Below are 115,343 nucleotides of genomic sequence, written 5' to 3'. Positions count from 1 at the left end.
AGCAGGCCGTCCGAGATGTCCAGCATGGCGGTGGCACCGGCCAGCCTCGCGGCGGGCCCGGCTGAAAGTGGTGGCTGCGGCCGGCATTGGCGCTCAAGGAACAGCCGCTGCTCCGGGGTGAGGCCCTGGAGGGCGTTGTCCGATTCGAGCAGCGCCAAGCCCGCGGCAGCGTGGCCCACGGTACCGGCGATGGCCAGCACATCGCCGGGCCTGGCGCCCGAGCGAAGAACGGGTGCGCCGCCGTCCAGGCTGCCCAGCACGGCCACGGTAACGCCGATTTCGCTGCCGCGGCCCAGGTCGCCGCCGGCAACGGAGCACCGGGTGGCACCCAGTTCCTTGATCCCGGCAACGAGGCCGTCGGCAAGCGCCTCGACCCAGCTGACTGGGGTTTCCGGGGGCAGGGTGAGGCTGACCACCAGGGACGTTGGGGTGGCTCCCATGGCGTTGATGTCGCTGAGGTTTTGTGCGGCCGCCTTCCACCCCACGTCGAAGCCGGTGGTCCGGTACCCGTTGGGCCAGACCAGGCGGAAGTCCTGGTCCTGGATTTGGGTATCAATGCTGATCACAGTCCGGCCGTCCGGTGCGGCAATGATTGCGGCGTCATCGCCCGGGCCCAGCAGCGTGGCATCGGTGTGGGGCTTCCCCAGGGCCAGGCGCGGGAAGATCCTGGCCAGCAGGCCTGCTTCGGACAGGGCTGAGACGGGCAGCAGTTCGGGGCTGGTGGAGGACTTTTGCGGCACGGCACTACGGTACAGCGCTGCTGCGACAATGACCTGGCCGGAGAATTTCCCCGCGGGCACGGCCCATGGCAGACTCAGGGGCGTGCGCCTATCAACCAGCGCGGTGAATACCGCCACGCGATGGTTCGCGGTGGTTGCAGGCGGCGGCTTTGTGCTGTGGCTGATCGTGGCGCTTCAACTTTTTGTGAACGTTCCCCCCGCGGACAAGCAGCACAGCGATGCCGTGATCATGCTGGGCGGCCTCTCCGCAGACCGTCTGCCCGCCGCCCGTGGGCTGCAGGACGAGCTGGACATCCCGGTCCTGGTCCTGGCGGAAACGGGATTGGCCGGCAACGCCTCCGCGGACGACGCATGCGACGCGGCGCGCCTCCCCAGCGCGGATCTGGTGTGTTTCCGGCCGGATCCCCTGAACACCAGGGGTGAGGCCATGGCTATTGAACGCCTGGTGAAGCTGAACCACTGGAAATCCGTGACCGTGGTGACCTCCGACTTCCACGCAACCCGCGCTGGAACCCTGGTACGCCAGTGCACGGACGCGGAGGTGCACATGGTTCCCGCGCCGGCGTCGATGGGGCCCGGGGACTGGCTCTGGCGGTTTGTGGTGGAGACGGGCGGCCTGCTGGACGCCACCGTGCGGCCCCAATGCTGAGCTGTTCCCGGCACGGATCGGGGCACCCGTGCAGCCGCGGCTAGAATCAATAAAAATGTCCGGCCGAACTGAAGGGAACCCGGTGGACCCGTCCGAGCAGCCTCTTTCCGGGGCCCCGCGCCATCTTCGGCGGCAGCGGTTCCAGGCGTCCAGCCGGGCGGGCCGGCCACGCAGTGCAGGCCGGCGCCCGGACGAAGCTGCTCCGCCCCGCCCACACCGGCGGGTCAGCCACAGCGCCAAACGCCGCATTGCCGGCGCACTGGTCCTGCTGACCCTGCTGGGCGTGGCGGCCCTGCTCGCCGCGCTGGTGCTGTTTTTCTGAGCGGTCGCCGGCGCCCCGGCACCCGCAGTTCTTGTTTCAATTCCTAACCTTGGGGGTCCAATGCCTGTTGTTATGCCAATCTTCGGGACGCGTCCCGAGGCCATTAAGATGGCACCGATCGTCCTGGCGCTGCAGGAGGCCGCCGGATTGGACTGCGTGGTTACAGTTACCGGACAGCACCGGGAAATGCTGGACCAGGTCAACAGCCTGTTCGGGATCCAACCGGACCACGACCTGAACATCCTCCAGCCCGGCCAGTCGCTGTCCGGCATCATGACCCGCACCATTGATGGCCTGGACGCCCTTTTTGCGGCTGCCCGGCCTGACGCGGTGGTGGTCCAGGGTGACACCACCACCTCAACGGCGGCAGCCATCGCCGCTTTCTACCACGGCATCCCGGTGGTCCACGTTGAGGCGGGCCTGCGCAGCGGCGACCTGTTCTCGCCTTTCCCTGAAGAGGGCAACCGCAAAATCACCAGCCAGATCGCCAGCCTGCACCTGGCCCCGACGGCTACGAGCAAAACGAACCTGTTGGCGGAAGGGATTTCCGAAGCAGACATTGTCATCACCGGCAATTCGGTGATTGACGCGCTCCTGACAACGGTGGGCAAGGAGATTCCCTTCACGGACCCGCGCCTGGCCGGACTGGCCGCCAGCGGGCGCCGCATCCTTCTGGTCACGACGCACCGGCGCGAAAACCAGGGGGATGCCATGCGTGGCGTAGGCCGCGCGCTGGCACGGCTGGCCGATGCGGAACCCGACCTGGTCATTGTTCTTCCCGCGCACAAGAATCCGGTTGTCCGGGAGGCAGTACTGCCGGCCATTGAGGCTAAAGCCAATGTCATCGTGACCGAGCCACTGGCGTATGGGGAATTCACCCGCATGCTTGCCCTGGCGCACGTGGTGCTGACGGATTCCGGTGGCGTGCAGGAGGAGGCGCCCAGCCTTGGCAAGCCGGTGCTCGTGATGCGCGACAACACCGAGCGGCCCGAAGCCGAGCACGCCGGAACGGTCCGCCTCATCGGCACCGGTGAACAGCGGATAGTTGATGAGGTCAGCCGGTTGCTGCATCATCCCGCTGACTACACCGCCATGGCCAACGCGGTGAATCCCTATGGCGACGGCGCGGCAGCAGGCCGGACCGTGGCTGCCATCGCGGAGCTGCTCGGTGTGGGGCTGCGGACTCCGGAATTCGACTACGCGGGAAATTAGCGCTGGCCGGCGGGGCCGGGCAGATCAGCCCAGCTGGCCCCGGCGCAGCCTGTCCCGGATCCCTGCCCACCGCGCGGCGAGGTGGCGGTACCACTGGTATCCGGGGGCATCCTCGCCGCCGTCCACTGCCAGGTCTTTGTAGAAGGTGTGAAGCCGCTCGGCGCCACGGGCCCCACCGCCGTAGGCGTAGCCTGCCCAGGCCCGGTACGGCAGGCCTGCGGGCTTGGCCAAGCCGCTCCGGAGCTCCAGGGGTGAGGCTGCAAGGGCGTCTGCTTCCGGTGCGGTTTCGTCCATCAGCGCGTCCAGCTTGTCCAGCATGTCGTTGGAGAACACAAAGATCTTCCGGTGCGTTCCACCCGGCGAGTAGGTGAATTCGCCAAAGACCGGTCCCTCGGGGCTGTCCAGCATGTCAATGCTGACAAACGGCGAATCCGCCTCAAGGGAGAGGCGCTGCGCCCACCAGAGCATTTCCGCTGCGTGCAATGGAATCACCGGCATTCCCGGCCGGGCAGTTTCCGACAAAACGTAATCAGTGTTGCGCCGAAGCGGGCGGAAATCGCCATCAAAAAGTGCCATTTTCACTGGCCCGGTGTTGCGGTCAATCTGGACAATCAGGCCAACGCGGCCCCGAAAACAGTAGAACTTGTAGTCAAAGGGGATCGCCCCCACACCCAGCGTGTGGTGGATCAATTCCTCGACAATCCACACCGGGGCTTTTGTAGCAAAGGACGCGGCCTTTTCAAGTTGAATATCCTTGATGGAATCCAGGGTCAGGTTTTGCAGTGCCATGTGGTCAAAAAACCGGTCGGGGCCCTGCCGCTCCAGGATCATCACGCCGCGTGATGACCAGCCATTGGCCAGCTTCAGCACAAAGAGGTCCGGCAGGCCGGCATCCGCAAGGCCGTCGAGCGCTTCCAGGACTGCGAGCCGCTGCGGCACCCGCATCCCCAGGTTTTCCACGAAGGGATGGGAGATGATCTTCTGTGCCAATTCGCCCCGACGGGCTGTCCCCCGCCGGCGGAATTCGTCGGCGACAAAACTCAAGAACGATGACTCGATTTTTGGCCTGTTAAAGCCCTGTGGATACATTGCTGGAAATCCCCCATTTTTCAGTTGTTTCGGCATTTGTCCGGCCTGCTCGCAGCGGCGCCGGGCAAAGCCCGGTGCCAGTCTAAGGGCGAAACTGTGGGTCATGAAATCGTGAAAGAATTGGCGGACGGCAGCGGCAAACGGCCCGGCCTCCGGAAAGGGAACCAGTGGACAGGCGCGGCTTTCTCCGAAACGCATTGCTCACGGCCGCGGCGGTGCCTGCGTTAGCCGGCTGCACGCCGCAACAGGCTGCGCAGGAGCCCGGGACTCCCGTACGGCCGGATTTCGCCCGCAAGGGCATCGGCATGTCGATCGGGAAGATGTTTGGCGTCGACCAGCTCAACTCACTGGACGTGGATTGGTTTTACTCCTGGGGCGCAGGCTTTCCGGCAGCGCGGCCCCGGGCTGATTTTATTCCCATGATCTGGGGCCGCGAGAGCGTCCGGCAAGGCTCCGTGGACGAGGTCCGGTCGGAGCTGGACCTCAGCCGCGCGGCCGCGCTGCTGGGCTTCAACGAACCGGACCATCCGGCGCAGGCAGACATGAGCGTGTCGAGGGCCGTGAACCTGTGGCCCCAGCTTGAAGAGCCGGGCCTCCGGCTCGGTTCCCCGGCCCCCGTCCAGCCGCTCGGGGATTGGCTCAAGCGGTTCATGGCTTCCTGCGAGGCCAAGCAACTCCGGGTGGATTTTGTGGCGATGCACATGTACCCGTCACCCGATGCCGGCGCATTCCTGGACACCGTCAGGAAGGTGCACGCTTACTACGGCAAACCCGTGTGGATCACCGAGTACGCCGTGGCCGACTGGGACGCCACCGCCAAGAGACCCAGCCGGCACTCGGCCCAGGACATCCGGGCGTTTATGGCGGACACCGTTGCGGGCCTTCGGGAGATGCCCTTCGTTGAGCGGTTTGCCTGGAAAACCCGCGCCGAAAATGATCCGACCATGGGTGCTTCGGCGCTCTTCCGGAAAGATGGTTCGCTGACGGACACCGGGGAACTGTACCGGTCACTGTAGCGGACCCACCGCGCCGGCACAGATCGGCGCCGGCTGAATTCGCCGAAAGCCGGGACCCATCGTCCTCCTGCCCTTGTAAATGGTCACCGGGGCCACGAAAATATGCGGACGGGTGTCTCCGATCGCCTGTACTCTGCCGAATGGTCTCAACCATCTTTATCCGGGAGGATTCCCAATGGAACGACGTCATTTTTTAAAACTGCCCCTCGCTGCTGCTGCCGTCCCGGGCGCACTGCTCGCCGCTAACGCGCAGCCCGCCCAGGCCGCCACGTCCACCACCACCGGACTGAAGGGATTCGGGTTGTCGGGCAAGGATGCGCTCGCTGCGCAGCAGCTCAAAAGCCTGAACCTGAAATGGCACTACTCGTGGGGTTCCCGGGCCAATTTCTTCGCCCCGCCCTTCGTTCCCATGATCCGGAACGCCGCTGTGCTCGACCAGGACGCCATCGGGATCGTGACCCGGCAGCTGGCCCAGACGAACACCAAGCACCTGCTCGGTTTTAATGAGCCGGATGTCACTGCCCAGGCCAACATGAGCGTGGACAAGGCCATCAGCCTGTGGCCGAAGCTCCAGGCCACGGGCCTGCGCCTGGGGTCGCCGGCCACGGTGGCACCCAGCAGCCCCTGGCTGGCCGACTTTATGGCAAAAGCCAAGAACAAGGGCCTCCGCGTGGATTTCATCACCATGCACATCTATGCCTGGCCGAACGCCACGGATTTTCTGAACAAACTCAACATGCTCCACGACAAGTACGGCAAGCCGATCTGGGTCACCGAGTACGCCGTTGCAGACTGGGGCGCCACGGCGGCCAACCCGTGCAAGTACAGCCGGGCCGAGACCGAGGACTTCATGCGAGCCACGGTGGCTGGGATGCGTGCCATGCCCTTCATTGAACGCTTCGCGTGGAAGACCCGGCCGGCGGGCGACATCAAAATGGGGTGCTCAACCATCTTTAAGAGCGACGGGACGCTCACAAGCACTGGCAGGCTCTGGGCGGCGCTGTAGCGGCCTGCTTGGCGCGGGCTGCACCGGAACTGCGGTTACGCCCCGTAGCGGGCCACAACCCGCTGCGCGTGGGCGTACCCGTCCGCCGCCAGCCCGCGCAGGACATCGAGGGCTGAACCGTCACCGGCCGCGAGCCGGACTTCCGCAGCGCGTGCCGTGTGCCACAGGTTTCCCTGGGCCCGCGGCTCATGAAACCCGAGGGCTTTCGCTTCGAATTCCTGGAGCCGGCCGGTGCCCGTAATGGGACCGGCACTGCTCCGCACCAGTTGCTGGACGGCGAACGCCCGGCTGCCGTCCCCGTTCAGGTAGCCAATCAGATGTGCCGCCAGGACAAAAACCGGGCGGGACTTTCCTGGCGCCAGGTTCCCGCTGAGGACCGTGGGATAGCGCCTGTCCCCCTGGACGGCGGCTGCTGACATGGTCGAGTACAGCGTGGGGTGGGCTGTCACTGTTGGTTTGCGGTCCAACGATGCACGGAACACCGGCAGGTCAATGTCGAAGCCTGACAGCGCCGGCACATCCTCGCCCGCCATCGAGCGGTCCAGGAAATCAAGGATCCGGCTGCTGTAGCGGACCATGCCTGTGTCATCGCCTCCGGACGCGAACGTGAACTCACCGAAGACGGGTCCGTCCGGTCCGTCGTAGCAGTCGACTTTCACAAACCGGGTATCAAGCCCCGCTGAAAGGGCGGCGGCCATTTCCAGCATGGCCCCGGCGTGCCTGGGAACAACGTGGTTTTCGGGCAGCCAGCGCTGCTCGTCGATGGTGTAGTCCCTGTCCCGCTCGAGCGGGAGAAACGCCCCGTCAAAAAAAGCCATCCTGGGCGGTGAGACGTTCCGGTCAATCTGGTTGACATGGGTGACCCGGCCCCGGAAGGCATAGATCTTGTAGTCGAAGGGCAGGGGCTTGCCCGCAATGCCGGAATCAATGCATTCCTCCGCGAGCCAATAGGCGGGCGGGCGACCCAACGGCACGAGGTCCTCCGCGGTCAGCGTCCGCAGGCTGAGCAACTCCAGGTATTGCCCGCCGCCCAGCGGCTCCAGCACATAGATGCCCTTGGTGGAGTGCTGGTTGGGTTGTTTGACCACAAAACGGGGCCCGAAGCCCTCACCGGCCGCCAGCGCCTCTGCTGCGGTGCCAACCTTCGCATACCTCGGCACCGCGTAACCGGCCGCGGTGACGTAGTTGTAAGCCGTGTCTTTGTCGTCCAGCTCCCACGGGACGGGATCAGCTGCAGGATCGTTGAACATGTCGAAACGCTGCCGCATGAGGGATAGATACAGGCTGCCGGAAGTCATTTCTGAATCCTATCCAAGTGGACGGTGGCCCTGCATGTCACGCGCAAGGCTGTCGCTGACCCGGGAGCGCAGCAAAAACGCCGGCGGGAATGTTGCATCCCGCCGGCGCCTTTATTACTGCAGTCAGTCCTAGTTGGCGGCAGCCAGGTCCAGCAGCTCACTCTTGTGGCCCAGCGAGACAATGTCCCAGCCGGCGGCGTTCCATGTGCCGTGGTCCAATACATTGCGGCCGTCGAACATACGCTTATGCGCAACGACCTTGGCGAGCTCCGCGGGATCCACGGAGACCAGTTCCGACCACTCGGTCAGCAGCATCACGAGATCGGCGCTGTCCACCGCTGAGGCGAGGCTGTCCACGTAGTTGAGCCGGGGGTAGCGTTTGGCGGCGTTGGCGTTGGCTGCCGGATCGTAGACGCTGACGTCAGCCCCGCTGTTGAAGAGCCGTGCCGCCACGTCCAGGGCGGGCGAGTCGCGGACGTCGTCGCTGTTGGGCTTGAAGGCCACGCCCAGGACAGCGATGCGCTTGCCTTCGAGGGAGCCCAGGAGAGTCTCCGCAACGTGGACTGCACGGTCGCGGCGGCGGAGGTTGACTTCGTCGACCTCATTCAGGAACCGCATGGTGGAGTCGAGGCCCAGCTCGGAGACCCGGGCCTGCAGGGCGCGGATGTCCTTGGGCAGGCAGCCGCCGCCAAAACCGATGCCGGCGTTGAGGAACCTGCGGCCAATGCGGGCATCAAGGCCAATGGCGTCGGCCAGGGTCCGGATGTTGCCGCCCACAGTCTCCGTGACTTCGGAGAAGGCGTTGATGAAGGAAATCTTGGTGGCCAGGAAGGCGTTGGCTGCAACCTTGACAAGCTCAGCCGTCTCGAAGTCGGTGGAGATGAAGGGCGTCTCACGGCTGAGGGCATCCGCATAGACTTCCCGCAGGATGGCCTCTGCCGCGGCAGAATCGGACCCGATGACCAGGCGGTCCGGCCGCAGTGTGTCTTCCACGGCGAAGCCCTCACGCAGGAACTCCGGGTTCCACGCAAAACCGACGCTGACGCCGTCGCGCGCTTCCTCTGCGGCCAGCGCCTTGAGGCGGCGGGCCGATCCGACAGGTACTGTCGACTTGCCCACGATGAGGGAATCCTTGGTGGCGGCGCGGGCAATCGCGGAGACGGAAGCGTCGACGTAGGTCATGTCCGCGGCGTGTTCACCGGCGCGCTGGGGGGTTCCGACGGCAATGAAGTGGACATCGCCGAAGGCGCCGGCCTCTTCAAAGGACGTGGTGAACCGGAGCCGTCCGGACTCGGTGTGCTTGCGCAGGAGCTCCGGCAGGCCAGGCTCGTGGATGGGCAGTTCGCCCCTGCTGAGGCTGTCGATTTTTTCCTTGTCGACGTCAACGCCGAGGACTTCGAATCCCAGCTCAGCCATGCAGGCCGCGTGGGTCGCGCCAAGGTATCCCGTCCCGATAACGGTAAGTTTCAGTGTCACTAGTCCCCCAGTTGCCGCGGTAAATTCTTGAAAGAGTTCAGGTTCCTGCTGCATGCAAACGACGCAACCAAACGCGTCCACTATATCGTCAGGGCCGGGAATGCTCCCCATCTGTTGCCGCCGTGGTGGTTAACGTCATGTTGCCGGGGGCACCGTCCACCGGGGGCCGGCAGCCTGCCGCTGCGTCCTATACTGCTCCGGTGGAGAAGATTCAGATAGCGCCCGCGGACTATCACCTGCTGACCGAAGCGGGGTGGTACGCCGTGGATTTCGGTAAATTCGAGCTGAACTTTTATTTCCGGCCATCAGCGGCGAAGAAGGCCTATGTTATCTCGCCTGGCTTCTTCAAGCGTGCAGACCAGCCGCACCCGTATTTCCAGCGGATCCGGATGTTTTCCGAGCTGGACGGGATCGGAATCTCCATGGCGGATCCTTCCCTGGACCTCGCCGATGACATCCAGATCGGCTGGTTCCTCGGCTCGCGCTGGGTGGACTACACAAAAACAATTGCCGCTTACCTTGAGAAGCTGTTCGCCCACTTCGGCATCGCCAACCACGATGCCTTGTTCTTTGGCTCCTCGGGCGGCGGGTTCGTTTCCCTGGTCCTTGCCACCCATATCCGCGGTGCCAAAGTGCTGGCCATGAATCCGCAGACCGAACTCCTGCGCTTCCATGACGTGCGTGAACTGTCCAGGGTCCTGGAGGCGGGCTGGCTCGGTGTCAGCAACATGAGCATCCAGCGGGACCACGCGCACCGTTTCAGCATCGCTGCCCTGTTTGACAGCGAGCAGTACATCCCGCACGGGATCATCATGGTCAACACCTACGATCCGTGGCACATCGAGCACCACATCGCGCCGATGATCAAGGGCATGGTGAACAAGGACATCGGTAAGCCGGGGCTGCAGATCCGCTTCTTCAGCAGCGAGGCCGCCGGCCACAACCCGCTCCCGGTCAACCACATCATCCCCGTGATGCTGGAGCTGAACGGGGCCTAGGCTTTCCGCCGGCGCGGCCGGCCCCGCGGGCTATCCTGCAGCCGTCCTGCGGAGCAACCTGAGCCAGTTCCGGGCGTAGTGGCCCACCACTTTCTGCTGCCGCAGGTGCGCATCGATCTCGGTCTTGTCCAGGGCCGGACGCGTACCGGTCCCCGCCAGAGCCTCTGCCACGACTTTACCCACGGCCTCGGACAACCTGAACCGGCCGACGTCGTCCGCTTCCTTGGTCGCGGCGGCGAAAGTGGCGGCGTCGTCGAATCCCGAAACCAATTCCCCGGCAATGGCGGCGGTGTCCTTGCGGGTAAACCCGCGGCCCGAAAAGTTGTGGTATTCACTGGCGTCGAAGTTTTGCGGCCCCAACCAGCCTGGACCGCCGAACTTGTCGTAGCAGTAGACAGGGACGCCGGCGAGCAAGGCGTACTGGACGGTCTTGCCGATGGTGATGACGCCGTCCAGGCCCGCGAAGGTCCCGGGCGTGACCCGGAGGGGCTTTGAGTCCTTTAGGCCGCCGGTGCCGATGGGCTGGAATTCGATACCGGCAGGCGGGGCGTCAAAGAGTTCCGCCAGTTCCGCCGGCACGTGGTTCGAGACGATGCCGAACCGTCGCTTCAGTCCCCGTTCGCCGGGCACGGCCTGGCTGAAGGCATCCGGGGCAGGATTCGCGAACACCATCATCCGGTCGGCGTCAAAACCGGCGGTGGAGCCACTGGAGCGGTGCAGGTCGAGGGTCTCCGGTGAGTTGTATAGGTGCAGCCCGGCGAGCCGGGCCTCCATCCCTGCCGACCAGGACATCTCCAGCGGATGGACCGATGACATGTGGTTGAACACAAACGATGTGTGTTCCGGATGGTTCAGGAGATAACCCGGCACCAACTGGTGATGGATCCAGGCGAGCCCGGGCGGGTCGCTGGCGAGCCGTTCATCCAGTCTGGGATCGTCCAGGTCGAAGCAGGCGATGTTGGGCCGGCCGGACAGGTGCGACATCACGGGCGGCCCGATGCTCCAGGTACCGATGGTGACTTTGCTGCCGGCGGCCGCGAAATGCTCAGCCAGTTCCAGGGTGACCATTTCGGAGCCGCCGTAGCTCAGGAGGTGGGCCTGCGAAATAAACACATGCGAAATCGTGGGGGTCGTGCTGTCCATCCGCGGGCTACCTCCATTGGTACCGTTTGAATCGGCGCGGGCGTGGCACTGCCACGCCCGCGGGTGCTTAGTTTCGTTTGGCGCGTACTGCCTTCAGCAGCGTGGCGGCCCTGGCATCAAAATTGTGCTCATCGCGGATCCGCTGGCTGATGGCTGCCATCTGCGCGTCATCGGGGAACCCGTCCGGATCGGCCAGGACCTGCTCCAGTTCTTCCACCGTGGTGTAGGTCCGGACAGCGCCGCCGAAGATCTCGGCGATCCCGTCTACCTCGTCGCTGATGACCCTGGCACCGGACGCCACAGCGTCATAGAGCCGGTTGTTGGCGAACCCCCAGCGGGCCATGTCCTCGAAGTGGTCATTAAGCACCACTGCCGAGGAGCCGTAAAGGCCCGCCAGGTCATCGTTGGAAATGTAGTCGTCAGCCACCATCCCAGCGGGGATGAACTGCTCCCACCGCGGACCCCAGACGCTCACGTCCTTGCCCAGCCCCACGCAGTCGGCAACAATTTTGCGGCCAATGGGTTTGCGGGGGCCGCCCACGAATGTCAGTCCGTATTGTGTGGCGCCGGCTTTCGCGGCATCCGGGTGGAAACGCCGGGGGTTCGTCGCCTGGGGAAGGTAGTGGGCGTTGATGCCCCACTCGCTGGATACGTGCTCACACCAGATCCGCGACCCGCCGAAAACAATGTCGAACCCAAGCAGCTCATCCCTGGTGATCAGGTCCGGCCGGCTGATGGCCCACAGGACGTTGGTCTTACCGGGCTGCGGTTCGCAGCGGACCAGCCCGCGGATCACCAGCACCACATCGTCCAGGTGGTTGGACGGCCGCGAGAATGCTCCTGCGCGGTCCACCAGCGCGTCCTGGCCCAGTGCCTTGAGCGCTTCAACAAGATCCGCGGCGTAGGGGACATCGCCCCACCGGTCGCCACCTGAGCTGAAGTCGGCACCGATTTTGATGGCCCACCGCAGGCGTGGTTCTGCCACTTCGGCTTCAGGGGCGGCGGCCCGTGACACAACGGCCGACGCCGGCTGGAGCCTTGGGTGCCGGGGGGCAACCACCGCGTCAACAAGGAGTCCAAGGTCGCCGTAGTGCGCTGCCAGGCTGCGGACGGGTCCGGTGCCGGCGGACAGCCATTCCGCGTCGCCGGCGGTGAGGGCAGCTTCTTCAGTGTAGGAGTCGGCGGCGTGGTCCACGGCGAGGGCCTCGCCGGCGCAGACGAAGTCCCCGTCCGAGCCGGTTTTGAGGCGGCGCAGGAAGTCGATGATGGCAGCGTCGCCGGCGAAGACGTTGGTGAACCGGCCCAGCCGCTCGAAGTCAGGTGCCCGGACACAGAAAGCCGCCGGCGCCAACTCGTCCAGGTGGAGGCCATTGTGTCGGCGGGCATCGTCAATGGCCAGCCCCTTGAACAGGGGAATCGCCAGGCTGTTCCGGTGGGAAACTCCGCCGCCGGACACTACAACACCCACGCCGTCGGTCAGGAGGGGTTGGGCGCCGATGACGGCGGCGTCCGCCAGCCGGTCAGCAAGTTTTCCGGCGGCGCCGGCCCGGAGTTCCACGCCTTCCCGCAGGAACACCAGATTCGGCGCCGTGGCGTGTGCCGAAGCGATGTTGTTGGCGATGGCCGGCGTGTAGCGGCGGGGAAGCTTGAGGTACTTGAGGTGCGCGATGCCGGCAAGAGCGGTCCGGAGCCGGAGGGACGTGCGGAAGCCCGGAACTTCGTCCACGACGATCAGTTCCACGGCGTCCGCGTCATCCGATTCCTGGATCTGGCGGATGCTGCGGACGGCCAGGTCGATACTGTCCGTAACGCGCATGATCACGGAGACGGCAGGGGTATCCGTGCGCTGGTCAGCCAGATCGGGCACAAACCGGTTCTGCAGGTTCTTGCCGAGCACGGCGAATTCCCAGTTGGCCGACTCGCGCCGGGTAATCCGGTCCTCGTTGTGGTCATCCACGTAGTCGCAGCCGATGAAGGGGAAGTACTCAATGGTGGCTGTTTCCGTGATCCGCAGGACCAGGTCGTAGTCCACCCAGCGGCGCAGGGACGCGTCGAAGCCACCCAGCTTGCGGACAAGGGCCGTCTGGACCACCAGCACGTTCAGGTCCACGTAGTTGCGGACCAGGAGCTTCTCGGCCGTGATGATCTGCCCGGTGTATTCTTCCCGATCGTTGAGCATCCTCACCGCGGAGTAGGCGGCGAGGCTGCCTTCCACGGACAGGCCGGCGTGCATGTTCTTGAGGAAGTCCGGCCGCCAGGTGTTGTCGGAATCAAGGAAGGCGAGGAATTCGCCCCGTGCTTCGTCGATGCCGCGGTTACGGGCGGCGCAGACTCCCTGATGGTCGGCTTCCACGAGGCGGATGCGGGGGTCGGCTTCGGAGAGCGCACGGACCACGTCCTGGGTTCCGTCGGTGCTGCCGTCGTCCACCACGATCAGTTCCCACGCGCCAAGGCTTTGGTGGCGGACGGAGTCGATGGCTTCCTCGATCACCAGGGCGCGGTTCCAGGCAGGCATCACAATGCTGACAGCGGGTTCACCGCCCTCAGCCGGTGCCGGAACGTCGTCGATGCTGGCAAGCCACACGTCTTCTTCGATGGCGGACCAGGTGGTCCGCCGCAGCGGCTTTTTGCCGAGTTCGATCTGCTTGGCGTTCCTGGCGTGGGCGATGACCAGTGCCCGCGCATCCAGCCAGCCGGGCGCCGCACCGATCAGCTTGTCCGGTGCCGGCAGTTCCCGGTCGCGGCCTGCCCGGAACCGGGACAGCAGCAGGGAGCCTTCGTCGGCCGGATCCGTGAAGAGCGAAGGGTCAAACAGCCAGGACCAGCGGTGCTCGCGGGACTGCTGGCTCCTCAGGTAGGTCAGGAGCGCCTCGACGTTTCCGGCCTTGTAGGCTTCCCGCAGGTGCAAGGGGAACATGCCGAGGTCAAACAGGGGGTGGAAACTCAAGCCGGCCTTCATGCCGAACTGGACCAGATGCCTTACAGCGGCGCGTTTCGACTCAAAGTCCCGCCCGCACTCGGCGGCGTAGTACTCGGCGTCAAATACCTGGGTATCGACGAGGCGCTGACCGCGTACCGCGATCGGGGCCAGGGATTCCTTAGGTGTGCTCACGTAATGCAGTTCCTTCGTTCAGCGATGATGGGTGGGCGCCGGAGCGGCGGTTGGTGCTACTGCACGGCCGCGAGTTTGGGCGCAAGGGCATTGGTGGCCAGGTCGAAGGCTACCCGCGAGAGCCGGTCCGGTCCGCTGAGACGCATAAACGCCTTGAACAGGTTCCGCGAGTTGTATCCCACCATCGCCGGCATGGCGAGGTCGGCTTCAGTCAGGGATACGCTGCCCCAGGTGCCCATACGGTGCTCCCAGTAGAAAATATCGTTCGGGTCGTAGCCCGCCAGCCGTTCGGTGGTGAACGAGGTGCGGTCCATCATGTCACCGAAGAGGTTGCGGGTGACGTTTGATCCGGAGTTGACGTCGTAGGCGTTGGCGAGCTGGCGGACGCTGACGCCGCTGACCTGGTTCATGGTGCCTTGGTAGAAGCCGCGCATGACCTCGCCGCCGAACCCGCGGACGAACAGGCCGTCGGGAACCTCAACCGCGGACTTCGTCAGTTCGGCGAGCCATGCGGATCCCGCACCGCGGTAGTAGGCGGTGGCGAGCCTGTAGGCGTGCGAAAACACGTCGTCGGCGTTGTTCAGCGTCAACCGGTTGGGGATGCCCCACACATGGGCGTGCACCCCGTACTGCTGGGCGAGCTCGCCCGCAATCCTGGCATCCTTTGAGTTGACGACGTTGCCTTTTTCACTGCGGACGTAGGTGAAGACGTAAGGGTTCAGGTCCTTCACGGCGGCGAAGACGCCACGGCTGTCGGTGCCCGCTGTGAGCCCGAGAACGGGCCGGGAGGCGCGGTGCTTCAGATACGCGGCCATTCCCTCCAGGTGTCCTACAAGGACGGCGGCTGCGTCCTCGTTGCCGATCTGTTCGCCGGCCTCTTCCCGCGGCCAGAACCGTTCGGGGCGCTGTTCCGTGAGGTGGAGTTTGGTGTTCGGGGTGAGCTGCAGGACGTTTTCGTAGGGGGAAGCAACGCCGGGCAGGTACTTGACGTCCCGCTGGACGTAGTTTTTGGACATGATGAACGGGACAAAAAAGTCGGCGAAATTGGCACCGATGGCTTCGCGGACCAGTTCAGCATGCGACGCCGCCACAGCCGGGCCGGCTGCTGAGTAGAACACCGACCGGGATCCCATGGCATCCTGGTAGATTTCGGTGCCCGCGGGCGAGTGGACGACGAGGGCGAAACGTCCGGCAAGCCGGTCCAGCGTCGCGTAGAAGGCGTCCTCGTGCTGGATATCGTCGAGCAACTGTTCCAGGACTGCTGATTCCGCGAACACTGCACGCTCGGGGTCGAAAGCGGACCCAAGGATGGCGACGTGGATTCCGTGGGCGGAGCCTGCCGTGACGGAAGTATCAGGGTGGGTCAGGAGTTGCAGTCCGCCCAGGACAGCATGCTGCCAGCCCGGCCGGGCCGGGACCTGGCGGCCGGATTCTGTGATCACAAAGCCGTTGCGGAAGTACACGCCGCCCTGGTTGCCAATGGCCCGTTCGTCAGATGTTGAAGACATCATCGATTTCCCAGGTCCTTTCCTTGAAGTGCTTCGGCCGGAATGATGGTGAGGTTCGTGCCAAAGAATTGCTGGTGTGCGTCGTCGATGTGCTTGAGGAAGCGGCCCCGGGACGGTGGGGCGTGCCCTTCCTCCTGGCGTTCAGCGTGGAAACTGATCCTGCCGTCGGCCGTGGATCCGCCGGTGTCCGGATCCACGCCCAAGGAAAGGGCAAAGGGTGCGTAGTGCGCCTCGAAGTGGAACCGGTCCCGGGTGTTCTGGACAAAGCGGACGTAGTTGGTATCCGCTGAGGCCTTATAAAGCTTACGCATGTTCACGCGTTCACCGAATTCCGCTTCGATGTCGTTGAGCGAGCCACGGTCCTTGAACGCAGCAGCCGTCAGGGCCCTTTTGTGGCTTGGGAGATACCCGGCGATGGACGTCTGCGGCGAAAACACCACAGCGGCCGAGCCGGCAATCTGCCGGGAGAGTGCCAGGGCGCCGAACCCGCCGGCACTGCTGCCGACGCACATCACCCGGGTGTATCCGCCGTTCCGGGCAATGGCCCGGACACTCTCGGCGTATTCGGAGATCAGGTCCTGCTGGGCGCTGCCGATGTACCAGCCGATCTCCAGCGAACCGCTCTGTTCCAGCGTGCTGTCGGAAAGGTACAGGCGGGCGCACTGCACCTGGTTCAGGGTCCGGCGCCACTCAAACCTGGGCACTTTGAACCGTCCCCGGTTCAGCGCCCCATGCAGGGAAACGATGAGGGTGCCGCTGTCGAACGGTTCGTAGAGCATCCGGCCGTGCAATCTTCCCGGTTCGCTGGGCTCAACAACAAGGTGCACAGGGTGGTCGGGGAGCTGCTCCGGGGCAGACTCGGGATGCCAGGAAAGGATCGGAGCGTTGTGCGCCTCATCCCAGGCGCCGGGGTCGTGGTCAGTCATTGGTGATTCCCCTGGTTGGTTGGTCATGCTGTCACAGCCGTTTGGTGGTCCGGGCGGAAAGCTTCGTCTTCGAACTCCGGCTCAGCGTACGGAACGAGTTCAAGGTCTGAGGCCCGCGCAAGGTTCTTCCCGATCGCTTCGTAGACTTCCTGCTCGGCTGCCGTCCACCGGACGGGCGCGCCGAAGATCTTCTCCACGTTGCGGGACACCACTCCGACTGAGTACCGCTGTTCCCGCTTTGCGCGGTTGTAGGGCGAGGCAGATGCGTGGACGACGACGGACTCCGCGGACTGCCCGCTGCGCAGCTCACGCGTGTATTCGAATGCCGTCGGGTCAAAAATGTGGACCACAGCGGAGGATACGGCGTCCGTGATTTCGACGCGGTGCAGGGTGCCCGCGTCGAATTCCTCCATGGTGGTTTTCGGGAAGGAAGCGTCGATGGAGAGGGTGTTGATGATGCTTGGCACGTGCATCACGCCCACCCGCTGGTTCTCCGCCCGGGCGTCCCGTACGGCGTTCCAAAGCCGGGCAGCCATGGGCTCCGGCGCGGCGAAATCGCCCACCACCAGGACCCCGAGGTCAAGGGTTCCGCCGCGGACGGGCAGAAACTTCGCCGGAGCGGGGAAACACCTGACGCCCGGTTCGAAGGTCATAAAGCCGCTGTGTTCGCCCTGTTCCACCTTCTCGTGCCAGTGCTCGTAGGCGGACCTGTAGGCTACCCGGTCCGGAGACCGGTAACCCAGCCTGAAATCGTCCATGGAGAGGTTGCTCGCGCCGACCAGTGAGAGGGTCAGGGGAACGTTGGTGACTTCCAGCGGTTCCTCACGGCTGACCAGCATCCTGTAGCGGAGGATGAATTCGGTGTCGGCTGCCTTCCGAACCGTGTCCCAGAAACCCAGCTTTTCCCGGATCACGTCCACGGGGAACATAGCCGAGACGTGCGCCGGTGTTACGTAGGCGCCCCGCCAGCCGCGGTAGTGGAACATCAGGTCCTGGTCCGCCCGTGCCCAGGGGGCGGAAACAAGGCGGTTGTCGGTCCGTTCGACGGCGGCAGCCACCAGCATCTCGATTTTCTGCGGGTGCTGCCAGTCGTCGCCGTCGAAGATGGTGAGGAACTGGCCGGTCGCGAGGGAATAGCCGATGTTGCGTGAGGTGTAGGCGCCGGAGTTGGGCGTATTGCGGATCACCTGGATCCGGCTGTCGGCTGTTTCCCATTTGTCCAGCCTCTGGGTGTACGGGTCGCCGGAACCGTCGTCCACGATGATGATTTCGAGGTTGCGGTAGCTCTGGTCAAGCGCCGACTGGATCGCGAGATCGGTGTACTCGTCCGGGCGGTAAACAGGCATAACCACGGTGACGAGGGGCCCGGTCTCCACTGCGTCCACGGCAGTGGCCGCGAGCCTGGCGAAAGCCGGTCCGGAGCCCGTGCGCAGCGCTATGGTGGCGAGTCCTGCGGATTCGTAGACCGCGTTGATCTCAGCCAGCCATTCCTCGCCGGTGTGGCTTTGGTGGCGGAACGGGTTCTTGGCGTTGGCACGGAACAGGTGCAGGTCGGTCGGGTTCAGCTTCTCCGCGTCGTACAGGCCCTGGAACTTGAGGGTCTGGTCGCCCCTGCCGGTCTGCGACAGTGCGTCCAGGTAGAACTCGCCGCGTTTTTTGCCCTTGAAGGGGGCTGCCCCAAGCTTTTGGTAGACAAACCGGTAAATGGTGACGGCGTTGAGCATGTCATCGGCCCGGAGATTCTGGCGGTAGCAAAGGTCGGCGATCAGGAGCAGCCGGATCTTGACGGTTGAGTCCAGGACCTTGGTGGCCTTTTTCTTTGCCGGTCCGCCCTGGCGGTACATTTCCAGCGCGGTTTCCAGGTCCTTCCAGTTCCACTGGCCGTTGGTCACCATCCTGACCAGGATGTCGCGGCCGTCGAGTGACCTGAGCTTGGTGAGCCGTTGCACCAGTTTTGCCGGCGTGAGTCTGGCGTCAGTGGCCCAGACGGAATCGGTGCCGAAAGAGGCTTTCGCCGGCGCCGGAGCCGGGGCCGGGACTGCCTGCAGGGCCAGGGCGCTCCGCCGGGCAGCAGTCCGCGCACCCTTCAGCAGCGCGTCCACCTTCAGCGCCGCTGCGGTGCCGCCGAGGAACAGGAGGATGAGCGCCGCAATGAGCACCACGGGGGCACGGAAATAGGCAGCGGCAATGCTCACCACAAACAGGAGGACGCCCGCAAGAACCGCCATCTTCTTCTGGCCGGAAAGCCTGCCGAAGCGGCGAATGAACTGCCGGACCGGAATCTTTGAGCCCAACGATTGATTGGTCTTTTGAGAAGTGATGTTGCTCATCCCCTGTTATCAGTACTGAAGTAGCTCGAAAAGTTTGCGCTGCGGCCAGCAAAGGCCTGCGGGCCGGCCTGAATCTGGGGCGGCGGAACAAACCCGTCCCACTGTTCGGCAACGCTTTGCAAAAAGGTGCTGTCGTCCGGGTTCCAGGTATGCCCGCCATGGCTGTCAACGGCGGAATGCCGGTGCATCAAATAGTTCTGCCCGTGGGACCGGTAGATGAGCCCGTCGGCTGCAAGGACGGCCTGCAGCAGGCAACGGTCAACGGCGCGGTGGACCGGGCGCCAGCCGCCCAGCCGGCGAAGGTCGTCGAGCCGCATTAGCATGGTGCCGCCGGCAACGTGGTCGGAGTACTGCTCCCCCAGCGGCGGCCGGCGGGTGGTGATGTCGAGTGCCTCCAGGTAGACGAATTCAACCTGTGCCCCCACCAGCTGGGCACCGCTGTACTCGGCGCTGCGCACGAGGTCCCGGATATGGTCCGGTCCGTACCAGTCGTCGTCGTCCATCTTTGTGAGGTAGTCACCCGCGGCAACCTTGGTTCCTGCATTCAGGACGTCGCCGAAGATCGTTTGGGAGGGCACCGACAGGACAGTCAGCTGGCCCTGGTAGCCGGCAATTGCCTGTTGGGCGGCGGGGTCGTACTGGTCGAAACCATGCAGGACCAGGACCACCTCGAGCTGTTGCCAGGACTGCCGGGCTATTTGCGCCAGGGCGGATCCCACCTTGTCGGGCCTTCTGGTGGCAAGGAGGACACTGACCGTCGGCTCGGCCGCCAGCGGAAGACCCAACCCTTGCAGGACGCGGTTCCAGCGCTGGCGCGGGGCGAATTCCTCGATGGCGGCGCGCCGGAGCTCGATCGATTTTGATTCCCGTTGCACGGGCGGGTCCGCGGGATCGAATGCGGCGATGCGGCGGACCAGCGTGTCACCGAGCATGGCTTCCACCCCGGCGGAGAGGTGCGATGCCAGCAAGGGAACACCGGCAACGCTCAGTTCCGCCACCCGTCGGGCCAGGGCCCGGTCCATGGCGGCGAATTGTGTTCCGTCGATGCTGACGTAGGCAGCGTTCCGGATTGAGGCCAGCTCGGGACCGGTGAGGGCCACTGCGTCCAGGGCTGCTCCTGCCGCGAGGTCAACGACCGGGCCGTCGGCGTAGGGGTTGAACCCTTGGGGGCTGATGACTGCAGTGTCGACCGGAGGCAGGTCGTGGGGGCGCGGGACCCAGGCCTGCGGGGTTGCCCGCCCTTTAATCCTCGGCAATGGCCTGGGCAGCTGCCCCACGATGACGTCCACGGCGAAGATGTCATCGTCGTCTGGATTAAGCATGTCAGGGGTTACCAGGCTTGCCAGGGTGTCCCCCGCGAGCCAGTTACGGTCGCCCGGTTCCAGCACACCGGCGCGGATTCCGCCCAGCACCGGCACGGGTCCGGCCGGGCCGGCTCCGGCCAGGGCAGCGGTGGCTGCGGCGTGGATGGGAACCCATTTTCCGCCTTCGATGACCGTAGCGAAGCCCAGGCCAGGCACAATCCGGCCGGCGGCCTGCGCCTTGGTTGCCAAATGCCTGCTGGTCCAGGCGGCGGCGTCCTGGTGGGGGGCGTGGCCTTCGATCACCAGGACAAACCGTTGGGCTTTGCCCTCGCTGCGGAGCAGTGGGAGCAGGCTGCGCGCTTCAGCCAGGGAGCGGGCCCGGACCAGGTAGGTGCCCCACCAGCGCCTGTCCAGGGGTACGTCATGGTGCCAGTTCCCGGCGTCGCCACTATCGCGCCGCTGCCAGGGCGTGGCGGCGTAGTCCAGCCCGAGTGCTGTCATGACGGGCGCGATGGGGGCAGTCCCGAAGCCGACGGCGACGCTGTCCAGCTTCATGAGTTGCGCGCCCGCCCGAGCATGGCTTTGGCCCGGGAGGTGATGTAGCCGGGACCCCGCCGGGCAACCGCTGCAAGCCGCGCAGCGCCCCGCTGCCGGGAGGTTCCGGCTTCCAGCCGACGGCTGTCAGCTTCCGCCCTGGCTACTTTGGCTTCAAGCTGCCTGATGCGCTCTTCGTAGTCCGCCCGGACAGCGGCGTCAGCGGCGTCCCGGACCAGGACGGTCAGGTCATGGCGGCCTGCAGCCCCTTTTCGCAGATGCAGGCGCGGCGCCGGTTGCCGGACGTCATGGACGCCAACGGAGCTTCCAGAAACCCACCGTTCTCCCCCGGCGGCGCGGACCGACTTTTCCGGATCTCCACCGGTGCTGGTCTTGTTGAGCACTGCGCTGTCCCAGAATTCGACGGAATCAGTCCGGCCGTCCACCAAGGCGCGGATCAGTTGGGCTCCTGTGGCCTGGGCTGCATCCACGAGTGCTTCGATGGAGAAGGTTCCCAACCTGGTGCCCGCGGGAAGAACCAGGGTGTAGGTCGGGTCATGCAGGCCCGTGAGGGGGCCGGGCTGCCAGCTGAACCTGGCGTCAGAACCGAGCCACGCCCGGGTACCGGCCATACCGGTCCCGGGCACCCCGACGATCGCCGCCGTAAAATCCTGGCAGGCAGATGCCAGGAGGGACGCGGCGGTTGCTGCCACGTCGAGTTCGGCTGCGGAGCCTGCAGGGATGACGACGCTGACCAGCCCGGACGCCGTACGGGGCCCGTGGACAGCCTTGAGTTGGATGCCGATGGCTGCCAAATCGGCGGTAACCGTGTCGGCTTTATTGTCCCTAACCAACGGAGTCCGCGCCCGCCAGGACGGGCTGCACCGGGACTGCAGCCTGCCTGTCGTTCCAGATTCCCTTGGTGTCGATGACCAGCTTGCCCTCGAGGTCCTGCGGTGTGACGGCGAGGAACTGGTCGTGGTCAACCAGCAGCAGGACAACGTCGGCCGTGGCCAATGCGTCAGGGAGGGAATGCATTGCGGTGATTCCGGTGTTTTCCAGGGCGGCAGGAAGATCTTCGACATGGGGATCCACCGGGAGGATGGTGGCCAGCGGCAGCCTGCGTGCGAGTTCCTGGACGATCGTCATGGACGGGGATTCCCGGACGTCGTCGATGTTGGCCTTGAAGGCCAGGCCGAGTACGGCCACCGTGGCGCTTTCCCGGTCGGTGAGGAGTCCGGTCACGCGGTCCACCACGTGGTGCGGCTTGGCGTCGTTGACCTCGCGGGCGGTGCGGATCAGGCCGGACTCCTGTGGTGCGGCGTCAACAATGAACCACGGATCCACGGCAATGCAGTGCCCACCCACGCCGGGGCCGGGGCGCAGCACATTGACCCGGGGGTGGTGGTTGGCGAGTTCGATGAGCCGCCATACATCGATGCCAAGTTTGTCGCAGATCACCGACAACTCGTTGGCAAACGCAATGTTCACGTCGCGGAAGGTGTTTTCCACCAGTTTGGTCATCTCGGCCGTGGTGGCGTCGGTGAGAAGGATCTCGCCCTGGCAGATGACTTCGTACAGCTTCTTGGCCAGTTGCGCGCCCTCATCTGTGAGGCCGCCGATGACACGGTCGTTCGTTGCCATCTCGATCATGATCCTGCCGGGAAGGACGCGTTCCGGTGAGTGCACCACGTGGACCTGGGCAGCGCCTTCTCCGGCGCCGGACCACAGGTCCGGCCGGACCCGGGCCAGGTGTGCGGCCAGCCGTTCGGTGGTGCCTGGCGGTGACGTCGATTCCAGGATGACCAGTTCGCCGCCGCGGAGTTTCGGGGCCAGTGCCTCCACGGCGCTAGTGAGGTAGGACATGTCAGCCCCTTTGCCTTCGGCCAGGGGCGTGGGAACGGCAATGATGTAGGCGTTGGCGTGCGGAACCTCGGTCATGGCCACCAGGTTGCCCAGACTGACTGCGCCGGAGACAACAACGCCCATATCAGGCTCAACGAACGGGACTTCGCCGCGGTTTACAGCGTCAACGGTGGCCTGCTTAACGTCCACCCCGGCCACCAGTTTGCCTTTGGCGGCAAAGATGGCTGCGGTGGGCAGCCCGATGTAGCCAAGTCCGATCACTGCCAGGTCATAAACTGTCGTCTGCATGGTTCCCCTAAACTACGATGTGGTCTTCGGGCGGGCCGAAGAACTGAATCTTTGATGACGCCATCAGCTGGTCGTTGGTGATGGACCAGGTATGCGAGGCAGCGTCACGCCCGCGCATCTGGCAATAGTTGAACCGGTCCGCGGAGTAGATCCCGGCGCCGGCTTCCACCGCGTCGCGGAGGAACTGCGTATCCTCGCCGGTCTGCACCGGTTGGAACGGAAAACGGCGGAACGTGTCCAGGGCCGCGAAGATCGTGGGCCCGGAGACGGCGGTAACAAACCGGTGCTCCAGCTGCGGGTTGCGCAGGATGGTCGCATCGGGCCCGGCCAGGTGCATGTAATGTGCCCGCTTGCCCACAATTGCTGCTTCGGAATACATCATGGCGTGGGCGAGGTCCCCGAGGTACAGCGGCGCGTACAGGTCATCGTCGTCCCACTTGGTGGCCAGCTCGCCGTCCGCACCCTCGACCAGCGCATTCAGGCAGGCCCCCAGCGGGGTGCTTTCCGGCTTATGCAGGAGGACGGCATCCGCCAGGCCCGCCTCATTGCACCGTTCCCGGAAAAGCCGCTCATCGACGTCGAACCCGTGGGCCAGGTACACCAGCTGGACGTCCACTCCCTGCTGCGCCGCCACGCCGTTGATCACGTGCTCCAGCTGGTGGGGGCGGAAGCTGGATACCAGCGCCGAAATCCGGGGGCGGGGCGCAGGGACCGCCAGGTCCGCCCTGACGGCGGCAGCAATGGTGGCGGCGCGGTGGCTGAAGGTATGGCCGGACCAGATCCGGCGCTGCGCTTTATGCACCTGCCGCTGGGAATAGTCCGGGTTGGTGGCGATGGCCTTCAACAGTTGCACGGCCTCGTCGCGGGACGAAGCGACGGGGATTTCCCCGTCCGGGAAGAAAGCTCCGATCGCTTCGCTGGGGCTGGACACAACGCAGGTGCCCGCCGCCGTGATCTCGAAGATCCGCCTGGCGCACATGGACGGCGAGTCGGTGACGGAATTGACGTTCAGGAAAACCTTGTACGCCTTGTAGGCCGTGAGCATCTGCGGATAGCTGAGTGATCCCACCACGTGCTTCTTCAGGTCGCCGGGAAACTGGTACTGGGTTTCCTTGCCAAGCTGGCGGGAGAAGATTTCGAAGCCGGCCTTCGTCCCGGCGGCCACGTCTGCTGCGGCGCCGAGGAGGTAGTCCATCTGGCGGCGGCGGTCCTCGTACTTGTGTGCGAAGTACATTCCGGCGAAGGCGACGTTCCGGGCATGCCACCCGTGATGCGGACGAACCGGGTTGTGGATCCTCGGCTGGGCAGCGAATGGCAGCACGGACACGCGCTGGTGCCCCAGGTCCCTGTGGTAGTCGGGCAGCTTGTTGGCGTCAGTGGTGAAGACATGGTCAAAAAGCCGGGCAGCGGGGAGGAAGTCGTCATAGTGCGGCGGATCCTCCTTGTTCCAGAACACGGACGGTATGCCGGCGCTCCGGCATGCCGCAACAAATCCCACCAGGGCAGTCGAGGGGCCGTCAGTGCCGGTGATCTTGCCCCGCCACGAGCCGCCGTTTCCGGCCCACGCGGATTCGACGACAACAAAATCAAGCCGGTTATCACGGAGCTGGGACTCCCAGTCCTGCGGGCTGATGGCCAGCACCGACCATTCGGAGGCGAAGGCCGCAGCCGAAAAGTCATCCATGATGATGCCTACTTGCAGGTCTGGTCGCCGCGGTGCCTTAACGGCGGGCGGCGCCTCCCGGAAAACGAGCCGGCGTTTGCTGCCGAAACCGCGCCAGGCCCCTTCGGCTCCCCGGACGCCGGCAAGGCTTGCCTCATCCCGCTCCGGTGAGCTCCGGTGGAGGTAGCTCCTGGCCTGCTGCAGGCCGCCCCGGCGGGCGTGCCACAGTGCGCGGCGCCAGTAAGCCGCCTGGTCACGTAGTCCCATGGTTACCTGGACCGCTTCCAGCCGTTGGGAAGGAGCGTGGTCCGCATGGCAGGCAGGCTGGCCATGAGTTCGGCCCGGATCTTGCGGCCGTAGTCGGCGTTGCCTTCGTTGATGCGCCAGATGAAGCTTTTGTACTGTTTGGCAACTTCCTTGGGGGTGCCATCCATGATGAAGTCGCCCTTGTCGATCCAGAAAGCCCGGTTGCATGTGGACACGATGGTCTCGATGCTGTGGCTGACGATGAAGACGGTTCCTGCCTGGCTGGTGACCTGCTTCATCCGGGCCTTGGAACGCTCCTTGAACTGGGCGTCCCCGGTGTTGAGGGCTTCATCCACCAGCAGGATCTCAGGATCCACGGCCGCGGCGATGGCAAAGCGGAGCCTCGCTCCCATGCCGGAGGAGTAGGAATTCATGGGGTGGTAGATCTCATCTTCCAGCCCGGACATTTCAACAATGTCGTTGAACTTCGCGTCAATCTGCGCGTGGCTCATCCCCATGGCCAGGCAGCCCAGCCGGATGTTCTGGGCCCCCGAGATGGAGGAGATGAGGGCGGCGTTGACGCCCAGGAGGATGGGATTGCTGGCTGCATAGACCGTTCCGGCATCAGGGATGATGAGGCCCGCCAGGACCTTCATCAGGGTGCTCTTGCCGGACCCGTTGCGGCCGATCACCCCGATGGAGTCACCCTGGTTGGCCACAAAGGACACGTTCTTGAGCGCGGTGGTGCGGACCGGGCTGCTGGTGGCCTTGCCTTTGCGGAGGGCGCCGAGCATGGAGGTGCGGGACGTGGTCCTGCTCCCCGACTGCTGCTTGGTGCGATACACCACAGAAATGTCATCAACGACGACGGTGGGCTCGGCCAGGTGGATGCCGGGGTTTCTAGACGCGTCCATAGGATTCCTCTCCTCGCCAGAACACCAGGAGTCCGGCGGCTACTGCCACGGCGGCAAACAGCGCCAGCACCGTCCAGTCGCGCAGTGAAGGGCTGGTGGCGTACAGGACGGAGTTGCGGATGCTTTTGATGACCAGGTAAATCGGGTTGAAATCCATGATGGTTTTGATGACCGGGTAGTTATCGAACCGGTGGTCCGAGAAAAAGACCGCCGAGGCGTACATCCAGAGGCGCATCAGGAACGACAGCAGCATGCCGACGTCGGGGATCTTGAGGACCAGGGGTGCCAGCAGCATGCCGATACCGAGGTTGAACATGAACTGCAGGAAGATGGCCGGCAGCACCAGGAACCAGCGCCAGGTGATTTCTTCTGCCGGTGCCGTGAAGATCACGAAGAGCAGCATCACGATGGTGACCGGAACGTTGGACAGCAGTTCGCGTACGTTAATGGCGATGGGCAGCGAAGCCCGCGGGAACTGGAACGCCCGGATCATGGCCGTGTTGCCGGTCAGGGATTTGGCCCCGGCCACGATGGCCCTGGTGCTCATCTGGAAGGTGAAAACCCCGATGATCAGGTAGCCGATGAAGTTTTCGATGCCGCGGCTGGTGTTCAGCAGCAGCCCAAAGATCAGGTAGAACGTCAGGCCGGACAGGACAGGAGTCAGGACCAGCCAGGCGCTGCCGAGGAGGTTCTTTTCGTTGCCGCTCTGAACCCTTGCCCGGGCGTCGAAGAAAATGAAGCTTCGGCGGTCCCACAACTGCACCAGGTAGTCAAGGAAATCGGGGCGTTGCCCGATCCTGGTGAGCCGCTTGAGGTTGATGGGGACAGTGACCGCGGGCATCTCCGTCTTTTCTTCAATGCTCATCCGTTGGTGACTCCCAGTTTTTCCAGCTCTTTTGACAGGGCGGCAGCGTTGGCTGCCCACGTTCGTTCGTTCAGGACCCGTTCGCGCCCGGCCCGACCCAGTTCCGCGGCCAGCCCGGGGTCATTCAGGAGGGTGCGCAGTCCGGCGGCCAGCGCCCCGGGGTTTCCGGGTTCCGTCAGAAGGCCTGTGACGCCGGGTTCCACGATCTCCCGCAGGGCGGGCAGGTCTGTGGCAACCACAGGCCTGGCACAGGCCATGGCCTCGACGGGCTTCAAGGGCGTAACGGAGCGGGTAACCTCAAGGTCCTTCCTGGGCACGGCGAAAATGTCGAGTGCCTGGTGATAGCGGACCGCAAGCTTCTGCGGGACCCGGCCGGTAAAGATGATGCGGTCCGCGAAGTCGCTTTGTTCCGCCTGCGCGCGGAGGGACGGAGTGGATACGCCGTCGCCAACGATGAGCAGATTAAGGTCAGGATGGTCCCCGGCCAGCAGCACAAAGGCCTGCATCAGCTCGTGGATCCCTTCATAGGGTACCAAGCTGGAGACTGTGCCCACGTATTGGCCGGCCACGGGGAGACCCAGCTCACGCCGGGCATCGGCCTGGCTGCGGGGTTCGTCAAGGAAATCCCCGCCGACTGCGTTCGGCATCAGCAGCACCTTCGCCGCCGGCACGCCTGCCGCCACGATGTTCGATTTCATGGCCTCGCCGAGGGTCAGCACCAGGCTGGCGGACAGCATGGCCTCCCGCTCGCGTTGGCTGAAAAGGCGGTACTTCTCGCTCTCCCGGGCTTCCGGCCCGCGGACAGAGGCCCAGGTATCAGCCAGCTGGCCCCGCACTTCGTAGACCCACGGAATACCCAGGGCATCAGCAACCGCACGGACCACCATGCCGTTAACGTAGTGCGTCGTGGTGTGCAGGACGCCGGGCCGGAACTCCAGTGCCACTTTCAGGAGTTCCTCGGCCTGCTGCTGCAGCCTGGCGTCCACCGTGGCGGCCATCCTGCCCGGCAGCAGCCGCCGGTATGTGATGCCCTCAACAACGTCTTGGCCCTTGGCCAGGACCTTGCCCACCTGGACGGGGTACCCCATCCGCGTGACGGCCAGCACTTCCTTGCCGCCGGCCTGCTGGGCCAGCAGGGTGGAATGCGACCTCTGCGCGTACCCGCTGGCCGTGTGGGGCAGCGAGTTTGTGAGCAGATGCAGCACCCTGCCCTCGACCGGCTGGAACGGCACGGAGGCCAGGACCGGGGCGGCGCCGCGCAGGACTGCCGCTTCGGCCTTCAACCGGCGCTGCTGCAGGGGTTCCGGTCCTGACGCTCCATCCCATACCGCCAGGGCGTCTGAAACAGCACCGTCGTGCCACAACCTGCGGGCCGCCGTCGCCCGGCCATTGCGTGCTGCGCACGCGCGGTCCATCAGGAGGTCCGCAAGGTCGGGCCGGTTGGCGGCGAGGGCAATTTCCGCCAATCTGCGGGCCTTCGGCCCCGGGACTGCCGCGGCGGCTGCCAAGCGGATGCGCCGGTCCATCTCCGCGTCGTTGCCGCTGACCAGCGCGAGGAAGGACACCAGGCCTGCTGTGGAGCCGACGGGCCACTTGCGGACCACTGCGCCGGCCAGGGGGCGTACGGCAGCAGGCAGGCGCCGGGACAGTTGCAGGAAGAGGACCATCGGGTCCTCGAGCAGGTGCTGCTGGATGGTTGCGGCAGTCAGCCGGGCATTACGTAATAGCTGGATCATGGATCAGGCGGACTTCTCCGAGACGAGGTCCCTGATGATTTCCATGTATTGGACCGAGAGAAGGTCGTAGTCCGCGTGCGTCTTCACCCATTGGCGGCTGTCGGAGTTGCGGATCAGCCGGCCGCGGTCCGCCGCCAGGCCGGACCACAGGGCAGCGAGGGCCTTGGGATCGCTGGCCACAATGTCACCTGCGTCGGCGTCTGAAATGATACGGGCCGCCTCCCCGCGGACCACAGCCGTCACGTGGCGGCCGATGGCCAGGACCTCATAGGTTTTGGAGGGGACGGTGGTCTCGAAGGACTTCCAGTCGTCCCGGAGCGATACCAGGCACGTGTCAGCCGAAGCATACCGGGCAAACATGTCATCGCCGGTGAGCGGGGCGTGGAAGGTTACCGGGGCACTAAGCTCCCGGGCGAGCTTTTCCAGGGCAGGCCGCTGGGTGCCGTGCCCCACGAGGTGCAGGTGCATGGACTCCCCCACCAGCGCCGCAGCACGGATGGCGACGTCCAGGCGCTGGCTTTCGCCGTGGTTGCCCAGATACAGCGCCTCGAAGACGGGGCGGTCCAGGGGCGGCGGGTCCAGGACAGGAATGGCTTCAAGGTGGATGCCGTTGGTCACGGTCGCGACGTTCCGTACACCGCGTGCGCGCAGCGTCGCCCCGAACCCCTCGGTGACGGTAACCACCAGGTCCGCGCGGTGCTGGACAAAGTCCACAACGTGCTCAATGACGCTCTTGACGTTGCCCTGGACCACCCTGGCGTCGCGGGCCAGGTCCGGCCAGGCATCGCGCATTTCCACCACCAGCGGGACGCGGCGCAGTTTCGCCAGCGCGTAACCCGCTGCCAGCGACGGCAGGCCGGGTGCGGTGACAATAACGACGTCGGGCTTGCGCACCATCATTCCGGCGGGCACCGAAAGTGCAGCGGAGTAGCACTGGTCCAGGAGCCTTGCGATGCGCGAGGTCCCGTGGCGGAGATAAGGCACGTGCATGATTTTTTCGGTGAACTGGCCGTTACGCAGGTGAAACGGCCGGCCTGACATCCACCGAGGCAGTTGGCGCCGGCCGAACGGGTAATGCGCCACGGGTGTAATGACGTCAACACCCCAGCCCGCGTGCGAGAACTCCTTGATCATGGCGGTCCACCGCCGCTGCGGCGGGCTCTGCTCAGGCCAGTATGAGTGCGTGATCAGGGTGACCTGCAGCTTGCCTGGTTCCGGCGGGCCGCTCCTGCCGGAGGCCGAAGGTTTTCCTCGCATCCCTTAGGACTTGCCCGGCTTTGGTGTTCCCATCACCCGTTTTGAACCCAGGAACCGGAAGTAGGCATAGCCAAGTCCCAGCAGGAAGACAACCACCGCAGCCTGGACGCCGACCGGGCTGCCCGTCGCTGCTGCAACGACGGCCTGGACTTTGGCTTCGATGACGGCGGTGGGCTGCTCAGCGCTGGCCACGGCCGCCGCTTTTACGGGCACGGCCGGCTCGGGCACCGCAGGCGGGGTGGGTTCCGGCGCGGGTTCCTCAACAACCGGGACCACCGCGGCGGGGGCGGGCTCCTCAATGGGAACCTCGGGTTCGAAAACCACTTCCGGGGCCGGGGCCGGCACCACGGGTTCGATCGGGACCGGAACGGGTGCCGGTGCCGGGGCCGGCTCAACAGGAACGGGCACCTCCGGAACGGGGATTACAGTTCCCGGATCGGTCGTGCCTGGATCCGTTGTACCCGGATCGGTCGTTCCTGGATCCGTTGTACCCGGATCGGTCGTACCGGGATCAGATCCCCCTGGAACTTCGGGTTCTCCGGTAGGGTCACTGGGGCCTGGGGCCGTGGGGGCTCCAGTCGCCGGAGGCAGTGTCGGAAGCACGATGTCCGTGGCGAAAGCTCCGCTGACCGGACCAGCCAGGAGGATTGCAGAGACAGACAGCCCCGCAATTGCCCGCCCGGCATTTCTTTTCACGCCACAAAGACCCATCGGATTTCCTTCCCCCCAAGTTCATCGATCCGCTGCCGGATGCAGCTGCGAAGACCTTGCATATTCGTGGCGCCAACGGCACCCAACCTCGTCAGTCTACTGGAAGGTGACTCCCAGCAGCATATGTTATGTCTTTGGGCCCGGCCGGAACCCGAAAACCAAACGTAATTCCCCGGCTAGGCTTAATCAATGCCTGCCCCCCGCCGAATCCCGTTTCCCCGCACCGCGACAGCCTTTCTGTGCGCCATGGCGGCGCTCCCCCTGGCAGCCTGTGCCCCGGCCGTCGACGTCGCAGCCGCCGGTGACGCCGCAAATCCGGCCTGCGCACCGATGATGGTCGCGCTTCCGGATGCGATCGGCGATTCCCGGCTGCGCCAGACGAACAGCCAGGCCACCGCGGCCTGGGGCGATCCGTCACAGGTGATCCTCCGCTGCGGGGTCAACGTGCCCGGCCCCACCACTGACCGCTGCGTCACTGTGAACGGCATCGACTGGGTGATCCGGGAAGGTGACCCGGTCTGGACCCTCACCACGTATGGCCGCGAACCGGCCACGGAGATCCTGATGGATCCGGACAAAATCAGTTCCGCTACCGTACTGGCGGATCTTTCCACCGCCGCCGGCAAGGTCCCGGCCCAGCGCAATTGCGTGGGCCAGGAGGAACTGCAGAATTTGCCAAAGAGCCAGTAGGCCCCGGGGGCGGTTAGCGGAGGCCCGTTTTCCGGTTCAGGGCCAGGTGGATCAATTCATCGATCAGGTCGGCGTAGTCCAGCCCGGACGCGGCCCACATCTGCGGGTACATGCTTTTTGGCGTAAAACCGGGCATGGTGTTGATTTCGTTGATGATCAGCTCGCCCTGGCCGGTGTAGAAGAAGTCCACCCGGCTCAGGCCCTCGGCGCCCACCGAGTCGAACGCCGCTGCGGCGAGTTCCCGGACCCGGGCAATCGCCTCGGCGGGGATCTCCGCGGGACAGCTCAGCGCGGCCGCGTCATCCTCCACATATTTGGCGTTGAAGTCGTAGAACTCGTGCGTTCCGCCGGCCACGGAAATCTCGCCGGGCATGGACGTCCGCGGCGCGTCAGTTCCCCGTCCTTCCAGCACGGCGCACTCGATCTCCCGGCCAACAATCCCGGCCTCTATGACGAGCTTGAGGTCATGCCGGCGGGCTTCGTCGACGGCGGCATCCAGGTCCGCCAGTGAATCGACTTTGGAGATCCCCATGGAAGACCCGGCGCGTGCCGGTTTGACGAAAACGGGGAAACCAAGGCGGTCCACCTGCTTGCGCACGGCTTCGGGATCGGTCAGCCACTGCCGGTCGGTGACGGCGATGTAGGGGCCCACCTGGAGCCCGGCGGCTTCGAAGACCACCTTCATGTAGTGCTTGTCCATGCCCACGGCGGAGGCCAGGACACCGGCGCCCACGTAGCGGGTGTCCGAGAGTTCCAGCATGCCCTGGATGGTGCCGTCCTCCCCGAAGGGTCCGTGCAGCAGCGGGAAGACCACGTCCACTGTTCCCAGTTCCCGGGGCACCTCGTTGGGTGAGGCAACGATCAGCTGGTGTTCGCCGCCGATTTCAGCGAGGGTCACCGTCTCCAGCGACGCAGCGACTTCAGGCAGGGACTCGTCGGCCAGGGACCACTGCGCGGTATCCGTGGACGCCAGGACCCACTGCCCGGACTTGGCGATCCCGATGGGGATGACCTCGTATTTATCCTTGTTGATGGCGCCCAAAACGCCTGCCGCGGTGACGCAACTCACCGCGTGCTCACTGGACCGGCCGCCGAAGAGGACAGCAACCCGGGGTTTGGCCCGGCCCGCCGTTTCCCCTGCTGTCAGTTTGTCGTGGGACATGTCAGTAATCGCCTTCAGGTTTGAGTTCCCGGGACAGCAGCACCGGTCCCAGTTGGTCTACGGACAGCCTGCCCGCCAGGACAGCCACCACGGCGGCCGTGATGGGCATGTCAACGTTCAGTTTGGCGGCCAATTCGTGCACCGCCTGGCCGGATTTGATGCCTTCTGCGGTCTGGGTCATTTTCCGGCCCACCTCGTCAAGGGTCAGACCCTCGCCCAACAGCCGGCCGGCGGTGTGGTTCCGGGAGAGCGGGGATGAGCAGGTGGCAACGAGGTCACCCAGGCCTGCCAATCCGGCCATGGTCTGCGCATCGCCGCCCAGCGCCAAGGCAAGGCGGGACGTTTCCGCCAGTCCGCGGGTGATGACGGACGCCTTGGTGTTGTCGCCCATCTGCTTTCCTTCGCAGATCCCCACGGCCAGGGCGATCACGTTCTTGACGATCCCGCCGATCTCCACCCCCACCACGTCAGCCGTGGTGTAGGGCCGGAAATACGGCGCCGTACAGGTCCGTGCGATCCAGCCGGCCACAGCGGCGTCGGTGCAGGCCACCACCGACGCTGTTGGCTCCTCCCTGGCAATTTCCATCGCCAGGTTGGGGCCGGATACCACGGCGATGCGTTCGGGTGGCAGGCCGAGTTCAGCGCCGATGACCTCGCTCATCCGGGCGTCGGTGCCGAGTTCGAGGCCTTTCATGAGGGAGACCACCACTGCACCGGGCCCGATCATGCCCGCCCACTCCCGCAGCTGGGGCCGCAGCGACTGCGCCGGGACGGCGAGGACCACAAGGTCCGCGTCCCGGAGGACCTCCCGGACGTCAACGGATGCCGTGATGGTCGCGGGCAATTCGACGTCCTTGAGGTACTGCGGGTTCCGGGACCGGGAGTTGATCTGGTCCACCACTTCGGGGCGCCGTCCCCAGATGCGGATGCTCCGCTCTTCCCCGGACGCCGCAGCGGCATCAGCGAGGATCTTGGCGAAGGTTGTCCCCCAGGAGCCGGCACCCAGGACCGCTACGGAGCGGGCAGAGCCGGCCATCACACGTTCAGGGGTCACGGATTTTCCGTTCCTGCGCCGGACGGATCCTGGCCCCGGTCCTTGAACCTGCCGTGCCGGACCTGCTGCTGCTTGGCCGGATCCCAGCGCTCCGCCGGAGGCTCTTCGTCCCGGAGGGTGGCGAGCAGCTCCGTGATGGCGTCCATGATCGCCTCGGTGGCGCCGGAGAGGGTGGCTTTGTCCAGCGGCCGTCCTTCGAAGGCACTCAGGTCGACGGGGTCGCCCACCAGGACCCGCGAATGTTTCCGGGGAAAGAGGTGGAAGCGTTTGCCGTAGCGGGGGAAAACTTCGTGGGCGCCCCAGTGGGCAATGGGCACCACGGGGATGCCGCCCTCGAGGGCGAGCCGGGCGGCCCCGGTGTGGCCCTTCATCGGCCACAGGTCGGGGTCGCGGGTCAGGGTGCCTTCGGGGTAGATAACAATGGCCCCGCCCTCGGCGACAACTTCCTGGGCGACCTGCAGCGAGCGGTTCGCGCCCGCCGTCGAGCGTTCCACGGGAATCTGTTTGGTGGAATGCAGCAGCCAGCCCAGCGCCGGGACCTTGAAGAGCCCGGCCTTCGCGAGGAAGTGCGGCGCCCGCTTCCGGTTATAGAGCATATGCCCCACCACCAGCGGATCAATTTCCGTGCAGTGGTTGGGCGCGGCGATGAAGCCGCCCGCCGGCAGCTTCTCCGTCCCTTCCCATTTTTTGGCCATCATGACGTTCAGGAGGGGACGGACCACGCCGGCGATGAAAATGAATGTGGCTCTGCTGAGGGCCGGTTCCTTCACGGTGGCCCCGCTACTTGGTGGTGGTGATGTCGAAGTCGGCGCCCAGGCCGGCGAGCTTTTCGGTGAAACGCTCGTAGCCGCGGTTGATGATGTCGATGCCGGTGACACGCGAGGTGCCGGTGGCCGCCAGCGCCGCGATCAGGTGGCTGAAACCGCCACGGAGGTCCGGAACGTCGATATCTGTTCCTGTGAGCTGGGTGGGTCCGGAAATCACGGCGGAGTGCAGGAAGTTCCGCTGGCCGAAGCGGCAGGGCACGCTGCCCAGGCATTCGCGGTGCACCTGGATGCTGGCACCCATGCGGATCAGCGCATCGGTGAAGCCGAAGCGGTTTTCGTAAACGGTCTCATGCACAATCGAGACGCCTTCGGCCTGGGTCAGTGCCACCACCAGCGGCTGCTGCCAGTCGGTCATGAAGCCGGGGTGCACGTCGGTTTCCAGGACCAGCGGGTTCAGTTTTCCGCCCCGGTGGTAGAAACGGATGCCGTCCTCGCCGATGTCCATTCCGCCACCCACCTTGCGGTAGGTGTTCAGGAAGGTCATCATGTCCCGCTGCGATGCGCCTTCCACAAAAATGTCGCCGCGGGTGACCAGCGCCGCGGAAGCCCACGACGCCGATTCGTTGCGGTCCGAGAGTGCGCGGTGGTTGTAGCCGCCAAGGTCACGGACGCCCTCGATGCGGATGGTGCGGTCTGTCTGGACGCTGATGATGGCGCCCATTTTCTGCAGCACCGCTATGAGGTCGATGATTTCCGGCTCGGTGGCCGCACCGGAAAGCTCCGTGATGCCCTCCGCCCGGGTTGCGCTGAGCAGCACCTGCTCCGTGGCGCCGACGGAGGGGTACGGCAGGGAGATCTTGGCGCCGTGCAGGCCCTTGGGGGCGGAGATGTGGATGCCGCCGGGTCGCTTCTCCACGACGGCACCGAACTGGCGCAGGACGTCCAGGTGGTAGTCGATGGGCCGGTCGCCGATCTTGCAGCCGCCCAGGTCGGGAATGAAGGCCTCGCCGATCGCATGGATCAGGGGCCCGCAGAGCAGGATGGGAATCCTGGAGTCGCCGGCGTGGGCGTCAATGGCGGTGCTGGAAGCTGTCTTGGCAGCTTTGGGGTCCAGGGTCAGGTCGCCCGTCACCGGGTCCTTCGCGACCGTGACGCCGTGCAGCTGCAGGAGGGAGGTCACCACCTCCACGTCCTTGATCTCCGGTACGTTCCGCAATACGGAGGGTTCGTTTCCCAGCAGCGCAGCCACCATCGCTTTGGGGACCAGGTTCTTGGCCCCCCGGACGGTGACGCGGCCTGTAAGCGGGACGCCGCCGCGGATTGTCAGAACACTACTCATTTACCGGTTTCCTTACGATCACTCGCCCCCAAGTCCTTGCAAAGGCTCCCACCAAGCATAGGAGGTGGCTTTACCGAACCGAAATAAGCGGGGCCGAAAGCAGGGCGTGGCGGTAAACACCACGGCAACAAAAAAGGGGTGGCACCCGTCCTGGACTGCAGGACGGGAGCCACCCCGCTGTGAGGCGGGAGCTACTGTGACAGCCGCGCCGGAAGGGTTTTCGGCTTGAAGACCGGCCGGGTGGCTTCGTAAGCGGTGATGTCTTCCTCGTGCTGGAGGGTCAGGCCAATGTCGTCCAGGCCCTCCAGTAGGCGCCAGCGGGTGTAGTCGTCGATTTCGAAGGGCGCCACGATGTTGCCGCACACCACGGTCTTCGACTCGAGATCAACCGTGACCTGGGTTCCGGGGGCGTTCTCCAGTTCTTTCCAGATCAGCTCGATGTCATCCTGGGCAACCTCGGCGGCCAGGAGGCCCTGCTTGCCGGAGTTGCCGCGGAAGATGTCCGCGAAACGGGATGACAGGACGGCTTTGAAGCCGTAGTCCTTCAGGGCCCAGACGGCGTGCTCGCGGGAGGACCCGGTGCCGAAATCAGGGCCGGCCACCAGCACCGAGCCGGTGTTGTAGGGCTCCTGGTTCAGGATGAAGGCGGGGTCCTTGCGCCAGGCGGAGAACAGGGCGTCCTCGAACCCGGTACGGGTGATGCGTTTGAGGTACACCGCGGGGATGATCTGGTCCGTGTCAACGTTGCTCTGGCGCAGCGGGACGCCGGTGCCGGTGTGCTTGGTGAACTTTTCCATGGCGTGTCCTAGGCTGCGTCGATCTGGATGGCGGCGGATTCGGGGGCCAGCTCAAGGTCCGAGGGGGAGCTGAGCGTGCCGCGGACTGCGGTGGCTGCAGCGACCACCGGGGAGACGAGGTGGGTGCGCCCACCCTTGCCCTGCCGGCCTTCGAAGTTGCGGTTGGAGGTGGAAGCGCAGCGCTCCCCCACCTCGAGCTGGTCCGGGTTCATGCCCAGGCACATCGAGCAGCCGGCGAACCGCCACTCGGCACCGAAGTCGGTGAAGACCTTATCCAGGCCCTCGGCTTCGGCTTCGAGCCGGACCCGGGCCGAGCCGGGTACCACCAGCATCCGGATGTTCGGATCCTTGACCCGGCCGCGGACGATGTCCGCGGCCGCACGGAGGTCCTCCATGCGGGAGTTGGTGCAGGAGCCCAGGAAGACCGTGTCCACCCGGATGTCCTTCATCGGCGTGCCGGCGGTCAATCCCATGTACTGCAGTGCGCGTTCCGCGGCGGCCTTGGCGTTTTCGTCGCCGAAGTCCTCCGGGCGCGGCACGGACTGGGACAGCGAGACGCCCTGGCCGGGGTTGGTGCCCCACGTAACAAACGGCTCCAGCGTGTCGGCGTCAAGGTCAACGCTGACGTCGAAGGTGGCATCGTCGTCGGTGCGCAGCGTGTTCCAGTATTCGACGGCGGCGTCCCAGTCCGCTCCTTCGGGAGCGTGCGGGCGGCCCTGCATGTAGGCGTAGGTGGTTTCGTCCGGAGCGACCATGCCTGCGCGGGCACCGGCCTCGATGGACATGTTGCAGATGGTCATCCGGGCGTCCATGGACAGCGCGCGGATGGCGGAGCCGCGGTACTCCAGGACGTAGCCCTGGCCGCCGCCGGTCCCGATCTTGGCGATCACGGCCAGGATAATGTCCTTGGCCGTGACGCCGGGACGCAGCGTGCCTTCAACGTTGATGGCCATGGTCTTGAACGGCTTCAGGGACAGCGTCTGGGTGGCCATCACGTGCTCCACCTCGGAGGTGCCGATGCCCATCGCCAGCGCACCGAAGGCGCCATGGGTGGAGGTGTGCGAGTCGCCGCACACTACGGTCATGCCCGGCTGGGTGAGGCCCAGCTGCGGGCCCACCACATGCACAATGCCCTGTTCGGCGTCGCCCAGGCTGTGCAGCCGGACCCCGAACTCCGCGCAGTTGTTGCGCAGTGTCTGGATCTGGGTGCGGCTGGTCAGGTCCGCGATAGGCTTGTCGATGTCCAGTGTGGGGGTGTTATGGTCCTCCGTGGCGATCGTCAGGTCCGGACGGCGCAGCGGCCGGCCCGCCAACCGGAGGCCCTCAAAAGCCTGCGGCGAGGTAACCTCATGCACCAGGTGAAGGTCGATGAAAAGAAGATCAGGCTGGGCGTTGGCTCCTTCGCCGTCCCCTTTACGCACCACATGTGCGTCCCAGACCTTCTCGGCCAATGTCTTTGCCATGGCCATCTCCCTTCACTGCTGTTTGGCTGAATAGCTCAACTGAATCAGTACGGCTCTGCAATCCGCCAGCCGAAAGATTTGCATCTCAGATAATGAGACGGCAATATCATTACATGGACAATTCTAGTGGAGTCGGCGTCATTGATAAAGCGGCCCATGTACTTGACGCGCTCGAGGCCGGCCCGACCACCTTGGCGCAGCTTGTGGCTGCCACGGGACTGGCCCGTCCCACGGTTCACCGCCTGGCCCTGGCCCTGGTGCACCACCGGCTGGTCAGCCGCGACATCCAGGGCCGGTTCGTGCTGGGCAGCCGCCTCGTGGAGCTCGCCTCCGCCGCCGGCGAAGACCGCCTGATCGCCTCTGCCGGCCCCGTCCTGATGCAGTTGCGCGATGCCACCGGCGAAAGTGCGCAGATTTTCCGGCGCCAGGGTGACTGGCGCGTCTGCGTGGCGTCCGCTGAACGGCCCATCGGCCTGCGCGACACCATTCCCGTGGGCACCCAGCTGTCCATGAAGGCCGGCTCAGCCGCGCAGGTCCTGCTCGCCTGGGAGGACCATGACCGCCTCCTTGAAGGCCTTCAGTCGGCCCGTTTCACGCCCACGGTCCTGGCGGGCGTCCGCCGGCGGGGCTGGGGGCAGAGCCTCGGCGAGCGCGAGCCCGGGGTCGCTTCCGTCTCGGCACCGGTGCGCGGCCCGTCCGGCCGGGTCATCGCGGCCGTCTCCATTTCGGGCCCGATCGAACGGCTCACGCGTCAGCCCGGCAGGTTGCACGCCGAAGTGGTTTGCAACGCAGCCCGGGTGCTGACCGAGGCACTGCGCAAAAACAACGACTGAGCCCTCCCCCGCGGGCGCGCCGGGCCGCTAGGCTTTCGGGCATGGGCAGCTACGCAGTTTTTCTCCGCGGCATCAATGTAGGCGGGATCAACATCAAGATGGCGGACCTCCGCAAAGCCCTGGTGGAGCGCGGCTATCCAGACGTGCGGACGCTCCTGGCCAGCGGCAACGTGGTGCTTTCCAGCACCTCGGCCGCAGCGGACGTCAAAAAGGACATCGAGGAATGCCTGCGGAAGGCCTTCGGCTATGACGCCTGGGTGGTGGTCCTGGCGGCCGGCAGGGTTGCCCAGCTGGTGGCCGCGTGCCCTTACCCCGAGCACGACAAGTCCACCCACACGTACGTGACCGTGTCGTCGGAGCCGGCGGCACTGGACGACCTGATGGCGGCAGCTGCAGACCTGCCTGAATCCAGCCGGCAACGCCTTGCCCCGGAGGCCGTTGCGTGGCTGGCTCCTGCGGGCGGGACCCTGGACAGCCCGTTCAGCAAACTCACCGCCAAACCAAAATTCAAATCGGCCACCACCACCCGGAACCTGCGCACCCTCATCAAGGTGCGTGACGCCGTCGCGGTGTTACAGGCCGCAGCGCAGTAGCCTGCGCCCGGGCCGTAAACGCGCGGCCGGCTCTGGCTCCCCTACCTGGCTGAGGCCTTCTTGAGGGCCGCAGCGAAGGCTGCGGACCGATCCACCGCCCGCTCCACCGGGCCCACCACCTGCTCCTGGGCCACGGCAGCCACCGCCATATGGAGGCGGCGCCGGGCCGTGGCCGCCCGCGCGGCTGCTGCGCCGGCCGCGAGGAACCTCCCGGCGAGGGCCAGGAAAATCCCCAGGACCACACCCAACCCGATCAACACCGTGGGGACGGGCCAGCCTTCCACCCGCGGAACCTCCGGCACGGGCAGTTGCAGGTAGCCCAGGCCGGCCAGGACCGCCAACCAGCCAAGTCCCGCCGCGGCCGTGAGCAGTGCCAGCCATTGCACCGCATTGAACACTCCCCACCACCAGGACCTCTTGTTGGCAGCGAGGTCTGTTCCCGCAATGGCTTGGTCCAGCGCGTCAGGCAACCGGTCGCGTGCCTCCCGGGCCGCAGCCCGAATGGCCGCGCGCCACGGACCCGGAGCCCCCGCGCCGGCGGCATCAGCAAATGCGCGGACCGCAGCGTCAGTGCGTGCCTGTTCCGGAGCTCCGGCCGGGGGCAGCGACGTCCGGTTCACTTCGGCAGGGGCGCTGCTGCGCAGGTTGAGCCGGCGCAACGGGTCAGGCCGGAACCTCGCCAGCCAACGGGTGACGGGCCAGCCGGTCCTGCGGGTTGCCTCCAACCGGTAGGAGCGGGCCACGGCGCGCACCACCACCGGGACGTTCGCCGCGGCGGCCAGTTCCGCCGCCAGCTGCTTCCTGGACGCCGGCTGCACTCCAGCGGCCCTGCCGGATCCGGACACAGCAGCCAGCTCCTCTGCCGCCCTGGCCACATCCGCAGCCAGCCGCTGTCCTTGTGCCCTGCGTTGCACGGCAGCGGTGCGGATGGCCGTCCGCACCGCGTCAACGCCTTGTCCGGTCACCGCGGATGCAGCCAGCACCCGCACCGCGCCCAGTCCTTCACCGGAGAGGATGCCACGGAGTGATTCGAGGACCGGTGCCACATCGGGCGACGGCAATCGGTCCACCTGGTTCAGCACCACCAGGGTCACGGCGCCGTGGGCTGCCAGCGGTGCGAGGAAGCCCTGGTGCACTGCTGCATCGGCGTATTTCTGCGGGTCCAGGACCCAGACCAGCACATCCACCAAGCCCACCATCCGTTGAACAACGGCGCGGTTGGCTTCCCTGGTCGAGTCGAAGTCGGGCAGGTCCAGCAGGATCAGCCCGGTGGACTCGTCCGCGAAGCCTTCCACGGGATCTGCCCGGTGCCGCTGGCCCACATCGAGCCAGTCGAGGATCGGTCCGCTGCCGTCCGCACCCCAGACGCCTGCCAGTGGTTCCGATGTGGTGGGACGGCGGGCGGCCGTCATCGCGATGGCTGCGCCACTGACGGCATTGAACAGCGAGGATTTCCCGCTGCCCGTGGCGCCGAAAAAACCAACCACCGTATGGTCGGCGGACAGCGAGCGGCGTGAGCTGGCACGCGCCAGGACCTCCAGCACTGCCTGCAGCGGCGGCTCGGGAAGGACGCCGGCCGCCGCGTCAACGGCGTCGTGCAGCGCCTGCAGCCTGCGGTCCAGGCTTGAGAACTCCCTGGCCCCGCTATGGCGGCTCACGCCTGCTCCGCGAGCCGGAGCAGGTCCCGGGACTGCGCAGCAAGGGCCTGCGTGGCGGCGTCCCCGGTTTGGGGCAGCAGGCTGAGGAATGTCTGCTGCTCGTCCGCCAGGAGCCGCACGCAGCGGGCGGCGAGGTCCTCCCGTGCCTTCTCCGCCATCCGGCGCACGGCATCCTCACCAAACACGGCTTCAAGCAGCCGCTGGCCCACCACGGCCGTCCCGCCGGCTACCCCCACCTCAAGTCCGGTGAGCCCGGCGGTCATGGAAAAAACCACAATCATCAACGCGGCGCCGAGCCCATTGATGCCGAAGGAAAGCCACCGCGCCTGTGTCCGCTTCCCCTGGCCCTCAGTCCGGATGAGCTCCATCAGGGCTTCCTGCCAGGCCCGGATTTCGGCCGAAGCGCGGGCACCGAAGCCGGGCGAGGTGGTGGACAGGTCCGCGGCCCCGAGGAGGTGGCGGCCGGCAGGGTCGGAGCGCCACCACTGGTCTGCCTCCTCGGCGGCCTTCGCTGCCTGGTCGGTGATGACAGCAAGCAGGCCGGTTTCGATGGCAGCTTCCACTCTGACCGCGGGCTCCGGTTCGCCCCGGAAAAACGCACCCATGCGGTCCCGGAAGCGGCCCACATTCTGTTCCAGGGTGCGAAAGAACTCGCCGGTGCCCACAAAGTCCTGCCACCGGGCCAGCACCTCGCCCCGAAGCAGCGCGCCGTCCCTGCTCGCCTCGAGGATCCGGGCCGCGGCATTGCTGTAGGCAGCCTCAGCACCGTCCGCCAGCCGTGCCGCGGCGTCCCGCTGTTCGTCCGACGCCTGGGCGACAACGGAAATCCGGGCCGCCAGCGCCCGGACTGCGCCGTTCAGGGTGCGCCGGGCAACCCCGGCCCGGCCGGCGGCATCGGCAGCCAGTTCTTCCAGCCACGTCCGCAACGGCCCGACCATCCCGGCGGGGAGCATGCCCAGGACGTCAGGGCTGGTCTCGGGGATCACAAAAAGCCGGGCGGCGCCGAGGCCTTCCCGGTCCAGGAGGGAACGCAGGTCCGCGCTCACTTCGTCTTCGGCGCCGGGCGGAACACGGTCCAGCACCACTGCCACCATAATGTCCCGCGACGCTGCATTCAGGAGCAGCTGCCAAGGCACGGCATCGGCGTACCGGTTCGCCGTAGTGACAAAGATCCACAGATCGGCGGCCGCCAGCAGCTGGCCCGCCAGGGCACGGTTCCCGTCGGCGATGGAGTCCACGTCCGGGGCGTCGAGGAGGGCGATCCCTTGGGGGACCGCGGGGTCAGCCAGGAGCTCCAGGGCGGGCGCGGTAGCCGGGCTGCCCGGATCCGGTGGCCCCGGGGTGTCCGCCAGCGGGCCCCTGATCCGGCCCAGGCCCGGCAGCACCCGTTGGCCGTCAAACCAGCGCCCTTCCGAGGGGTGGTGCAGAAGGACGGGCTGGCGGGTGGTTGGCCGGATGGCACCGGAGCGGGTGACGGGATGGCCCACCAAGGCATTGACCAGCGTGGATTTGCCGGCGCCGGTTGATCCGCCGACGACGGCCAGCAACGGCGCCTCCAGGCTGCGGTAGCGGGGAAGGATGTAGTCATCAAGCTGGGCGACGGCATTGGCGGCATCCCGGCGGGCCTGGCCGGCGGCGGGTAATTCGAGTGGCAGGGTCACCGCGGCAAGGCCACTGCGGACGGCTTCAAGCAATTGCACCGCGGCGGAATCGTGCGGTCCCTGCGCTGGGACCGTGGTGTGCGGCTCGTTCCGGGTGGTCACAGGACCATCATGCCAGTTTGGTTAAGCAAAAATGGTCCCGGGCGGATGCCCGGGACCATTTCATGTGTGACCCCAGCGGGATTCGAACCCGCGTTACCGCCGTGAGAGGGCAGCGTACTAGGCCGCTATACGATGGGGCCAAGTACTTCCGTCCCGCATTCCTGCCGGACAAGCTCAGTGATTATTTCATACACTTTGCTTCCGTTTCAAATCGGCGGACCGGATGAAACGTTCTGGGTGAACAGCTTTTCAGCCTTCCAAACAGAGCTGGGATACCAGGACTCGAACCTAGAATGACGGTACCAGAAACCGTAGTGTTGCCAATTACACCATATCCCAATGATACTTTGGGGCCGGAATTCCGGGCTTTCGCCCCGCTCCGTGCGCCTCAGCACGAGAAATTACTCTACCCGAGTCTCGCGGCTCGCACAAATCGGCGAGCTGCCGTGTCCTGGGCCGCCTTCAGGGCAGGAAGGTCCCGGACAGGAAAGGTCCGTCAGCCGCAACTGACGGACCTTTCCTGATGGCAGGAACCCAGCGGTCAGGGAACCAGTTCGGACAGGGACTGGACCACGGGACCGCTGTAGCCCGCGCCGGGCTCCCCTGTCCTGTTGAGCCAAACGCCCAGCAGGCCTGCCGCCGTCGAGCCTTCCGCGTCCAGGAGCAGGTTGTCGCCCACGTAGAGGGTCCCGCCTGGCTCCGTGCCGAGGAGCCGGACACCCTCGAGGTAGATGGCAGGATCGGGTTTCACAACGCCCAGCGTGTCTGTGCCCACCAGCGTGCCAACGCGGGACAGCCCGGCGCTGTCCAGCTTGGCCCGCTGGTAGTCGTGGACGTTGTTGCTGACCGCACCGTAGGGAATCCCGGCGGCGTCCAGAGCGTCCAGGAGCGGCAGCACATCCGGAAACGGTTTGACGTAGGTCGGCTGTTTATCGGCGTAGGCCATCAGCCAGCGGTGGGATTCGACCTCATCCACCAGGTCCACCCCGAAGTGGCCCAGGGCCGCGCGTCCCCGCAGCAGCCGCTGTTCGTTGAACGTCAGCTCCCCGGCGAGGTAGGAATCGTAGTAGTGGGTGCTTTCGTGGGTAAAGATCCGGCCGAAGCGGTCCCAGCCGGCCTGGTCAAGGCCCGGCAGGAGGTGCTCGCTGACTTCGCGCAACGCGGTGGTCATGGCGTACCCCAGATCCACCAGGGTGTCGTCGATGTCAAAGAGGATGCCCGCGACGCGCCCGAACGGCGTCGCCAGGGCCCGGCCCTGCCCGGTGCCTGTGCCCGGCATCAGCCGCCGAACATCCGGAGCCGGCGGAGCGAGGATTCCTTGCCCAGGATTACCATGGATTCAAACAGGGGCGGGGAGATCCGGCGGCCGGAAACAGCAGTGCGGACGGGGCCGAACGCCAGGCGGGGCTTGATGCCCATGCCTTCGACCAGGGCTTCCTTCAAGGCTGCCTGGATGCTCTCCGGTGTCCAGTCCTGGACCGGCTCGAGGGCGGCAATGGCGGCAGCAAGGACCTCCGCCAGGTTTTCGGGCAGCCCCTTGCGGGCATCGTCCGCAACGTCGATGGCGTCGTCGGCCTTGAACAGGAAGGCCAGCATCTCCGGCGCCTCGCCCAGGAGGGTGATGCGTTCCTGCACCAGCGGTGCGGCCTCCGTCAGGATCTGTTCCTCGCGATCCGTGAGGATCTCCCCCACCAGGCCGGCGGTGCGGAGGTAGGGAACCAGCCGTTCACGGAACACCTCGGGCGGTAGCAGGCGGACATGGGTGCCGTTGATGGCTTCGGCCTTTTTCAGGTCGAACCGGGCGGGGTTGCCCAAAACATCGTGGATGTCGAAGTTCTCCACCAGCTGCTCCACCGTAAAGATGTCCTCGTCCGCGCTCAGCGACCAGCCCAGCAGGGACAGGTAGTTCAGCAGGCCCTCGGGGATGAAGCCCCGTTCGCGGTGCAGGAAGAGGCTGGACTCGGGATCGCGCTTGGAGAGCTTCTTGTTGCCCTGGCCCATAACGTACGGCAGGTGGCCGAACTCCGGCATGTATTTGGCCACACCCACCGCGTACAGCGCGCGGTACAGCGCGATCTGGCGGGGTGTGGAGCTGAGCAGGTCCTCGCCCCGCAGGACGTGGGTGATCCCCATCAGGGCGTCGTCCACCGGGTTGACCAGGGTGTAGAGCGGTGCGCCGTTGGCACGGACCACGGCGAAGTCGGGCACTGATCCTGCGCGGAAGGTGATCTCGCCGCGGACCAGGTCGTTGAAGGTCAGGTCCTCGTCCGGCATCCGCAAACGGAGCACAGCCTCCCGGCCCTGGGACTTGAAGTCAGCCACCTGTTCCGCGGTGAGGGAACGGTCAAAGCCGTCGTAGCCAAGCTTCGGGTCCCGGCCCGCGGCGCGGTGGCGGGCTTCGATCTCGTCCGGGGTGGAGAAGGATTCATAGATGAAGCCCCCCTCCCGCAGCCGGGCGATGACGTCCTGGTAGATGTCGCTGCGCTGGGACTGGCGGTAGGGTTCGTGCGGGCCGCCCACCTCGACGCCCTCGTCCCAGTCGATGCCGAGCCACTTCAGCGCGTCAAGAAGCTGGTGGTAGCTTTCCTCGCTGTCCCGGGCGGAGTCGGTGTCCTCGATCCGGAACACCATGGTGCCCTTGGTGTGGCGTGCGTACGCCCAGTTGAAAAGGGCGGTCCGGATGAGGCCCACGTGCGGGGTACCCGTGGGTGACGGGCAGAAACGGACCCTGACGGGCGTATCCGCGGTGACGGACGGGATGGAGGCAGCATTTGACGCGGGAGCAGTAGTCATAGTGGCTTCAACTTTACCGCCTGCCACCAGCCCCGCTACGAACCGGCCCCGCGTCTCAGCCCCGGCTGCCGCCCGGCCGGGACCGGCGCCGCAGCACGCGCACCAGATAGTAGCCGGCCAGCAGCACGCCGAGGCCAAGGAAGACCAGCACCAGCCAGACCGGGCCGCCCAGCCAGTGCACGGCGCGCCCGGCCATGGCGAAGGTGCCCACACACGCCACGGCGTACGTCAGGAAGGACCGGACGGTGCGGGGGCCGGTCAGCAGCCGGCGGGTGGCCTCCCACTGGCCGGCGTCGGCGGGTACCCTGCGCAACGCTCCCCCGGGCCGGACTTAGCGGCGGACGATCGGGTTGGACAGCCGGCCGATACCTTCGATTTCCACCTCGAAGCGGTCCCCGGCCGTGACAAGACCCACACCGGCGGGGGTGCCGGTCATGATCACGTCGCCGGGAAGGAGGGTGAACGCCCGGGACACCACAGAGACGAGTTCGCGGACGCCGCGGATCATCTGGCTGGTGTTGCCGTCCTGGCGCAGTTCACCGTTCAGGCGGCCCTGGATCTGCAGGTCCTCGGTGTCCAGTTCGGTTTCGATCCACGGCCCCAGCGGGGCAGAGGTATCAAAGCCCTTGGCGCGGGCCCACTGAAGGTCGGTTTTCTGCACGTCCCGGGCCGTGAGGTCGTTGCCGCAGGTGTAGCCGAAGATCACGTCGTCAACCCGCTCCTCGGGGACGTCCTTGCAGATCCGGCCGATCACCACGCAGAGTTCGGCTTCAAACGAGATTTCCTCGGAGAATTCCGGCAGCACCACGGGATCGTTGGGACCCACCACGGCGGTGTTGGGCTTCAGGAACAGCAGGGGCTGTGCCGGCACTTCGTTGCCCAGTTCCTCGGCGTGGGCGACATAGTTCCGGCCAACGCCGATGACTTTGCTGCGCGGGATGATCGGGGCCAGCAGCCGGACGTCCTCCAGCTTGTGGCGGACGCCGGTGCGCTCCACCCCATTGAAGAAGGGGTCACCCTGGATGACAGTGACTTCCTCACTGCCGGCATCACCTTCAACAACGCCGTAGAGGGGATCGGAATCAACAACAAACCTGGCAATACGCATGGTCCCTAGCCTACCGTCCCGGCCGCGCCACTCCGTCGGCTACTGTCCGCCGCCACCTTCGCGGAGGTAGTGGAGCTGGGCAGCGACGGACAGTTCCGCCGCCCGCCGGACGGAACGGTCGACGTCGGCATAAACAGCGTCCGCCACCGCACCGGCGGTGGCGTCCTGGCCCAGCCGCTGCAGCGCGGCGCGGACCTGCACCAACCTGCCCTGCCGGTGCTCCCGGTAGGCAGCGGCCGCCGCCGCCATCGACGGCAGAACCGGACCATGCGCGGGCAGCACCGTCGCCGGACCAAGCTCCGCGAGCCGGTCCAGGCTGGCCAGGTAATCCCCCAGCGTGCCGTCCGGGAAGTCCAGCATGGTGGTGCCACGGCCCAGGATGGTGTCGCCGGTCAACACCGAACCGGTCCCGGCCTGGTCCGCCGGCAGGTGGAAGCAGACCGAATCCGAGGTATGGCCGGGCGTGGCAAGGACGGTGATGTCCACACCGGCGGCCAGGATCACCTCATTGTCCCGGAGCGGCGGCCCGCCGTGGCAGTGTGCCGGGAGGGCGGCCCGCACCGGTGCGCCGGTGAGTTCCTGCAGGCGGCGCGAACCCTCGGTGTGGTCAGCGTGCCGGTGGGTCACCAGGATCAGCACCACCCGCCCTTGCCCGGCCAGGGCCTGCAGGTGGCCTTCGTCCGACGGGCCGGGATCCACCACCACCACGTCCGGAGAGCCCGGCCGCCGGACCAGATAGGAGTTGGTTCCGTCCAGGGACATGGGCCCGGGGTTCGGTGCCAGGATGGACTGTGTCAGCGGGGAGGTGCGCTGCGGGGCGGGTCCGGAAGCGTGTGTCACCACACCATCCTTGCACCGGCCGGGCATGCCGACCGTCGTCGCCGCCGGAATAGAACCGGGAGCGGCAGCCGTTGACCACGGGTGAAGACCACTTGCAGTCAACCAGGAAGCCGGAAAAGACACCATGAGCAGCACCACCACCCTTGCAGGCATTCTCTCCGAAGCGGATGCGGCCGGCCACGACCACGCAGCGACCGAAAAGAACAGCGGACTCCAGCACATCCACAACCACGCCACCGGGAGCATCGTGTGGTTCCCCACCTGGAAGAAGTTCCGTGAGACCTCGGACTGGACCGACGCGGTGCAGGCCGCGGCAGCGGAGCTGAAGGCATCCTCCGCACCCTTGGAGGAAGCTGCGGCCGCCCTGCTTGCCGCCGACCTTGAAGCCCTGCTGGCGCGGGCTGCTGAATCGGCCGACGCCAACGTCTTCGTCCAGGAAAACCTGACCCCGCACCTTACCCGGACCTGGGCCGTAGGGGACGCAGCAGCGCAGGCCGCCGGGACGGACCTTCCCAACGGCGGCACCACACCGGCCGTTTTTGCCGCCTACCCGTACGATGCCTATGCCCAGGACGGCGGCGCTTTCGCCACAGCCCTCTGGAACGATGTCATTGACGCCCGCCGGGACCATGCACTGGCTGAGGAAGCCGCGCGGAAGGCACTCAAGCCGGTGTCCCGCAAAGCCCTGAAGAACGCAGCCCGCAAGGCCGCACGGCGCTAACGGGCCGCCGTCGGGCGTGTAAAACACCCGGGAACAGAAGCAGCGCCCGCCGGGCCAAGACCCGACGGGCGCTGCTGCGCTGTGTGAACCGGTTACGCCAGGCGGGTGAGCCAGCCGTGCGTGTCCGGGACGGCGCCGGTCTGGATGCCCAGCAGCTGGGTCCTGATGGCCATGGTGGTTTCACCGGCTGTGGCGTCCTCGGAACCGATGAATTCCGTGGCGTCGCGGAGCACACCGATAGGGGTGATCACGGCCGCTGTTCCGCACGCAAACACTTCGGCGATCTCGCCGGAGGCCACGCCGTCGCGCCATTCGTCCAGGGTGATCTTGCGTTCGCTGACCTCGCGGCCCATGTCCTTGGCCACCTGGATGACGGACATCCTGGTGATGCCTTCGAGGATGGTGCCGGTGAGCGCGGGAGTGACCAGCGAGCCGTCCTTCATCACAAAGAACACGTTCATGCCGCCGAGTTCTTCAACGGCATTGTCGTTGGCCTGGTCCAGGAACAGCACCTGCTTGCAACCGTTGGCTTCCGCCTCCTGCTGGGCAATGAGCGACGCGGCGTAGTTGCCGCCGCACTTGGCTGCACCGGTGCCGCCGCGGCCTGCGCGGGCGTATTCGCGGGAGATCCAGATGGAAACGGGCTTCAATTCGCCGCCGAAGTAGTTGCCGGCCGGCGACGCGATGACCCGGAAAGAAACTTCGCGGGCTGCCCGGACGCCCAGGAATGCCTCTGTGGCGATCATGAACGGCCGCAGGTAAAGGGCTTCGCCGTCGCCGCCGGGAACCCACTCACGGTCCGCGGACACCAGTTCCCGGATGGCACCCAGGAAGTATTCTGCGGGCAGTTCGGGCAAGGCCAGCCGGCGGGCCGAGCTGTTCAGCCGCGCGGCATTGGCTTCAGGCCGGAACGTCCACACGGACCCGTCCGCGTGGCGGTAGGCCTTGAGGCCCTCAAAAATCTCCTGGCCGTAGTGCAGCACCGCCGCTGACGGGTCCAGGCTGATGGGCCCATAGGCCTCAACCCGTGCACTGTGCCAGCCGCCGTTGCCGCTTTCGTCCACGCTGTAGTCGACGACGGCGGTGTGGTCGGTGAAGTAGTTGCCAAATCCCGGGTTGGCCAGGATGGCAGCACGCTCTTGCGCAGACTTCGGGTTGGCCGAGGGCTGCTGGCTGAATTCGACGCCATGGGCAGTCTGAGTCATGGTTCCTCCACGATCGGCCGCCCTCTGTTCAGCACTGGACGTCGGGCGGCATTTGGTGATTCGGATCAAGCTTACGCCCGAAGACGAACGCTCCGGAGCGGCTTCAGAGCCCGGCAGCGATGGCGTCGCCCACGGCGCTGGTGGAGCGCGCGGCACCGTCCCGGCGTTCGACGTCGGCAACCACCGCCGCCTCGATCCTGCGGGCCGCCGCGGTGAAGCCGAGGTGGTCCAGCAGGAGGGCTGCGGAGAGGATGGCGGCGGTGGGGTCGGCCTTGCCCTGGCCGGCGATGTCCGGAGCCGAGCCGTGGACGGGTTCGAACATGGAAGGCGCCGTCCGGTCCATGTTGATGTTTCCGGAGGCGGCCAGGCCGATGCCGCCGGTGATGGCCGCGGCAAGGTCGGTGAGAATGTCGCCGAAGAGGTTGTCGGTGACAATGACGTCGAAGCGGGACGGGTCCGTGACCATAAAGATCGTGGCGGCGTCCACGTGCAGGTAGTCGTGGGTGACCTCCGGGAATTCCTGCGCCACGGCCTCCACCGTGCGCTTCCAGAGGTGCCCGGCGAAGACCAGCACGTTGTGCTTGTGGACCAGGGTGAGGTGCTTGCGGTCGCGTTCGCTGGCCCGGCGGAACGCGTCCCGGACCACGCGTTCCACGCCGTGCGCCGTGTTCAGGGACACCTCGGTGGCCACTTCATGGATGGTTCCGGTGCGCAGGCTGCCGCCGTTGCCCACATACGGCCCCTCGGTGCCTTCGCGGACCACGATGAAGTCGATGACTCCGGGGTTGGCCAGCGGGCTGCCCACGGTCCCGTACAGGCGGGACGGGCGCAGGTTGACGTAGTGGTCCAGGCTGAACCGCAGCTTCAGCAGCATCTCGCGTTCGATGATCCCGGACGGAATCCGGGTGTCACCGGGTGCCGCGCCCACAGCGCCGAACAGGATGGCGTCCCGGGTCCGGAGATCGGCCAGGACCTCATCCGGGAGGGTTTCCCCGGTGGCCAGCCAGTGCTCGGCACCGAGCTTGTATTCGGTCTGCTTGAGCTCCACACCTTCGGCCGCAACGGCCTTCTCCAGGACTTTGAGGGCCTCGGCAATGACCTCGGGGCCAATGCCGTCACCGGGAATAACTGCCAGATCAATGGAGGATGCGCTCATGGTTTCAGGGTAGCCAAGTCATCCATATGGTGGTCAAGCCGTCTCATTATCCGAACACCCGGCGATATCCACCCAGGGCATGAGGCGGCACTGTCCGGCGGGCGCATAGAGTTCCATGGTGGACAGACGGCACAGCATGTACAACTGGCTCCGGGACAATACCTTCAAGGTGGACCTCGTGCTGATGCTCGGCATCCTCCTGTTCTGCGGGCCGGTGTACCTCCTGGCGGACCGGCCGGACCACTTCATCCTTTCCACGGCCATGGTGGTGCCGCTGGCCTGGCGGCGCAGCCATCCGGTCCGCGCAGCATCGGTGATTGTCCTGGCCTGCCTGGTCCAGTGGTCCCTGGGCCTGGAGCCGCTGGCCGGACTCGTGGCCGTCCCCGTCATCATCTATGCCGTGGCAGCCTATGGGCCAGCCTGGGCCAGCCGCTCCGTCCTGATCCTGGGGCTGGTGGGCGGCGTGATGCTGACCAGCCGGAACTTCAGCGGCACCGCCGAAACGGGGGTGCTGGGCCTGACCATCAGCGCCGTCTATGCCGTCCTGATCTGGATGCTGGTCCTCTTCAGCTGGACCCTGGGCGACCTCACCCGGGTCCGCAGGCTGCAGCTCCAAACCCTCTCGGACCGGGCCCGGCGGCTGGAAACCGAGCAACAGCAGGAACGGTCACTGGCTGCCGCTGATGAGCGGGCCCACATCGCCCGGGAAATGCACGACATTGTGGCCCATTCGCTGTCGGTGATCATCACGCAGGCGGACGGTGCCCGGTATGCTTCGGCCGCGGATCCGGCCATCGCCACCGAAACCCTGGCAACCGTTGCGGCCACGGCCCGCGGCTCCCTCGCGGAGATGCGCCGGCTGCTGGGGGTGCTGCGCCAGGAGGATGGCGCCTCCACCCGGCCCCTGCCAGGACTCGCGGACCTCGATGACCTTTTCCTCGGCTTCCGCGCCACCGGGATGCGGCTGGAGTCCGGCCAGGACGGCACTCCGCGGCGCACCCTGCCGCCCGGGGCCGAACTCACCGCCTACCGGGCGCTGCAGGAAGCGCTGACCAACGTCCTCAAGCACGCCGGGCCGCAGGCCGGCGCCAGGGTGCTGCTCAGCTGGCAGTCCCGGGGCCTGCAGCTGGACGTGCACGACGACGGCCGGGGCGCCGCTGCCGATCCCACCGACGGCGCGGGCAACGGCCTGCGGGGAATGCGGGAGCGGATCAGCCTTTACGATGGTTCGTTGACGGCCGGCCCGGCCGCCGGCGGAGGCTTCCACGTCTCCGCGTTCCTGCCCTACACGGAAGCCTGAGCGATGACCGACCCCCTGGAAGCCCCGCCGGCCGGCACCATCAAGGTGGCCCTGGTGGATGACCAGCGGCTGGTCCGCTCCGGCTTCGGCATGCTGATCAACTCCCAGCCCGACCTGGAAGTGGTGGCCGAAGCGGGCAACGGCATCGAAGCGCTGCAGGCGCTCTCCGCGGTCTCCGCGGACGTGGTGCTGATGGACGTGCGGATGCCCGGCATGGACGGCATCGAAGCCACCCGCCAGCTGATGGAACGCGCCCTGGCCGCACCCGCCGGGTCCCGGCGGGCCAACATCCGGATCGTCATGCTGACCACGTTTGACCTCGATGAATACGCGCTGGCCGCCATCCAGGCCGGCGCCAGCGGTTTCCTCCTCAAGGACGCTCCGCCGGAGGAACTGCTGGAAGCCATCCGAACGGTGCACCGGGGCGACGCGGTGATTGCCCCCTCCACCACCCGGCGGCTCCTGGAACACGTTGCCCCGCTGCTCCGCGCCCAGGCACCGGCGCAGCCGGAACACGACGCCGCGGTGGCCCGGCTGACCGCCCGCGAGCGGGAGGTCTTTGAACTGATCGCCCAGGGGCAGTCCAACCCTGAAATCGCTGTGGGCCTGTTTGTCTCCGAGGCAACCGTCAAAACCCATGTAGGACACATCCTGGCCAAGCTGGGCGCCCGGGACCGGGTCCAGGCCGTGGTCATCGCGTACGAAACGGGAATCGTGGTCCCCGGAAACTAGGCCGCGGTCCGGCGCGGCACCTGGCAGCGATCCGTGGCAACGGCACCTGGCAGCGACGTGGGTGGACAGGCCCGGGCCGGGCGTCCGCCCACGGTATGAGGGACCGGCCGTAAAGGACCAGCCCGTCGGCCGATCCCGGATCCGGCGCCGGCCCATAGCGTGGAACCATGACAACTTCCCTGCATGACCATCACTCCCCCGCCAGCGGCAACCCGGCCGCCGGCCCGGCCGTCCAGGCCATCTCCCTGGCCAAGACCTACGGCCGCGGCGACACCCGCGTCAGCGCCCTGCGGGATGTCAGCGTCAGCTTCGAGGCCGGCCGCTTTACCGCCATCATGGGACCCTCCGGTTCCGGTAAGTCCACCCTGATGCACTGCCTGGCCGGCCTGGACTCAGCTGACGCCGGGCAGATCCTGGTGGCCGGGACGGACATCACGGCGCTCAACGACAAGCAGCTCACCGCCCTCCGGCGGGACCGGATCGGCTTCGTCTTCCAGGCCTTCAACCTGGTGCCCACGCTGACGGCCGAACAAAACATCACCCTTCCGCTGGCCCTGGCCAACGCCGCAACCGACAAGGAATGGTTCGACTATGTGGTGGCCACGCTGGGGCTCAAGGACCGGCTGCGCCACCGCCCGCACGAACTCTCGGGCGGCCAGCAGCAACGGGTGGCGGTGGCCCGCGCCCTCCTGACCCGCCCGGACGTGATTTTCGGCGATGAACCCACCGGCAACCTGGATTCGACGGCGGGCGGCGAGGTCCTGGCCCTGCTGCGCCGCAGCAGCCAGGAGATGGGCCAGACCATCATCATGGTGACCCATGATCCCGTGGCGGCCAGCTACGCGGACCGCGTGGTCCTCATGAGTGACGGCAACCTGGTGGGCGAGATCCACGAGCCCACCGCCGACTCCGTCCTGGCAGCCCTCGGCAAGCTGGGGGCATAGCCGTGCTGCAGGTAGCCCTCTCGCAGTTCCGGACCCACAGCAGGCGCTTCATCGCCGTGGGGCTGGCGGTCATGCTGGCCGTCGCCTTCCTCGCCACCACGCTCATGGTGGGCGCCAGCACCCAGGCCTCGCTGGGCGCCAGCCTCGGTGAGTCCTACAACAAGGCCGATCTGATCGCCACCCCCGGTCCCGGCAACGGCTCCGGCCCGTCGGGGTTCAGCCAGGCCGCGGTTGACGCCGTGGCTGCGGATCCGGCCGTTAGCGCCGTCTACGCCCAGCAGACTGCGTACGCCTACATCGGCGTCAACGGCCAGGAAATCTTCGGCAAGGTCCGCAACCTGGCCCCCGCAGCCCTGGAACCGGCTTCCCTGGAATCCGGTTCCCTCCCGGCTGCTGCCAACCAGGTGGCCGTGGACAGGACCACCGCGGACCGTTACCGGCTGAGCGCCGGGCAGGCCCTGGTAGTGGCCACCGGCGACCAACGCACCACCGTGTCCCTGACCGTCTCGGGGATCCTCCGCGCCAGCAACGACCCGTTCGCCAGTGCCACCGCGCAACTGGTGGCCCTCTCACCCACCGTGGGAACCCTCACGGCCAACAGCGGACCCGATGCCGGCCCGGCCGGCGCCGAGGGCCTGCAGCTGGTCCTGGCGCCCGGCACCGACGCCGCCGCCGCGCAGGCATCGCTGGCCGGTGTGCTGTCAGCGGCCGGGGCAGCCGACCCCACCGTCCGGACCGCCCAGGAGGAAGTGACCAGCCAGGTGGCCGCCATGACCGGCGGCCAGGACCAACTCACCGTCGTTTTGCTGATCTTTGCTGCCGTGGCATTGGTGGTGGCCGCCCTGGTGGTCTCCAACACGTTCGCGGTCCTGGTGGCACAGCGCACCAGGGAGCTGGCGCTGCTCCGCTGCCTGGGCGCCGGCCGGCGCCAGGTCCGCAATTCCGTGCTGCTGGAGGCCCTCGTTGTGGGCGTGGTCGCCTCGCTCCTGGGCGTGCTCGCCGGTACCGGCCTGATGGCCGGCCTGATCGGCTGGGCCAGCTCCCAGCCCAACTCGACGTTCGCCACCCTGGCCGTGCCGCCGTCGGCCATCATTTCCGGCCTGGTGGTGGGAGTCCTGCTGACCCTGGCCGCGGCGCTGGTTCCTGCGCGCGCCGCCACGGCTGTGGCCCCGCTGGCCGCGCTGCGCCCCGCGGACGACGCTTCGCTGCGCAACACCAAAGGCCGGGTACGCCTGGTGCTGGGTATCGCCGCCCTGCTGGCCGGCGTTCCGCTGCTGGTGTGGGGTGCCCTCGAGGTCCAGCTGGTTCCGGCGTTCGGCGGCGGGCTGCTGAGCTTCCTTGGTGTGCTGCTGAGTTCCTCTCTGTTCATTCCCGCGCTGGTTTCGCTGGTGGGCAAGCTGGCGGCGGCGGCCGGCGTCCCGGGAAAGCTTGCGGCGCTGAACGCCGTCCGCAATCCCGGCCGGACCTCGGTCACGGCCGCCGCGCTCCTGATCGGCGTCACCCTGGTGACCATGATGATGACGGGAGCCGCAACGTCCCGGATTGCCTTCGACAAGGCCCTCGCGCAGAACTATCCCGTGGACATGGCAGTCACCGCCCCTGGCGCCGGTGCCTTCGGCGGGCCTGCTGCAACCCAGCCCCCCGGTGCGGCGGCCGGTTTTACCGAAACGCAGCTGGCGGCTGTGGGCGGCCTCCCCGGAGTGGAGTCCGCGGCGGCGCTGCCGGCAGTGGGCTCGGCGGACCTGGACGGGTATCCCAGCGAGATCCTGGCGCTGCCGGCAGGCCAGGCCGCGGCCATCCTACGGGATGCCGGCCTGGTCCTGGAACCGGGAAAGATCTACCTGCCGGAAGGCTCAACGCCGGGCACTGTGACCGTCACGGGCACCGCCGGTACAGCCAATCTCAGCGCAGTGGTGCTGGAAACCCGGAACATGCCGCCGCTGGTCAGCACCGAGACAGCCCAACAGCTTGGGACACCCACGGTGGGCCAGGCCGTGTGGCTGCGGCTGGCTGACCCGGCAGGCGGGACGCTGTCCGGGGACGATGTCCGGACTGTCCAGCAGCAGGTGGCGGAGGCGCTGGCAGTGCCCGCAAGCGCGGTGAGCGGCGCGGCCATCGAACGGCTGACCTTCAACCAGGTGATCGACGTCCTGCTCCTGGTGGTCACGGCGCTGTTGGGGGTGGCCGTGCTGATCGCCCTGATCGGCGTGGCCAACACCCTCTCGCTCTCCGTCCTGGAACGGACCCGGGAGAACTCGCTGCTGCGGGCATTGGGCCTGACCAAGGGCCAGCTGCGGGGCATGCTGGCCCTTGAAGCGGTACTGGTGGCGGCCGTCGCCGCCATCATGGGAACGGTCCTGGGGGTTGCCTACGGCTGGCTGGGTGCCATGTCCGCGCTTGGCGGCGTGGTCGATGTGTCGCCGGCGATTCCGTGGCTGCAGCTGCTGGGAGTGCTCGCTGTGGCAGTCATCGCCGGCCTGCTGGCCTCGGTGGTCCCGGCGCGGCGCGCGGCGCGGCTTTCCCCGGTGGCGGGGCTGGCCACGACGTAGCCCCCGCCCAACTGACTCGCAGTTGTTGTCGTTTTGAGGGCTCAGAACGACAACAACTGCGAGTCAGTTGGGTCAGGCGGCGGGTTCCTCGAACTTCGGGAAGACCGGTGCCGGCGCAGGCAGGACGGTACCGGCCACGATCGGTGTGGCCAGGGCCGTGAACTGCCGGGCGTCGCCGTCGGGCTGGCCCAGGGTGTCCAGGAGTGCAGCGGTGGCGGTGGGCATCACCGGCTGGGCCAGGATCGAGACAATCCGCAACACCTCCAGTGTCACGTACAGCACGGTGTTCATGCGCTCGACGTCGGTCTTCCGCAGCACCCAGGGCGCCTGGTCGGCGAAGTACGCGTTGGTGTCGCCCAGGACAGTCCAGATGGCTTCCAGGGCACGGCTGAACTCCTGTTTTTCAAAAGCAGCGCGGGCCGCCGCCAGCAACCCGTTGGCCTGCGCCAGGATGGCGTTGTCCGCCTCGGTGAAGTCTCCCGGCGTGGGGACCATGCCCTCGCAGTTCTTGGCCACCATGGACAGCGACCGCTGGGCCAGGTTGCCGAAGTTGTTGGCCAGGTCCGAGTTCATCCGGCCCACGATGGCCTCGTGGTTGTAGCTGCCGTCCGCGCCGAACGGCACTTCCCGGAGGAAAAAGAACCGGACCTGGTCAAGGCCGTACTGGGCCACGAAGTCGGCCGGGGCCACCACGTTGCCCAGGGACTTGGACATCTTGACGCCGTTGTTGTGCAGGAAACCGTGGATCATCACGCGTTTGGGCAGCTCGATCCCGGCGCTCATCAGGAACGCCGGCCAGTAGATGGCGTGGAAGCGGGAGATGTCCTTGCCGATCACGTGGACATCCGCGGGCCAGAACTTTCGGAACGATTCCGAGTCCACGTCCGGGTAGCCCACACCGGTGAGGTAGTTGGTCAGGGCGTCAACCCACACGTACATCACGTGCTTGTCGTTGCCCGGGACGGGGACGCCCCAGTCGAACGTGGTGCGGCTGATGGAAAGGTCCTCCAGGCCGCGCTTGACGAAGCTGATGACCTCGTTGAACCGTGACTGCGGGGCGCCGAATTCCGGCTGCTCGCCGTACAGGGCCAGGAGCCTGTCCTGGTAGGAGGACAACCTGAAGAAGTAGCTCTCCTCAGCCGTCCACGTCACCTCGGTGTCTGTCTCTTTCGAGTAGCGGACGCCGTCGTCCTTCACGGCCGTCTCATCCTCGCCGTAGAAGGCCTCGTCCCGGACGGAGTACCAGCCCTCGTACTTGTCGAGGTAGATGTCGCCGTTCGCTTCCATCTTCTTCCAGATGGCCTGCGACGCGGCGTAGTGGTCCTCGTCAGTGGTGCGGATGAAACGGTCATACGTGATGCCCAGGGCGGCGTGCGCTGCCTTGTAGACCTCTGCGTTCCGGTCCACCAGTTCCTTTGGCGTGACGCCTTCCTTCTCGGCCGCCTGGGCGATCTTCATCCCGTGCTCGTCCGTGCCGGTCAGGAACATCACGTCGAAGCCGTCCAGCCGCTTGAACCGCGCCATGGCATCCGTGGCGATGTACTCGTAGGCGTGGCCGATGTGCGGCACACCGTTGGGATAGGTGATGGCCGTGGTGATGTAGAACGGCGTTTTCTCGGAAGCAGTCACGGTTGGAGCGTTACCTTCGGTGCGGAGGGACAGGCTAGATGAGTTCGGTCAGAGTGTCGCTGAGCCGGACCAGTTCGTGGTCGTGGGACGCCACCAGCACGGCGATGCCGTCGGAGGTGGTGTCCTTGAGGATGCTGATGATGCGGTTGGCGGAGGCACGGTCCAGGCTGGCCGTGGGTTCGTCCACCACCAGGACGCGGGTGCCCAGGATCAACGCACGGGCAATGGCCACCCGCTGGCGCTCACCGCCGGACAGCTGCGCGGGACGGTGCCGCATGCGGCGGCCCAGCCCCACCAGGTCCAGGAGGTCCTTGGCCATGTCCCGGCGCTGGTCCACTTCGCCGTCCGGAACGGCAGGGAGCAGGACGTTCTCCAGCGCGCTCATGCCGTCGATCAGGGCACCGCCCTGGTCGACGTAACCGATCAGCGCCCGACGGCGGTCGGCAATTTCGTCGTCGCCCATGCTTTCGAGCGAATCGCCTTCCCAGAAGACCCGGCCCGACGTCGGCAGCGTCAGTCCGGCGCCGACGGTCAGGATGCTGGTCTTGCCGGAGCCGCTGCGGCCGGCGACGCAGTGCATCTCACCGGCGTGCAGGGTCAGGTCGAAGCCCTCCACCACGCTGACGGCTTCGGCCCCGCCTTTGCCGCCGCCGTAACGGATGGTGATGTCGCTCAGTTCCAGCGGGGTGGCGTGGTCGGCGGCCTTGACGATGGTGTTCGCGCGGGTCTGCAGGGGCACCTCGCCGGCGCCGCCCCTGCGGCTCCGTTGGACATTCGTCGGGTTTGTCATTGGACCACTTTCGTTGCAATAGGTATCCAGCAAAGTACAGCCACCAGGCCGGCCACGCCGGCCCAGAGCGCGGCGTAGGGGGCCAGCAGCAGGCCTATGCCGAGAGCGCCCAGCACACCCAGGGGCAGGGCCACGGTTCCCACCAGGGCATTTTCGAACAGGCGCACCTGGCGGAGCATGTCCGGGTTCCAGCCCATGGCCGCAAGGATGCCCAGGTACTGCCGTTTGGCGTTCAGTTCGAAGCGTCCGGTGACCAGGGTAAGCACCAGGCCCACGGCCACCCCGGCGACTGCCAACAGGATGCTGGGAAGCGCAACGCTGGCTGCTGCCAGCCCGCTGAGGGCGCTGGCGCCCGCGGCCCGGGGGATGTCGATCAGGAGTGAGATCAGGCCGCCCACAGCGGCGCCGAACACGCCTACGGCGATGGCCAGCGACAGGGTGTTGAACTTGTTCGTTGCGAGCTGCCGGTTGGCGAAGGTCAGCGGTGAGTCAACGGGGATGAGCCGTTCGTCGTGCTGCGGTTCCTGGTCCACCACGTCCCGGTGGCGCAGCTGCTGCGCGGCAAACAGCGCAGCGCCGGCGTAAAGCACCAGGACGGCGGCCGTGACCAGGACCGTGGTGAGGCTCCAGCTGAGCAGGCTCAGCAGGGCACCGGCGGCGGCCAGGAGGATGGCTCCCACACCGAATTCGGCGAGCACCCAGCTGCGGATCCTACGCTGGGTCCAGCCCATGGCGCGGAGCGTGCCTGCCTCGGTGCGGCGCTTGCGGATGTAACTCACGGTGGATGCGCCGGTCAGCAGGGCTGCCCCGCACAGGGTGAGGAAGAGGAGGGTGATGTTGGTTCCGGACAGGGAACCCGTCACGGCGTCCGCGGCGTTCTGGCGGACCCAGGACTGCTGGACGGTGCCGAGCGCCGATTCCTTGCCGGCGTCGTCCTTGGAGTAGCCGGGGACGAAGATGCTGGCATCCTCCCGCGCGGAGCCTGCCACAACTGTGGCTTCCAGGCCCATGCTGCGGATGTCGGCGGCAAGCTTCTCCACCTCAGGCTGGGCTTCCTTCCAACTGCCCGGAGCGGTTGCCCGGACCCGGACGGCATCGATCACGGCAGCGTTTTCGGTGTAGCCGCGGGCGGCGGCCAGGCCGTAGTAGTCGGTGATGGCGCCGGCGGACTGGCTGGCCAGTCCCGTGGCGCTCAGGGAGGGCTGCAGTTCGGCGTTGGCAGCCTTGCCCTCTGCGTCCTTGACCAGCGAGAACGGGGTGGGGTCATAGCCGCCCAGGGGCAGCTTGTTGACGTCGCCGGCGGCCTGTGACACGGCGGCCGGATCGAAGGTGCCGTAAACCATGGCCAGCGGTGCTGCCAGCTTCTGGCCGGTGGCTACGCTGTCCCGGTAGGACCGCTCGTCCACGGGTTCACGCTGGGTCTGGTCCACGGGACCGCCGGTGGCGCTCTTCTCGGGCAGCCGGTTGACGGTGACCCACTCCCCCGGCACCGCGGTTTTGCCCTCGGCGCCGTTGGCGGCAGTTTCGCCGTCCTGGTACTTGGGGGCTGCCGAGAAATCGGTGCTCCACTTCGCCGGTGTGTAGAGGCCCTGGTTGAAGTTGCCGTTGCTGCCCAGGAGGGAGGAATGGTCCGTCGAACCGGGCCAGGAGAGAACAAACGGGTCCTTGGACACAAACGGGAGGTAATCCTTGCCCAGGGAGCGCGAAACGGTGCCGACGTCCTTGACCACCTTGCCGGCGTCGTCGATCTCCTCGATCTTGACGTTGTAGGTCAGGTCAAGGGACGTCCCGGACCGGACCACCAGCGGGATGGCCTGGGAGTCGGCGGTGAGCTCGCCGGTGCGCTTGGCCTGCTGGTACTGGGTCATCAGGGGCGCCCAGTACTTGAGCTTCACACCCAGGAAATCGGGGCCTTCTTCAAGTTCGGAAAGGTCAATGCCGTTGGTGAAGAGGCCTTCAAAGTAACGGCCCACGGCGCCGGCGTTGCGCGCATCGGCGGGCGGGGCCTTCTCCAGCGTTGCCAGGAAGTCTCCCGCGGTCCCCAGGAGGGCGCGTTCGGAAACAGGGTCGACGGCGACGACGGACTCTGTGACTTCGGGTGCCATGGGCAGGGCAACGGAGAGGTTGAAAAGGTTGTGTTCCGAGCCGCCGGCCGGGGACGGGAACTTGATGCCGGTCTCGTCCTCGGGCGCGGCGATGCGGATGCTGCTGCCGCCGCCGGCCTTTTCCTCGAGGAGTTTGGCCTTGCCGAGGGTGCCTTCAGCGGAGGATTTGAACAGGGTCTGCTCGGAGACGCCGTCGGAGCTGACGGCGCTGGCGGTGAGCCGGTACTTTTTGGCTTCGTCCGTCAGAACGGATTCCGCGGCCGGCCATTTGTCCGGCGCAGTGGCGCCGGTTGCCTGGTCAGCGGTCGCGGTGCCTGCCAGCCCGGAGTTGTAGCCGAGGAAGTCCATGGCGTCCAGGCGCGGCGTTTCGAGGTTCTGGGTCACGCGGGACACCAAGCTGATGGGAGCCGCCACGGCCGTGCCGGACAGTTTCCTGATGGCCTCCAGCTGGTCGAAGCCGATCCCGCCGGTTCCGGTGGCGATCTCCGGCTGCAGCAACGTGCCGGAAGACGCCTTGGCCTGGACCAGGACATCGTAGAGCCCCCGCGAATTTTCATCCACTGTCCGGTTAAGGGCCGCCTGCGACTGGCTTTGGACGAGGACCGACAAGCACATGGCTGCGATCAGAATGGCAGCGGTCAACAGCAGCACTTTGCTTCTGATGAACCTCTGGACGGCGTTCATGGAACTCCCTGAAACCTGGATTGCGTACGCACACATATGTCCGCCCGAGCCGGACATGGTCCATCGAGGACGATGTGCAAAAGGTATTGGCCGGCCTGCCGGCGCGGTCCTGAACCAGGACCAAGCCATTGTAAGCAGACCGGCCAATCATACGTGGCCCCGCCGGGGCGCGCCCAAGCGGAGCGGGAGCTACGGCGTTTCCTAGTCCTCGAGGTCCACTTCGCGCACCATCTCGGCGCCGATGCCGGCCTTAATGGCGTCCAGGACCTGCTGAGGCACGGAACTGTCGATGGTCAGCAGCGCCAGCACCTGCCCGCCTTCGTCGTGGCGGGCCACCTGCATGCCGGCAATGTTGATGTTGTTCATGCCCAGGATGTGGCCGATCGTGCCGATCACACCGGGACGGTCGGTGTAGGCAACCACCACCAGGTGCTCGCTGATGGGGATCTCCACCTCGAAGCCGTTGATGCCCACCAGCTTCTCGATCTGCTTGGGTCCGGTCAGGGTGCCGGCCACGGAAATCTGGGTACCGTCGCTGAGGGCGCCGCGCAGGGTCAGGACGTTCCGGTAGGACTCCGTCTCCGCCGTCGTGATCAGCCGCACGTTGATGCCGCGCTGCTCGGCGATGACGGGGGCGTTGACGTAGGAGACCTGCTCGGTCACAACGTCGGCGAAGATGCCCTTGAGTGCGGCGAGCTCGAGGACCTTGACGTCCAGGGAAGAGATTTCACCGGCAACTTCCACGTCGAACTGGGTCAGGGAGGCGTGGGTCAGGGCGGTGAAGATCCGGCCCAGCTTCTCGATCAGCGGGATGCCCGGGCGGACGTCGGGGGCGATCACGCCGCCGGCGACGTTCACGGCGTCGGGGACCAGTTCGCCGGCGAGTGCCAGCCGGACGGACTTGGCCACGGAGACGCCGGCCTTTTCCTGGGCCTCGTCGGTGGAGGCGCCCAGGTGCGGGGTGACCACCACGTTGTCGAGCTTGAAGAAGGGCAGGTCCGTGCTCGGTTCCTTAACAAAAACGTCGACGCCGGCACCGGCGATGTCGCCTGCCTGCAGTGCGGTGTAGAGGGCTTCCTCGTCCACCAGGCCGCCGCGGGCCACGTTCACCACGTAGGCGGTGGACTTCATCTTCTTGAACGCGTCCGCGCCCAGCATGCCCACTGTTTCGGGGGTCTTGGGCATGTGGATGGTGATGAAGTCGGCCTGGGCCAGGAGCTCATCCAGGGTGACCAGCTGCACGCCCAGCTGCGCGGCGCGGGCGGAGGTGATGTAGGGGTCGTAGGCAAGGATCTTGGTGTCGAAGCCCTTGAGCCGGGCAGCGACGAGGGCGCCGATGCGGCCCAGGCCGATGATGCCGATCTTCTTTTCGAAGAGCTCAATGCCGGTGTACTTGGAACGCTTCCATTCGCCATCTTTGAGGGCGGCGCTGGCCTGCGGGATGTGGCGGGCCAGGCTGAGGATGTGGCCCACAGTCAGTTCAGCGGCGGAGACGATGTTGGACGTGGGTGCGTTCACCACCATCACGCCTGCCTGGGTGGCGGCTTTGATGTCCACGTTGTCCAGGCCTACGCCGGCGCGGGCAATGACCTTGAGGTTCTTCGCCGCCGCGATGGCTTCGGCGTCCACCTGGGTGGCGGAGCGGACCAGGATCGCGTCGACGTCGGTGATCGCCGCGAGGAGCTGCGCGCGGTCGGCGCCGTCCGTCTGGCGGATTTCAAAGTCCGGGCCGAGGGCGTCGACGGTGGCGGGGGAAAGTTCTTCGGCGAGCAGTACTACGGGTTTTGACACGGCTGATCCTCTGCGTTGCAGTCCTGGGGATGGGAACAAGTCTAGGCGGACGGAAAGGCCGGGCTCACATTGTTAAGTGTGAACCCGGCCTCACCGTTGAAGGGATGTGATGCTCAGGTGGCGGCAGCCTTAGCGGGCTACGGAGCCGTCCACGTAGTCCTCATCCTGCTGCTGCCAGGCGAAGAGGGCGCGCAGTTCGCGGCCCACACCTTCGATGGGGTGCTGCTCGCCCTTGGCGCGCAGCGCCTTGAACTCGGGGCCGCCCTTGTCCTGGTCCTCGATGAAACGGGTGGCGAAGGCGCCGGACTGGATGTCGGCCAGGACGGCCTTCATGTTTTCCTTCACCTCGGGGGTGATGACGCGCGGGCCGGAAACGTAGTCGCCGTATTCAGCGGTGTCGGAGACGCTCCAGCGCTGCTTCGCGATGCCGCCCTCCCACATGAGGTCAACAATGAGCTTGAGCTCGTGCAGCACCTCGAAGTAGGCGATCTGCGGCTGGTAGCCGGCTTCGGTCAGGGTTTCGAAGCCGTACTGGACCAGCTGGGACACGCCGCCGCAGAGGACGGACTGCTCACCGAAGAGGTCGGTTTCGGTCTCTTCGGTGAAGGTGGTCTTGATAACGCCGGCGCGGGTGCCGCCGATGGCCTTCGCGTAGCTCTTGGCCAGGTCCCAGGCTGCGCCCGAAGCGTCCTGTTCGACGGCGATGATGTCCGGGATGCCGCGGCCGGCTTCGAATTCGCGGCGCACGGTGTGGCCGGGAGCCTTCGGGGCGATCAGGATGACGTCGACGCCCTCGGGTGCCTGGATGTAGCCGAAACGGATGTTGAAGCCGTGGGCGAAGGCGAGGGCCTTGCCTGCGCTCAGCTTGTCCTTGACGAAGTCGTTGTAGATGGAGCGCTGGTGCTGGTCCGGTGCCAGGATCATGATGACGTCGGCCCATTCGGCGGCGTCTGCAACGGTCTTGACGGTGAAGCCGGCTTCTTCAGCCTTGGCGATGGACTTGGAGCCCTCCTTGAGGCCGATGACAACCTCGACGCCGGAATCGCGCAGGTTCAGCGCGTGGGCGTGGCCCTGGGAGCCGTAACCAACGATGGCTACCTTGCGGCCCTGGATGATCGACAGGTCTGCATCGTCGTCGTAAAACATTTCAGTCACTTGCGTAACTCCTCTTGAGTGGTTTTGGTGGATCGGTGTTTACGGTGCTGCGGTTGCGGGCGGAGCGTCAGTCCCAGGCGGGTGCCTAGGCTGAACGCAACGCCCGGTCACTCATGGAGCGGGATCCCCGTCCAACGGCCAGGGTGCCGGACTGCACAATTTCGCGGATGCCGAAGGGCTCCAGCACTGAAAGCAGTGCCGTGAGCTTTTCGGGATGGCCGGTTGCCTCAATGACGACGGAGTCGGTGGAAACGTCAACCACTGAGGCGCGGAACAGGTCTGCAGCCTGGGTCACCTGCAGACGAGTGGCGGCATCCGCACGTACCTTGACCAGGATGTGGTCGCGCTGTACGGAAGATTCGGGGGTGAGTTCAACAATCTTGATCACGTTGATCAACTTGTTGAGCTGCTTGGTGACCTGTTCGATCAGGTCACCGTCGGCGTCGACCACTACCGTCATCCGGGAGATGCCCGGGACTTCGGTGGGGCCAACAGCGAGGGAATTGATGTTGAAGGCGCGGCGGGCGAAGAGGCTCGCCACGCGGGTCAGTACGCCGGGCTTGTCTTCGACCAGCACGGACAGTGTGTGACGGGTCATTGTCAGTCTTCCTCTTCCCAGTCCGGAGTCATGTTCCGGGCAAACTGGATCTGGTCGTTGCTCACGCCGGCGGGGACCATGGGCCACACCATGGAGTTGGGGCTCACCACAAAGTCGATGACCACGGGGCGGTCGTTGACCTCGAGTGCCTTCTGGATGGTGGCGTCGATGTCCTCGTCGCGTTCGCACCGGAAGGAGGCGCAGCCATAAGCATCGGCCAGCTTGACGAAGTCCGGAATGCGGACCGTGTCGTGGCCGGTGTTCAGGTCGGTGTTGGAGTACCGGCCCTCGTAGAAGAGGGTCTGCCACTGGCGGACCATGCCCAGCGAGGAGTTGTTGATGACCGCGACCTTGATGGGGATCTTGTTGATGGCGCAGGTGGCCAGTTCCTGGTTGGTCATCTGGAAGCAGCCGTCGCCGTCGATGGCCCAGACCACGCGGTCCGGGTTGCCCACCTTGGCGCCCATGGCGGCCGGCACGGCGTAGCCCATGGTTCCGGCGCCGCCGGAATTCAGCCAGGCGTGCGGGCGTTCGTACTTGATGAACTGCGCGGCCCACATCTGGTGCTGTCCCACGCCGGCGACGTAGACGCCTTCGGGGCCGGTGAGGGCGCCGATACGTTCAATGACGCGCTGCGGGGCGGACAGGCCGTCCTCGGGTTCGGTCCAGCCCAGCGGGTACGTTTCCTTGAGGTTGTTCAGGAACGCCCACCACGTGGTGGTGTCCGGGGTGCCCACGGCTTCGAACTGCGTCCGCACGGCCTCGGTCAGTTCCGGAATGATTTCCTTGACCGAACCCACAATCGGCACGTCGGCCGTGCGGTTCTTGGAAATTTCCGCCGGGTCGATGTCCGCGTGGATGATCTTGGCGTGCGGGGCGAAACTCTTCAACACACCGGTCACCCGGTCATCGAAGCGTGCGCCCAGCGTGATCAGGAGGTCTGACTGCTGCAGTGCGGTGACAGCGGAAACCGTGCCGTGCATCCCGGGCATCCCCATGTGCTGGGGGTGCGAATCCGGGAAGGCACCCTTGGCCATCAGGGTGGTGACCACGGGGGCGCCGGTTGCCTCGGCCAGGGCCATCAGCTCGGCGGAGGCGTGCGCTTTGACCACGCCGCCACCCACGTACAGGACGGGCTTGGATGCTGCGGCGATGAGCTTGGCCGCTTCGCGGACCTGCTTGTTGTGGCCGCGGGTCACGGGACGGTAGCCGGGCAGGTCCACCTTGGGCGGCCAGGAGAACGTCATCTGTCCCACCTGGGCGTCCTTGGCGACGTCGACCAGGACCGGTCCCGGACGCCCGGTGGATGCGAGGTGGAATGCCTCGGCCATAACGTGCGGGATGTCGTTGGGGTCGGTCACCAGGAACGAGTGCTTGGTGATGGGCATGGTGATGCCCACGATGTCAGCTTCCTGGAAGGCATCGGTGCCGATCACGCTGCTGGAAACCTGGCCGGTGATGGCCACCAGCGGTACGGAGTCCATGTGGGCATCCATGATGGCGGTAACGAGGTTGGTGGCACCGGGGCCTGAGGTGGCGATGCAGACGCCCACCCGCCCGGTAACCATGGCGTAGCCTTGCGCGGCGTGGCCGGCTCCCTGTTCGTGACGGACCAGCACGTGGTTCATGCTTGAGGCCATCAAGGGGTCATAGGTGGGCAGGATCGCGCCACCGGGCAAACCGAAAATATCGTCGACGCCGAGTTCTTCGAGCGAGCGGACAATAGCTTGCGAGCCGGACATCACCGTTGGGGGTACAACGGTGTTCGGCCCAAGGACAGGAGAGACAGCAGCAAGGTCAGCGACGACGGCGGCGTGATCGGCCGTCCGGTCGGCGCGTTCCGGAGCTTTGGGGGCTCCAGCGGACTTGGTAGCCATCAGCGAGGGGCTGATCGGCGATCCTTTGCTCATCGGACTCTTCCTTGTGGATCATGTGTGGTGCGTGGATGCTGCGGGAAATAAAAAAACCCCTCAGCCTGGTGGCTCTTCGAGGGGTTTGCGCGTGACGGTTCGTTGCCGGGGCTAAGGTGCCACGCGCTTGGTAAGGACGACGACGGTAACGAAAGTCATGCGTTCAGTGTTCCCTCTGGTGGGATACGTGTCAACGAGCCGCTGACCGATCTCACCATGTGGACGTCATTGTCCACTTCCTGAACGCCATCCCAACTGACTGGCAGTTGTTGTCGTTTTGACGGCTCAAAACGACAACAACTGCGAGTCAGTTGGGTGGGGGGTGCTAGCCGCAGTACGCGCCAGTCGAGGCGCTGTGCACCAGCTTGGCGTACTTGGCCAGGACACCCTTGGTGTAACGGGCCGGGAGCGGCTCCCAGCCTTCCTTGCGGGCTTCCAGCTCGGCCGGGTCCACCAGGAGGTCGAAGCTGCGGGCTGCGATGTCCACGCGGATCCGGTCGCCGTCCTTGACGAAGGCGATGGGGCCGCCGTCCACGGCTTCCGGTGCAACGTGGCCGATGCACAGGCCGGTGGTGCCGCCGGAGAACCGGCCATCGGTAAGCAGCAGGACATCCTTGCCCAGGCCGGCACCCTTGATGGCACCGGTGATCGCAAGCATTTCGCGCATGCCCGGACCACCCTTGGGGCCTTCGTAGCGGATCACCACAACGTCGCCGGCCTGGATCGCGCCCTTGTCGAGGGCCTCGAGGGCACCCTGTTCACGCTCGAAGACGCGGGCGGTTCCCTCGAAGACGTCGGCGTCGAAGCCGGCACTCTTAACAACGGCGCCTTCCGGGGCCATGGTGCCGTGCAGGATGGTGATGCCGCCGGTCTTGTGGATGGGGTTGTCCAGCGCGCGCAGGATCTTGCCGTCCACGTCCGGCGGGTTGATCGCTGCGAGGTTTTCGGCAACGGTCTTGCCGGTGACAGTGAGGCAGTCGCCATGCAGCAGGCCGGCGTCGAGCAGTGCCTTCATGATGACCGGCACGCCGCCGATCTTGTCGACGTCGGTCATCACGTAGCGGCCGAACGGCTTCAGGTCGCCCAGGTGCGGGATCTTGTCACCGATGCGGTTGAAGTCGTCGAGGGTCAGGTCCACCTCGGCTTCGCGGGCGATTGCCAGCAGGTGCAGGACGGCGTTGGTGGAACCGCCGAAGGCCATGGTCACGGCTATGGCGTTCTCGAAGGCCTTTTTGGTCATGATGTCGCGGGCGGTGATGCCCTTGCGCAGCAGGTTAACCACTGCTTCGCCGGACTTGCGGGCAAATTCATCACGACGGCGGTCTGCCGAGGGCGGCGCTGCCGAACCGGGCAGGGACATGCCCAGCGCCTCACCGATGCAGGCCATGGTGTTGGCCGTGTACATGCCGCCGCAGGCGCCTTCGCCGGGACAAATGGCCTTTTCGATGCGGGTGAGGTCCTCAAGGCTCATCTTGCCGGCGGCGCAGGCACCGACAGCTTCGAAGGCGTCAATGAGCGTGACTTCCTTTTCGGAGCCGTCTTCGAGCTTGACCCAGCCGGGCATGATCGAGCCGGCATAAAGGAAGACGCTGGAGAGGTCCAGGCGGGCGGCTGCCATCAACATGCCGGGCAGGGACTTGTCGCAGCCGGCCAGGAGCACGGAGCCGTCGATGCGCTCGGCCTGCATCACGGTTTCGACGGAGTCGGCGATGACTTCGCGGGAAACGAGCGAGAAGTGCATGCCCTCGTGGCCCATGGAGATGCCGTCGGAGACCGAGATGGTGCCGAACTGCATGGGGAATCCGCCGCCGGCGTGGACGCCTTCCTTGGCGCCCTGCGCGAGGCGGTTCAGCGAAAGGTTGCAGGGGGTGATTTCATTCCAGGAGCTGGCGACGCCGACCTGCGGCTTCGCGAAGTCGTCATCGCCCATTCCCACTGCACGGAACATGCCGCGGGCGGGGGCAGCGTGGATGCCGTCGGTGACGACGCGGCTGCGGGGCTTGATATCGGGTGTTTCCGTTGCTGCGGTTTGGGTGTCCTGACTCATGAGGAAAAGTCTATGACTCCCCGTGGCGGCGAAACGACCGGCCCGGCGGGTTTGTGCCCATTTTCCTCAATATTTCGATCAGATAGTGGACTTTCATCTCGCATTTTGAGACAAGGGTACCCTGGCCGCCCGCGCCAAGTGGCCGGAATCACTTTCGCGGGTACCGGTGGCCACCGCCTCCGCCTCGAGCACCAACATGCTGAGCACGTCCCTGATGGTGGTGCGCTCGGCCACGTCGGGGCGGAGCAGCGCCACGATGCTCCGGCGCGCAGCCACTCCCACCAGCGGCCGAAGGACGAAGCCCCGCGACTCATTGCCGGCCGCGGTATAACGGGGCAGGAGCGACAAGCCGTGTCCGGCACTCACCAGGGCCTCAAGGACGCGCAGGTCCGGATACAGCTGGGCGCGGACGGCCGGGGCGCCGGCCTGCTTCTCAATCTGCTTCAGTACGGCGTCAAACGGGAACCCTTCCGGAACCCCTATCCAGGGGTAACCCACCACATCCCTGGCCGTGACCCTGCTCCTGGCCGCCAGCGGATGCCCGGACTGCATGGCCACGTCCAGCGGCTCCTCCAGCAACGGCACCACCACAAGCCCGTTCCGGGCAAAGACCTCCGGGCCGTCCACGCTGTGCGCCAGGACCAGGTCGTAATCCGCGGCCAGGCCGGCGAAGCCGGCGACGCCCGGGTCCTCGAAGCACGCCTCCAGCCGCAGGCCCGGAACGGACTGGACCCGGTGCAGCAGTCCGGGCAGGAACATTTCGGCCGCGCTGGGGAAGAAAGCCGCCCGGACGTGGGCCTGCCAGCCGCGGCGGTAGGTATCGATGGTGGCTTCAGCCCTGGCCATGGCCGTGGATACTTCCGCGGCCGCCGTCGCCATGGCCCGGCCCGCCTCGGTCAGCCGGACGCCCCGTCCCGATTTTTCCACCAGCACCACGCCCAGTTCGTCCTGCAGGGTGCGCAATTGCTGGGAAACCGCCGACGGCGTCACGCGCAGGGCATCGGCGGCGGCGCCCACGGTGCCGCGGTCCGCTACTTCCCGGAGGATCTGAAGCCGCTTAAAGTCCATGCCATGAGGCTACGGGACGCCTTGACTTCCCAGCCGTCGCGGAAACCCTGACGGGGTGCCCGTTGCGGCTTCACCAGTCTGGACAGCGGTGGTCCCCCAACGTAGCGTCAGGGGAAAGGCTCCATCCGTGACAGACCAAAGGATTTGCTGTGGACATCGTTTTCTGGATCATTCTGATTGTTGTCATCGTGGGCGTGGTCTGGTGGCTGATGAACCGGTCCCGGTCCTCCGGAGCCGCTTCCGACGCCCCGCAGCGCCCGGCAGACGGCGCCTTGTCCGGCGGCAGCTCAGCGGCTTCCGCTGCGGCCGCCGGAACCACGGGAATACCCACGGTGGCCGGGTTTGGCCAGCCTGCCGGGCCAGCCGCCCCCACCACCGCCGAAGACCCGGTGCCCACTGCCGGCGAAGCTGCAGCCCGCGAAGTGCAGCCTGCTGCCGTTCCCGAATCCGCAGTGGTTCCCGAGCCCGCCACGGAGCCCGCGCCTGCCTTGGCGCCCGAACCGGCTGCAACTCCCGAACCGGCTGCAGAGCCTGAACCGGTTGTAGTTCCTGAACCCGCTGCAGCCGCCGCCCACGCCAATGCCCAGGACGAGGCCGAATGGGAAACGCAGTGGTCGGAGGCCAGCCCTGCGGCCGGCTCGGAAGCAGCGGGCAGCCCCGCGCCCGAAGTCCCGGCAAGCGTGGCGCCGGAAGCAACACCCACCCACCATTCCGAATACACGGACCCGCACTCGCCCACGCTGCCCGGAGCAGAGTCCGGCGCAGGCGAGGATGCGGCACCGGAGGCAGCCCCACCGGCAGCCGCCGCAGGAACAGTCCGGCCCGACGCGGCCGCCGCAGAGACGGCCGACAGGACAGCATCCTCGGCACTGGTGGAAAACGGAGCCAGCCACCAGCAGGCCGCCGGCGGGCCGTACGGCGAAGGATCAGCAGCTGCCGCCGGCGACGGCACCGGCCCCGGCGGTTTCACCGTTAAGGGGGATGGCGCTGCCATGACCTACTACGAAGAGGGACACCCTGAATATGAGGACGCTGCCGCCAGTGTCTGGTTCGAATCCCCCGCCCACGCGGAGGCTGCCGGTTTCCGCGCACCCCGGCGCCGCCGGCTCTAAGCCGCCACGGCTGCCGGCCGTCCTGGCCGGGCTGGCCGGGCTGGCCTGCAGCCTGTCACTTGTCCTGGCGGGGTGCACCAACACCACTGACAACCGGCCCACGGGCAGCAGCACCGTCCCACCGGCCACAGCCGGCTGGTCGCCTGTTGTCGCGGAACGCCTCACTGTGGGACTGCAGACCCCGTGGGCTGCAGTTTTCCTGCCGGACGGGACGGCACTCATCTCTGAGCGCGACAGTGCCAGGCTCAAGGCCGTCCGCAACGGCGCCGTCACCGTGGTGGGCCAGGTTCCCGGCGTTGCCGCCGGCGGGGAAGGTGGCCTGCTGGGCCTTGCCCTCTCCCCCGGTTTTGCCGCCGACAGGTACCTCTACCTCTACCTCACGGCTGCCGAAGACAACCGGGTGGTCCGGGCGCGGGTGGAGGAAACGGCCGACGGCGGGCTGGCCCTGGGTGCCCCGGAGGCAGTTTTCACCGGCATCCCCAAAGCCGGCACGCACAACGGCGGCCGGATCCGCTTTGGTCCTGACGGCTTCCTCTACGTGGCCACAGGCGACTCCCAACGTCGGGACCAACCACAGGACCCCAATGCCCTGGGCGGGAAAATCCTGCGCCTGACCGCCGACGGACAACCGGCGCCGGGAAATCCTTTCGGCAACGCCGTGTACAGCCTGGGGCACCGCAACGTCCAGGGCCTTGCCTGGGACGGCTCGGGGCAACTCTGGGCCAGCGAGTTCGGTCCGGACAAGGATGATGAGCTGAACCTGATCCTCCCGGGCGCAAACTACGGCTGGCCCGAGGTCACCGGGGCACCGCAACGGCAGGGGTTCCAGGACGCGAAGGCCGTGTGGCCCAGCACTGCGGAGTCCTCGCCCAGCGGCCTGGAAATCATCGGATCGACGGCCTACCTGGGGGCACTGCGCGGGCAGCGGTTGTGGACCGTCCCGCTTGAAGGCAACGCGGCGGGAGATCCTGTGGCCCATTTCACACGGGAGTACGGCCGGATCAGGGATGTTGTGCGGGCGCCGGATGGACGCTTATGGCTCCTGACCAACGGCCAAAACCCTGATTTTGTGCTGATTCTGGCGCTCCAGGGCTGACCCGGGAGCTGCTCCGGACGCCGATTTCACATGCACCGGAAGTTCGTGTAGAGTTTCATGTCGTTGCGGAGATCAACCGGGAAAGAAAAGCCCGGAAAGATCAAGGCAAAGAAGATGCACCTCTAGCTCAATTGGCAGAGCAATTGACTCTTAATCAATGGGTTCCGGGTTCAAGTCCCGGGGGGTGCACCACTGGGAAAACAGCCTCCGGCTTGCGGAAACGCAAACCGGGGGCTGTTTTGTTTGTGCCTACAGCTGCCCGGCAGGCTGCCGGCCAGTCGACGGTCCGGGCACAAAAAAGCGGCCACAGCCCATGGGCTGCAGCCGCGCGCTTCCGGCTCCAACGGCCGGCCAGCAGGACGTTACGGCGTGTTGTCCACCAGCGCAGCGGTACTGGGCGCCACAGCGAACTGGCTGGCCAGTTCGCGGACCACTGCCTGAAGTTCCTGGCGGAGTACATCCGGGTCAATGGAGGCTGAGGCCAGGACGGAGCGTTCCATCTCAACTGCGGCGGAGACGGCTTCCTTGCCACGGTCCGTCAGCGAAACCACGTGGCTGCGGCGGTCCGAGGTGCTGCGGACCCGCACGATATGCCCGTGCGACTCCAGCCGGCTCAGCGTTTTGCCCATGGTCTGGGCCTGGACCCGGACGTATTGTGCAAGCTGGGCCTGCGTCATGGGGCCTTGCGCGTCCAGAACCTCAATGGCGATGACACCGGCGTGCGTCAGGCCGATGGCCGCGAGTTTCTCGTTCCATGAGTGTTCAACGAGGCGCGCGGCAGTGGACAAGAGGCGCCCCGTGGGCCAGTGATCCATATCAGGCATGGAATCAAGTATAACCAACCAGGGATTAGCACTGTCCCCCACCCGTTACTAGGCTGGTGTGTCCCGCACGCGACAAGGAGATAAACAGTGGCTGAAAGACTGACTGCCGGCGACAACGCGCCCGGCTTCACCCTCAAGGATTCCACCGGCAAGGACACGGCGCTGGCCCCCCGGCCCGGCCGGAACACCATCGTCTACTTCTACCCGGCGGCAGCCACACCAGGCTGCACCAAGGAAGCCTGCGACTTCCGCGACAGCCTGGCCTCCCTCCAGTCCGCGGGCTATGACGTACTGGGCATCTCCCCCGACCCTGTCGCCAAGCTGGCGGCTTTTGTCGATAAGGAAGGGCTGACCTTCCCGCTGCTCTCCGACGCGGATCACGCGGTTGCCGAAGCCTACGGCGCGTGGGGCGAGAAAAAGAACTACGGAAAAACCTACGAAGGACTGATCCGGTCCACCGTGGTGGTGGACCCGGACGGCAAGGTATTGGTGGCCCAGTACAACGTCCGTGCCACGGGCCACGTCGCCAAGCTGCGCAAGGACCTGAAGATCGATTCCTGACACGTCGCGGCGGCCGGACACAGTACTGCCGCGACGCTACAATGGAACGAAAGCCTCCACCGTCCTGCATTGCACCGCCTGTTGCGGCTAATGGAATTCGGTGGGAGGGCAAGCGCGAGTGGTGAAATTGGCAGACACGCAGGATTTAGGTTCCTGTGCCTTCGGGCGTGGGGGTTCAAGTCCCCCCTTGCGCACACAATGTAAAAGGTCCTCCCGGCAATGTGCCGGGAGGACCTTTTGGTTTAACTTCCATCGCCTGGCCGCCGGCGGGATGGGGATGCCGCGGAATCACGGCCCTGACGGCCCATGGCGGCGGCGTATTCCGTGTTTGAAAAAAAGATTTGGAAATCCACCCATCCCTCTCGGCACAGCTGCCGAATACCCATTGAGACACCGGCCGAGGGGCAGGTGCCCACCAGCCAGATAAACCCGGCAGGGAAACTTCATTTCCTTTCCCGGAAAATGCAATAAACCAAGGAGAAACCAAAATGCAGACTATTAAGCGCACAACTTTCACCGTCGCAGGCGTTGCTGCTGCAGCTCTGCTCAGCCTGACGGCATGTGGTGGAACCAGCACCCCGGCCGCCTCCTCTGCACCGGCGGAGTCGCCGTCCTCGATGGCCACCAGCATGGCACCGTCACCGTCGGCGTCATCGTCGGCCAGCGCCGACACGATGGATCCGGCAGCCAACCTGGTGGGCCCCGGTTGCGCCGGTTACGCCGCACAGGTTCCCACGGGTGCCGGCTCCGTTGAAGGCATGGCCCTTGATCCGGTCGCTGTTGCCGCCTCCAACAACCCCATCCTCACCACCCTCACCGCTGCCGTCTCCGGCAAGCTGAACCCGAAGGTGGACCTGGTGGACACCCTCAACGGTGGCGAATTTACGGTCTTCGCACCGGTGGATGACGCCTTCGCCAAGATCGACGCCGCCACCATCGAAACACTCAAGACCGATGATGCCCTGCTCAGCAAGATCCTGACCTACCACGTTGTTCCCGGCCAGATCACCCCGGACAAGATCGCCGGCACCCACGCCACGGTCCAGGGCGGATCCGTCACGGTTGCCGGCAGCGGCGACGCCCTGACGGTCGACGGCGCCAACGTGATCTGCGGCGGCGTCAAGACCAAAAACGCCACCGTTTACCTCATCGACTCGGTGCTGATGCCCAAATAAGTCCCGGCCACCTTCGGAACTGCAGCATCACTGAAGCCGGGTCCACTCGCTGGAGTGGACCCGGCTTTGCTGCGCCCGGCGCCGTGCCCCACCTCCGAGGCAGCGGCGGCACCTTCTATTAGACTGGGATCCGGCCCGCACATCGCGGAGCCGGCAAATCCAGAGGTGATAAACGAGTGCCCAGCAGTACTTCCCGGCGGACGGTGATCAAAAGCGGCGCCCTCCTCCTGGCACTGGGTGTGACCGGATGCACGGGCGTCCCGTCCCCGTCGCCGTCGTCGGGTTCCCCCAGCTCCGCCGCTGCCGCTGAACCCGGCGCCACCTTCAACTTCGGCACGGCCGCGCAGCCCCTGGGGCTCGACCCCGCATTATCCAGCGATGTTGAGTCGCAGCGCATCACCCGCCAGATCCTCGAAGGCCTGGTGGGCGTGGACCAGACCACCGGCAAACCAACGCCCCTGCTCGCCACCGAGTGGACCGAATCCAACGAGGGCCGGACCTACACCTTCAAACTCCGCGGCGGTGTCACGTTCCACGACGGCACACCCTTTGACGCGGAAGCCGTGTGCACCAACTTCAACAGATGGTTCGCGTTCTCCCCGGACCTGCAGCGGCAGGCGCCCGGCAGCTCGTTCAAGGGTGTTTTCAAGGCCCACGCCGATGAACCGGACCTGTCCATCTTCAAAAGCTGCACGGCCCTGGCAGCGGACACCGTGCAGCTGGACCTGACCCAGCGGTTCACCGCGTTCCTGCAGGCCCTGACACTGCCCGCGTTCGCCATCGCGTCCCCCGCTGCCCTGGCCGCCGGCAACGCCAACGTCCTGGACCGGCAGAAAAGCGGCCAGCCGCTGTCTGCCTTCGGCACCAACCCTGTGGGTACGGGCCCGTTCAGCCTCAGCAGCTGGGACGAGGGCAGCGTTACCCTGGTCACCAATTCCTCCTACTGGGGGGACCGCGGCCAGATCGGCACCATCAATTTTATGGCCTACGACCACCCGCAGACCCGCCTCCAGGCATTGCTGGACGGCAAAATCGACGGCTACGACGCCGTGACCGTGGGCAACTTTGACCAGTTGGTCAAGCGCGGCAAGCAGATCGTCCAGCGCGATCCGTTCTCTGTGATGTACGTGGGCATGAACCAGGCAGTCGGCATCCTGGCAAACCTCAAAGTCCGCCAGGCGATCGAGCTGGCCATCGACAAGGAGACCCTGATCCGCAGGTTCTTCATCGACAACACGGCCAAGGCCACCCAGTTCGTGCCGCCCAAAATCAGCGGCTTCAACAACAACGCACCGGAACTTGGGCACGACCTTGCCAAGGCCAAGCAGTACCTGAAGGACGCAGGCTACGCCGGGGAAGAACTGAAGTTCTACTACCCCTTGAACGTCACCAGGCCCTACCTCCCCACGCCGGAAAAGGTGTACGCCGAGATCAGCCGGCAGCTGACCGCTGCCGGCTTGAACATCCGGCCCGTTCCCGTGGAGTGGTCCGAGGGCTACCTCCAGAAGGTCCAGTCCCCCGGCGACCATGCCCTGCACCTGCTCGGCTGGAACGGCTCCTATTCGGACGCGGAAAACTTTGTTGGACCCCTGTTCGGGGAGAAGAACGGCGAGTTCGGCTATCAGGACCCGCAGGTCTTCTCCAAGATCAACAGGGCCCGCAGCATGCCCGAGGGGGAGGAACGGGATGAGCAGTATCACACCATCAATGACCAGATCGCTGCGACGGTCCCGGCCGTGCCCATCGCCTTCCCCATCTCCGCCCTGGCCCTCTCGGACCGTGTGGTCAGCTATCCGGCGTCCCCTGTCTTAAACGAAGTTTTTACAAAGGTCCAACTGAAGCCTTGACGCGCTGCCCCAATTTCAGTATGTAGGCAGACCGGGGATATTCTGTGACAGCCAGAGCCGCTGCAATCGGAGACTGATCGTGACTTTCATTTCCAAGACCCACCATGCCGACGTTGTCCTGATCGGCGGTGGCATCATGAGCGCCACGCTCGGGGCATTCATCAAGCAGCTGGAACCCAATTGGACCGTTTCGCTGTTTGAACGCCTGGACGAGCCGGGGCTGGAAAGCTCGGATCCGTGGAACAACGCAGGCACCGGCCACGCCGCCCTCTGCGAACTGAATTACTCGCCCGCGGCCAAGGACGGTTCGGTGAGCCCGTCGAAGGCGCTGGTCATCAACGAACAGTTCCAGCTGTCGCGGCAGTTCTGGTCCCATCTGGTGGACCAGAAGCTGATCGGCTCCCCCAAGGGCTTCATCAACACCGTGCCGCATATGAGCTTCGTGATCGGCGAGGACCACACCAAATTCCTGAAGACCCGCTATGAGGCGTTGAAGCCGCACCCGCTCTTCCGCAGCATGGAGTACTCCGAGGACCACGCGCAGATCGCCAAATGGGCACCGCTGATCGTCAAGGGCCGCGACCCGAAGCAGCGCGTTGCCGCAACCCGTGCAGCCGAGGGGACCGACGTCGACTTCGGTGCACTCACCCGTGAGCTGACCACGTACCTGGGGAACAACGGCGTCGAAATCAACTACGGCCATTCCGTCACCGGGATTTCCAAGGCGTCCGACGGCGGCTGGGACCTTTCGCTGAAATACCCCAAATCCGGGGAACACAGCAAGATCCACGCCAAGTTCGTCTTTGTGGGCGCGGGCGGTGGCGCACTCCACCTCCTGCAGGCCTCCGGGATCCCCGAGAGCAAGGGCTACGGCGGGTTCCCCGTCTCCGGCCAGTTCTTCCGCTGCACCGATGAGGACATCGCCGCCCAACACAGCGCCAAGGTGTACGGCCAGGCCTCCGTAGGCGCCCCGCCCATGTCCGTCCCGCACCTGGACACCCGGTACGTCAACGGCAAGCGCTCCCTGCTGTTCGGCCCGTACGCCGGTTTCTCCACCAACTTCCTGAAAAACGGCTCGTACCTGGACCTGCCCCTGTCCATCCGGCCCAGCAACATCATTCCGATGCTGGCCGTGGCCAAGGACAACATGGACCTCACCGCCTACCTGGTTAAGGAAGTGGCCAAGCGCCACGGCGACAAGGTCGAGGCCCTGCGCGAGTACTACCCCGAAGCCAAGGACGGCGACTGGGAACTGATCACCGCCGGCCAGCGTGTACAGATCATCAAGAAGGATCCACAGAAGGGCGGCATCCTCCAGTTCGGTACTGAAGTGATCGCCGGCCGCGACGGCTCCATCGGCGCCCTCCTGGGTGCCTCGCCCGGAGCCTCCACCGCTGTTCCCATCATGATCGAACTGCTGCATAAGACGTTCCCCAAGAACTTCAAGGGCTGGCAGGGCAAGCTCAAGGAAATGATGCCCGGCTACGGCGTCAAGCTTGACGAGAACCCGGAGCTCGCCGCCGAACTCGAGATGGCCACGGCGTCCTCGCTGCAGCTGGAAGGCGTTTCCGCCGGCCGCTGACCCCAGGTCAGCGCAGGCACCGCAGGGTCCGTTCCCGTTCCCCAACCCACAGGAGACCATGCGATGTTCCGGCTGGCGCACCTTTCACTTGCAAACCGTGCCCTGATCGCACTGATCACCGTTTTCGCCTCCGTCTTCGGCGTGCTGACCATGACGTCGCTGAAGCAGGAACTCATTCCATCAATTGAGTTCCCGCAGATCACGGTGCTGACGGCCATGCCCGGGGCCTCGCCGGAGGTGGTGGACAAGCAGGTAAGCGGCCCGCTGGAAACCGCCCTGAACGGGGTGGAGGGCCTGGAATCAACGTCCTCCACCTCCCGCAATGGTGTGTCCCAGATAAGCCTGGTGTTTACGTACGGGTCGAACCTGGACCGGGCCCGGAACCAGATCGACAGGGCCATCTCCAACGCCAAGCGGTCCCTGCCGGACGATGTCCAGCCCCAGGCCATTGCGGGCAGCATCAGCGACTTCCCCATCGTGTTCCTGGCCGTCTCCTCGGACAAGTCCCTGAGCGAGCTCAACGCCGACCTGCTGCGGCTGAGCGTACCCCGGCTGCAGAAGATCGACGGCGTCCGTGGCGCCGACGTGACCGGCGGCGCCACCCAACACATCGAAATCCTGCCCCGGCAGGATGACCTGGCCGCTGCGGGCGCGGGAATCACCGCCATCCGGGACGCCCTGGCGAACAACGGGGCCCTGGTACCCGTGGGGACCGTCCAGGAGCAGGGCAAGACCCTGTCCCTGCAGATCGGCAGCCCGGTGGATTCCCTGGACGCCATCAAGGCGCTGCCGCTCTCCGGCGCCAAGGGTGCTGCCACCATCGGTACGGTGGCGGACGTGTCCTTGAAGGATGACGAGCGCACCTCCATCACCCGGACCAACGGTGCCGAAACCCTTGCCGTCTCCGTCACCAAAAAACCCGAGGGCGACACTGTGGGCATCTCCCACGCTGTCCGCGACACCCTGGCGGACCTTGAGGCCGAACTGGGCTCCAATGCCAAGTTCACGCCTGTGTTTGACCAGGCGCCCTTCATCGAAAAGTCCATCAAAGACCTCACCACCGAAGGCCTGCTGGGCCTGGGGTTCGCGGTGGCTGTCATCCTGGTGTTCCTGATGTCGGCACGCTCCACCCTGGTGACTGCGGTGTCCATCCCGCTCTCGCTGCTCATCACCTTCATTGGCCTGTCGGCCACCGGCTACTCCCTGAACATCCTGACCCTTGGCGCCCTCACCATTGCCATCGGCCGGGTGGTGGATGACTCCATCGTGGTGATCGAGAACATCAAACGTCACCTGAGCTACGGCGAGGAAAAGGTCACGGCGATCCTGACCGCCATCCGGGAAGTGGCCGGGGCCATCACCGCCTCAACCCTGACCACAGTGGCGGTGTTCCTGCCCATCGCCTTTGTGGGTGAGCTCGCCGGCGAGCTGTTCCGGCCCTTCGCCCTGACGGTCACCATGGCGCTGCTGGCTTCCCTGCTGGTGTCCCTGACCATTGTCCCCGTCCTGGCTTACTGGTTCCTGAAGAATCCAGGCGCCGCTGCCGTGGGTGCCGTGGCCGGCTCACCAACGGCCCGTACACAGGCAGCCGAGGCACGCGGCAAGGCGCTGGAGAGCGAACAGCGCAGCAGGCTCCAACGCGGCTACCTTCCCATCCTGAACAAAACCCAGAAACACCCCGTCATCACGCTGGTGGCGGCCGTCCTGGTCCTGGGCGCCACCGGCGCCATGACGCCACTGCTGGCCACCAACCTGCTGGGCAACTCCGGCCAGAACAGCCTCACTGTCCGGCAGGTGCTCCCCGCCGGCACCAGCCTGGCGGAAACCAGCGCGGCGGCCATCCGGCTGGAGACGGTCCTCCGGGGCATCGACGGCATCAAGGATGTCCAGGTCACTTCCGGCAACGCCACCGCCGGTTTTGCCGCCCTGACCTCCAGCGGGTCGTCCAATTCCACCTTCACGGTGGTCACCGACGAGAAAGCCGACCAGGAGCTGCTGCAGGAGACGGTCCGCTCCGAACTCACACAGCTCCCCGATTCCGGCAAGGTCTCCGTGGGCACCCAGCAGGGCGGGTTTGGCACGTCCTCCACCGTGGACATCACCCTCAAGGCCGCCACCACGGCGGACCTGCAGGCCGCCAGCGACGCGATGGTGGCGGCAATGACGGGTGTGCCGGGAACCAGCGAAGTGGCAACCAACCTTGCGGCCAGCCAGCCGGTGGTGCAGGTGAAGGTTGACCGCACCAAAACCGTTGCAGCCGGACTGAACGAGGAACAGGTGGCCGGCGTCCTCGCCGCTACCATCAGCCCCGTCCCCGCCGGCGAGGTGCGGATCGACACCAACGATTTCCCGGTCCGGATCGGCCAGGGCACCAAGTTCACCAGCATCGATGCCGTCCGGAACATTCCCCTGCCGGCGGGCCCCGGAACGGTGACCCTGGGCAGCGTGGCAGCCGTGGAGCAGGTGGACGTGCCGGTTTCCATCACCGCCAGCAACGGGCAACGGACCGCGCGGGTGTCCGTGACGCCGTCGGGATCCAACCTTGGTGCCGTGAATACCGAAGTCCAGGCCCGCCTGGCCGATGTGCAGCTTCCCGCCGGGGTGACTGCCGAAATCGGCGGGGCCACCACCCAGCAGGCCGAATCATTCCAGCAGCTGGGGCTGGCACTGCTCGCCGCGATCGCCATTGTGTACGTGATCATGGTGGCCACGTTCAAGTCGCTGATCCAGCCGCTGATCCTGCTGGTCTCCGTTCCGTTTGCCGCCACCGGCGCCGTGGCGCTGCTGCTCCTGACGGGGGTCCCGCTGGGGTTGCCGTCGCTGATCGGCATGCTGATGCTGGTGGGCATTGTGGTGACCAATGCGATTGTCCTGATCGACCTGATCAACCAATACCGCCAGCCACGCGACGGCCGGCCCGGAATGAGCGTGGCCGATGCCATCACGCACGGTGCCCGGCAGCGGCTGCGGCCCATCCTGATGACGGCCCTGGCTACCGTCTTTGCGCTCACGCCCATGGCCGTGGGGCTCACCGGCGGCGGCGGCTTCATCTCGCAGCCCCTTGCCGTGGTGGTGATTGGCGGGCTCATCTCCTCCACCGCGCTGACCCTCGTCCTTGTCCCGGTGCTGTACCGGCTGGTGGAAGGCCGACGGGAAAGGAAACAGTTGCTGAAGGACCTCCGCCAGCGGCCGGACTACCGGGCGGGCGCCCGTGTGGACAATGAATTCAATGACTGGACCACCGGTATGGTGCCCAAGGTCAGCGGCCGCCGGGCGGCCCCCGGCAGCCCCGAATAGCGGCGGGAATCAAGCAGGCCCACACCGGAGATCCGGTGCGGGCCTGTTGCGTTAACCCCTGGCTGCCACGCGGCGGGACAGGGAATATTCCGGACGGCATCGCGTTACAGAGGGTGATAGATGCAAATGCATCTATCTTGGACTACACTGGAACCAAGCCAGCAAGACCAGGATCGGAAAGGCACATCATGCAAATCGGTGTATTCAGCGTCAGCGACATCACCCCGGACCCCGTCACGGGCCGGATCCCCACCGAAAACGAACGCATCAAGGCCTCGGTGGCCATCGCCAAAAAAGTCGAGGAAATCGGCATGGATGTCTACGCCATCGGCGAGCACCACAACCGGCCGTTCTTCTCCTCCTCCCCCACCACCACGCTGGCCTTCATCGCCGCCCAGACGGAGCGGATTACGCTCTCCACAGCCACCACGCTGATCACCACGAATGATCCCGTCAAGATCGCCGAGGACTTCGCGATGCTCCAGCACCTCGCGGATGGCCGCGTGGACCTGGTCCTGGGCCGCGGCAACACCGCTCCCGTGTACCCCTGGTTCGGCAAGAACATCCAGGACGGGGTGGAGCTGGCCATTGAGAACTACAGCCTGCTGCGCAAGCTGTGGGACGAAGACACCGTGAACTGGTCCGGGAAGTTCCGCACCCCGCTGCAGAACTTCACTTCCACGCCCCGGCCCCTGGACGGAGTGGCACCGTTTGTGTGGCACGGCTCCATCCGCACGCCGCAGATCGCCGAGGTGGCCGCGTACTACGGTGACGGGTTCTTCGCCAACAACATCTTCTGGCCAAAAGAGCACTACCAGCAGCTGATCAGCCTGTACCGGGAACGCTACGAGCACTACGGCCATGGCACTGCGGACCAGGCGATCGTGGGCCTGGGTGGCCAGTTCTTTATGCGGAAGAACTCCCAGGACGCTGTCAAGGAGTTCCGCCCCTACTTCGACAACGCCCCGGTCTACGGCCACGGCCCGTCGCTGGAGGACTTCACCTCGCAGACTCCGCTGACCGTGGGCAGCCCGCAGGAGGTCATCGAGAAGACGCTTACCTTCCGTGAGTACTTCGGCGACTACCAGCGCCAGCTGTTCCTGATCGACCACGCCGGCCTGCCCCTGAAGACGGTCCTGGAGCAGCTGGACCTGTTCGGTGAGGAAGTCCTTCCCGTCCTGCGCAAGGAATACGCCGACAAGAAGCCCGCCCACGTCCCCGAGCCGCCCACCCACGCCAACCGCGTGGCTGCGCAGCTTGCCAAGGACGCGGCCAAAACCACCGCGGACGCATAATGTCCAGCGGAAAGCCGGAATCGCCGGTCCGTCTCGCTGCGGAAACCTGGGAGTCGTTGTTCAGGGCCCAGGTGGCGGTGATGCGGAAACTGCAGCAGGGACCGGCTTTCCGCCAGCTCGCGCTGAACGAGTACGATGTGCTGTTCACGCTGTCCCGCTGCCCCTCCGGCTGGCTGCGGCTCAACGAACTCAACGACAATGTCCTCTTGAGCCAGTCAAGCCTCAGCCGGCTGGTGGAGCGGCTTCAAAAGCGGGGGCTGGTGGATCGGATGCCCGCCCCGGAGGACGGCCGCGGCGTCCTGCTGAGGTTGACTGATGCCGGCAGGGACCTGCAGAAGGAGATCGGCCGCGAACACGTCCGGGACATCTCCGCGCTGGTGACTCCGGCGCTGACCCCCGCGGAGCAGAAAGAACTGGCACGGCTGACGGACAAGCTCCGCAGCTCACTGGGCCAGCTGCCACCGCACTAGCCCAGGACCTGCAGGCGGTCCGGGTCCTCCACCGGCAGGACGCCGTTGACCACGGCCGTGACCTGCATCCTGCTCAGCGTCAGGCTGCCGCCGATGGTGGACAGGAAGGCGGTGTCTGCGGAGTCCCGGCCGGCAGTGATCCGGAGCATTGACTCCCGCGGGGCCAGTCCGGTGGGATCAATCACGTGCCAGGCCCCGGCCACAAAGGCCTCGGCAACGGCATGGAAGTCCATGGGGTACAGGCCGGGCGCGTAGACAGCGGCGAGCCGGGCCGGGATGTCCTTGGACCGCAGCAGCGCTATGGCCAGGTGCGCGAAGTCCCGGCATACGCCGCGGCGGCTGAGGAGGGTCTCCACCGCGCCGTCCGTTCCGCGCGAGGAGCCGCTGAGGTAGCGCAGTTCCCCGTGCACCCAGTTGCGGACGGCCGTCAGCAGGGCGCCGTCCCGCAACTGGCCAAACTCCGCGTAGGCGGTGGGCAGGAGCCGGTCCGACTCCGCGTAGCGGCTGGGCCTGACGTAACGGATGCGGTCCGCGAGGGTTGCCTCTTCCGGCTGCGCCCGGCCGGACACCGTGGCCGAATAGTGCACGGTGACCTCTGCCGGGTCGGTGAACTCCATGTAGTGGAGCCGCCCGCCGTGGTGGTCCGCCACCTCGGTCAGTGGCACCTCCCCGCCGCCGCTGCTCACGGACAGCGATTCCGCGAAGGATGAGTACCCATCGTTGCGGGCCGCAGCGACGGCCATGGCTACTTTGGTGTTGGCGGCGGTTTTGAAAACCAGGTGTGCTGTAACAGTACGTTCCATGTCGCTTCCGGGGGTGTTGGCAGGAGGTGAACGGGGTCCCGGCACACGGGCTGCGGGACTAGGGTGAAACCTTCAGAGACATTAGCATCCGCTGGACGTTGGCGAATTCAGTCCCCTCATTGGCGTAGGCGGCGGCCTGCGCCAACGTATCGAAGGCCTTGGCCGGGGCCACCAACTCATCCGTTGCATAGGCCTTCAGCACCGGCACATCGCCGAACGAGTAGTCGCCTATCGCCGCGGGCCCCCGCACCGTGTTCCGCAGTTCACAGGCCAGGTTGCCCGCTCCACCCACCACGTTGGTGATCCCGTAGGAACCGAAATACCGGTAGCCCTGGATCACCCGGAACACCACGCGTGGCGGGATGGTGGCCTCACCGGACAGGGCCGGCAGGTCCACCGGCACGCTGCTGATCACGGTGTACGGTTTCCGGGATCCTTCAGGGCAGTCAACGGCCGACGCCGGCAGTCCGGTCTGCAGGGCGGCCATAAAGGTGCCGTCGGGCTTCTTCACCTCGATTTTCAGGGCGCCCGGCAGCGTCCCCGCTGCCGGCGGCACGGACTGGGCGATCCAATCCTGCGGCAGGTCGAAGCTGACTTTCCGGCCGGCGTCGGCAAATGTCTTCCATACCGCAGCGGTGGCCACCGGCCGGGCAGTGTCCGTGGCTGAGGGGCTTGCTGATGCCGCCTCCGTTCCTTCCGGTGACGCGGTGCCATCCGGCGATGCAGTGCCCTGCGTTACGGCAGGGTCTTCCGGCTGGGCAGTCCAGGCCGGTGCCGGGGCCGACGGGGCGGAACACCCAGCCAGCACGGCGGCGGCAACTGCCGTCGCGAGCATTGTCCTTGCAGCCGGCGCGCGCTTCATGCGCCCCAGCCTAGTCCGCGGGGTGACCCGACGGCGTGTAGGCGAGCCACGGCTTGCCGGTGCCGCAGGCCCGGACAGCGGACACCTGCCGGGCGTGTCGCCGTCGGACGTCTTCAGCCGTCCCTGGCACTAGGCTGTTTGGTATGGCGGAAGACCAGCACAGCGCACCCGAGGAATCACTGGCGGACATCTCCGCCCTGGACATTGCCGACTGGCGGCTGCGGACGTATTCCCTGTACGACAATGTCCGCCGGATTTCTGCGGACAACCCGGCCGAAGCCCACTCGTACTGGCGCCACCAGCGCGACCTGATGTTTGCCACCCATCCGGCCTCGGCACTGACCAAAGCCGACAAATCAAACTTTTCGGGCCTGCGGACCGCTGACTACGACCCCATCTACCGGTTCCATGTGCCGCTCACCAAAGAAGGCGCCGGCCGGGAGATGACTGTTGAGACGGGTACCGACGGGACGGTCCATTTTGTCCGGCTGGGCACGTTCGACCTGCCGGAAATGGGCCAGCTGGCCGTCTGGAAGCTGCAGGGTTACGGCGGCGGAATTTTTGTCCCGTTCCGGGACGCCACCGCCGGCCAGCCCGGCGGCAGCTACGGGGCCGGCCGGTACCTGCTGGACACCATCAAGGGCGCCTTCCACGGCGTCAGCGGCTCCGGACCGGACGCCGAGTTCGTACTCGACTTCAACTTTGCGTACAACCCGTCGTGCGCCTACAACGAGGCTTGGGCGTGCCCGCTGGCCGGCCCCTCCAACCGGCTGGCCGTGGACATCCCTGTGGGCGAGCTGTACTGAGCCCATGACCACCAACCCGCGCCGCCTTGCCCGCGTACGCCCCACTGACCCGGCAACGGCCGCGGAACAATTTTTTGTGGCCAGCGCGGCCACCGGAACCGGGACCGATGGGGACTGGACAGACCGGGACGGGACCTGGACGGTCATCGGGACGCCCTTTCCATGCTCGGCGGCCAACGCATCAAGCCCGTGGCGCGACAGCTGGCAGCTGGGGGCAACCGTGGCGCGGGACGCATTTTGTTTCCTGGCCCCCAGCGCGCCGGCCAACGTGCTGGGCATGGCCCACAACACGGGACCGGCCGGACGGGCGCAGCCGCCCCAGGCCTTCCACAAAGCAGCCACGAGCGTGGTGGGGCCAGGTGTTGCGATCGAACTGGCACCCGGGATGCGCCAGGTGGAACCGGAAGCCGAGCTGGCAGTGGTCATCGGCACCACATCCCGCGGCCTGACGCTGGCTACCGCCCGTGCTGCAGTCCTGGGGTTTACCATCGCCAACGACGTCACCTGCCGGGACCTGCAGAAATCCGACGCGCTGTGGATCAGTGCCAAAAGCCAGGACACCTTCACGCCCGCCGGGCCATGGATCACCACCGGCCTTGACGAGGCCGACCTGGCCGTGGGCGTAGTCCTCAACGGGAAGGCGCTGGAAACCGCCAGCACGGCGGACCTCGGCTGGAAAGTGGACGAAATCCTGGTGTACCTGACCGGGTTCATGACGCTCCACCCCGGCGACCTGGTCCTGACCGGGTTTCCGGCCGAGTGCCGTCCCCTGTCCCCCGGCGACACCGTCGCGTGCCGGGTGGAGGGCATCGGCGAGCTGGTCAACCCGGTGACAGCATCGGCGTGGCCCGGCCCCGTGCCGCAGTAACCCGCATGGTCCGGTCAGGCATGGTTCGGGGGCTGCCGGAACATATGTCAGGCTTAACGGATGGATTCGACCACTGCGCCTGCGGAAACAACGACGCAGCAGCCTACCCGGAGCTTTCCAGCAACCCGGCACTACCGGGGCCTCCTCCGCTTCCCGGTGGTCCGCCAGCTGATCCGCTTCTCCGGCGTTGGCGTCCTGTGCACCGCGGCGTCGCTGGCCCTGTACGCGCTGCTGCGGCCCTGGCTGGGTCCGCAGCTGGCCAATGCGGTGGCCCTGGTGCTGACGTCGCTGCTGAACACCGCCCTGAACAGGCGCCTGACCTTCAAGATTGAAGGCGGCAAGCGCAGGATCCGGGACCACCTGAACGGGCTGGTGGTCATTGTTGTGGCGCTGGTCATCACGGGTGGGAGCCTCGGCGTCCTGCACTGGCTGAATCCGGCTGCCACGGTGGGCGATGAGCTCCTCACCACCACACTCTCAGGGTTCCTGGCCACCGCCGTCCGGTTCACGCTCCTGCGGCACTGGATTTTCCGGCGGGCGCGGCACCGCTAGCGGCGTGCCGGCCCCAGCCGGAAAATCCGCGGTCAGGCCGAACCGAGGCTCCTGACCCCGGCCACAGCCCGGGCCACGGCCTCCGCTGCGGTCGCCAGGTCGCCAGCGCTGACGGTGGCGTCGAAGCTGAACCGCACCGCGGTCTGTGCCACCGCGGCCGGGAAACCCATGGCGGTGAGCACCGGCGACGGCGCGTCGGAACCAGCAGCGCACGCGGAACCGCTGGAACACACCACCCCCTGGCGTTCCAGGTCCAGCAGGACCGATTCGCCGCTGGTCCCGGGGAAGCAGAACGACGCCACCGATGGCAGCCGCTCCGAGGAATGTCCGGTGCGGACTGCGCCAGGCACCCCCGCGAGTACAGCGGCAATGAACCCGTCCCGCAGGTCCGCCACGTGGCCGGACCGCTCCGGCTGTCCTGCCTTCGCCATTGTCAGGGCGGTGGCCAGGCCCACGGCGGACGCCACGTTCTCGGTCCCGGACCGGCGGCCCCGTTCCTGGCCGCCGCCGTGGAGAAGGGGTTCCAGCCGGGTCCGGCTCCGCACAAAAAGTACGCCGCAGCCTTTGGGGGCGCCAAGCTTGTGGCCGGAAATGCTCATGGCATCAACGCCCAGGGCCTTGGTGTCCAGCGGCAGCCACCCCGCGGCCTGGACGGCGTCGGTGTGGAAGGGGATGTCCAGCCCGTGCGCCAGCGCAGCCAGTGCCGCCACCGGCTGGACAGTACCCACCTCGTTGTTGGCGTACATCACGCTGGCCACAGCGGTCCCGGGATGGAGGCAGCCCGCAAAGGCTTCCGGGGTCACCAGCCCGGTTCCGTCCACGGGCGCCACGTCAACGGTGAATCCATGGAACCGCTCAAGGTACCGGGCGGACTCTTCGACGGCCGGGTGTTCGATGGCGCTGATCAGGATCCGTTTAAGCCGTGGGTCCGCGGCCTGCCTGGCCAGGGCGATCCCCTTGATGGCCAGGTTGTCCGCCTCGGTCCCGCCGGAGGTGAACGTCAGCTCCCCTGGACGGCAGCCCAGTGCGCTGGCCACCGAAGCCCTGGCGCCGGCCAAAGCGGCAGCTGCTGATTCGCCGAGCGAGTGGTGGCTGGACGGGTTGCCGAACTCGCCGGTCAGGTAGGGCCACATGGCCTCCAGCACTTCCCGCCGGACCGGTGTGGTGGCTGCGGCGTCGAGGAAAATCAAAGCCCGTTCACCCCGCGGTCAGTTCAATGTCCAGGCCAAGGTCCAGGGCCGCCACCGTGTGGGTCAGGGCGCCGATGGAGATGACGTCCACACCGGTGGCGGCGATGTCCGCTACGGTGGCCAGGTTCACGTTGCCGCTGGCTTCAACACGGGCCCGGCCGGCCACCAGCGTCACGCCTGCGTGCAGATCCTCCACCGTGAAGTTATCCAGCATGATGGTGTCCACCCCGGCCGCAAGTACGGGATCGATCTGGTCCATGCTGTCCACCTCCACCTCGAAGTGGGTGGTGTGCCCCAGCTGCGCTCTGGCCGCCAACAGCAGGCCGGTGAGCCGGGCGGGGTCTCCCCCGGTCATCACGGCCAGGTGGTTGTCCTTGGCGAGCACTGCATCGGAGAGGCTGTACCGATGGTTGGCCCCGCCGCCGCACCTCACCGCATGGCGTTCGAGGATCCGCAGTCCGGGCGTGGTTTTGCGGGTGTCTGTGATCCGGGCGGAAGTCCCCTCCACAAGGCGAACGAACTCCGCGGTTTTGGTGGCGATCGCGGACATCCGCTGGACCAGGTTGAGGGCCACCCGTTCGGCCAGCAGCACCGAGCGGGCCCGTCCGCTGACCCGCGCGAGGTGCGTTCCGGCGTCGAACGTTTCCCCATCCTGCACCAGGAGCTGCACCTGGGTATCCGGATCAACCAGCAGCATGGCGTCGCGGAACACCGTGGCGCCGCTGAACACCCCGGGCACCCGGGCGTTCAGGACGGCCGTGGCGCGGGCGCCGGCGGGAATGAGCAGCTGGGAGGTGATGTCGCCGGCGGGGGCGTCCTCGGCGAAGGCGCGCTCCAGGATGTCGCGGACGGGGGCCTGCGGGAGGGTGGCTGTTGAATCAGTCATGGACAAGGCTCGCTTTCGGGCGCCGGCTGACGGCGGTGGGGGAATGGTCGACGTCGGTGCTGTCGCTGCGGTAGTGCGCGCCCACCGAGGCGCGCCGCGAGATGGCGCCGGCCACCAGGAGTTGCGCCGCCAGCAGCAGGTTGGCGTCCTCGTGGCTGCGGGGATCAGCGTCCGCGGGGACTTTCAGGGGTTGCACCGCAGCGGCCCAGGCGGCCAGGAGCGTGCCTGCCTCAGCCAGCAGCTGTCCGTTCCGCAACACGCCGGCTTTGGCGGTCATCAGCCGCCGCAGCGCTTCCCGGGAAAACGGCTCGCCTGCAGCTGCCTGCGGGCCGGGCGACGCTTTGGCGGGTGTGCCAAAGGCCTGCGCCGAAGGAATGGTCCCCGCCGGCGCCCAGGCCGGGCCGGGTGAGAGGAAGGATTCGACGGCGCGGCGGCCAAACACCAGCCCTTCCAGCAGGGAGTTGCTGGCCAGGCGGTTTGCGCCCTGGACGCCGGTGCAGGCAACTTCCCCGGCCGCGTAGAGCCCGGGAAGGCTGGTGCGGGCAGAGAGGTCCGTGGCCACGCCGCCCATCCAGTAGTGCGCGGCGGGCGCCACGGGGACCACGTCCCGGGTCCAGTCAATGCCGGCGTCGAGGGTTTTTTGGGTGAGCGTGGGAAACCGGCGGCGGAGGAACCCTGCGCCCTTGGCCGCTTCGATACCGCGGGCATCCAGGTAGATGTGGCCGTTGGGGTCGCCAAGTTTGGCCAGGTGCAGGGCGATGCTGCGCGAGACCACGTCGCGGGGTGCCAGCTCCGCGTCAGGGTGGTAGGCGCGCATAAAGCGGCGGCCGCTGCCGTCCACCAGGAGTGCGCCTTCGCCACGCACGGCTTCTGAAATGAGCAGCGGATCGCCGCTGCAGCCGGGCCCGCCCGCGCTGCCCGGCTGGACCAGGCAGGTGGGGTGGAACTGGAAGAACTCGAGGTCACTGACAGCTGCCCCGGCGCGGACGGCGAGCGCCAGGCCATCTGCGGTGGCCACGGCGGGGTTGGTGGTCTGGGCGAACAGCTGCCCTGCTCCCCCGGTGGCCAGCAGCACGGCGTCGGCGTCGAGGGTGGCCGGACGTCCGGCCTGGAGGTAGTCCACCCCTGTCACCCTGCCGCATGCCTGGTGCAGCGCCGTGGCGTGGGCCCCGGCCAGGATGGTCAGCTGGCCCCCGGCTTCCCGGGCGAGGACTTCGCTGATCAGGGCGGCGGCCACCCTGGCTCCCGTGGCGTCTCCGCCGGCGTGCAGGATCCGCGGGGCACTGTGGGCAGCTTCAAGGCCAAGGGCCGGACCGCCGTCGGACCCTGGATCAAACTCGACGCCGTAGCGTGCCAGCCCGGCAATGTCCTGGCGTGCTTCGCGGCACATCAATTCCACGGCGGCCCGGTTGCAATGGCCGGCCCCCGCCTGCAGGGTATCGGCGATGTGCGCTGCCACCGTGTCGCCGGGAGCGGGATGGTCCAGGACGGCCGAGATGCCGCCCTGGGCGTACCAGGTGTTGCTTTGATCCAGCCGGCCCTTGGTCAGCAGCACCACCTCCGCGCCGGCATCGCCCGCCAGCAGTGCCGCGTAGAGCCCGGCGATGCCGCTGCCCAGGATGGCGAGCCGGCGGGTGGCCAGCGGCCGGGCAGAAGTGCGGGGCGGGCGCTGCATTATGGCCTGGCCGCGAGCATACGCTCAAGCGCGGTCCGGGCGTTGGCCTGGACGGCATCATCGACGGTGATCCGGTTGACCACGCGCCCTGCCACGAGTTCCTCCAGGACCCACGCGAGGTAGCCGGGGTGGATCCGGTACATCGTGGAGCAGGGGCAGATCACCGGGTCCAGGCAGAAAATGGTGTGCTGCGGGTATTCGGCGGCCAGCCGGTTCACCATGTTGATTTCCGTGCCGATCGCGAACGTGGTGGGTTCCGTGGCTGCGGAGATGGCCTTTTTGATGAAATCGGTGGAACCGGCGGAATCGGCGGCATCCACCACTTCCATGGGGCATTCCGGGTGCACAATGACCTGCACCCCGGGGAAGTCCTGCCGGGCCTTTTCAATCTGGCCCACGTTAAAGCGCTTGTGGACGGAGCAGAAACCGTGCCACAGGATGACCCGGGAATCCTGCAACGCCTCGCTGCTGTTGCCGCCCAGGTCCTTGTTCGGATTCCACATGGGCATTTGCTCCAGCGGCACGCCCAGGGCCTTGGCGGTGTTCCTGCCCAGGTGCTGGTCCGGGAAGAAGAGCACCCGCTGTCCACGCGCAAAAGCCCATTCGAGGACGGTCTTCGCGTTTGAGGACGTGCAGACGATGCCGCCGTGTTCGCCACAGAAGGCCTTCAGCGCTGCGGAGGAGTTCATGTAGGTGACGGGGATGACCGGGACCCGGCCGTCGGCGTCGGGCTCGGTGCCGAAGATTTCCGTGAGTTGTTCCCAGCATTCCTCCACCGACCCGGCGTCGGCCATGTCCGCCATGGAGCAGCCGGCGGCGAGGTTGGGCAGGATGACTGCCTGTTCGGGGGTGGAGAGGATGTCCGCTGTTTCGGCCATAAAGTGCACCCCGCAAAAGATGATCGCTTCGGCATCGGGCCTGGTCAGGGCAGCGTTGGCCAGCTGGAAGGAATCGCCCACAAAGTCCGCGTACTGGATGACCTCGTCCCGCTGGTAGAAGTGGCCCAGGACCACGGCCCGGTTGCCCAGCGTGGCTTTCGCAGCGAGGATGCGGGCCGCCAGTTCGGCATCGGTGGCCTTTTTGTACTCCTCCGGCAGCTGGCCCTGGCGGGGCGTGGCGGCGGGTGCGGCGTCGGCGCTGGAGGCGCCGGGTCCGTAGGCGGGAATGCCGGCGAGGGCTTCGGCAAGGTCGTAGTCCCAGGGACCTTTGGCGAGGGCCGGGCTGCAGGTGCTGCGCTCAGCGGCGCCGCCCTTTTCAGCTTGTTCGCGCGTGATCAGCTGGATTGCTGTGTTGACGCTGGTCATGGTGTGCTCCTGTTGTCTGGGTCAAGGCCGGGCCGGCCGGTGAAGCGGTAAAGGCGTGGCGGGCGGTGCTTCCCGCCCTGGAGGAATTCCCCGGTTTCTTCGATTTCCGGGGTCGCCTTGAGTTGCCTGCGGAAGTTGCCGGGGTCCAGCTGGCGGTCCAGGACAGCCTCGTAGACTTCCCGGACCTGGGCCAGGGTGAAGTACTCCCCGAGCAGGTGGTAGGCCACTGAGCCGTAGGCGAGCTTGTTCCGCAGCCGCCAGAGCGCGTACTCCACGATGGCGTTGTGATCGAAGGCCAGCGTGCCCAACCGGTCCGCCCGGAACCACCGGACGTTCTCGGATTCGTCGGCGAGCGCAGCTTCGGTGGGCTGCACCAGTGCCCAGTAGACGATCGAGACAACGCGCTGGGTGGGCGAGCGGTGCAGGCCACCGAACGCGTACAGCTGCTCGAGGTAGCTGGGGGCCAACCCGGTGGTTTCCCGGAGGTTCCGCGCGGCCGCGTCCTGCAGGGAGTCGACCTGGCTCAGGGGGCCGCCGGGAAGGGCCCACTGGTCCTTGTAGGGTTCCCGGATCCGGCGCACCAGCGGCAGCCACAGCGTGGGCCGGCCGGAATTCTCGCTGGGTCGGAGCGCGAAGATCACCGTGGAAATGGCCAGTGCCGGCGGTGCCGCCTGGCGTTCGGAAACGTTTGCCGAGGTCGAATACATCGCTGCCACCGCCTCCTTCCGGAGCCACCTCATCAGTTAAAGTCACTTTGACTAGAACTAATTCTACGACTCCACGGCCCGAAACCGAAATGTTGCCGGCAGCAGTCCCGGCCGGTCATGCAGCAGCCACCACCGGGTTCAGAGTCCGGCCCGGGAAATCGGCGTCCGGCACAAGGACCGGGGAGGCGGGAGGCTTCGGGTGCCCGGCCGTTTCGCCGGACCTCTGTACCCATCGTTTCGCGCCGGCCAGTCCGCCCGGTACGGCCTGCACGGGCTCAGGCGGTAAATTCAAGTGGTCCCACGAGGATCCCCCCGAACCCAAGAAGGCAGCCCATGACGGAGAAGCACGCCCCGGCACATCCACAGCCCCAGCTGGGCCATAGCATGAAGCCCCGCCAGCTCACCATGATGGGACTGGGCAGTGCCATCGGCGCGGGCCTGTTCCTTGGCTCAGGTGCCGGCGTGCAAGCGGCCGGGCCGGCAGTGCTCATCTCGTACCTGGTGGCCGGCACCCTGATCATCCTGGTCATGTGGGCGCTGGGCGAAATGGCTGCCGCCAACCCCAACATCGGCGCATTCTCGGTCTACGCCGAGCGTGCCATGGGAAAGACTGCCGGCGCCACCATCGGCTGGTTGTGGTGGCTGCAGCTGGTGGTGGTTATTGCCGCTGAAGCACTCGGCGCCGCCGGGCTGCTGTTTTCCGTGTGGCCGGTGGTTCCTGTCTGGGCCCTCGCACTCCTGTTTATGGTGGTGTTCACGGGCATCAACCTCGCCGGCGTCCGGAACTTCGGCGAGTTCGAGTTCTGGTTCGCCGTCCTCAAGGTGGCCGCCATCATCCTGTTCCTCGGCGTGGGCGCAGCCCTGCTCCTGGGGCTTCTCCCGGACGTGGCCTCGCCAGGCCTGGCCAACCTCACCACCGACTTTGCCCCTGAGGGCCTGGGAGGTGTGGCCGCGGCACTGTTTGTGGTGATTTTTGCTTTCGGCGGGACCGAGATTGTGTCCGTTGCCGCCGCCGAAACCGAAGACCCGGAGCACAGCGTCGGCAAGGCCATCCGCACCGTGGTGTGGCGGATCCTGGTGTTCTACATCGGTTCCGTGCTGGTGATCGCTGCAGTCCTGCCCGCCACCTCCGAGGCCCTGGCCTCCCCGTTTGCGGGGGTCCTGGACGCCGCCCGGATCCCAGGGGCGGCCACCGCCATCACCCTGGTGGCCGTCGTCGCGCTCCTCTCGGCATTGAATGCCAACCTGTACGGCGCGTCCCGGATGGTGTACTCCCTCGCCGGCCGTGGGGAAGCACCCCGGTTCCTGGCCCGGCTGCGCGGCGCCGGGGTGCCCATGGCGGCCGTGGGCGTGTCGGTGGCGTTTGGTTTCATCGCGACTGTCCTGGAGCTGCTGTTTCCGGAGCGGATCCTGCCGGCCCTGTTCCAACTGGTGGGCTCCACCTGCCTGGTGGTCTGGGGCAGCGCGCTGGTTTCGCAGCTGGTCCTGCGGCGCCGTGCGGACCGGGCGGGCACTCCCCTGCCCCTGCGGATGAAGGGCTTCCCGGGCCTGACCATCCTTGGCCTGGTCCTGCTGGCCGTGATCTTTGCTGTGGGGTTCAGCGCCGAGAGCAGCCGGGTGCAGCTCTTCGGCACGCTGACGCTGATCGCGGGGATCGCTGCGGCCTGCTGGCTGGCCGCCCGGCTCACCGGGGGCGCCCGCCAGCCCAACTGACTAGCAGTTGTTGTCGTTTTGGGGGTTCAAAACGACAACAACTGCGAGCTAGTTGGGCGGGGCGGGTGCCAGCTTGCCCGGTTGAAGTCCCTCGCAGCCCTGGCGGTTGAAACCGGTAAATCCGCTGTTGAGCTGCCAAGTCCGCAGCCGGGTAAAGTGGTGCGTACCTTCGGCGGGGCAGGCGGAGGAGGCTCCGAAGCGCAGGGTCCGCCTGAGCGCCGTACTTGATGAGGACTGAAACCATGAGCGGCAGGCACACCGGCAACCAGCACAACCACACGGTAGAGGGCACCGACCCGCAACTTTTTGTCGCTGTCCACGATCCGGCATCGGACGCCGGCCTCAGGCCCGTCCTGCTGATCCACGGTTTCTCGTCCTCCAGCAAGCTGAACTGGGAAGACACCGGTTGGGTGGCTGCGCTGCTGGATGCGGGCCGCCGGGTCATCACCGTGGACCTGCCGGGCCACGGCCGCAGCGGCGCCCCGGAAGACCGAGATTCCTACTCCCCCAGCAGGATCCGCGCGGACCTGCTGCAGGCAGCGTTCGACGCCGGGGCCCGCCCCCTGCAGGACGGGAATCCTTCCAGCGGGCTGGACGTGGTGGGGTATTCGCTGGGCTCCCGGCTCGCCTGGGAATTCGGCGCCACCCAGCCCGAACTGGTGCACCGGCTGGTGCTGGGCGGGCCCAACATGGCCGACCCACTGGCGGAATTCGACCTGGTGGCCGCCCAGGACTTCCTGGCCGACGGCACCCCGATCGCGGATGAGTCCACCGCCAGGCTGCTCCGGATGGCGCAGCTGCTGCCGAGCAACAACATCTTCGCCCTGCTGACCCTGGTGGAAGCCATCAAGGATGAGCCCTACGACCCCGCCGAAGCCGTGCCGCACGTCCCCTTGCTCCTGGTGGCCGGCGAACTGGACGAACGGCTCGGCAGCCTGGCGGGGCTGGCCGATTTGGCCGCCAAGGCCGGAACCAGCGCCGAGCAGCTGGTTCTCCCCGGCAGGAACCACACCAACGCCGTGACCAGCAGGGCCTTCAAGCAGGCGGCCATCGCGTTCCTGGCCGGCTAGCCGCCGGCCGCACACGGGCGCGCGTCCCGGCGGTAGGCTGGGTCCGACGTGGCAAAAGGGCCGGAAGGGACACATGGGAACGCGCTTTGAGGACCGCACCGACGCCGGCCGGCAGCTGGCGTCGGTCCTGACCCAATTCAGGGAACGGCCGGACACCGTGGTGCTGGGCCTGGCCCGGGGCGGGATCCCCGTGGCCGCTGCCGCCGCCCAGGCCCTGTTCCTGCCGTTAGGCGCTGTCCTGGTCCGGAAACTGGGCATCCCGGGGCATCCGGAAACCGCGTACGGGGCGCTGGCCCGGTCCGGCGGACGCACCGTCCGGCTCCTCAACCGGCCGCTGCTGGACCGTGTGCTGGCCCATGGGGTCGGCCGGGAGCAGCTGGAAGCCGTGGAGGCCCAGGAACGCGCCGAACTGCACAGGCGTGCGGCCCGGTACCCGGAATACAGCCTGGACCTGGCGGGAAAAACGGTGCTGCTGGTGGACGACGGGCTGGCTACGGGAGCCACCATGCGTGCTGCCGTCGAGGCGGTCCGGGCCGGCAACGCGGCAGCCGTGGTGGCGGCGGCGCCCGTGGGGTCCGTGGAGGCGGAGACGTCCCTGGAACGGGTCTGCGACGCCGTGCTGTGCCTGCACCTGCCCGGCAAGTTCCGCGCCGTGGGCAGCTTCTACCGGAATTTCGGCCAACTGACGGACGCGGACGCGCTCGGTTTCCTGGCAGCGGCTGCCGATTAACGTCCGACGGCGGGCCGGACCGCCGTGGTCCGGCCCGCCGTCGGGCGCGTGGAAAGGTTCCTAGTGGTGGCCGCCGCTGACGCCCAGCGGGTTGCCCTTGGTCTCCTTGGCGAGCACCACACCAACCACCGAGATGACACAAAGCACCATGATGTAGATGCCGATGGAGCCGGTCCACCCGGTGCTTTGCAGCAGGAATTCGGCGATGGTGGCCGCAAAGGCGCCGCCGAGGATGGCGCCGAAGGCATAGCCGATGGAGATGCCGGAGTACCGGACGTTAGCGGGGAACATTTCGGCATACATGGCCGACATGGGCCCGTAGGAGAGGCCCAGTCCGATGGTGAGGACAAACAGGGCAAGCCCGTAAAGCCAGATGTTTTTGGTGTCGATCAGGGCGAACATGGGGATCATCCACACAAAGATGATCGCGTACCCGGTCACGAACGTCTTCACCCGGCCGATCCGGTCCGAAAGCCAGCCGCCCACCAACGTGAAGATCAGCCAGCCAAAGGACGCCAGCGTGGTGGCCAGCAGGATCTGCGGGGTGGGCATCTTCAGGATGCGGGTGGCGTAGGAGATGAAGAACGCGATCAACAGGTAGCCGGCGGCGTTGTTGCCGATGAAGATCAGCGTGGAGTACAGGACCGGCTTTTTGTGGTTGCGGACCAGCTCGCCCAGGGGCGCCTTGCTTTCCTTCTTCCGCAGGGCCATTTCCTGGAAGACCGGGCTTTCGGCCACGGCGCGGCGGATGAGGTAGCCCACCACAATCAGGACGATGGAGAGCAGGAACGGCAGCCGCCAGCCCCAGGCCGCGAAGTCCTCCTTGGACATTCCGGTGTTGAGGAAGTAGAGCAACCCGGTGGCCAGGATCATGCCCACCGGCACGCCGATCTGGGGGTAGGCGCCGAAGAGGCCGCGCTTATTCAGGGGTGCGTGCTCCACGGCCATCAGTGCGGCACCGCCCCACTCGCCACCGGCCGAGAAGCCCTGGACAACACGGAGCAGGATGAGCAGGACCGGGGCCCAGGCGCCGATCTGGGCGTAGGTGGGCAGCATACCGATCAGGGCCGTGGCGGCCCCCATCATCACCAGCGTGAAGACCAGCATGGCCTTGCGGCCCAGGCGGTCCCCGAGGTGGCCCGCCACCACGGCGCCGAGCGGCCGGAACAGGAAGCTGATGCCGATCAGGGCGAAGGAGAGGATCTGGGCCAGGCCCGGGTTTGATTCGTTCAGCGGTGCCAGGAAGAGCGGGGACAGCAGCGTCGCCGTCAGCTGGGCAAAGATAAAGAAGTCGTACCACTCGATGGTGGTGCCCACCAGGGTGCCGGCGAGGACTTTGCGTTCTTCGTGCCTGCTGCTGGGGCCGGTAAGGGTGTCCACCTGGGAAGGTGTGGTCATTGAAACTCCATTGTTTATTCGGCGGGGATGCCACCGGACGCCTTCATAATTACCGACAGAACGGTCAGTTAGTAAGCAGGGTACTACGAAAATGTGAGTCAGGACACGCAAAGCGGCAAAATTCAACGTTGTTTGGGTGCAGGGACCCTGGCGGGTGGCGTGCCGGCGCCAGCCTGATGGCGAGGTGGCGCAGGCGCCGCCGGGCCGGTCCCCTGGGATCGTGGCGGCCTAGGATGGATGCCATGACTTCCTCCGCTGCAGCACCGGCCGGAGCGGCACCGGCCGCGGCACCCCCGTCGCAGACCCTCTCGCGCGGCATCCGTGCGCTGGAGATCCTGGCTGCCGCCCCCGGCCCCCTGACCATTGCGGAACTGGCGGACGCCATGGCCGTGCACCGCTCCGTGGCGTACCGCATCCTGCGCACCCTCGAGGACCACTCACTGCTGGAGCGGGACAACGCCGGCAAGCTGATGCCGGGACCGGGACTCGCCGTCCTGGCCCGCGGGGTGTCAAGGAACCTGCAGGCAGCAGCAATGCCGGAGCTGACCCACCTCGCCAACACCCTGGACATGACGGCGTTTGTGGCGCTGTGGGACCACCATGACTGCATCACGCTGGTCACGGTGGAGCCCCGGCACGCCGGCGCAACAGTGGCCCAGCACCCCGGAAGCCGGCATCCCATCAATGCCGGCGCGCCGGGCATCGCCATCCAGTCCGCCCTGACCGAAGCCGAATGGGAGCGCCTGGGAACCGGGATCGCCTACCGGCCGGAAGCCACAGAGGCCCGGCGGCAGGGGTACTCCGCCAGCCATGACGAGGTCATTCCCGGCGTGTCGTCACTGGCGGCACCGGTCCGGGTGCCCGGCGGCAGGCCGGCCGCACTCGCCGTGGTTTACATCCGGTCCGCGCACGGCCCTGCAGTTGTAGGCGAAGCGCTCGCGGCCAGTGCGGCCCGGATCGAGGCCCTGCTGGCGTAACCGGGTAAAGCCGGTCCGAGGATGCACCCGGTCAGGATGCCAACCGCTGCGGCGCGCCGCGGCCGTCGAGTTGGGCGGTGCCACCGGCGGGTGGATTGATCCCGGCCCATACCTCGTCCAGCGAAAGGCCCAGCACGTCAGCGATCGCGGCGATGGTGGGAAAAGCAGGCGTGGCAACCCGGCCGGTCTCGATTTTGCGGAGCGTTTCCGGTGAAACCCGTGCTGCGAGGGCCGTTTCCAGCATGGAACGCTGTCCGCGGGCTCGGCGGAGGAGGGCGCCGAGGCGTTCTCCGCGCTCGACTTCTTCGGGTGTGAGGGGCAACCTGACCATGGCACCAACTATAGTACCGGGATAATATGGCCGGTATAGTTATTGGAAAATGATGCCTGGAGGCGCTGCATGATCGAAATCCTGAACCCCGCCGAGCTGACCCGTGCAAAGGTCACCGGGACCCTGGTGGCAGACATCCTGCACACCCTCAAGGCCCGCAGCACGGTGGGCACCAACCTGCTGGACATCGACAGGTGGGCCAAGGCCATGATCCTCGAGGCCGGGGCCACGTCCTGTTACGTGGACTATGCTCCCTCATTTGGCCGTGGGCCCTTTGGGCACTACATCTGCACTGCAGTGAACGACGCCGTGCTGCACGGGTTGCCTCACGATTACACCCTTGCCGACGGCGATCTGCTGACCCTTGACCTCGCTGTCATCAAGGATGGGGTCGCGGCTGATTCCGCCATCAGCTTCCTGGTGGGCGCCGCCCGCCCGGCAGCCAGCGTTGCCATGATCAACGCCACGGAGCGCGCCCTGGCAGCCGGGATCGCCGTTGCCTGTCCGGGGGCCCGGATCGGCGATTTGTCCCACGCCATCGGCACGGTCCTCACCGAGGCCGGCTACCCGGTCAACACGGAGTTCGGCGGCCACGGCATCGGCTCCACGATGCACCAGGACCCCCATATCGCCAACACCGGCCGGCCCGGACGCGGCTACAAACTGCGTCCGGGCCTGCTGCTGGCGCTTGAGCCCTGGGTCATGGCTGACACTGCCCAACTGGTCACGGACCCGGACGGATGGACCCTGCGCAGCGCCACCGGCTGCCGGACCGCCCACAGTGAGCACACCATTGCCATCACGGCCGACGGAGCCGAGATCCTTACGCTGCCGTCCGCGGCGCGTCAGTAGCGCCCGGGTCTTTCGGGCGGAGTCCGACGGCGGCTGCCGCACCCAGGAGGGCCAGCGCCAAAGCAGCCGCTACGGGGACAATGAACGCCGCTGCATACCCGCTGGTCTGTGCCAGCTGGCCGCCGATGGAGGAGCCCAGGGCCGTGCCGGCCACGATACCGCTGGCCAAGGCCGTCATAACGGTGCCCAGTCGCCGGGCCGGGGCCACCATGCCGCCCACGGAGAAGACGGTGACCATCACCGGTCCCACGGGAAGGCCCAGGACCAGCAGGACGGCTACCATGGCGCCGAGGGACGTGGGAAGCAGCAACAGGACGGCGAGCGCGGCCATGGCGAAGGCGGACACCATCCACCGCAGCGGAAGGCTGAACCGGCGCGGCCAGTAGGCCACCGAGAGTGCGGCGGCGGCGGAGCTCAGGCCCATGGCGGCGTACAGCAGGCCGGCCAGCTCCGAGCCGCCGAACCCTGCCGAGAAGGCGCTGAGTGCGGCCTGGGTGGAGCCGAAGAAGGTGCCCATGCAGACCATTGCCACCACCGGCAGGATCACGGCCGGCGGCAGTTTTTTGGCTGCAGGTTCCTGCGCTGCGGAGCCTGATCCTGCGCTGCGGCGGCTGACCGGCACCGAGCGGTGCGTCGGGTGCGAGGCGAACGCCGGGACCAGCGTGATGGTCATGGCCGCGGCGAGGGCAAGCGGCAGCCAGGGCGCCAGCAGGCTGGCGAGGATGCCCACCAGGGCAGGCCCCAGGACGAAGGTCACTTCGTCTGCCGTGCTTTCGTACGAGAGTGCCGTGTCAAGGTCGCGGTTGTTATCCGCCGGCACTCCGCGGGAGGCCAGGGCCATCCAGCGGACCCGGGCCAGCGGCCCCACCTGCGGGCAGCTGGCGCCGGCCAGGAACGCCGTCGCCAGGACAAATACGGGGAACCCACCAGCCTGGCCCATGGTGGTGGCGGCGACGATCAGCGACACAACGGCGAGGGTATTGAGGACAGCGGCCACCAGCAGGACAGGGCGTTGGCCGCGCCGGTCTGCCAGCGCACCGAGCATCGGCGCGCCAAGGGCCGAACCGATGCCTACGGCCCCGGCAGCGGTTCCGCCAATGGCGTAGGAGCTGCTGACGGAGGTGACCAGGGTCAGCGTGCCAACCGTGAGCATGGCCAGCGGCAGCCGGGCGAAGAGGCCCAGAGGCAGGAAACTGCGGCCGGCCAGCTGTGGAAGGCGGGCGAAGCGGCCCACCGGGGCAGCGGTGGCGGGGCCGGCCTCAAGGGTGTTGTTGGTTGCAGCGGGAGAAGGTTGTGGCGTCATTTCCGGGCTCGTTTACTCTCTGCGCACCGTCCCTCCTCCCGATGCGCGAAACCCGGTAACTGTTCCAGTATATCGGCGCCGCTACCCGGGCAGGTCCAGGGCGTCGGTAATGCGCAGCGTGGACCCGGTCCTGGCCTTGATGACCTGGAGCTGGGTCCCAATCCGCTGCTTCATCTCCCCCACATGGCTGACCAGGCCTACCACCCTGCCGCCATCCCGCAGGCCTTCCAGAGCGTCCATGACCTGTTCCAGTGACTGCTCGTCGAGGCTGCCAAAACCTTCGTCCACAAAAAGTGTCTCAATTTCCACGCCGCCGGCTTCCTGCTGGACCACGTCCGCCAGCCCGAGGGCCAGCGACAACGAGGCCATAAAGGACTCACCGCCGGACAGGGTGGAGGTGTCCCGGCGGAATCCCGTCCACTGGTCCACAACCTCCAGGCCCAGGCCGGACTTGGCGCCGCGGGCAGCCTTGGCGTCGGTGTGCTGGAGCAGGTACCGGCCATCACTCATGGCCACCAGCCGTTCCGACGCGGCCAGGGCCACTTGTTCCAGCCGGGCGGCCAGGACATAGCTGTTCAGGCTCATGCGGTAAGTATTCTCGCCCCGGCCGGCTGCGGCGTCCGCCAGGCCGGCCAGCATCTGAGCACGCTCGGCGGGCCCCCGGGCCGCCCCCGTCAGGTCAGCGTATTCGGTGCCCATTGCCTGCAGCGCGGCGAGGCAACGCCCGGCCAGACCGGCGGCGAGGTCCGCCTGCCTCGCTTCCTCGCGGGCAGCGGCAGCGGCCCCGCGAAGGGCCAGGAGTCCATCGGTGCCGGCTCCGGGCCCGGCGGCCTGTTCCTCCCGGGCCTGGACCAGGTCCGGGGAGGCAAACAGTTCAGCCACACGCGCGGCTTCGTCCTGCGCGGCCCGGACCTGTGCCTGGAGCGAGGCTGCCTCCGCGCCGGCCAGCAACCGCTCCCGGGCTTCGTCGGGGCTGCTGAATCCTGCCCCCGGCAATGCCTGCTCCAGCTGTTCCGCCGCCTCAGCGGCCGCTGCCCGTGCCCGGTCCAGTCGTTCCTGTCCGTCCAGGGCCTTGGCGAGGACTGCCGCCGATTTTTCCAGGGCCCGCAGGCGCTGCGGCAGGCTCCGATGCCCGTTGCGGAGCTCAAGCAACGCCTGGTCCAGGGTTTCGGTCTGTTCCGCCAGGCCGGCAAGCTCCGCGGCGGCCTGCGCCAGTTCCGCTTCCGTGGCAGCGCGGGCTTTGGCCGTGGCGGCAATGGCGTCATCCGTCTTCGCCAGCTCTTCCCGCTTTGTGGCGAGTTCGGCCGCGGCGTCCCTGGCGGCGCGGGCCGCCTCCCGGGCATCGTGTGCGTCCTGGCGTGCCTGCTCCTCCGGGGTGTCGCCACCCTGGCTGACCAGGACGGCGATCTTCTGGTCTGCGTCCGACAGTTCCCTGCTGACCTGCACAAATGCGGCCTCGGCCGCCTCGTGCTCCTGCTGCGCAGCCTCCTCCGCCTGGGCCAGGCCTGGGCCGCCGTGGCCGGATGCCGCAAGAAGCGGGTGCTCGCCGCTGCCGCAGACAGGACAGGGGCTGCCGGGAAGCAGATGGGCGGCCAACTCGGCGGCGGCGTTGGCCAGCCTTGCTTCGCGTAGATCGAGCCACTCGCGTTTGGTTTCCAACCGGACTTCCCGGGCCTGTTCGTACCGGAGGTGGACAGCTGTACGGCCGGTGAGGGCCGCGGCATGGCGGCGGACCACGTCCAGCAGTTCCCCGGCAGCAGCAGCCTCCTTGCTCAACAACGGTTCGGCCCCGGCGCGCAGCTCAAGGTCCGGCAGGCCCGCCATCAGCGCGCTGCGATCGGCACCCAGCCGGACTTCGCGGCTGTCCAGGTCCGCCAGCGCCTTGCCGGCCAGGTGGTGCCGGCCCGCAAGGGTGGTGTGCCGGGTGCGAAGTTCCCGCAGCCGGTCTTCGTCCGGCACGCGGGCTTCCACCACGGCCAGCAGCGAGCGGAGCCGTCCCAGTTCCGCCGTGGCGCCGGACAGCGGCGCCGTCCCGGAGCGCCCGGCCTGCTCCAGATCCTGCTCCTGGTCCAGCTCCAACCGGGCCAATTCCGGGTCTTCCGCCGCCGCCAACCGGAGCAGGGTCAGTGCTGATTCGGCTGCTGAGGCTGCACCGGCCACCTTTGCCGCTGCGGAGTCAACACCCTGAAGGTGTGCGGCCAGGACTTCCGCCTGGCGGTGGCGGTCAAGCCGTTCGAGCTGGCTGGCGACCTGCGCGGCAGAGCTGTGCACTGCCTGCGCCCGGACGTCCGCGGCTTCGAGCCTGGCACGCCGGTCCTGGCGGGCTGCTTCCGCCTCCACTTCGGCGGCGCGGGCCGTGCTGGCCGTACCCGCCGCCGAAGCGGCCTTCGTCAGCTCGCCGAGCCGGTCTTCAACAGCGTCGGTGAGCCATTCCAGCCGCTCAGCAGTCTCGGCGGCCGGGGCATCCTCAGTGGCCAACTCCAGGGCCGCGGCCTCCGATTCGGCGCGGCCAAACAAGACGCCCAGCCGGGCTGTCAGCGCGGCCACACTTTCCTTGGCCGCCTGGGCCTGGCGGGACAGTTCCTGTTCCAGGGATTCGAAGCGCTGGGTGCCAAACAGTTTCTGCAGCAGTTCCAGCCGGTCCGACGCCTTGGAACGGAGGAACGCGGCGAAATCGCCCTGCGGCAGCATCACCACCCGGGTGAACTGCTCACGGTCCATCCCCAGCAGGGCCAGAATCTCGGCGCCTGCTTCATCATTGCGGGCGGACTTTTCCTGCCAGGCGCCGCCCACCCGCTCGCGCAGGAGGGTCTTGGCCTGCTGGGTGGTGAAGCCGTTTTTGCCGCGGGCGCTGGGTTTGTCCCAGGCCGGTGACCTGGTCACTTCGAACCGCCGGCCCTGTGCGGAAAACTCGCAGGTGACAGCAGGTTCCTGGCCTGGCTCCGCATGGTCGCTGCGGAGCCGCTTGCCGTCCTGCCGGGCACCCGGAACAGAGCCGTACAGGGCGAAGCAGATGGCATCCAGGACGCTGGTCTTGCCGGCACCCGTGGGGCCGTTGAGCAGGAACAGGCCATGCGCGCTGAGCCGGTCGAAGTCGATGTCCTCCGTACCGGCGAACGGCCCGAACGCTGAAATCCGAAGTGCGTGGATCCTCATCGGGACACCTCCTGCAGGCGCACGTTCTCGATCGCTGCGGCCAGTGCTGCGGTTTCGTCCGGATCAGGTTCGCGGCCACGCACGTGGTCCAGGAATCCGCAGCAGACGGCGAGGTCGTCCGGTGCGCCGGCCAGCCTGCTGCTGTAGGTGGCGGTGCTTGCCGCTGTGGCCCCGTCCGGGTCGAAGCCCAGGACCAGGGTGTCCGGGAACCGTTGCCGCAGCTGTTCCATGGCCCGGGCGGGACGCTGCGGATCCGTGAGGGTGACCTGGCAGTAGGCGGTTTCCGCCCACGCGTGGTCCGGCGAGGCCAGAAGTTCAGCCAAATGGCCGCGGAGAACAGCGAGCTCCCGGGGCGCTTCCCAGTGGATTTCCTGGACAGCGGTGACGCCCCCTGCTTCGATGTCCACCAGCCAGCCGCCCTTACGGTGGCCCGCTTCCGAGAACGAATACGCCAGCGGGGAGCCGGAGTACCTGACCTGGGGCGACAGCTGCTGCCTGCCATGCAGGTGGCCCAGTGCGGTGTAGCTGAAGCCGTCAAACAGATCCAGCGGGACGGCCCCCACGCCGCCTATGCTGAGGTCCCGCTCGCTGTCGGAACTGATGCCGCCGGTGGCGAAGGTGTGCGCCAGGACCACCGAGTGGACGGTACCGGGACGTTCCGCCAGATCGGCGCGGATGAGCCCGGTGGCGGCCTGTGTCACTTCGAAATGGCTGGCCGGAACGCCCAGCTGGTCCGCGACGAGCCGTGGTTCCAGCCAGGGAATGCCGTAAATGGCCAGCTGGGCGGAGGCCCCGTCAGGGTCCTCCCCGAGCGGCAGGAGCAGCGGCTGGGCCAGGTGTTCCACCCGGGTCCGCAGGTGCACTCCCCCGCGTTCCAGGAGCCTGGCGGCAAAGCCCAGCCGGATGGCGGAGTCGTGGTTTCCGCTGGTGAGCACCACCATGGCACCGGCTTCGGTGATCCGCACCAGCGCATCATCCAGGAGCCGGACCACGTCCACGCCCGGCAGCGCGCGGTCGTAGACGTCGCCGGCAATCAGGACCACATCGACGTTGTGACCGCTGACGGCCGCCACCAGCTGGTCAATGAAGTCCCGTTGGGCGTCCAGCATGCCTACGCCGTGAAAGGACCGGCCCAGATGCCAGTCCGAGGTGTGTAATAACCGCATATTTCTACGCTAGCGGCTGGCACCGACAGTTTGCGCACCCGCCGCAGCGGGGCGCATCAGCCGCGCTTTCCGTCAAAGAATTCCCGGGCCTCGTCGGTACTGGCCGAAGGAGTTGCGGCGGCGCCCGCCGGGCCCTGCCGGGAAGGTTCGGATTCCGGCAGGAAACCGTCGACGGCGGACGCGTCGCCGCCGTCGGCAGCGTCCCGGAAGCCGCCGTCGTCCTGGCCGTCAACACCAGACCGGCCCCCTGCCGCGGCGACGTCATCCGCGGTATCAGCTGCGGGGTCGCCGCCGTCGATGGCTGCCACCGGCGTCGAAGCAGCGGCAGAGTCGAAAACGCGGAACAGCAGGCCCGCGATGGTGCCGCCCACCAGTGGCATCAGCAGGAAGACCCAGACCTGCTCAACCGCCCATCCTGGGCTGAAGACCGCCGAAGCAAGGGCGCGGGCGGGGTTGAAGGGAAGGTTGCCCAGAGTCTGGCCCAATTGAAGAAGCGCGGCGAAGGCCAGGCCCACGGCCACCGGGGCGGCCGCCCGGGCGGTGTTGGCACGCGATCCCGCGCCCAGGAACACGGCCACGATGATGATGGAGCCCAGCAGCTCCAAGAGCAGCACGGCACCCAGCGGCGCCTGCACAATCGAGTGCTCGGCAAAGCCGGCGGTCACCGTGGCGAATGCCGTGCGGCTGTCCTGGATGCCGGGAAGCGTACTCAGGACACCGAAGAGGGCAAGCGCGCCAACCAAGGCCCCCGCCAGTTGTGCGGCGACGTACGCTGCCGAGCGGCCGGCGCGGATCCGCCCGGCCAGGAGATGGCCCACCGTGATGGCCGGGTTGAAGTGACCGCCCGAGACGTGTCCGAAGGCGATCATGGCAGCAGTGATGGCCAGGCCCGCGGCCAAAGCCGAAGGCAGCGGACTGGTCTGCGGAATGCTGAACAGCGGAACGCCCAGGGCCACCACGGTGATGAACAGGCTGCCGAAAGCTTCGGCGGCCAGCCGGGGCAGCAGTCCGCCCTGCTGGGATTCGCCGGCAGCATCCGGCTGACGGGTATCGGACCGGGCAGGGGCAGGCGTGCGCATGGGAAACCTTAAGTCAGGGGTGGATGGCAGTGTTGCCGCTGGCAACCCCAACACTCTTCCAGTCCAGGCTGTGGGTTTGCTGGAGGTGCCCTCAAGCGGGCACTGCCGCGGGCCCGTGGCTCGGGCCGGCCACCCTGCCACGGTAAATTTGCAGCATGAGCAACGAATCCGGCCAGCCCGGCCCCGCCCTGAAGTCCCGCATCCACGGCTGCCTCCTGGGCGGTGCCCTGGGAGACGCGCTGGGCTACGCGGTGGAGTTCGATTCCATGGCAACAATCCGGTCCCGCTTCGGCAACAGCGGCCTGCAGGGCTTCGGTGCCCTCGACCGCCCAGCCCATTTCTCCGATGACACCCAAATGACCCTCTACACCGTGGACGGGCTGGTGGAGGCGCTGGAGTGGGCCAACTCGGGTGTCGGCGCAGACGCCAACGCCTGCCTGTGGCTGTCCTACCTGCGCTGGCTGGCCACGCAGGGTGTCGAGGCCGGCCCCCGGGCGCCTGCACCGCAAGCGCGCTGGATTGATTCAAACGCCGTCCTCCACCAGCAACGCCACCCCGGCAAAGCCTGTCTCTCTGGCCTTGCCACCGGAGAAATGGGCACCTCAATCCGGCCCGTCAACCCGGAGTCGAAAGGGTGCGGCACGGTGATGCGATCGGCACCGTTCGGGCTGATCCCGCACATCACGGCCGACGCCGTCTACAAACTCAGCTCCGACGCCGCCTCCCTCACGCATGGCCACCCTTCTGCCCGGCAAAGCGCCGGGGTGTTCAGCCTCCTGATCCACCACCTTGTGGCCGGCGAAACCCTGGCCGGGGCGGCAGCCACCGTGGCAGCCCATGCAGCCACCGTGAAGGACGTCGCCCCGGAACTGCCGGGGCGCCTCGACGCCGCGCTGCGGCTTGCCGGGCAGGGCGTGGTGGCACCGGAGGAACTGGTGGCGGCACTTGGCGAGGGCTGGGTGGCGGAGGAGGCGTTCGCCGTCGCGCTTTACGCTGTCCTGGCCACAATCCCCACGGACGCCGCGGACAACGGCGAGCCCCGCCCGGTCCGGCATTTCCGGGCCGCCGTCGCCTTGGCGGTCAACCACAGCGGGGACAGCGATTCCACCGGATCCATCGCGGGCAACATCCTGGGCGCGCATTACGGCACGGACTGCCTCCCGGCCGACTGGCTGGAGGCGTTGGAAGCGCCTGAGGTGATCCGCGGAATGGGCGAGCTGCTGGTGAAGGTTACGACCGGCGAAGGCTGATGTTGTTGCAGGCCTCGCACACGTCCGCCGGGATCAGGCCGCGGCGCTGCAGGAACCCGAAGATGACACAGCCGGCGCAGAAGCCCAGGACGGCCTCAAGCGAGGCGGCCACCACCAGCAGTCCCAGCACCGTCCAGGCGGCAGGTGCCGCGCCGGCCAGGAACAGCAGCAGCGCAATGGTGGAGATTGCGGCTCCGAGGCCCTGCGCAAAACGCTTCGGCGGCCCCGGCACCAGCCTGGCCTTCCCCAACCACGGCGTGATGACCTTGACGGAGAGCAGGGCCAACGGCGAAACCCTTGGACCGAAAAGCACCCGGAGCCAGAACCCTGCGGCCAGGGCAAGCAGCCCCCAGACGGAGCCTGTCACCGCCGTGGCCAGGGCAAGGACCACCACCAGTCCCGCCGTCACCCGGGCGGCGTATTCGTTGACTGGATTGGGGAACGCAAAAAGGGAGCTCATGGCCCAAGGCTAGGAGCGGAGTCCCCGGCTTGGAAGCTTTGTTGCGCCGCATGACCGGCAGCGGGATGATCAGGCGCCGGCCGCCGCGAAACTTCCCACCATCTGCAGGAATTCGCCCTCGGACAGCACCTCGATGGCCTGGCCCCGGTCGTGGAGCTCCAGGACGCGTTTGGCTTTGCCCGTGAGCCGGCCGGACCGGAGGTCTGCGGCCACAAAACCGTCGCCCACCACCAGAACGGTGGTGCGGCCCGTTACCCGGCTCTCGGGACGGGCACCAAGTTCCGCGGACCGGATTTTCGCTTCGGGCCGGCCGATGGACAGCGAACCGGTGAACACGATGGTTTGGCCATGCAACGGATGCCCCGGTGCGGCGGCCGGGTTGGGCTCCGGGTTGGCGCCCTCCTCCGGCCAGCCCGACTGGAAGGGCCGGAACAGCGCAGCGCCGTTGCCCGAGGAAAGGGCGGCCAGGCTGGGCTTGGAGAGCGGGTCGATGGCGGGGTCAAACGCCTCCTGCCGGGGCATCACCAGCCCCAGCGACAGGTACAGCTCCGCCACGCTGTTGGCGCCGTTGCGCGCAGCGATGTCGATCAGGATCCCGGCGCAGGCGCGGGCATCCTCGGCGGCGTCGTGGTGGTTCACCAGCGGCACACCGGCTTCCTCCGCGGCGAAAGGCAGCGAGTTGGAGACCAGCGAATAGCACCGCCGCGACAGCATCACCGTGCACACATAGTCGTAGGCCGGGCCGGGAAGGCCGGAGACTTCCAGGGCCGAGCGGATCACGCCGAGGTCAAAGGCCGCGTTGTGGGCGGCCAGCACATCGCCGCCGATGAAGGCGCCGATCTCCGGGAACAGGTCGCCGAACCGCGGCTGCAATGCCACGTCGGCTGAGGTGATGCCGTGGATACGGGTGTTGTGGTACTCAAAGTGGTCGTGGCGCGGGGGCGGGCGCATCAGCCAGGACGCTTCCTCCACCACACGGCCGCCGCGGACCTTGGTCAGCCCCACGGCGCAGGGGGAGCCCCTGAACCCGTTCGCCGTCTCGAAGTCAATCGCCGTAAAATCCAAACCCACGCCCACACTTTACCGCCGGGCCGGGCCGTTTCCACGTTACCGGGGCGGCCCTGTCACGGATATCACGCGGACGACGGCGGCCGACGGCTTAGGGGGTGGCCTCACCGGACGGCACATGCAGGTCAAGTACCCTTGGAAGGTGAACATCCCTCTCCTGAATGACCTTGCTGTGTCCACGCTGGGCGGTGCAGGACCGGTCCAGCCGCAGCTGGCCTCGTTCCTCCCCGACTGGCTGAACCCCCAGATCTTCCTGGCCGATCCCGCCCTGGCGCCCTGGGTGGTGCTGCTTGTGTGCGGTATCGTTTTCGCCGAAACGGGCCTGCTGGTGGGCTTCTTCCTCCCGGGCGATTCCATGCTGTTCACCGCCGGCCTGCTTGTGGCCACGGATACCATCAAGTTCAACGTGTGGCTGCTGGCCCTGCTGATCATCATTTCGGCGATCATCGGCAACCAGACGGGCTACCTCATCGGCTCCAAGGCCGGGCCCGCCATCTTCAATAAGCCCAACTCGCGGCTCTTCAAGCGTGAGAACGTCGAGAGCGCCCACGCGTTCTTCGAAAAGCATGGCGGCAAAGCACTGATCCTGGCCCGCTTTGTGCCCATTATCCGGACCTTTGTGCCGGTGATCGTGGGTGTGGCGCAGATGGATAAGCGCAAGTTCTTCCTCTACAACGTCATCGGTGCGGTGCTGTGGGGCGGCGGCGTGACGCTGCTGGGCTACCTCCTGGGCGACCGCGTGCCGTGGGTCCGGGACAACCTGGACATCATCTTTATCCTCATCGTGCTGGTCTCGGTCCTGCCCATCGGCGTCGAGGTGCTCCGTGGCCTTTCCGCCAAGCGGCAGGCCAAGGCCTACGGCACGGACCCCGTGGCCGAGTTCATCGAGGAGCACACCCCTGAGGACGAGCACAAAACGCCCCGGGACACCGGCAGCCACCGGCCCGACCAGCGCTGAGTTCTTTAGCGACAAACGCCGAAGGGCGCGCCCACCGCTGACACGTGGGCGCGCCCTTCGGCGTTAAGGCAGGTCAGGAACGTCCGACGGCGTTACTCGCCGGCTTCCTGCAGGGCGGAGATGATGGCCGGCAGCAATGCCCGGAAGGCTTTGCCGCGGTGGCTGATGGCATTCTTCTCCTCGGCAGAGAGTTCGGCGCAGCTCCGGTCGCCGCCCAGCGGCTGCAGGACGGGGTCGTAGCCGAACCCGCCGGCGCCGCGGGGAGCCCGCAGGAGCGTGCCCTCCAGTTGGCCGTATTCCACGTCTTCGCGGCCCGGCTCCTCCGGGGTGCCGGGGACGGCCAGTGCCGCGGCACAGACAAACGCAGCGCCGCGGTGGGCGTCCGGAACGTCGGCGACCTGGTTGAGCAGGAGCTCCAGGTTGGCCTGGTCGTCTCCGTGCCGGCCGGCCCAGCGCGCGGAGAAGATCCCCGGGGCGCCGCCCATCACGTCCACCGCCAGGCCTGAATCGTCCGCTATGGCCACCAGGCCGGTGGCAGCGGCCACAGCGCGTGCCTTAAGGAGCGAATTCTCGGCGAAGGTGACACCGGTTTCCACCACGTCCGGGGCACCTGCTGCCGCCGCATCCACCACCTGGGTGTCGACGTCGAGCCCGGGCACCTGGCCACGCAGCAACTCCCGGAGTTCACGCAGCTTGCCCGCGTTGTGGGTGGCGAGCACCAACCGGGGAGCGGCCGTCACAGCGTGTCTGCCAGCGTTTCGCGCTGGATGGCGGCGAGCTGCGTGGTGCCCAGGAGGGCCAGGTCCAGCAGTTGGTCCAGCTCGGCGCGGTCGAACGGGGCGCCTTCCGCGGTGCCCTGGACCTCTACGAACTTGCCGGAACCGGTAACCACCACGTTCATGTCGGTTTCGGCGCGGACATCCTCGACGTAGGGCAGGTCCAGCATGGGAACGCCGTCGATGATGCCCACGGAGACGGCGGCGATGGTGTCCACCAGGGGCTGGGCGTTGCGGGCAATCAGCTTGTTGTCGCGGGCGAAGCGGATGGCGTCGGCGAGCGCCACGTAGGCGCCGGTGATTGCGGCGGTGCGGGTGCCGCCGTCGGCCTGCAGGACGTCGCAGTCCAGCACGATGGTGTTTTCGCCCAATGCCTTGGTGTCGATGATGGAGCGCAGCGAGCGGCCGATCAGGCGGGAGATCTCGTGGGTCCGGCCGCCGATCTTGCCCTTGACGGATTCCCGGTCGGAGCGGGTGTTGGTGGCGCGGGGCAGCATGGCGTACTCGGCGGTGACCCAGCCGCGGCCTTCACCCTTAAGCCAGCGCGGAACGCCTGCGGTCAGCGAAGCGGTGCACAGGACCCTGGTGTTGCCGAACTCGATCAGTGCCGAGCCTTCGGCCTGGTTGGACCAGCCCCGGGTGATGCTGATGGGACGGAGCTGGTCGGGGGTGCGGCCATCGGCGCGCACTACGGGCACTGCGGTTGCTTCAGAAGTCATGCCTTCAGCTTATCCATTGAAGCCCGGAGGCCGTGCCACCGGAGCCCGGTCAGCCCTGGCCGGGCTCGTGGGTCAGCAGGTCCCCCACAGTGCAATTGAGGACCCCGCACAGCGCAGTGAGGGTGGAGAACCGGATGGCTTTGGCCCTGTCGTTCTTCAGGACGGACAGGTTCACCAGGCTGACGCCCACCAGCCGGCTCAGCTCCGTCAGGCTCATGCCGCGTTCTGCCAGCAGCTCATCGAGCCTGCAGTGGATGGCCGAGTAGTCCTCAGCCGGCATCAGATGAGCCCCTCGGTGTCTTTCTGCAGGCGGCGCCCAAACTGGAAGGCGCCGGCAACCAGCACCAGCACGGTTCCCGCTATCAGTGGCGCGGCATTGAAGTCGCCGGCAAACAGCACATCGCCGGGCCGGCCCGGCGCCCCAATCAACCGGGCTGCGCCGGTGCGGGCGAGGCCGTCCAGGACCTGCGCCACGGAGCCGGCTCCGGCAAGGAGCAGGCCGCAGCCGATGATGATCCAGGACGACGACGGGGTGAACAGGCTCCGGCGCTGCAGCCGGAAGGCGAGCAGGAAGAGCAGCGCCGCAACGGCGAGGAAACTGAGCTGGTTCAAGACTCCTGCCCAGGCCAACTGGGCCGCCTCCGCGGAGGGCAGCACGGGAATGGTGGCTTCGATGGCGCTGAACCGGGCGGTAGCGTCCAGCAACAGTCCCCCGGGCTGCTGGGAAGCGTCGTTCAGGGGCAGGGTGAGGGTCACCGGCCCGGTCAAGGTGGCAACGACGCCGGACACGGTCCAGACTGTGCTGGCCACGGCGGCCAGCGCCGCACCCGCCATGATGGCGATGGCGTCCACGCGTGATACAAACTGCTTTGGTCCAGCCGACCTGCGCTGCGTTGCCATATTCATGAATCCCCCGGATTATCGATGATCGTTAATAACGAATATCGATAACATACACGATCCGGCTCCGCTGCGCCAGCACCCTTCCGGGCTCTAGACGGTGTAATGCACCCCGGCCACGGCCACCGCCACGTCGCCGCCGAACACGGGCCGGGCCTCGGCCATCACGGTGGTGGGTGAGGTCCAGACCGGAATGTGCGTGAGCAGGAGCCGGCGCGCGCCGGCCGCGGCTCCGGCCTCCCCCGCCCGCTTGCCGGTCAAATGGACGTCCTTGATGCCGTCGTCTCGCCCTTCCTCGAAGGCCGCTTCGCAAAGGAAAAGGTCGGCATCCCTGGCAGCCTCTTCAAGGCCCGGGCAGGAATCGGTGTCTCCTGAGTAGGTGAGGACACGGGTGACCGGGTTGCCGTCCTTATCCGGCTCCACCACTTCCACGCGCAGGGCGTAGGCCTCCTCCACGGGATGGTTCACGGCGTATGGGGTCACGGTGAAAGGGCCAACAGTCACCGGCTTGCGCTCGGCCCAGTTGGTGAAGTCGAATTCCTCGTGCATCCCGGGGTCCAGGTCCAGCCCGTAGGCGGTGGCCATCCGGTCGGCGGTGGCTGCGGGACCCCAGACCGGGATCCTGCCGCCGTCCCAGCCGCCGGGCTTCCAGCGCACCGCAACGTGCAGCCCGCACAGGTCCATGCAGTGGTCCGGGTGGAGGTGCGTAAGGAAGATCGCGTCAATGTCCTCCAGGTCGGTGTACCGCTGGATGGCGCCCAGGGCGCCGCTGCCCAGGTCCATCACCACCTTCCAGGTCCGGTCACCGTCCGTGGCGGTCAGCAGGTAACAGGACGCCGGCGAGCCGGGGCCGGGAAACGAGCCGGTGCACCCGACAATGGTGAGCTTCACAGGCCAGGCCTCCCGTCACGGGCGGTCCCCGCCAGGCGGTCCCCCACGAAGTTGGAAATCCGCGGACGGTTCCGGGCGCTCTGGGCCGCAGCGATCATCTCAGGGGTGATCCGGGCCAGGCTGCCCGTGGGGTACTGGGCCGCCACGTGGTCCACGTGCCGGACGGACAGCACCTCAGGCCCCAGGAAACGCCGGGCCAGCGACTCAAATTGACCGGCGTCGCCCGTGGCAACAAAGTGGTGTTCGGGCGGCGTGGCGTCGGTGCGCTGCAGGTTGCGGGTGGCCAGGGCCCGGTACACGTCCTTGGCGGTTTCCTCAGCACTGGACACCAGGGTCACGTCGGCCCCCATCACAAAGGAAATGACGCCGGTCAGCAGCGGGTAATGGGTGCAGCCCAGGACCACGGTGTCCACATTGGCTGCCTTCAGCGGAGCCAGGTATTCCTCCGCGATGGCCAGCAGGGCCGGTCCCGTGGTGATGCCTGCTTCCACGTAGCTGACGAACTCGGGGCAGGCCACGGAGGTGATCTCCAGGTCCGGGGCGGCCGCAAAGGTGTCCTCATAAGCGCGGGAGCCCACTGTGGCGGACGTGCCGATCACCCCCACCCGGCCGGTGCGCGTGGCGGCAACCGCCCGGCGGACGGCCGGCTGGATGACTTCGATCACCGGGATGCCGTACTTGGCGGTGTAGCGTTCCCTCGCGTCCCGGAGGACGGCGGCCGACGCCGAGTTGCAGGCAATGGTCAGCAGCTTCACACCGGAATCCACCAGTTCGTCCATCACCCCCAGCGCGTTGGCGCGGACTTCGGCGATGGGCAGCGGGCCGTACGGTCCGTGCGCGGTGTCCCCCACGTAAAGGATGGCTTCATTGGGCAGCTGGTCGATGATGGAGCGGGCAACGGTCAGCCCCCCCACGCCGGAATCAAACACACCGATGGGGCGGGATTCCAGCGCGGCGACTGGCAGGTCGCTGGCTGCGGACACCGGGTCAGCATCCGCTGGCGGCTCCATGCTCGGGGCTGTTGTCATGATTATTCGAGGATAGGTCTTCCCGGCAGCCTCAGCCATCATGTTGTGCCCTGGAACTCATGTCTGGTAGGTCACAGGACAGCGGGGCCGCCGCGCTCACCTGCGGGTCTCCATGGACGCCAGCATGGCCTGGACCAGGGATTCCTGCAGCCAGGTGGCGAAGTTGTACACCAGCGCCAGGTAGCTTTCCACGTCCTCGGCCTGGGACCAGTCCTGCATCAGGTGCACATGCCCGGCGTCCTCCTCGTCGCGGATGTCCAGCCGCTCGGCCAGGACCAGGCGGACGTCGTTCAAGGCCATGGACCAATGCCGGGGGCCGTCGCCGGTGAGGACCAGTTCGTCCTTGTCCAGGTCCAGGGCGGCAGCCCGGAGGGCGCCGATCTTGGTTTCCCGGAGTGAACGCTCGGTGAGCTGGCGGAACTCCAGGGACGCGTCGTCGTCATTCTTCATAACGTCCGGCAGCAACCGCAGGACCGCCCGGTCGGAGGGCGCGGCAACGTCCATGTCGAGGCCGATCAGGGCCGCCAGCGGATCCTGCCCTGCCCGCTCCTCGGGTTCAAGCATGGAGATGACGTCATCGATCAGGCTGCGCAGGAGCTCGCGTTCAGCAGGTTCGAGGTAACCGGTGATGCCCTTGAGGCCGTATTTGAATGCCTTAGCCACGTTTCCCCTTACCCTGGCCCGAGCCGCCGGACTTGCCGGACTTTCCGCCCGGACCGCCGCTGGCCTTCTCCACCGTGGCCCACAGCCCGAAGCCGTGCATGGCCACTGCGTGCCGTTCCACTTGTTCCTTGCTGCCCGAAGCGACGATGGAGCGGCCCTTTTTGTGGACCTCCATCATGAGCTTGTTGGCTTTGGTCCCGGAGTACCCGAAGTAGCTCTGGAAAACGTAGCTGACATAACTCATGAGGTTCACGGGATCGTTCCAGATCACCAGGTTCCAGGGGATATCCGGGGCCGTCAGGGAGCCTGTGGCCTCCTCTGTTCCGGTCCGGGTGCCCTCCTGGATGTCAGGGCGGGGCGCAACGCTTACAGTCATCCGTCCATTCTATGGGGAGGATGGTCCTCCGCCGGATAGGCCCACAACGGCGAGGGTCCCGCAGCGAGACGTGGGAGCCGGTGGGTGGGGCCACGCCGGCGAGGGACCCGCGGC

Annotated in this window: 99 protein-coding genes and 4 tRNA genes (1 of these 103 running past the window's edge); 35 read left to right on the top strand and 68 right to left on the bottom strand. The window is 66.7% G+C overall.

Annotated features, from left to right (window positions below):
• Window positions 1-740, bottom strand: the 5' portion of a protein-coding gene (thiL, locus tag QRN07_RS10330; RefSeq protein WP_056597503.1) for a thiamine-phosphate kinase. Its footprint begins 304 nt before the window's first position; the window shows 740 of its 1,044 coding nt (coding positions 1-740); the start codon lies at window positions 738-740; its stop codon lies beyond the left edge, outside the window.
• Between the two features lie 82 nt (window positions 741-822).
• Here thiL and QRN07_RS10325 point away from each other — a divergent pair, with 82 nt between their 5' ends.
• From QRN07_RS10325 to wecB, 3 genes are read left to right on the top strand one after another with little or no spacing between them, the layout of a single operon-like run.
• On the top strand, window positions 823-1,389 hold the full coding sequence (locus QRN07_RS10325; RefSeq protein WP_235504665.1) for a YdcF family protein: 567 nt from the start codon (window positions 823-825) through the stop codon (window positions 1,387-1,389).
• Window positions 1,390-1,444: 55 nt separating this feature from the next.
• Window positions 1,445-1,711: a hypothetical protein gene (locus tag QRN07_RS10320; protein ID WP_050687028.1), complete on the top strand. Its 267-nt coding sequence runs from the start codon at window positions 1,445-1,447 to the stop codon at window positions 1,709-1,711.
• A 60-nt stretch (window positions 1,712-1,771) separates the two neighbouring features.
• Window positions 1,772-2,923 (top strand): non-hydrolyzing UDP-N-acetylglucosamine 2-epimerase, encoded by a 1,152-nt coding sequence (gene wecB, locus QRN07_RS10315; RefSeq protein ID WP_285240983.1) that lies wholly within the window; start codon window positions 1,772-1,774, stop codon window positions 2,921-2,923.
• A 24-nt stretch (window positions 2,924-2,947) separates the two neighbouring features.
• Here wecB and QRN07_RS10310 read toward each other — a convergent pair whose 3' ends face one another.
• The gene (locus tag QRN07_RS10310; protein ID WP_162242791.1) at window positions 2,948-3,967 is read right to left on the bottom strand and encodes an ATP-grasp fold amidoligase family protein; all 1,020 of its coding nucleotides are present in this window, start codon (window positions 3,965-3,967) and stop codon (window positions 2,948-2,950) included.
• A 350-nt stretch (window positions 3,968-4,317) separates the two neighbouring features.
• On the opposite strand from QRN07_RS10310, the gene QRN07_RS10305 reads away from it, so the two are divergent.
• The gene (locus QRN07_RS10305; protein WP_285240982.1) at window positions 4,318-5,028 is read left to right on the top strand and encodes a glycosyl hydrolase; all 711 of its coding nucleotides are present in this window, start codon (window positions 4,318-4,320) and stop codon (window positions 5,026-5,028) included.
• Window positions 5,029-5,203: 175 nt separating this feature from the next.
• On the top strand, window positions 5,204-6,034 hold the full coding sequence (locus tag QRN07_RS10300; RefSeq protein WP_050687020.1) for a glycosyl hydrolase: 831 nt from the start codon (window positions 5,204-5,206) through the stop codon (window positions 6,032-6,034).
• A 35-nt stretch (window positions 6,035-6,069) separates the two neighbouring features.
• Here QRN07_RS10300 and QRN07_RS10295 read toward each other — a convergent pair whose 3' ends face one another.
• Both QRN07_RS10295 and QRN07_RS10290 read right to left on the bottom strand, forming a co-directional pair.
• Complete coding sequence (locus tag QRN07_RS10295; RefSeq protein ID WP_285240981.1) at window positions 6,070-7,332, bottom strand: ATP-grasp fold amidoligase family protein; 1,263 nt, start codon at window positions 7,330-7,332, stop codon at window positions 6,070-6,072.
• 129 nt (window positions 7,333-7,461) lie between these two features.
• Window positions 7,462-8,802 carry a UDP-glucose dehydrogenase family protein gene (locus tag QRN07_RS10290; protein ID WP_285241000.1) on the bottom strand — a complete coding sequence of 447 codons (1,341 nt, stop codon included), beginning with the start codon at window positions 8,800-8,802 and terminating at the stop codon, window positions 7,462-7,464.
• Window positions 8,803-9,008: 206 nt separating this feature from the next.
• On the opposite strand from QRN07_RS10290, the gene QRN07_RS10285 reads away from it, so the two are divergent.
• A complete protein-coding gene (locus QRN07_RS10285) occupies window positions 9,009-9,806 on the top strand; it encodes a hypothetical protein (RefSeq protein WP_285240980.1) in 798 nt (265 codons plus the stop codon).
• Window positions 9,807-9,836: 30 nt separating this feature from the next.
• Here the strand turns inward: QRN07_RS10285 and QRN07_RS10280 are convergent, their stop codons facing one another.
• The 14 genes from QRN07_RS10280 to QRN07_RS10215 form a co-directional block, all read right to left on the bottom strand.
• Window positions 9,837-10,949, bottom strand: a complete 1,113-nt coding sequence (locus QRN07_RS10280) for a hypothetical protein (RefSeq protein ID WP_285240979.1) — start codon at window positions 10,947-10,949, stop codon at window positions 9,837-9,839.
• A 67-nt stretch (window positions 10,950-11,016) separates the two neighbouring features.
• Window positions 11,017-14,061, bottom strand: coding sequence for a glycosyltransferase (locus QRN07_RS10275; RefSeq protein WP_285240978.1), 3,045 nt, complete (start codon window positions 14,059-14,061; stop codon window positions 11,017-11,019).
• Window positions 14,062-14,117: 56 nt separating this feature from the next.
• Window positions 14,118-15,572, bottom strand: coding sequence for a hypothetical protein (locus tag QRN07_RS10270; RefSeq protein ID WP_157370904.1), 1,455 nt, complete (start codon window positions 15,570-15,572; stop codon window positions 14,118-14,120).
• Window positions 15,569-16,495 (bottom strand): hypothetical protein, encoded by a 927-nt coding sequence (locus QRN07_RS10265; protein WP_050687008.1) that lies wholly within the window; start codon window positions 16,493-16,495, stop codon window positions 15,569-15,571. Before QRN07_RS10265 ends, QRN07_RS10270 begins: the two co-directional genes overlap by 4 nt.
• A 23-nt stretch (window positions 16,496-16,518) precedes the next feature.
• On the bottom strand, window positions 16,519-18,825 hold the full coding sequence (locus QRN07_RS10260; RefSeq protein WP_082484062.1) for a glycosyltransferase family 2 protein: 2,307 nt from the start codon (window positions 18,823-18,825) through the stop codon (window positions 16,519-16,521).
• Entirely contained in the window at window positions 18,822-20,684 is a 1,863-nt protein-coding gene (locus QRN07_RS10255; RefSeq protein ID WP_056597356.1) for a glycosyltransferase, read from the bottom strand. The genes QRN07_RS10260 and QRN07_RS10255 overlap by 4 nt, the downstream gene beginning before the upstream one ends.
• Window positions 20,681-21,517 carry a hypothetical protein gene (locus QRN07_RS10250; RefSeq protein WP_157370903.1) on the bottom strand — a complete coding sequence of 279 codons (837 nt, stop codon included), beginning with the start codon at window positions 21,515-21,517 and terminating at the stop codon, window positions 20,681-20,683. The genes QRN07_RS10255 and QRN07_RS10250 overlap by 4 nt, the downstream gene beginning before the upstream one ends.
• Window positions 21,510-22,817, bottom strand: a complete 1,308-nt coding sequence (gene wecC / locus QRN07_RS10245; RefSeq protein WP_056597353.1) for a UDP-N-acetyl-D-mannosamine dehydrogenase — start codon at window positions 22,815-22,817, stop codon at window positions 21,510-21,512. The genes QRN07_RS10250 and wecC overlap by 8 nt, the downstream gene beginning before the upstream one ends.
• 7 nt (window positions 22,818-22,824) lie before the next feature.
• A complete protein-coding gene (locus QRN07_RS10240) occupies window positions 22,825-24,747 on the bottom strand; it encodes a glycosyltransferase (protein ID WP_056597351.1) in 1,923 nt (640 codons plus the stop codon).
• Between the two features lie 2 nt (window positions 24,748-24,749).
• A complete protein-coding gene (locus tag QRN07_RS10235) occupies window positions 24,750-25,640 on the bottom strand; it encodes an ABC transporter ATP-binding protein (RefSeq protein WP_050686996.1) in 891 nt (296 codons plus the stop codon).
• Window positions 25,627-26,505: an ABC transporter permease gene (locus QRN07_RS10230; RefSeq protein WP_050686994.1), complete on the bottom strand. Its 879-nt coding sequence runs from the start codon at window positions 26,503-26,505 to the stop codon at window positions 25,627-25,629. Before QRN07_RS10230 ends, QRN07_RS10235 begins: the two co-directional genes overlap by 14 nt.
• Window positions 26,502-28,241 carry a glycosyltransferase family 4 protein gene (locus tag QRN07_RS10225; protein WP_056597349.1) on the bottom strand — a complete coding sequence of 580 codons (1,740 nt, stop codon included), beginning with the start codon at window positions 28,239-28,241 and terminating at the stop codon, window positions 26,502-26,504. Before QRN07_RS10225 ends, QRN07_RS10230 begins: the two co-directional genes overlap by 4 nt.
• Before the next feature lie 3 nt (window positions 28,242-28,244).
• On the bottom strand, window positions 28,245-29,498 hold the full coding sequence (locus tag QRN07_RS10220) for a glycosyltransferase family 4 protein (protein ID WP_050686992.1): 1,254 nt from the start codon (window positions 29,496-29,498) through the stop codon (window positions 28,245-28,247).
• A 3-nt stretch (window positions 29,499-29,501) separates the two neighbouring features.
• Window positions 29,502-29,906, bottom strand: a complete 405-nt coding sequence (locus QRN07_RS10215) for a hypothetical protein (RefSeq protein ID WP_056597347.1) — start codon at window positions 29,904-29,906, stop codon at window positions 29,502-29,504.
• A 492-nt stretch (window positions 29,907-30,398) separates the two neighbouring features.
• Between QRN07_RS10215 and QRN07_RS10210 the strand changes: the two genes are divergently transcribed.
• The gene (locus QRN07_RS10210; RefSeq protein WP_050687237.1) at window positions 30,399-30,899 is read left to right on the top strand and encodes a DUF3515 domain-containing protein; all 501 of its coding nucleotides are present in this window, start codon (window positions 30,399-30,401) and stop codon (window positions 30,897-30,899) included.
• Window positions 30,900-30,912: 13 nt separating this feature from the next.
• On the opposite strand, the gene QRN07_RS10205 is transcribed toward QRN07_RS10210, so the two are convergent.
• The 6 genes from QRN07_RS10205 to leuC all read right to left on the bottom strand — a co-directional run bounded on the left by QRN07_RS10205 (window position 30,913) and on the right by leuC (window position 37,481).
• A complete protein-coding gene (locus tag QRN07_RS10205) occupies window positions 30,913-32,061 on the bottom strand; it encodes a D-alanine--D-alanine ligase family protein (RefSeq protein WP_056597345.1) in 1,149 nt (382 codons plus the stop codon).
• Window position 32,062: 1 nt separating this feature from the next.
• Entirely contained in the window at window positions 32,063-33,097 is a 1,035-nt protein-coding gene (locus QRN07_RS10200; RefSeq protein WP_056597501.1) for an NAD(P)H-dependent glycerol-3-phosphate dehydrogenase, read from the bottom strand.
• Window positions 33,098-33,111: 14 nt separating this feature from the next.
• Window positions 33,112-33,885 carry a lysophospholipid acyltransferase family protein gene (locus QRN07_RS10195; protein ID WP_056597343.1) on the bottom strand — a complete coding sequence of 258 codons (774 nt, stop codon included), beginning with the start codon at window positions 33,883-33,885 and terminating at the stop codon, window positions 33,112-33,114.
• 10 nt (window positions 33,886-33,895) lie between these two features.
• Window positions 33,896-35,221 (bottom strand): UDP-N-acetylglucosamine 1-carboxyvinyltransferase, encoded by a 1,326-nt coding sequence (gene murA, locus QRN07_RS10190; RefSeq protein WP_050687242.1) that lies wholly within the window; start codon window positions 35,219-35,221, stop codon window positions 33,896-33,898.
• A 191-nt stretch (window positions 35,222-35,412) separates the two neighbouring features.
• Window positions 35,413-36,018 (bottom strand): 3-isopropylmalate dehydratase small subunit, encoded by a 606-nt coding sequence (gene leuD, locus QRN07_RS10185; protein WP_050687244.1) that lies wholly within the window; start codon window positions 36,016-36,018, stop codon window positions 35,413-35,415.
• A gap of 8 nt (window positions 36,019-36,026) precedes the next feature.
• Complete coding sequence (gene leuC, locus QRN07_RS10180) at window positions 36,027-37,481, bottom strand: 3-isopropylmalate dehydratase large subunit (RefSeq protein WP_285240977.1); 1,455 nt, start codon at window positions 37,479-37,481, stop codon at window positions 36,027-36,029.
• Between the two features lie 113 nt (window positions 37,482-37,594).
• Here leuC and QRN07_RS10175 point away from each other — a divergent pair, with 113 nt between their 5' ends.
• Together QRN07_RS10175 and QRN07_RS10170 are read left to right on the top strand one after the other, a co-directional pair.
• On the top strand, window positions 37,595-38,314 hold the full coding sequence (locus QRN07_RS10175) for an IclR family transcriptional regulator (RefSeq protein WP_050687245.1): 720 nt from the start codon (window positions 37,595-37,597) through the stop codon (window positions 38,312-38,314).
• Window positions 38,315-38,355: 41 nt separating this feature from the next.
• Complete coding sequence (locus QRN07_RS10170; RefSeq protein WP_056597341.1) at window positions 38,356-38,907, top strand: DUF1697 domain-containing protein; 552 nt, start codon at window positions 38,356-38,358, stop codon at window positions 38,905-38,907.
• Window positions 38,908-38,948: 41 nt separating this feature from the next.
• Here QRN07_RS10170 and QRN07_RS10165 read toward each other — a convergent pair whose 3' ends face one another.
• From QRN07_RS10165 to QRN07_RS10125, 9 genes are all read right to left on the bottom strand, one after another.
• Window positions 38,949-40,565: a GTPase gene (locus tag QRN07_RS10165; RefSeq protein WP_056597339.1), complete on the bottom strand. Its 1,617-nt coding sequence runs from the start codon at window positions 40,563-40,565 to the stop codon at window positions 38,949-38,951.
• Entirely contained in the window at window positions 40,562-42,328 is a 1,767-nt protein-coding gene (locus QRN07_RS10160) for a dynamin family protein (RefSeq protein ID WP_056597337.1), read from the bottom strand. The genes QRN07_RS10165 and QRN07_RS10160 overlap by 4 nt, the downstream gene beginning before the upstream one ends.
• 67 nt (window positions 42,329-42,395) lie before the next feature.
• Window positions 42,396-42,468 (bottom strand) — tRNA-Glu (locus QRN07_RS10155).
• Between the two features lie 127 nt (window positions 42,469-42,595).
• Window positions 42,596-42,667 (bottom strand) — tRNA-Gln (locus QRN07_RS10150).
• Window positions 42,668-42,869: 202 nt separating this feature from the next.
• Window positions 42,870-43,607 (bottom strand): HAD family hydrolase, encoded by a 738-nt coding sequence (locus QRN07_RS10145; protein WP_056597335.1) that lies wholly within the window; start codon window positions 43,605-43,607, stop codon window positions 42,870-42,872.
• Window positions 43,607-45,121, bottom strand: coding sequence for a glutamate--tRNA ligase (gltX, locus tag QRN07_RS10140; protein ID WP_050687256.1), 1,515 nt, complete (start codon window positions 45,119-45,121; stop codon window positions 43,607-43,609). Before gltX ends, QRN07_RS10145 begins: the two co-directional genes overlap by 1 nt.
• A 55-nt stretch (window positions 45,122-45,176) precedes the next feature.
• On the bottom strand, window positions 45,177-45,434 hold the full coding sequence (locus tag QRN07_RS10135; protein WP_050687258.1) for a hypothetical protein: 258 nt from the start codon (window positions 45,432-45,434) through the stop codon (window positions 45,177-45,179).
• Between the two features lie 18 nt (window positions 45,435-45,452).
• On the bottom strand, window positions 45,453-46,229 hold the full coding sequence (locus QRN07_RS10130) for a fumarylacetoacetate hydrolase family protein (RefSeq protein WP_050687260.1): 777 nt from the start codon (window positions 46,227-46,229) through the stop codon (window positions 45,453-45,455).
• Window positions 46,230-46,268: 39 nt separating this feature from the next.
• Entirely contained in the window at window positions 46,269-47,069 is an 801-nt protein-coding gene (locus QRN07_RS10125) for an MBL fold metallo-hydrolase (RefSeq protein WP_442854153.1), read from the bottom strand.
• A gap of 124 nt (window positions 47,070-47,193) precedes the next feature.
• Between QRN07_RS10125 and QRN07_RS10120 the strand changes: the two genes are divergently transcribed.
• Entirely contained in the window at window positions 47,194-47,790 is a 597-nt protein-coding gene (locus tag QRN07_RS10120) for a hypothetical protein (protein WP_056597332.1), read from the top strand.
• Window positions 47,791-47,882: 92 nt separating this feature from the next.
• Here the strand turns inward: QRN07_RS10120 and QRN07_RS10115 are convergent, their stop codons facing one another.
• Both QRN07_RS10115 and QRN07_RS10110 read right to left on the bottom strand, forming a co-directional pair.
• Window positions 47,883-48,995, bottom strand: coding sequence for a branched-chain amino acid aminotransferase (locus QRN07_RS10115; RefSeq protein ID WP_056597330.1), 1,113 nt, complete (start codon window positions 48,993-48,995; stop codon window positions 47,883-47,885).
• A 103-nt stretch (window positions 48,996-49,098) separates the two neighbouring features.
• Window positions 49,099-50,151, bottom strand: coding sequence for a 3-isopropylmalate dehydrogenase (locus tag QRN07_RS10110; protein ID WP_050687267.1), 1,053 nt, complete (start codon window positions 50,149-50,151; stop codon window positions 49,099-49,101).
• A 118-nt stretch (window positions 50,152-50,269) separates the two neighbouring features.
• Between QRN07_RS10110 and QRN07_RS10105 the strand changes: the two genes are divergently transcribed.
• From QRN07_RS10105 to QRN07_RS10090, 4 genes are all read left to right on the top strand, one after another.
• Window positions 50,270-51,451, top strand: a complete 1,182-nt coding sequence (locus QRN07_RS10105) for a sensor histidine kinase (RefSeq protein ID WP_056597497.1) — start codon at window positions 50,270-50,272, stop codon at window positions 51,449-51,451.
• A gap of 3 nt (window positions 51,452-51,454) precedes the next feature.
• Window positions 51,455-52,183 (top strand): response regulator, encoded by a 729-nt coding sequence (locus tag QRN07_RS10100; RefSeq protein ID WP_197273608.1) that lies wholly within the window; start codon window positions 51,455-51,457, stop codon window positions 52,181-52,183.
• Window positions 52,184-52,350: 167 nt separating this feature from the next.
• Window positions 52,351-53,127, top strand: a complete 777-nt coding sequence (locus tag QRN07_RS10095) for an ABC transporter ATP-binding protein (RefSeq protein ID WP_050687269.1) — start codon at window positions 52,351-52,353, stop codon at window positions 53,125-53,127.
• Window positions 53,128-53,129: 2 nt separating this feature from the next.
• Window positions 53,130-55,676: an ABC transporter permease gene (locus tag QRN07_RS10090; protein ID WP_056597328.1), complete on the top strand. Its 2,547-nt coding sequence runs from the start codon at window positions 53,130-53,132 to the stop codon at window positions 55,674-55,676.
• Window positions 55,677-55,748: 72 nt separating this feature from the next.
• Here the strand turns inward: QRN07_RS10090 and metG are convergent, their stop codons facing one another.
• From metG to QRN07_RS10045, 9 genes are all read right to left on the bottom strand, one after another.
• Window positions 55,749-57,305: a methionine--tRNA ligase gene (gene metG / locus QRN07_RS10085; protein WP_285240976.1), complete on the bottom strand. Its 1,557-nt coding sequence runs from the start codon at window positions 57,303-57,305 to the stop codon at window positions 55,749-55,751.
• A gap of 34 nt (window positions 57,306-57,339) precedes the next feature.
• Window positions 57,340-58,095 carry an ABC transporter ATP-binding protein gene (locus QRN07_RS10080; RefSeq protein ID WP_050687275.1) on the bottom strand — a complete coding sequence of 252 codons (756 nt, stop codon included), beginning with the start codon at window positions 58,093-58,095 and terminating at the stop codon, window positions 57,340-57,342.
• Window positions 58,092-60,884 carry an FtsX-like permease family protein gene (locus tag QRN07_RS10075; RefSeq protein WP_285240975.1) on the bottom strand — a complete coding sequence of 931 codons (2,793 nt, stop codon included), beginning with the start codon at window positions 60,882-60,884 and terminating at the stop codon, window positions 58,092-58,094. The genes QRN07_RS10080 and QRN07_RS10075 overlap by 4 nt, the downstream gene beginning before the upstream one ends.
• 201 nt (window positions 60,885-61,085) lie before the next feature.
• Window positions 61,086-62,675 (bottom strand): phosphoglycerate dehydrogenase, encoded by a 1,590-nt coding sequence (gene serA / locus QRN07_RS10070; RefSeq protein WP_050687279.1) that lies wholly within the window; start codon window positions 62,673-62,675, stop codon window positions 61,086-61,088.
• 129 nt (window positions 62,676-62,804) lie between these two features.
• Entirely contained in the window at window positions 62,805-63,830 is a 1,026-nt protein-coding gene (gene ilvC / locus QRN07_RS10065; RefSeq protein WP_050687281.1) for a ketol-acid reductoisomerase, read from the bottom strand.
• 85 nt (window positions 63,831-63,915) lie between these two features.
• Window positions 63,916-64,428 (bottom strand): acetolactate synthase small subunit, encoded by a 513-nt coding sequence (ilvN, locus tag QRN07_RS10060; RefSeq protein WP_050687283.1) that lies wholly within the window; start codon window positions 64,426-64,428, stop codon window positions 63,916-63,918.
• A gap of 2 nt (window positions 64,429-64,430) precedes the next feature.
• A complete protein-coding gene (locus QRN07_RS10055; RefSeq protein ID WP_285240974.1) occupies window positions 64,431-66,338 on the bottom strand; it encodes an acetolactate synthase large subunit in 1,908 nt (635 codons plus the stop codon).
• Between the two features lie 325 nt (window positions 66,339-66,663).
• A complete protein-coding gene (ilvD, locus tag QRN07_RS10050) occupies window positions 66,664-68,385 on the bottom strand; it encodes a dihydroxy-acid dehydratase (protein ID WP_050687288.1) in 1,722 nt (573 codons plus the stop codon).
• Between the two features lie 93 nt (window positions 68,386-68,478).
• On the bottom strand, window positions 68,479-69,453 hold the full coding sequence (locus QRN07_RS10045; RefSeq protein WP_285240973.1) for a LysR family transcriptional regulator: 975 nt from the start codon (window positions 69,451-69,453) through the stop codon (window positions 68,479-68,481).
• Between the two features lie 149 nt (window positions 69,454-69,602).
• On the opposite strand from QRN07_RS10045, the gene QRN07_RS10040 reads away from it, so the two are divergent.
• The 3 genes from QRN07_RS10040 to QRN07_RS10030 all read left to right on the top strand — a co-directional run bounded on the left by QRN07_RS10040 (window position 69,603) and on the right by QRN07_RS10030 (window position 71,853).
• Window positions 69,603-70,565 (top strand): sunset domain-containing protein, encoded by a 963-nt coding sequence (locus tag QRN07_RS10040; RefSeq protein WP_285240972.1) that lies wholly within the window; start codon window positions 69,603-69,605, stop codon window positions 70,563-70,565.
• A gap of 22 nt (window positions 70,566-70,587) precedes the next feature.
• Window positions 70,588-71,661: a PQQ-dependent sugar dehydrogenase gene (locus tag QRN07_RS10035; RefSeq protein ID WP_502934790.1), complete on the top strand. Its 1,074-nt coding sequence runs from the start codon at window positions 70,588-70,590 to the stop codon at window positions 71,659-71,661.
• Between the two features lie 116 nt (window positions 71,662-71,777).
• Window positions 71,778-71,853, top strand: a tRNA-Lys gene (locus tag QRN07_RS10030).
• A gap of 170 nt (window positions 71,854-72,023) precedes the next feature.
• Here QRN07_RS10030 and QRN07_RS10025 read toward each other — a convergent pair.
• Window positions 72,024-72,476 carry a MarR family winged helix-turn-helix transcriptional regulator gene (locus QRN07_RS10025; protein ID WP_050685493.1) on the bottom strand — a complete coding sequence of 151 codons (453 nt, stop codon included), beginning with the start codon at window positions 72,474-72,476 and terminating at the stop codon, window positions 72,024-72,026.
• A 96-nt stretch (window positions 72,477-72,572) separates the two neighbouring features.
• On the opposite strand from QRN07_RS10025, the gene bcp reads away from it, so the two are divergent.
• The 8 genes from bcp to QRN07_RS09985 all read left to right on the top strand — a co-directional run bounded on the left by bcp (window position 72,573) and on the right by QRN07_RS09985 (window position 82,712).
• Window positions 72,573-73,046, top strand: a complete 474-nt coding sequence (gene bcp, locus QRN07_RS10020) for a thioredoxin-dependent thiol peroxidase (RefSeq protein ID WP_050685494.1) — start codon at window positions 72,573-72,575, stop codon at window positions 73,044-73,046.
• A gap of 112 nt (window positions 73,047-73,158) precedes the next feature.
• Window positions 73,159-73,240: transfer RNA gene (locus QRN07_RS10015), tRNA-Leu, on the top strand.
• 294 nt (window positions 73,241-73,534) lie between these two features.
• Window positions 73,535-74,221 (top strand): fasciclin domain-containing protein, encoded by a 687-nt coding sequence (locus tag QRN07_RS10010; RefSeq protein WP_050685495.1) that lies wholly within the window; start codon window positions 73,535-73,537, stop codon window positions 74,219-74,221.
• Between the two features lie 176 nt (window positions 74,222-74,397).
• Entirely contained in the window at window positions 74,398-76,068 is a 1,671-nt protein-coding gene (locus QRN07_RS10005) for an ABC transporter substrate-binding protein (protein WP_197273560.1), read from the top strand.
• A 79-nt stretch (window positions 76,069-76,147) separates the two neighbouring features.
• Window positions 76,148-77,650, top strand: coding sequence for a malate:quinone oxidoreductase (locus QRN07_RS10000; protein ID WP_285240971.1), 1,503 nt, complete (start codon window positions 76,148-76,150; stop codon window positions 77,648-77,650).
• 63 nt (window positions 77,651-77,713) lie between these two features.
• A complete protein-coding gene (locus QRN07_RS09995; protein ID WP_285240970.1) occupies window positions 77,714-80,947 on the top strand; it encodes an efflux RND transporter permease subunit in 3,234 nt (1,077 codons plus the stop codon).
• 188 nt (window positions 80,948-81,135) lie between these two features.
• Window positions 81,136-82,242, top strand: a complete 1,107-nt coding sequence (locus QRN07_RS09990) for an LLM class flavin-dependent oxidoreductase (RefSeq protein WP_050685498.1) — start codon at window positions 81,136-81,138, stop codon at window positions 82,240-82,242.
• Window positions 82,242-82,712 (top strand): MarR family winged helix-turn-helix transcriptional regulator, encoded by a 471-nt coding sequence (locus QRN07_RS09985; protein ID WP_285240969.1) that lies wholly within the window; start codon window positions 82,242-82,244, stop codon window positions 82,710-82,712. The genes QRN07_RS09990 and QRN07_RS09985 overlap by 1 nt, the downstream gene beginning before the upstream one ends.
• On the opposite strand, the gene QRN07_RS09980 is transcribed toward QRN07_RS09985, so the two are convergent.
• Together QRN07_RS09980 and QRN07_RS09975 are read right to left on the bottom strand one after the other, a co-directional pair.
• On the bottom strand, window positions 82,709-83,515 hold the full coding sequence (locus QRN07_RS09980; RefSeq protein ID WP_050685500.1) for a transglutaminase-like domain-containing protein: 807 nt from the start codon (window positions 83,513-83,515) through the stop codon (window positions 82,709-82,711). The genes QRN07_RS09985 and QRN07_RS09980 overlap by 4 nt on opposite strands.
• A gap of 58 nt (window positions 83,516-83,573) precedes the next feature.
• Window positions 83,574-84,377: a hypothetical protein gene (locus tag QRN07_RS09975; RefSeq protein ID WP_285240968.1), complete on the bottom strand. Its 804-nt coding sequence runs from the start codon at window positions 84,375-84,377 to the stop codon at window positions 83,574-83,576.
• 143 nt (window positions 84,378-84,520) lie between these two features.
• Between QRN07_RS09975 and QRN07_RS09970 the strand changes: the two genes are divergently transcribed.
• The 3 genes from QRN07_RS09970 to QRN07_RS09960 are packed head-to-tail and all read left to right on the top strand — an operon-like array spanning window position 84,521 to window position 86,603.
• Complete coding sequence (locus tag QRN07_RS09970; protein ID WP_050685502.1) at window positions 84,521-85,183, top strand: DUF1684 domain-containing protein; 663 nt, start codon at window positions 84,521-84,523, stop codon at window positions 85,181-85,183.
• A 4-nt stretch (window positions 85,184-85,187) separates the two neighbouring features.
• Window positions 85,188-86,051 carry a fumarylacetoacetate hydrolase family protein gene (locus tag QRN07_RS09965; protein WP_285240967.1) on the top strand — a complete coding sequence of 288 codons (864 nt, stop codon included), beginning with the start codon at window positions 85,188-85,190 and terminating at the stop codon, window positions 86,049-86,051.
• A gap of 60 nt (window positions 86,052-86,111) precedes the next feature.
• The gene (locus QRN07_RS09960) at window positions 86,112-86,603 is read left to right on the top strand and encodes a GtrA family protein (protein ID WP_050685504.1); all 492 of its coding nucleotides are present in this window, start codon (window positions 86,112-86,114) and stop codon (window positions 86,601-86,603) included.
• A 32-nt stretch (window positions 86,604-86,635) separates the two neighbouring features.
• On the opposite strand, the gene QRN07_RS09955 is transcribed toward QRN07_RS09960, so the two are convergent.
• Genes QRN07_RS09955 through QRN07_RS09935 form a run of 5 tightly spaced genes read right to left on the bottom strand, consistent with a single transcriptional unit; the run spans window position 86,636 to window position 92,365 of the window.
• Window positions 86,636-87,793, bottom strand: coding sequence for a cysteine desulfurase family protein (locus tag QRN07_RS09955; protein ID WP_050685505.1), 1,158 nt, complete (start codon window positions 87,791-87,793; stop codon window positions 86,636-86,638).
• A gap of 7 nt (window positions 87,794-87,800) precedes the next feature.
• Window positions 87,801-88,679, bottom strand: coding sequence for a carboxylating nicotinate-nucleotide diphosphorylase (gene nadC, locus QRN07_RS09950; RefSeq protein WP_050685506.1), 879 nt, complete (start codon window positions 88,677-88,679; stop codon window positions 87,801-87,803).
• On the bottom strand, window positions 88,672-90,354 hold the full coding sequence (gene nadB / locus QRN07_RS09945; RefSeq protein ID WP_285240966.1) for an L-aspartate oxidase: 1,683 nt from the start codon (window positions 90,352-90,354) through the stop codon (window positions 88,672-88,674). The genes nadC and nadB overlap by 8 nt, the downstream gene beginning before the upstream one ends.
• Window positions 90,354-91,658, bottom strand: a complete 1,305-nt coding sequence (gene nadA / locus QRN07_RS09940; RefSeq protein WP_285240965.1) for a quinolinate synthase NadA — start codon at window positions 91,656-91,658, stop codon at window positions 90,354-90,356. Before nadA ends, nadB begins: the two co-directional genes overlap by 1 nt.
• Window positions 91,655-92,365 carry an NUDIX hydrolase gene (locus QRN07_RS09935; RefSeq protein ID WP_285240964.1) on the bottom strand — a complete coding sequence of 237 codons (711 nt, stop codon included), beginning with the start codon at window positions 92,363-92,365 and terminating at the stop codon, window positions 91,655-91,657. Before QRN07_RS09935 ends, nadA begins: the two co-directional genes overlap by 4 nt.
• A gap of 333 nt (window positions 92,366-92,698) precedes the next feature.
• Between QRN07_RS09935 and QRN07_RS09930 the strand changes: the two genes are divergently transcribed.
• The 3 genes from QRN07_RS09930 (at window position 92,699) to QRN07_RS09920 (ending at window position 95,878) form a co-directional block, all read left to right on the top strand.
• Window positions 92,699-94,078 carry an amino acid permease gene (locus tag QRN07_RS09930; RefSeq protein WP_285240963.1) on the top strand — a complete coding sequence of 460 codons (1,380 nt, stop codon included), beginning with the start codon at window positions 92,699-92,701 and terminating at the stop codon, window positions 94,076-94,078.
• A 242-nt stretch (window positions 94,079-94,320) separates the two neighbouring features.
• Window positions 94,321-95,148 carry an alpha/beta fold hydrolase gene (locus QRN07_RS09925; protein WP_050685511.1) on the top strand — a complete coding sequence of 276 codons (828 nt, stop codon included), beginning with the start codon at window positions 94,321-94,323 and terminating at the stop codon, window positions 95,146-95,148.
• Window positions 95,149-95,221: 73 nt separating this feature from the next.
• Window positions 95,222-95,878 carry a phosphoribosyltransferase gene (locus QRN07_RS09920; protein ID WP_056597301.1) on the top strand — a complete coding sequence of 219 codons (657 nt, stop codon included), beginning with the start codon at window positions 95,222-95,224 and terminating at the stop codon, window positions 95,876-95,878.
• 60 nt (window positions 95,879-95,938) lie between these two features.
• On the opposite strand, the gene QRN07_RS09915 is transcribed toward QRN07_RS09920, so the two are convergent.
• The gene (locus QRN07_RS09915) at window positions 95,939-97,276 is read right to left on the bottom strand and encodes an MFS transporter (RefSeq protein WP_050685513.1); all 1,338 of its coding nucleotides are present in this window, start codon (window positions 97,274-97,276) and stop codon (window positions 95,939-95,941) included.
• A 242-nt stretch (window positions 97,277-97,518) separates the two neighbouring features.
• Between QRN07_RS09915 and QRN07_RS09910 the strand changes: the two genes are divergently transcribed.
• Entirely contained in the window at window positions 97,519-98,253 is a 735-nt protein-coding gene (locus QRN07_RS09910) for an IclR family transcriptional regulator (protein ID WP_285240962.1), read from the top strand.
• Between the two features lie 31 nt (window positions 98,254-98,284).
• On the opposite strand, the gene QRN07_RS09905 is transcribed toward QRN07_RS09910, so the two are convergent.
• Window positions 98,285-98,584, bottom strand: a complete 300-nt coding sequence (locus QRN07_RS09905; RefSeq protein WP_056597296.1) for a helix-turn-helix domain-containing protein — start codon at window positions 98,582-98,584, stop codon at window positions 98,285-98,287.
• Window positions 98,585-98,653: 69 nt separating this feature from the next.
• On the opposite strand from QRN07_RS09905, the gene map reads away from it, so the two are divergent.
• Complete coding sequence (map, locus tag QRN07_RS09900) at window positions 98,654-99,436, top strand: type I methionyl aminopeptidase (protein ID WP_285240961.1); 783 nt, start codon at window positions 98,654-98,656, stop codon at window positions 99,434-99,436.
• On the opposite strand, the gene QRN07_RS09895 is transcribed toward map, so the two are convergent.
• The 4 genes from QRN07_RS09895 to QRN07_RS09880 all read right to left on the bottom strand — a co-directional run bounded on the left by QRN07_RS09895 (window position 99,408) and on the right by QRN07_RS09880 (window position 106,140).
• Window positions 99,408-100,739 carry an MFS transporter gene (locus QRN07_RS09895; RefSeq protein WP_050685517.1) on the bottom strand — a complete coding sequence of 444 codons (1,332 nt, stop codon included), beginning with the start codon at window positions 100,737-100,739 and terminating at the stop codon, window positions 99,408-99,410. The two genes, map and QRN07_RS09895, sit on opposite strands and share 29 nt — an antisense overlap.
• A gap of 81 nt (window positions 100,740-100,820) precedes the next feature.
• On the bottom strand, window positions 100,821-103,895 hold the full coding sequence (locus QRN07_RS09890) for an AAA family ATPase (RefSeq protein ID WP_285240960.1): 3,075 nt from the start codon (window positions 103,893-103,895) through the stop codon (window positions 100,821-100,823).
• Complete coding sequence (locus QRN07_RS09885) at window positions 103,892-105,061, bottom strand: exonuclease SbcCD subunit D (RefSeq protein WP_056597289.1); 1,170 nt, start codon at window positions 105,059-105,061, stop codon at window positions 103,892-103,894. Before QRN07_RS09885 ends, QRN07_RS09890 begins: the two co-directional genes overlap by 4 nt.
• A gap of 56 nt (window positions 105,062-105,117) precedes the next feature.
• Window positions 105,118-106,140 carry an MIP/aquaporin family protein gene (locus tag QRN07_RS09880; protein ID WP_050685520.1) on the bottom strand — a complete coding sequence of 341 codons (1,023 nt, stop codon included), beginning with the start codon at window positions 106,138-106,140 and terminating at the stop codon, window positions 105,118-105,120.
• A gap of 155 nt (window positions 106,141-106,295) precedes the next feature.
• Here QRN07_RS09880 and QRN07_RS09875 point away from each other — a divergent pair, with 155 nt between their 5' ends.
• Window positions 106,296-107,390 carry an ADP-ribosylglycohydrolase family protein gene (locus tag QRN07_RS09875; RefSeq protein WP_285240959.1) on the top strand — a complete coding sequence of 365 codons (1,095 nt, stop codon included), beginning with the start codon at window positions 106,296-106,298 and terminating at the stop codon, window positions 107,388-107,390.
• On the opposite strand, the gene QRN07_RS09870 is transcribed toward QRN07_RS09875, so the two are convergent.
• Both QRN07_RS09870 and QRN07_RS09865 read right to left on the bottom strand, forming a co-directional pair.
• A complete protein-coding gene (locus QRN07_RS09870) occupies window positions 107,371-107,850 on the bottom strand; it encodes a DUF4395 domain-containing protein (protein WP_050685522.1) in 480 nt (159 codons plus the stop codon). The two genes, QRN07_RS09875 and QRN07_RS09870, sit on opposite strands and share 20 nt — an antisense overlap.
• Window positions 107,851-107,919: 69 nt before the next feature.
• Window positions 107,920-108,921 (bottom strand): 3'-5' exonuclease, encoded by a 1,002-nt coding sequence (locus tag QRN07_RS09865; protein WP_056597488.1) that lies wholly within the window; start codon window positions 108,919-108,921, stop codon window positions 107,920-107,922.
• 154 nt (window positions 108,922-109,075) lie between these two features.
• Between QRN07_RS09865 and QRN07_RS09860 the strand changes: the two genes are divergently transcribed.
• The gene (locus tag QRN07_RS09860; RefSeq protein ID WP_050685534.1) at window positions 109,076-109,876 is read left to right on the top strand and encodes a DedA family protein; all 801 of its coding nucleotides are present in this window, start codon (window positions 109,076-109,078) and stop codon (window positions 109,874-109,876) included.
• 92 nt (window positions 109,877-109,968) lie between these two features.
• On the opposite strand, the gene rdgB is transcribed toward QRN07_RS09860, so the two are convergent.
• From rdgB to clpS, 8 genes are all read right to left on the bottom strand, one after another.
• Window positions 109,969-110,616, bottom strand: a complete 648-nt coding sequence (gene rdgB, locus QRN07_RS09855; RefSeq protein WP_056597284.1) for an RdgB/HAM1 family non-canonical purine NTP pyrophosphatase — start codon at window positions 110,614-110,616, stop codon at window positions 109,969-109,971.
• Window positions 110,613-111,371, bottom strand: coding sequence for a ribonuclease PH (gene rph, locus QRN07_RS09850; protein WP_050685524.1), 759 nt, complete (start codon window positions 111,369-111,371; stop codon window positions 110,613-110,615). Before rph ends, rdgB begins: the two co-directional genes overlap by 4 nt.
• Window positions 111,372-111,420: 49 nt before the next feature.
• On the bottom strand, window positions 111,421-111,651 hold the full coding sequence (locus tag QRN07_RS09845; protein ID WP_050685525.1) for a helix-turn-helix domain-containing protein: 231 nt from the start codon (window positions 111,649-111,651) through the stop codon (window positions 111,421-111,423).
• Entirely contained in the window at window positions 111,651-112,223 is a 573-nt protein-coding gene (locus tag QRN07_RS09840; protein WP_285240958.1) for a hypothetical protein, read from the bottom strand. Before QRN07_RS09840 ends, QRN07_RS09845 begins: the two co-directional genes overlap by 1 nt.
• 141 nt (window positions 112,224-112,364) lie before the next feature.
• Entirely contained in the window at window positions 112,365-113,162 is a 798-nt protein-coding gene (locus QRN07_RS09835; protein ID WP_285240957.1) for an MBL fold metallo-hydrolase, read from the bottom strand.
• Entirely contained in the window at window positions 113,159-114,172 is a 1,014-nt protein-coding gene (gene murI / locus QRN07_RS09830) for a glutamate racemase (protein ID WP_285240999.1), read from the bottom strand. The genes QRN07_RS09835 and murI overlap by 4 nt, the downstream gene beginning before the upstream one ends.
• 114 nt (window positions 114,173-114,286) lie before the next feature.
• Window positions 114,287-114,853: a DUF2017 domain-containing protein gene (locus QRN07_RS09825; protein WP_056597275.1), complete on the bottom strand. Its 567-nt coding sequence runs from the start codon at window positions 114,851-114,853 to the stop codon at window positions 114,287-114,289.
• Window positions 114,846-115,229 (bottom strand): ATP-dependent Clp protease adapter ClpS, encoded by a 384-nt coding sequence (clpS, locus tag QRN07_RS09820; protein WP_050685530.1) that lies wholly within the window; start codon window positions 115,227-115,229, stop codon window positions 114,846-114,848. Before clpS ends, QRN07_RS09825 begins: the two co-directional genes overlap by 8 nt.
• Window positions 115,230-115,343 lie beyond the last annotated feature (114 nt).

The sequence above is a fragment of the Pseudarthrobacter sp. MEB009 genome (assembly GCF_030208875.1).
Classification (GTDB): domain Bacteria; phylum Actinomycetota; class Actinomycetes; order Actinomycetales; family Micrococcaceae; genus Arthrobacter.
Note: the sequence above shows the minus strand (reverse complement) of the source record. Positions and strands in the feature narration are given on the sequence as shown.

Coding starts and splice junctions, on each gene's coding strand:
- clpS (WP_050685530.1), bottom strand. CDS start 115,229: ATGACTGTAAGCGTTGCGCCCCGCCCTGACATCCAGGAGGGCACCCGG.
- QRN07_RS10235 (WP_050686996.1), bottom strand. CDS start 25,640: ATGGACGCGTCTAGAAACCCCGGCATCCACCTGGCCGAGCCCACCGTC.
- wecC (WP_056597353.1), bottom strand. CDS start 22,817: ATGCAGACGACAGTTTATGACCTGGCAGTGATCGGACTTGGCTACATC.
- QRN07_RS10280 (WP_285240979.1), bottom strand. CDS start 10,949: ATGGACAGCACGACCCCCACGATTTCGCATGTGTTTATTTCGCAGGCC.
- QRN07_RS10120 (WP_056597332.1), top strand. CDS start 47,194: ATGAGCAGCACCACCACCCTTGCAGGCATTCTCTCCGAAGCGGATGCG.
- QRN07_RS09880 (WP_050685520.1), bottom strand. CDS start 106,140: ATGCGCACGCCTGCCCCTGCCCGGTCCGATACCCGTCAGCCGGATGCT.
- QRN07_RS10055 (WP_285240974.1), bottom strand. CDS start 66,338: ATGAGCAAAGGATCGCCGATCAGCCCCTCGCTGATGGCTACCAAGTCC.
- QRN07_RS10320 (WP_050687028.1), top strand. CDS start 1,445: ATGTCCGGCCGAACTGAAGGGAACCCGGTGGACCCGTCCGAGCAGCCT.
- QRN07_RS10225 (WP_056597349.1), bottom strand. CDS start 28,241: ATGATCCAGCTATTACGTAATGCCCGGCTGACTGCCGCAACCATCCAG.
- QRN07_RS09910 (WP_285240962.1), top strand. CDS start 97,519: ATGACTTCCTCCGCTGCAGCACCGGCCGGAGCGGCACCGGCCGCGGCA.
- QRN07_RS09905 (WP_056597296.1), bottom strand. CDS start 98,584: ATGGTCAGGTTGCCCCTCACACCCGAAGAAGTCGAGCGCGGAGAACGC.
- QRN07_RS09970 (WP_050685502.1), top strand. CDS start 84,521: ATGGCGGAAGACCAGCACAGCGCACCCGAGGAATCACTGGCGGACATC.
- QRN07_RS10170 (WP_056597341.1), top strand. CDS start 38,356: ATGGGCAGCTACGCAGTTTTTCTCCGCGGCATCAATGTAGGCGGGATC.
- QRN07_RS10095 (WP_050687269.1), top strand. CDS start 52,351: ATGACAACTTCCCTGCATGACCATCACTCCCCCGCCAGCGGCAACCCG.
- rph (WP_050685524.1), bottom strand. CDS start 111,371: ATGACTTCTGAAGCAACCGCAGTGCCCGTAGTGCGCGCCGATGGCCGC.
- QRN07_RS09965 (WP_285240967.1), top strand. CDS start 85,188: ATGACCACCAACCCGCGCCGCCTTGCCCGCGTACGCCCCACTGACCCG.
- QRN07_RS10240 (WP_056597351.1), bottom strand. CDS start 24,747: ATGGGACTACGTGACCAGGCGGCTTACTGGCGCCGCGCACTGTGGCAC.
- QRN07_RS09925 (WP_050685511.1), top strand. CDS start 94,321: ATGAGCGGCAGGCACACCGGCAACCAGCACAACCACACGGTAGAGGGC.
- QRN07_RS10175 (WP_050687245.1), top strand. CDS start 37,595: ATGGACAATTCTAGTGGAGTCGGCGTCATTGATAAAGCGGCCCATGTA.
- QRN07_RS09890 (WP_285240960.1), bottom strand. CDS start 103,895: ATGAGGATCCACGCACTTCGGATTTCAGCGTTCGGGCCGTTCGCCGGT.
- ilvN (WP_050687283.1), bottom strand. CDS start 64,428: ATGACCCGTCACACACTGTCCGTGCTGGTCGAAGACAAGCCCGGCGTA.
- murI (WP_285240999.1), bottom strand. CDS start 114,172: ATGGAGCCGCCAGCGGATGCTGACCCGGTGTCCGCAGCCAGCGACCTG.
- QRN07_RS10080 (WP_050687275.1), bottom strand. CDS start 58,095: ATGACAAACCCGACGAATGTCCAACGGAGCCGCAGGGGCGGCGCCGGC.
- QRN07_RS10010 (WP_050685495.1), top strand. CDS start 73,535: ATGCAGACTATTAAGCGCACAACTTTCACCGTCGCAGGCGTTGCTGCT.
- QRN07_RS09935 (WP_285240964.1), bottom strand. CDS start 92,365: ATGTATTCGACCTCGGCAAACGTTTCCGAACGCCAGGCGGCACCGCCG.
- QRN07_RS10255 (WP_056597356.1), bottom strand. CDS start 20,684: ATGAAGCTGGACAGCGTCGCCGTCGGCTTCGGGACTGCCCCCATCGCG.
- QRN07_RS09980 (WP_050685500.1), bottom strand. CDS start 83,515: ATGGAACGTACTGTTACAGCACACCTGGTTTTCAAAACCGCCGCCAAC.
- ilvD (WP_050687288.1), bottom strand. CDS start 68,385: ATGAGTCAGGACACCCAAACCGCAGCAACGGAAACACCCGATATCAAG.
- nadA (WP_285240965.1), bottom strand. CDS start 91,658: ATGACCAGCGTCAACACAGCAATCCAGCTGATCACGCGCGAACAAGCT.
- QRN07_RS09895 (WP_050685517.1), bottom strand. CDS start 100,739: ATGACGCCACAACCTTCTCCCGCTGCAACCAACAACACCCTTGAGGCC.
- QRN07_RS10300 (WP_050687020.1), top strand. CDS start 5,204: ATGGAACGACGTCATTTTTTAAAACTGCCCCTCGCTGCTGCTGCCGTC.
- QRN07_RS10230 (WP_050686994.1), bottom strand. CDS start 26,505: ATGAGCATTGAAGAAAAGACGGAGATGCCCGCGGTCACTGTCCCCATC.
- QRN07_RS10205 (WP_056597345.1), bottom strand. CDS start 32,061: ATGTCCCACGACAAACTGACAGCAGGGGAAACGGCGGGCCGGGCCAAA.
- QRN07_RS09990 (WP_050685498.1), top strand. CDS start 81,136: ATGCAAATCGGTGTATTCAGCGTCAGCGACATCACCCCGGACCCCGTC.
- QRN07_RS09875 (WP_285240959.1), top strand. CDS start 106,296: ATGAGCAACGAATCCGGCCAGCCCGGCCCCGCCCTGAAGTCCCGCATC.
- QRN07_RS10220 (WP_050686992.1), bottom strand. CDS start 29,498: ATGCGAGGAAAACCTTCGGCCTCCGGCAGGAGCGGCCCGCCGGAACCA.
- QRN07_RS10200 (WP_056597501.1), bottom strand. CDS start 33,097: ATGGCCGGCTCTGCCCGCTCCGTAGCGGTCCTGGGTGCCGGCTCCTGG.
- QRN07_RS09845 (WP_050685525.1), bottom strand. CDS start 111,651: ATGCCGGCTGAGGACTACTCGGCCATCCACTGCAGGCTCGATGAGCTG.
- leuD (WP_050687244.1), bottom strand. CDS start 36,018: ATGGAAAAGTTCACCAAGCACACCGGCACCGGCGTCCCGCTGCGCCAG.
- QRN07_RS10265 (WP_050687008.1), bottom strand. CDS start 16,495: ATGACTGACCACGACCCCGGCGCCTGGGATGAGGCGCACAACGCTCCG.
- leuC (WP_285240977.1), bottom strand. CDS start 37,481: ATGGCAAAGACATTGGCCGAGAAGGTCTGGGACGCACATGTGGTGCGT.
- QRN07_RS10115 (WP_056597330.1), bottom strand. CDS start 48,995: ATGACTCAGACTGCCCATGGCGTCGAATTCAGCCAGCAGCCCTCGGCC.
- gltX (WP_050687256.1), bottom strand. CDS start 45,121: ATGACTACTGCTCCCGCGTCAAATGCTGCCTCCATCCCGTCCGTCACC.
- QRN07_RS09930 (WP_285240963.1), top strand. CDS start 92,699: ATGACGGAGAAGCACGCCCCGGCACATCCACAGCCCCAGCTGGGCCAT.
- QRN07_RS10270 (WP_157370904.1), bottom strand. CDS start 15,572: ATGATGTCTTCAACATCTGACGAACGGGCCATTGGCAACCAGGGCGGC.
- QRN07_RS10130 (WP_050687260.1), bottom strand. CDS start 46,229: ATGCGTATTGCCAGGTTTGTTGTTGATTCCGATCCCCTCTACGGCGTT.
- QRN07_RS10210 (WP_050687237.1), top strand. CDS start 30,399: ATGCCTGCCCCCCGCCGAATCCCGTTTCCCCGCACCGCGACAGCCTTT.
- QRN07_RS10075 (WP_285240975.1), bottom strand. CDS start 60,884: ATGAACGCCGTCCAGAGGTTCATCAGAAGCAAAGTGCTGCTGTTGACC.
- wecB (WP_285240983.1), top strand. CDS start 1,772: ATGCCTGTTGTTATGCCAATCTTCGGGACGCGTCCCGAGGCCATTAAG.
- QRN07_RS09960 (WP_050685504.1), top strand. CDS start 86,112: ATGGATTCGACCACTGCGCCTGCGGAAACAACGACGCAGCAGCCTACC.
- QRN07_RS09915 (WP_050685513.1), bottom strand. CDS start 97,276: ATGACCACACCTTCCCAGGTGGACACCCTTACCGGCCCCAGCAGCAGG.
- QRN07_RS09985 (WP_285240969.1), top strand. CDS start 82,242: ATGTCCAGCGGAAAGCCGGAATCGCCGGTCCGTCTCGCTGCGGAAACC.
- QRN07_RS10260 (WP_082484062.1), bottom strand. CDS start 18,825: ATGAGCAACATCACTTCTCAAAAGACCAATCAATCGTTGGGCTCAAAG.
- nadC (WP_050685506.1), bottom strand. CDS start 88,679: ATGACTGATTCAACAGCCACCCTCCCGCAGGCCCCCGTCCGCGACATC.
- QRN07_RS10145 (WP_056597335.1), bottom strand. CDS start 43,607: ATGCCGGGCACAGGCACCGGGCAGGGCCGGGCCCTGGCGACGCCGTTC.
- QRN07_RS10295 (WP_285240981.1), bottom strand. CDS start 7,332: ATGACTTCCGGCAGCCTGTATCTATCCCTCATGCGGCAGCGTTTCGAC.
- QRN07_RS09920 (WP_056597301.1), top strand. CDS start 95,222: ATGGGAACGCGCTTTGAGGACCGCACCGACGCCGGCCGGCAGCTGGCG.
- QRN07_RS10045 (WP_285240973.1), bottom strand. CDS start 69,453: ATGGACTTTAAGCGGCTTCAGATCCTCCGGGAAGTAGCGGACCGCGGC.
- QRN07_RS09975 (WP_285240968.1), bottom strand. CDS start 84,377: ATGAAGCGCGCGCCGGCTGCAAGGACAATGCTCGCGACGGCAGTTGCC.
- murA (WP_050687242.1), bottom strand. CDS start 35,221: ATGAGTAGTGTTCTGACAATCCGCGGCGGCGTCCCGCTTACAGGCCGC.
- QRN07_RS09995 (WP_285240970.1), top strand. CDS start 77,714: ATGTTCCGGCTGGCGCACCTTTCACTTGCAAACCGTGCCCTGATCGCA.
- QRN07_RS10110 (WP_050687267.1), bottom strand. CDS start 50,151: ATGAGCGCATCCTCCATTGATCTGGCAGTTATTCCCGGTGACGGCATT.
- nadB (WP_285240966.1), bottom strand. CDS start 90,354: ATGCAGCGCCCGCCCCGCACTTCTGCCCGGCCGCTGGCCACCCGCCGG.
- QRN07_RS09885 (WP_056597289.1), bottom strand. CDS start 105,061: ATGCGGTTATTACACACCTCGGACTGGCATCTGGGCCGGTCCTTTCAC.
- map (WP_285240961.1), top strand. CDS start 98,654: ATGATCGAAATCCTGAACCCCGCCGAGCTGACCCGTGCAAAGGTCACC.
- QRN07_RS10305 (WP_285240982.1), top strand. CDS start 4,318: ATGTCGATCGGGAAGATGTTTGGCGTCGACCAGCTCAACTCACTGGAC.
- QRN07_RS10100 (WP_197273608.1), top strand. CDS start 51,455: ATGACCGACCCCCTGGAAGCCCCGCCGGCCGGCACCATCAAGGTGGCC.
- QRN07_RS09870 (WP_050685522.1), bottom strand. CDS start 107,850: ATGAGCTCCCTTTTTGCGTTCCCCAATCCAGTCAACGAATACGCCGCC.
- QRN07_RS10025 (WP_050685493.1), bottom strand. CDS start 72,476: ATGGATCACTGGCCCACGGGGCGCCTCTTGTCCACTGCCGCGCGCCTC.